91 protein-coding genes and 1 pseudogene (1 of these 92 running past the window's edge) are annotated in these 115,343 nt (G+C 57.6%); 42 read left to right on the top strand and 50 right to left on the bottom strand.

The genetic code is table 11. The annotated features are described in order from the left end of the window. Positions 1-393 carry the 3' end of a metal ABC transporter solute-binding protein, Zn/Mn family gene (locus HDC30_RS24400; protein ID WP_183785472.1) on the top strand. Its footprint begins 513 nt before the window's first position, so the window shows 393 of its 906 coding nt (coding positions 514-906); its start codon lies beyond the left edge, outside the window; its stop codon occupies positions 391-393. A gap of 185 nt (positions 394-578) precedes the next feature. Here HDC30_RS24400 and HDC30_RS24395 read toward each other — a convergent pair whose 3' ends face one another. The 5 genes from HDC30_RS24395 to HDC30_RS24375 all read right to left on the bottom strand — a co-directional run bounded on the left by HDC30_RS24395 (position 579) and on the right by HDC30_RS24375 (position 5,147). Beyond that, positions 579-803 (bottom strand): MbtH family protein, encoded by a 225-nt coding sequence (locus tag HDC30_RS24395; protein ID WP_183785470.1) that lies wholly within the window; start codon positions 801-803, stop codon positions 579-581. 83 nt (positions 804-886) lie between these two features. Then, complete coding sequence (locus HDC30_RS24390; RefSeq protein ID WP_183785468.1) at positions 887-2,299, bottom strand: aspartate aminotransferase family protein; 1,413 nt, start codon at positions 2,297-2,299, stop codon at positions 887-889. A gap of 143 nt (positions 2,300-2,442) precedes the next feature. Continuing rightward, the gene (locus tag HDC30_RS24385) at positions 2,443-2,928 is read right to left on the bottom strand and encodes a GNAT family N-acetyltransferase (protein WP_183785466.1); all 486 of its coding nucleotides are present in this window, start codon (positions 2,926-2,928) and stop codon (positions 2,443-2,445) included. Between the two features lie 216 nt (positions 2,929-3,144). Continuing rightward, positions 3,145-4,467: an ATP-binding protein gene (locus HDC30_RS24380; protein ID WP_049827920.1), complete on the bottom strand. Its 1,323-nt coding sequence runs from the start codon at positions 4,465-4,467 to the stop codon at positions 3,145-3,147. Beyond that, positions 4,467-5,147: a response regulator gene (locus HDC30_RS24375; RefSeq protein WP_096794987.1), complete on the bottom strand. Its 681-nt coding sequence runs from the start codon at positions 5,145-5,147 to the stop codon at positions 4,467-4,469. Before HDC30_RS24375 ends, HDC30_RS24380 begins: the two co-directional genes overlap by 1 nt. A gap of 153 nt (positions 5,148-5,300) precedes the next feature. Between HDC30_RS24375 and dsbD the strand changes: the two genes are divergently transcribed. From dsbD to dsbG, 3 genes are read left to right on the top strand one after another with little or no spacing between them, the layout of a single operon-like run. Beyond that, entirely contained in the window at positions 5,301-7,034 is a 1,734-nt protein-coding gene (gene dsbD, locus HDC30_RS24370) for a protein-disulfide reductase DsbD (protein WP_183785464.1), read from the top strand. After that, positions 7,035-7,904, top strand: coding sequence for a TlpA disulfide reductase family protein (locus HDC30_RS24365; protein ID WP_183785462.1), 870 nt, complete (start codon positions 7,035-7,037; stop codon positions 7,902-7,904). Then, positions 7,880-8,650, top strand: a complete 771-nt coding sequence (dsbG, locus tag HDC30_RS24360; RefSeq protein WP_027613399.1) for a thiol:disulfide interchange protein DsbG — start codon at positions 7,880-7,882, stop codon at positions 8,648-8,650. The genes HDC30_RS24365 and dsbG overlap by 25 nt, the downstream gene beginning before the upstream one ends. A 113-nt stretch (positions 8,651-8,763) precedes the next feature. Here the strand turns inward: dsbG and HDC30_RS24355 are convergent, their stop codons facing one another. Together HDC30_RS24355 and HDC30_RS24350 are read right to left on the bottom strand one after the other, a co-directional pair. After that, positions 8,764-9,579 carry an alpha/beta fold hydrolase gene (locus tag HDC30_RS24355; RefSeq protein ID WP_183785460.1) on the bottom strand — a complete coding sequence of 272 codons (816 nt, stop codon included), beginning with the start codon at positions 9,577-9,579 and terminating at the stop codon, positions 8,764-8,766. Between the two features lie 190 nt (positions 9,580-9,769). After that, on the bottom strand, positions 9,770-22,768 hold the full coding sequence (locus HDC30_RS24350; RefSeq protein ID WP_183785458.1) for a non-ribosomal peptide synthetase: 12,999 nt from the start codon (positions 22,766-22,768) through the stop codon (positions 9,770-9,772). A 370-nt stretch (positions 22,769-23,138) separates the two neighbouring features. On the opposite strand from HDC30_RS24350, the gene HDC30_RS24345 reads away from it, so the two are divergent. Continuing rightward, positions 23,139-23,693 carry an RNA polymerase factor sigma-70 gene (locus tag HDC30_RS24345; RefSeq protein ID WP_027613402.1) on the top strand — a complete coding sequence of 185 codons (555 nt, stop codon included), beginning with the start codon at positions 23,139-23,141 and terminating at the stop codon, positions 23,691-23,693. Positions 23,694-23,827: 134 nt separating this feature from the next. On the opposite strand, the gene HDC30_RS24340 is transcribed toward HDC30_RS24345, so the two are convergent. From HDC30_RS24340 to HDC30_RS24330, 3 genes are all read right to left on the bottom strand, one after another. Next, positions 23,828-24,841 carry a GNAT family N-acetyltransferase gene (locus HDC30_RS24340; protein WP_027613403.1) on the bottom strand — a complete coding sequence of 338 codons (1,014 nt, stop codon included), beginning with the start codon at positions 24,839-24,841 and terminating at the stop codon, positions 23,828-23,830. A 79-nt stretch (positions 24,842-24,920) separates the two neighbouring features. Beyond that, complete coding sequence (locus HDC30_RS24335; protein ID WP_027613404.1) at positions 24,921-25,718, bottom strand: ABC transporter substrate-binding protein; 798 nt, start codon at positions 25,716-25,718, stop codon at positions 24,921-24,923. 92 nt (positions 25,719-25,810) lie between these two features. Continuing rightward, on the bottom strand, positions 25,811-26,434 hold the full coding sequence (locus HDC30_RS24330) for a TetR/AcrR family transcriptional regulator (protein WP_027613405.1): 624 nt from the start codon (positions 26,432-26,434) through the stop codon (positions 25,811-25,813). Between the two features lie 183 nt (positions 26,435-26,617). Between HDC30_RS24330 and HDC30_RS24325 the strand changes: the two genes are divergently transcribed. The 8 genes from HDC30_RS24325 to HDC30_RS24290 all read left to right on the top strand — a co-directional run bounded on the left by HDC30_RS24325 (position 26,618) and on the right by HDC30_RS24290 (position 35,975). Then, positions 26,618-28,408, top strand: a complete 1,791-nt coding sequence (locus tag HDC30_RS24325; protein WP_183785456.1) for an acyclic terpene utilization AtuA family protein — start codon at positions 26,618-26,620, stop codon at positions 28,406-28,408. Positions 28,409-28,420: 12 nt separating this feature from the next. Then, entirely contained in the window at positions 28,421-29,290 is an 870-nt protein-coding gene (locus tag HDC30_RS24320; RefSeq protein WP_183785454.1) for an SDR family oxidoreductase, read from the top strand. A gap of 3 nt (positions 29,291-29,293) precedes the next feature. Beyond that, a complete protein-coding gene (gene atuC, locus HDC30_RS24315; RefSeq protein WP_183785452.1) occupies positions 29,294-30,910 on the top strand; it encodes a geranyl-CoA carboxylase subunit beta in 1,617 nt (538 codons plus the stop codon). Between the two features lie 30 nt (positions 30,911-30,940). Then, a complete protein-coding gene (gene atuD, locus HDC30_RS24310; protein ID WP_183785450.1) occupies positions 30,941-32,098 on the top strand; it encodes a citronellyl-CoA dehydrogenase in 1,158 nt (385 codons plus the stop codon). Further along, a complete protein-coding gene (locus HDC30_RS24305; protein WP_183785448.1) occupies positions 32,095-32,892 on the top strand; it encodes an enoyl-CoA hydratase/isomerase family protein in 798 nt (265 codons plus the stop codon). The genes atuD and HDC30_RS24305 overlap by 4 nt, the downstream gene beginning before the upstream one ends. Before the next feature lie 109 nt (positions 32,893-33,001). Next, positions 33,002-34,963, top strand: coding sequence for an acetyl/propionyl/methylcrotonyl-CoA carboxylase subunit alpha (locus tag HDC30_RS24300; protein WP_183785446.1), 1,962 nt, complete (start codon positions 33,002-33,004; stop codon positions 34,961-34,963). 70 nt (positions 34,964-35,033) lie between these two features. Further along, on the top strand, positions 35,034-35,576 hold the full coding sequence (locus HDC30_RS24295) for an exonuclease domain-containing protein (protein ID WP_027613412.1): 543 nt from the start codon (positions 35,034-35,036) through the stop codon (positions 35,574-35,576). 114 nt (positions 35,577-35,690) lie between these two features. Then, a complete protein-coding gene (locus tag HDC30_RS24290; RefSeq protein ID WP_003226701.1) occupies positions 35,691-35,975 on the top strand; it encodes a pyrimidine/purine nucleoside phosphorylase in 285 nt (94 codons plus the stop codon). A gap of 71 nt (positions 35,976-36,046) precedes the next feature. Here HDC30_RS24290 and HDC30_RS24285 read toward each other — a convergent pair whose 3' ends face one another. Together HDC30_RS24285 and HDC30_RS24280 are read right to left on the bottom strand one after the other, a co-directional pair. Beyond that, on the bottom strand, positions 36,047-36,853 hold the full coding sequence (locus HDC30_RS24285) for an MOSC domain-containing protein (protein ID WP_097088280.1): 807 nt from the start codon (positions 36,851-36,853) through the stop codon (positions 36,047-36,049). A gap of 189 nt (positions 36,854-37,042) precedes the next feature. Next, positions 37,043-37,978, bottom strand: coding sequence for a chemotaxis protein CheV (locus HDC30_RS24280; RefSeq protein WP_003226705.1), 936 nt, complete (start codon positions 37,976-37,978; stop codon positions 37,043-37,045). Positions 37,979-38,434: 456 nt separating this feature from the next. On the opposite strand from HDC30_RS24280, the gene HDC30_RS24275 reads away from it, so the two are divergent. From HDC30_RS24275 to HDC30_RS24265, 3 genes are all read left to right on the top strand, one after another. Beyond that, a complete protein-coding gene (locus HDC30_RS24275; protein WP_027613414.1) occupies positions 38,435-38,905 on the top strand; it encodes a hypothetical protein in 471 nt (156 codons plus the stop codon). Positions 38,906-39,396: 491 nt separating this feature from the next. Continuing rightward, complete coding sequence (locus tag HDC30_RS24270; protein WP_183785496.1) at positions 39,397-40,290, top strand: sensor histidine kinase; 894 nt, start codon at positions 39,397-39,399, stop codon at positions 40,288-40,290. After that, complete coding sequence (locus HDC30_RS24265) at positions 40,287-40,946, top strand: response regulator transcription factor (RefSeq protein WP_183785444.1); 660 nt, start codon at positions 40,287-40,289, stop codon at positions 40,944-40,946. Before HDC30_RS24270 ends, HDC30_RS24265 begins: the two co-directional genes overlap by 4 nt. On the opposite strand, the gene yegS is transcribed toward HDC30_RS24265, so the two are convergent. Beyond that, complete coding sequence (yegS, locus tag HDC30_RS24260) at positions 40,930-41,847, bottom strand: lipid kinase YegS (RefSeq protein ID WP_097088281.1); 918 nt, start codon at positions 41,845-41,847, stop codon at positions 40,930-40,932. The two genes, HDC30_RS24265 and yegS, sit on opposite strands and share 17 nt — an antisense overlap. Before the next feature lie 318 nt (positions 41,848-42,165). Here yegS and HDC30_RS24255 point away from each other — a divergent pair, with 318 nt between their 5' ends. Further along, complete coding sequence (locus HDC30_RS24255) at positions 42,166-42,474, top strand: hypothetical protein (RefSeq protein WP_177325650.1); 309 nt, start codon at positions 42,166-42,168, stop codon at positions 42,472-42,474. 57 nt (positions 42,475-42,531) lie between these two features. Here the strand turns inward: HDC30_RS24255 and glp are convergent, their stop codons facing one another. Together glp and moaB are read right to left on the bottom strand one after the other, a co-directional pair. Continuing rightward, on the bottom strand, positions 42,532-43,758 hold the full coding sequence (glp, locus tag HDC30_RS24250; RefSeq protein WP_183785442.1) for a gephyrin-like molybdotransferase Glp: 1,227 nt from the start codon (positions 43,756-43,758) through the stop codon (positions 42,532-42,534). Beyond that, entirely contained in the window at positions 43,742-44,281 is a 540-nt protein-coding gene (gene moaB, locus HDC30_RS24245) for a molybdenum cofactor biosynthesis protein B (protein WP_183785440.1), read from the bottom strand. The genes glp and moaB overlap by 17 nt, the downstream gene beginning before the upstream one ends. Positions 44,282-44,363: 82 nt before the next feature. Here moaB and mobA point away from each other — a divergent pair, with 82 nt between their 5' ends. Together mobA and HDC30_RS24235 are read left to right on the top strand one after the other, a co-directional pair. Further along, entirely contained in the window at positions 44,364-44,966 is a 603-nt protein-coding gene (mobA, locus tag HDC30_RS24240) for a molybdenum cofactor guanylyltransferase MobA (RefSeq protein ID WP_183785438.1), read from the top strand. 78 nt (positions 44,967-45,044) lie between these two features. Next, a complete protein-coding gene (locus HDC30_RS24235; protein WP_027613420.1) occupies positions 45,045-45,266 on the top strand; it encodes a YgdI/YgdR family lipoprotein in 222 nt (73 codons plus the stop codon). Positions 45,267-45,342: 76 nt separating this feature from the next. Here the strand turns inward: HDC30_RS24235 and HDC30_RS24230 are convergent, their stop codons facing one another. From HDC30_RS24230 to HDC30_RS24220, 3 genes are all read right to left on the bottom strand, one after another. Then, positions 45,343-46,233 carry a pseudouridine synthase gene (locus HDC30_RS24230; RefSeq protein WP_183785437.1) on the bottom strand — a complete coding sequence of 297 codons (891 nt, stop codon included), beginning with the start codon at positions 46,231-46,233 and terminating at the stop codon, positions 45,343-45,345. An 81-nt stretch (positions 46,234-46,314) separates the two neighbouring features. Next, positions 46,315-46,632: a transcriptional regulator gene (locus tag HDC30_RS24225; protein ID WP_003226726.1), complete on the bottom strand. Its 318-nt coding sequence runs from the start codon at positions 46,630-46,632 to the stop codon at positions 46,315-46,317. 167 nt (positions 46,633-46,799) lie between these two features. Continuing rightward, the gene (locus HDC30_RS24220) at positions 46,800-47,036 is read right to left on the bottom strand and encodes a glutaredoxin family protein (RefSeq protein ID WP_027613422.1); all 237 of its coding nucleotides are present in this window, start codon (positions 47,034-47,036) and stop codon (positions 46,800-46,802) included. Between the two features lie 201 nt (positions 47,037-47,237). On the opposite strand from HDC30_RS24220, the gene HDC30_RS24215 reads away from it, so the two are divergent. Then, complete coding sequence (locus HDC30_RS24215; RefSeq protein WP_183785436.1) at positions 47,238-48,950, top strand: monovalent cation:proton antiporter-2 (CPA2) family protein; 1,713 nt, start codon at positions 47,238-47,240, stop codon at positions 48,948-48,950. Here HDC30_RS24215 and HDC30_RS24210 read toward each other — a convergent pair. Then, entirely contained in the window at positions 48,947-50,155 is a 1,209-nt protein-coding gene (locus tag HDC30_RS24210; protein WP_027613424.1) for an ammonium transporter, read from the bottom strand. The genes HDC30_RS24215 and HDC30_RS24210 overlap by 4 nt on opposite strands. A 305-nt stretch (positions 50,156-50,460) precedes the next feature. On the opposite strand from HDC30_RS24210, the gene HDC30_RS24205 reads away from it, so the two are divergent. The 12 genes from HDC30_RS24205 to HDC30_RS24150 all read left to right on the top strand — a co-directional run bounded on the left by HDC30_RS24205 (position 50,461) and on the right by HDC30_RS24150 (position 64,527). Beyond that, the gene (locus tag HDC30_RS24205) at positions 50,461-50,775 is read left to right on the top strand and encodes a YqjD family protein (protein WP_003226733.1); all 315 of its coding nucleotides are present in this window, start codon (positions 50,461-50,463) and stop codon (positions 50,773-50,775) included. A gap of 2 nt (positions 50,776-50,777) precedes the next feature. Then, entirely contained in the window at positions 50,778-51,164 is a 387-nt protein-coding gene (locus HDC30_RS24200) for a phage holin family protein (RefSeq protein ID WP_027613425.1), read from the top strand. Continuing rightward, positions 51,161-51,499 carry a hypothetical protein gene (locus HDC30_RS24195; protein ID WP_027613426.1) on the top strand — a complete coding sequence of 113 codons (339 nt, stop codon included), beginning with the start codon at positions 51,161-51,163 and terminating at the stop codon, positions 51,497-51,499. The genes HDC30_RS24200 and HDC30_RS24195 overlap by 4 nt, the downstream gene beginning before the upstream one ends. A 124-nt stretch (positions 51,500-51,623) precedes the next feature. Then, positions 51,624-52,787, top strand: a complete 1,164-nt coding sequence (locus HDC30_RS24190; protein ID WP_096794968.1) for an EAL domain-containing protein — start codon at positions 51,624-51,626, stop codon at positions 52,785-52,787. Between the two features lie 76 nt (positions 52,788-52,863). Then, positions 52,864-54,192, top strand: coding sequence for a deoxyguanosinetriphosphate triphosphohydrolase (locus HDC30_RS24185; RefSeq protein WP_003226741.1), 1,329 nt, complete (start codon positions 52,864-52,866; stop codon positions 54,190-54,192). A 348-nt stretch (positions 54,193-54,540) separates the two neighbouring features. Then, positions 54,541-55,167 carry a response regulator transcription factor gene (locus HDC30_RS24180; RefSeq protein ID WP_027613428.1) on the top strand — a complete coding sequence of 209 codons (627 nt, stop codon included), beginning with the start codon at positions 54,541-54,543 and terminating at the stop codon, positions 55,165-55,167. A gap of 8 nt (positions 55,168-55,175) precedes the next feature. After that, a complete protein-coding gene (locus HDC30_RS24175; protein WP_260319991.1) occupies positions 55,176-56,864 on the top strand; it encodes a transporter substrate-binding domain-containing protein in 1,689 nt (562 codons plus the stop codon). A gap of 1,339 nt (positions 56,865-58,203) precedes the next feature. Then, a complete protein-coding gene (locus HDC30_RS24170; RefSeq protein WP_183785435.1) occupies positions 58,204-59,349 on the top strand; it encodes a site-specific integrase in 1,146 nt (381 codons plus the stop codon). Continuing rightward, positions 59,349-61,028: a hypothetical protein gene (locus tag HDC30_RS24165; RefSeq protein ID WP_183785434.1), complete on the top strand. Its 1,680-nt coding sequence runs from the start codon at positions 59,349-59,351 to the stop codon at positions 61,026-61,028. Before HDC30_RS24170 ends, HDC30_RS24165 begins: the two co-directional genes overlap by 1 nt. Beyond that, positions 61,025-62,926 carry an integrase gene (locus HDC30_RS24160; protein WP_183785433.1) on the top strand — a complete coding sequence of 634 codons (1,902 nt, stop codon included), beginning with the start codon at positions 61,025-61,027 and terminating at the stop codon, positions 62,924-62,926. Before HDC30_RS24165 ends, HDC30_RS24160 begins: the two co-directional genes overlap by 4 nt. Beyond that, entirely contained in the window at positions 62,923-63,291 is a 369-nt protein-coding gene (locus HDC30_RS24155) for a TetR family transcriptional regulator (RefSeq protein ID WP_183785432.1), read from the top strand. The genes HDC30_RS24160 and HDC30_RS24155 overlap by 4 nt, the downstream gene beginning before the upstream one ends. Before the next feature lie 438 nt (positions 63,292-63,729). Then, on the top strand, positions 63,730-64,527 hold the full coding sequence (locus HDC30_RS24150; RefSeq protein ID WP_183785431.1) for a phosphodiesterase: 798 nt from the start codon (positions 63,730-63,732) through the stop codon (positions 64,525-64,527). 39 nt (positions 64,528-64,566) lie between these two features. Here HDC30_RS24150 and HDC30_RS24145 read toward each other — a convergent pair whose 3' ends face one another. From HDC30_RS24145 to HDC30_RS24040, 22 genes are all read right to left on the bottom strand, one after another. Continuing rightward, entirely contained in the window at positions 64,567-65,160 is a 594-nt protein-coding gene (locus tag HDC30_RS24145) for a hypothetical protein (RefSeq protein ID WP_183785429.1), read from the bottom strand. A 56-nt stretch (positions 65,161-65,216) separates the two neighbouring features. Then, positions 65,217-66,482: an acetyl-CoA carboxylase biotin carboxylase subunit family protein gene (locus HDC30_RS24140; RefSeq protein WP_183785428.1), complete on the bottom strand. Its 1,266-nt coding sequence runs from the start codon at positions 66,480-66,482 to the stop codon at positions 65,217-65,219. Between the two features lie 104 nt (positions 66,483-66,586). Then, entirely contained in the window at positions 66,587-67,813 is a 1,227-nt protein-coding gene (locus HDC30_RS24135) for a hypothetical protein (protein ID WP_183785425.1), read from the bottom strand. A 149-nt stretch (positions 67,814-67,962) separates the two neighbouring features. Then, positions 67,963-68,580 carry an adenylyl-sulfate kinase gene (gene cysC / locus HDC30_RS24130; RefSeq protein ID WP_183785423.1) on the bottom strand — a complete coding sequence of 206 codons (618 nt, stop codon included), beginning with the start codon at positions 68,578-68,580 and terminating at the stop codon, positions 67,963-67,965. Positions 68,581-68,702: 122 nt separating this feature from the next. After that, positions 68,703-69,968: an ATP-grasp domain-containing protein gene (locus HDC30_RS24125; RefSeq protein ID WP_183785421.1), complete on the bottom strand. Its 1,266-nt coding sequence runs from the start codon at positions 69,966-69,968 to the stop codon at positions 68,703-68,705. 59 nt (positions 69,969-70,027) lie between these two features. Then, complete coding sequence (locus HDC30_RS24120; protein WP_183785419.1) at positions 70,028-71,125, bottom strand: amidinotransferase; 1,098 nt, start codon at positions 71,123-71,125, stop codon at positions 70,028-70,030. 103 nt (positions 71,126-71,228) lie between these two features. After that, positions 71,229-72,011, bottom strand: coding sequence for an HAD-IIA family hydrolase (locus HDC30_RS24115; RefSeq protein ID WP_183785417.1), 783 nt, complete (start codon positions 72,009-72,011; stop codon positions 71,229-71,231). Further along, positions 72,008-73,621: an alkaline phosphatase family protein gene (locus HDC30_RS24110; RefSeq protein ID WP_183785415.1), complete on the bottom strand. Its 1,614-nt coding sequence runs from the start codon at positions 73,619-73,621 to the stop codon at positions 72,008-72,010. Before HDC30_RS24110 ends, HDC30_RS24115 begins: the two co-directional genes overlap by 4 nt. Next, the gene (locus tag HDC30_RS24105; protein ID WP_183785413.1) at positions 73,618-74,220 is read right to left on the bottom strand and encodes a dephospho-CoA kinase; all 603 of its coding nucleotides are present in this window, start codon (positions 74,218-74,220) and stop codon (positions 73,618-73,620) included. The genes HDC30_RS24110 and HDC30_RS24105 overlap by 4 nt, the downstream gene beginning before the upstream one ends. A 12-nt stretch (positions 74,221-74,232) precedes the next feature. Beyond that, on the bottom strand, positions 74,233-75,297 hold the full coding sequence (locus tag HDC30_RS24100) for a hypothetical protein (protein WP_183785411.1): 1,065 nt from the start codon (positions 75,295-75,297) through the stop codon (positions 74,233-74,235). Between the two features lie 68 nt (positions 75,298-75,365). After that, positions 75,366-77,297, bottom strand: coding sequence for a PEP/pyruvate-binding domain-containing protein (locus HDC30_RS24095; RefSeq protein WP_183785409.1), 1,932 nt, complete (start codon positions 77,295-77,297; stop codon positions 75,366-75,368). 79 nt (positions 77,298-77,376) lie between these two features. After that, positions 77,377-77,955: a dCTP deaminase domain-containing protein gene (locus HDC30_RS24090; RefSeq protein WP_183785407.1), complete on the bottom strand. Its 579-nt coding sequence runs from the start codon at positions 77,953-77,955 to the stop codon at positions 77,377-77,379. Next, positions 77,952-78,470, bottom strand: a complete 519-nt coding sequence (locus HDC30_RS24085; protein ID WP_183785405.1) for a dCTP deaminase domain-containing protein — start codon at positions 78,468-78,470, stop codon at positions 77,952-77,954. The genes HDC30_RS24090 and HDC30_RS24085 overlap by 4 nt, the downstream gene beginning before the upstream one ends. Positions 78,471-78,517: 47 nt before the next feature. Beyond that, positions 78,518-79,501, bottom strand: coding sequence for a fatty acid desaturase family protein (locus HDC30_RS24080; RefSeq protein ID WP_183785403.1), 984 nt, complete (start codon positions 79,499-79,501; stop codon positions 78,518-78,520). 5 nt (positions 79,502-79,506) lie between these two features. Further along, the gene (locus tag HDC30_RS24075; RefSeq protein WP_183785401.1) at positions 79,507-80,643 is read right to left on the bottom strand and encodes an SDR family oxidoreductase; all 1,137 of its coding nucleotides are present in this window, start codon (positions 80,641-80,643) and stop codon (positions 79,507-79,509) included. A gap of 3 nt (positions 80,644-80,646) precedes the next feature. Then, the gene (locus HDC30_RS24070; protein ID WP_183785399.1) at positions 80,647-81,111 is read right to left on the bottom strand and encodes an aromatase/cyclase; all 465 of its coding nucleotides are present in this window, start codon (positions 81,109-81,111) and stop codon (positions 80,647-80,649) included. After that, complete coding sequence (locus HDC30_RS24065; RefSeq protein ID WP_183785397.1) at positions 81,099-82,391, bottom strand: aminotransferase class III-fold pyridoxal phosphate-dependent enzyme; 1,293 nt, start codon at positions 82,389-82,391, stop codon at positions 81,099-81,101. Before HDC30_RS24065 ends, HDC30_RS24070 begins: the two co-directional genes overlap by 13 nt. Further along, the gene (locus HDC30_RS24060; protein ID WP_183785395.1) at positions 82,388-82,933 is read right to left on the bottom strand and encodes a DUF6031 family protein; all 546 of its coding nucleotides are present in this window, start codon (positions 82,931-82,933) and stop codon (positions 82,388-82,390) included. Before HDC30_RS24060 ends, HDC30_RS24065 begins: the two co-directional genes overlap by 4 nt. A 10-nt stretch (positions 82,934-82,943) precedes the next feature. Continuing rightward, the gene (locus HDC30_RS24055; RefSeq protein WP_183785393.1) at positions 82,944-84,014 is read right to left on the bottom strand and encodes a DUF6001 family protein; all 1,071 of its coding nucleotides are present in this window, start codon (positions 84,012-84,014) and stop codon (positions 82,944-82,946) included. A gap of 203 nt (positions 84,015-84,217) precedes the next feature. Then, entirely contained in the window at positions 84,218-85,267 is a 1,050-nt protein-coding gene (locus HDC30_RS24050; RefSeq protein WP_183785391.1) for a hypothetical protein, read from the bottom strand. Positions 85,268-85,272: 5 nt separating this feature from the next. Continuing rightward, a complete protein-coding gene (locus HDC30_RS24045) occupies positions 85,273-86,493 on the bottom strand; it encodes a hypothetical protein (protein WP_183785389.1) in 1,221 nt (406 codons plus the stop codon). A 69-nt stretch (positions 86,494-86,562) separates the two neighbouring features. Then, positions 86,563-87,915 carry a hypothetical protein gene (locus HDC30_RS24040; protein WP_183785387.1) on the bottom strand — a complete coding sequence of 451 codons (1,353 nt, stop codon included), beginning with the start codon at positions 87,913-87,915 and terminating at the stop codon, positions 86,563-86,565. Between the two features lie 367 nt (positions 87,916-88,282). Here HDC30_RS24040 and argF point away from each other — a divergent pair, with 367 nt between their 5' ends. Continuing rightward, a complete protein-coding gene (gene argF, locus HDC30_RS24035; protein ID WP_311662449.1) occupies positions 88,283-89,353 on the top strand; it encodes an ornithine carbamoyltransferase in 1,071 nt (356 codons plus the stop codon). Positions 89,354-90,308: 955 nt separating this feature from the next. Beyond that, positions 90,309-90,524 carry a hypothetical protein gene (locus HDC30_RS24030; protein WP_183785385.1) on the top strand — a complete coding sequence of 72 codons (216 nt, stop codon included), beginning with the start codon at positions 90,309-90,311 and terminating at the stop codon, positions 90,522-90,524. A 161-nt stretch (positions 90,525-90,685) separates the two neighbouring features. Here the strand turns inward: HDC30_RS24030 and dsr1 are convergent, their stop codons facing one another. Further along, on the bottom strand, positions 90,686-94,516 hold the full coding sequence (gene dsr1, locus HDC30_RS24025) for an anti-phage defense-associated sirtuin Dsr1 (RefSeq protein WP_183785383.1): 3,831 nt from the start codon (positions 94,514-94,516) through the stop codon (positions 90,686-90,688). A 689-nt stretch (positions 94,517-95,205) separates the two neighbouring features. Here dsr1 and HDC30_RS24020 point away from each other — a divergent pair. Both HDC30_RS24020 and HDC30_RS24015 read left to right on the top strand, forming a co-directional pair. Continuing rightward, positions 95,206-97,176, top strand: a pseudogene (locus tag HDC30_RS24020) (ATP-binding protein); the annotation flags it as partial. Positions 97,177-97,224: 48 nt separating this feature from the next. Further along, on the top strand, positions 97,225-100,170 hold the full coding sequence (locus HDC30_RS24015; protein WP_183785381.1) for an HD domain-containing phosphohydrolase: 2,946 nt from the start codon (positions 97,225-97,227) through the stop codon (positions 100,168-100,170). Here the strand turns inward: HDC30_RS24015 and HDC30_RS24010 are convergent, their stop codons facing one another. Both HDC30_RS24010 and HDC30_RS24005 read right to left on the bottom strand, forming a co-directional pair. Then, positions 100,171-100,653, bottom strand: a complete 483-nt coding sequence (locus HDC30_RS24010; RefSeq protein ID WP_115989240.1) for a GAF domain-containing protein — start codon at positions 100,651-100,653, stop codon at positions 100,171-100,173. After that, entirely contained in the window at positions 100,650-101,540 is an 891-nt protein-coding gene (locus HDC30_RS24005) for an ATP-binding protein (protein ID WP_096794965.1), read from the bottom strand. The genes HDC30_RS24010 and HDC30_RS24005 overlap by 4 nt, the downstream gene beginning before the upstream one ends. Positions 101,541-101,705: 165 nt before the next feature. Here HDC30_RS24005 and HDC30_RS24000 point away from each other — a divergent pair, with 165 nt between their 5' ends. Further along, positions 101,706-104,027 carry a response regulator gene (locus tag HDC30_RS24000; protein WP_183785379.1) on the top strand — a complete coding sequence of 774 codons (2,322 nt, stop codon included), beginning with the start codon at positions 101,706-101,708 and terminating at the stop codon, positions 104,025-104,027. Here the strand turns inward: HDC30_RS24000 and HDC30_RS23995 are convergent. The 3 genes from HDC30_RS23995 to msrB form a co-directional block, all read right to left on the bottom strand. After that, positions 104,011-104,472, bottom strand: coding sequence for a MarR family winged helix-turn-helix transcriptional regulator (locus HDC30_RS23995; RefSeq protein ID WP_027613434.1), 462 nt, complete (start codon positions 104,470-104,472; stop codon positions 104,011-104,013). The genes HDC30_RS24000 and HDC30_RS23995 overlap by 17 nt on opposite strands. Then, positions 104,469-104,954: a glutathione peroxidase gene (locus HDC30_RS23990; RefSeq protein WP_027613435.1), complete on the bottom strand. Its 486-nt coding sequence runs from the start codon at positions 104,952-104,954 to the stop codon at positions 104,469-104,471. Before HDC30_RS23990 ends, HDC30_RS23995 begins: the two co-directional genes overlap by 4 nt. A 101-nt stretch (positions 104,955-105,055) precedes the next feature. Further along, entirely contained in the window at positions 105,056-105,451 is a 396-nt protein-coding gene (msrB, locus tag HDC30_RS23985; RefSeq protein WP_027613436.1) for a peptide-methionine (R)-S-oxide reductase MsrB, read from the bottom strand. A gap of 223 nt (positions 105,452-105,674) precedes the next feature. Between msrB and HDC30_RS23980 the strand changes: the two genes are divergently transcribed. Together HDC30_RS23980 and htpX are read left to right on the top strand one after the other, a co-directional pair. Beyond that, on the top strand, positions 105,675-106,886 hold the full coding sequence (locus HDC30_RS23980; RefSeq protein ID WP_183785377.1) for a pyridoxal phosphate-dependent aminotransferase: 1,212 nt from the start codon (positions 105,675-105,677) through the stop codon (positions 106,884-106,886). 304 nt (positions 106,887-107,190) lie between these two features. Beyond that, positions 107,191-108,078 (top strand): protease HtpX, encoded by an 888-nt coding sequence (gene htpX, locus HDC30_RS23975; protein ID WP_007964827.1) that lies wholly within the window; start codon positions 107,191-107,193, stop codon positions 108,076-108,078. 182 nt (positions 108,079-108,260) lie between these two features. On the opposite strand, the gene HDC30_RS23970 is transcribed toward htpX, so the two are convergent. Beyond that, on the bottom strand, positions 108,261-108,914 hold the full coding sequence (locus tag HDC30_RS23970) for a thiopurine S-methyltransferase (protein ID WP_183785375.1): 654 nt from the start codon (positions 108,912-108,914) through the stop codon (positions 108,261-108,263). A gap of 104 nt (positions 108,915-109,018) precedes the next feature. On the opposite strand from HDC30_RS23970, the gene HDC30_RS23965 reads away from it, so the two are divergent. After that, the gene (locus HDC30_RS23965) at positions 109,019-109,786 is read left to right on the top strand and encodes a class III extradiol ring-cleavage dioxygenase (protein ID WP_183785373.1); all 768 of its coding nucleotides are present in this window, start codon (positions 109,019-109,021) and stop codon (positions 109,784-109,786) included. A gap of 117 nt (positions 109,787-109,903) precedes the next feature. Here the strand turns inward: HDC30_RS23965 and HDC30_RS23960 are convergent, their stop codons facing one another. Further along, positions 109,904-111,577: a DEAD/DEAH box helicase gene (locus tag HDC30_RS23960; protein ID WP_027613439.1), complete on the bottom strand. Its 1,674-nt coding sequence runs from the start codon at positions 111,575-111,577 to the stop codon at positions 109,904-109,906. Positions 111,578-111,998: 421 nt separating this feature from the next. Between HDC30_RS23960 and HDC30_RS23955 the strand changes: the two genes are divergently transcribed. After that, positions 111,999-112,790 (top strand): crotonase/enoyl-CoA hydratase family protein, encoded by a 792-nt coding sequence (locus HDC30_RS23955; RefSeq protein WP_183785371.1) that lies wholly within the window; start codon positions 111,999-112,001, stop codon positions 112,788-112,790. A 119-nt stretch (positions 112,791-112,909) separates the two neighbouring features. Here the strand turns inward: HDC30_RS23955 and HDC30_RS23950 are convergent, their stop codons facing one another. Beyond that, complete coding sequence (locus HDC30_RS23950) at positions 112,910-113,665, bottom strand: spermidine synthase (RefSeq protein WP_027613441.1); 756 nt, start codon at positions 113,663-113,665, stop codon at positions 112,910-112,912. A gap of 153 nt (positions 113,666-113,818) precedes the next feature. Between HDC30_RS23950 and HDC30_RS23945 the strand changes: the two genes are divergently transcribed. Further along, complete coding sequence (locus tag HDC30_RS23945; RefSeq protein ID WP_183785369.1) at positions 113,819-115,165, top strand: class II 3-deoxy-7-phosphoheptulonate synthase; 1,347 nt, start codon at positions 113,819-113,821, stop codon at positions 115,163-115,165. Positions 115,166-115,343: the final 178 nt, after the last annotated feature.

Raw genomic sequence — 115,343 nt, 5'->3', positions numbered from 1 at the left:
AAGATCGAGGCCAATCTGGCGGCGCTGAAACAGCGCCTGCTCAAGCTCAGCGCCGACAGCGAAGCGCGTCTGGCCGAAGCCGACAACCTCAGTGTGCTGAGCCTCAGCGATCACTTCGGTTATCTGATCGGCAGCCTGAATCTGGAGCTGATCGGTCAGGACGCGCGAGCAGATGCCGAGTGGACAGCCGAAGATCTGAAGAAGCTCACGGCGACGCTGAAGGACAACGACGTGGCGCTGGTGCTGCATCATCGTCAGCCGTCGGAAGCGGTGAAAGCGGCGATTGCCGAGTCGGGGAGTCGACTGCTGGTGTTGAGCACCGATGCGGCGGACCCGGTGGCGGAGCTGGAGGGGAATGTGGATTTGTTGCTCAAGGGCTTGAGCGGAGCGTAGTTTCAGTAACACCGCGTTGTCGTTCTTCGCGAGCAAGCCCGCTCCCACAGGGGAGTTGTGTGCACCACAGATCCAATGTGGGAGCGGGCTTGCTCGCGAAGAGGCCCGCCAGAACAACACCATTGCCAGCCATGAAAAAACCCGCTGCCTGTCACCAGTCCAGCGGGTTTGTTTTGTCTGTCGGATTACTGAGCAGCCGTTTGCCCTTCCATCTTCTGGCGCAGGCTCAGCGGACGCATGTCGGTCCAGACTTCTTCGATGTAGGCCAGGCATTCCTTCTTCAGGCCGCTCTTGCCTACGGTGCGCCAGCCTTCCGGCACGGCTTTGTAATCCGGCCAGATCGAGTATTGCTCTTCGTGGTTGACCACGACCTGAAAGAGGATGTCCTCGCGGTCGAATACTGACGTCATGCTGGTTCTCCATCGTTGTAAGGGTGGGCTGCACCGGGGGTGCAGCCGGGTATGTAGTAAGAACGTTCGGCGCTGCGAAAAATTTACAAAGCGGCGGTGGCAGCGGCCAGGGCCCGGCCGAAGATCTCGGCGACGCGGTCGATTTCGGCGGCGGTGATCACCAGCGGCGGCAGGAAGCGCACCACCGCGCCATGCCGGCCGCCCAGCTCAAGAATCAGCCCACGCTTGAGGCATTCACGCTGCACCAGCGGTGCCAGACGCGCGAACGCGGGTCGGTGACCGAGCGCATCCGGCGCGCCGTTCGGGTCAACCAGTTCGACGCCGAGCATCAAGCCACGACCACGAATGTCGCCCAGTTGCGGGAAGTCGCGTTGCAGGATGTGCAGGTGTTCGCTCAGGCGTTCGCCCATGGCGGCGGCGTGTTCGCAGACCTTGTGCTCAAGCAGATAACGCATCACCGCGGAACCGGCGGCCATCGCCATCTGATTGCCACGGAAGGTGCCGGCGTGGGCACCCGGTTGCCAGGTGTCGAGCCAGTCGCGATAGACCACCACCGCCAGCGGCAGGCTGCCGCCGATGGCTTTGGACAACACCACCACATCCGGGACGATGTCGGCGTGTTCGAAGGCAAACATCTTGCCGGTACGCGCGAAACCGCTCTGGATCTCGTCGACGATCAGCGCCACCCCTGCCTTCTCGGTGATCCGACGCAAGCCGCGCAGCCACTCGATATCGGCCGGGATCACCCCGCCCTCGCCCTGCACCGCTTCGACGATCACCGCTGCCGGCAACTGCACGCCGGCTTCAGGATCGTTGAGCAGGTTTTCCAGGTAACTCAGGTTGGCTTTGACCCCGGCCGCGCCGCCGAGACCGAATGGGCAACGGTAGTCGTAAGGGAACGGCATGAATTGCACACCGTTGCTGAGCAAGGCGCCCAGCGGCTTTTTCGGCCCCAGGCTGCCCATCAGACTCAAGGCGCCCTGGCTCATGCCGTGATAACCGCCGGAGAACGACAGCACGGTGCTGCGCCCGGTGGCGGTGCGCACCAGTTTCAACGCGGCTTCCACCGCATCGGTGCCGGTCGGGCCGCAGAACTGGATTTTCGCTTCGGCCGCCAGTGCTGGCGGCAGCAAACCGAACAGGTCCTGGACGAACTGATCCTTCACTGGCGTGGTCAGGTCGAGGGTGTGCAGCGGCAGCTCATCGGCCAGCACTTGCTGGATCGCCTCGATTACCACCGGGTGATTGTGCCCCAGCGCGAGAGTGCCGGCGCCAGCCAGGCAGTCGATGAAGGTGCGACCTTCGACATCTTCGACGTACAGGCCCTTGGCGCGCTTGAGGGCCAGCGGAATGCGTCGCGGATAGCTGCGGGCGTTGGATTCCTGCTGGCTCTGCCGGGCCAGCAGTGGTGATTCGTTGAACTGATACAGGGTTTCCGCCGGCGCGGAGCTGATCCGGGCCGACGACTCTTCGATAAGGCTGGTGGCGACTGACATCTCTCGACCCCTCAATACGCTATGGATAGTGACCAAAACAGCACACCGCACAGGTGCGCGTTCCGGTCGCGGGGCGCACATGCAGGTTTTCCTGTTCTGGAAACGCTTAAGCGGGGCGAGGATTTAGACCCTTGATCGAGATGTCAGCCAGGCAATGGCAACAGCTTGTGCAGCGTAACGCGGTGCAAGCCCTGATCGCTGGCGCGTGGCACTGCATCGCAGTAGCCCAGATGCCGATAAAAAGCCGCGCCGCTACGTGTGCTGTCGATGCGCGCCTGCGGCACACCACGAATCCGCAGCCAGCCTTCAAGGTCGGTCATCAGGGCGCGCCCTGCGCCACGGCGAAACCATTCCGGCTGCACATGACAAAAGCCTATCTCACCGCTGGCCGTGGCCATGTCGACACCCACCGGTTTGTCCTGCAACAAGGCGATATTCAGGTAGCAATGCGCGTCGGCAAGGTGCGCGCTGATGACGTCGGCAGATTGTCGGCCGACCCAGCGGCTGACCAGTTGCGGATCGTTGCGGTGTTCGAGCGCACAACCGACGCGAATCGAACGCTCGATGATGCGACTGATGATGCCGGCGTCGGCAGGTTTCGCCGGGCAGATGCAGATCGATGCTTCCATGGCGCGTTCCCTCAATCCATTGAGTCAGAGCAGCCCCGACCTTAACGCCGAGGCTGGCGAATCACCAACGCAAAGACGTTACATTTGATGTGCCACACCACGGATCCCCTATGTGGGAGCGGGCTTGCTCGCGAAGACGGCGTGCCAGTCAGCAACCTGTCGACTGACCGGACGCCTTCGCGAGCAAGCCCGCTCCCACAGGGGATTTTTGCTGGTTCAGACAGGTTGCAGCGGCATGGTCAGCTCGACGCGCAAGCCATCCGGACGGCTGTCGAAATGCAGGGTGCAGGCGCAGCGCTGGACGATGGCTTGCACAATGGCCAGGCCGAGACCGCAGCCGGTGCTCTGACCGTTGCGCCAGAAGCGTTGGGTCAGATGCTGCAGATCTTGCGCCGCAATCCCCGGGCCGTGGTCGCGCACCACAAAACGGGCGCGCTGGCCGACCGTTTCCAGACTCAGCTCCACCTCAGCGTCCGCCGGGGTATGGCGCAGGGCGTTGTCGAGCAGATTGCGCAACGCGGCAATCGACAGCACCGCCGGCATTTGCACCGGCGCACTGGAGAGCTGCTTGGGCAATTGCAGTTTGATGCGCTGACGCTCGCCGCCGGCCGCATCCTGCATCGCCAGTTTCGCCACCTGTTCGGCGCTGCACTGCACGCCGTCATCGAACGACAGACTGCCCTCGACCCGCGCCAGCAACAGCAGTTGCTCCAGGGTGCGGTGCATGCGGTCGGCGCCCTCCTCGGCCCGGGCCAGCGACTGATCACGGGCACTGCCTTCGGTCATGCGTGCCACTTGCAGGTGGGTCTTGATCGCCGTCAACGGGCTGCGCAGTTCGTGGGCGGCATCACCGGTCAGGCGGCGTTCACGCTCGATGGTCTTGCCGATGCGCTGGAACAGCTGGTTCTGCGTATCGAGCAACGGTTTCAGTTCGCTGGGAAATGATTGCAATTGCAGCGGCTCAAGCGAGTCGGCATTACGTCGCATCAGTGCTTCGCGCAGCCGATTGAGCGGCGCCAGCCCCTGGCCGATGCCCAGCCACAACAGGCACAGGCAACCGAGCAACGCCACGCCCACCGGCACCGAGGCCGCCAGCAGGATCGACATGTTCAGCGCTTCGCGTTCGATCTGCCGATCGGCCGTGGTGATCCGCACGTCCCCCCGCGCGAGAGTGAAACTGCGCCACGGCGCGCCATCGATCATCTGATCGTGGAAGCCCATTTTTTCCGCTTCCAGGGTTTGCTCGGGACTGCTGTGACTACGGGCCAGAATTTCCCCGCGCAACGAACTGACCTGACAGGCCATGCCGCCGGGAATGTTCAATTGTTCGGCACTGAAATGGGTGCCCTCGCCCTTGCTCGGCAGCGCCGGCAGTTGCTCCAGCAGCCCGGCGACCATGCGCGCCGAGGCTACCAGCCGCTGGTCGAGGGAAAACATCATTTGATTGCGCAAGTCGCTGAGCATCCAGGCCGCAGCCAGCGCCCAGATCAGGGCGAACGCGGCGCCGAGGGTCAGACTCAGGCGCAGACGCAGACTCATCACTTCTGTTGTTCTCCACCATCGGCCGGCCCGAGGCGATAGCCCAGACCGCGCACGGTTTCGACGATACCCTTGCCGAGTTTGCTGCGCAGGTGATGGATGTGCACGTTGAGGGCGTTGCTCTCCAACTCGTCATTGAAACCGTACACGCTGTCCTTCAACTGCTCGGTGGACAGCACTCGGCCACGGTTGTGCAGCAGCGCCTGCAACAGCGATTGCTCGCGGCGCGACAAGTCCACCGGTTGCCCGGCCAACATGGTTTCGCGGCTGCTTGGATCGTAGGTCAGTGCGCCGTGTTCGATCAGGTTGACGCTGCGCCCGGCGACCCGGCGCAACAAGGTTTGCAGACGCGCGAACAATTCACGCAGATCGAAGGGTTTGAGCAGGTAATCGTCAGCCCCGGCCTGCAAGCCATCGACCCGGTCGGTGACCGAGTCGCGTGCGGTCAGGATCAGCACCGGAATTTCCAGGCCTTGCTGACGCAGCTGTTGCAGCAACTTGAGGCCATCTTCGTCGGGCAGGCCGAGATCGAGCACCATCACGTCGAATTCGGCGACCTTGAGCATCGCCCGCGCTTTCGAGGCGGTGTTGACGTGCTCGACCGTCAAGCCCTGCGCCGTGAGACCGGCAACGATACCGCTGGCGATCAGTTCATCGTCTTCGCAAACCAGTACGTGCATGATCCGTCCCGTAGAAAAAAGCCGATTAGGCCGTTGGCCGATTAAGCTGACATTATGGCGCCCAACGCCACAGCGACAAGGGCGTGACGGTTAATCATCGGTTAATCGCCATCCACCATTGTGCCCACACTTGCACAGGGACAAGGCTCCTCCATGCGTCATTTTTTTCTTTTGTTTGCACTGCTGATCTCCGGCCTGGCCCAGGCGGGAAACAATCCATTCGAGACCAAACCGGAATTTCTCCCGGTCGACAAAGCCTTCGTGCTCACCTCCGAACGCCTTGAGTCCGGGGAAACCCAGCTGTTCTGGCAAATCACCGACGGCTATTACCTGTACCAGAAACGTCTGAAATTCGACGGTTTGACGGCCGAGCAGCAGCCGGCGTTGCCCGAGGGCGAGTCGCACAGTGACGAGTTCTTCGGTGAACAACCGGTGTATCGCCAGGGCTTGGAGGTAAAAATTCCGGCCTCGGCCAGCGGTCAGATCAAGGTCAGTTATCAGGGCTGCGCCGATGCCGGCCTGTGTTATCCGCCGCAGACCCGGGTCATCGATCTGGGCGGCAAAGCGACGCCAACGGCCGGTGCCGAAGCACCGGATCAGGCCCTGGCCAGCAGCCTGCAACAACGGGCGCTGGGCTGGAGCCTGCTGGTGTTCTTCGGCCTCGGCCTGTTGCTGGCGTTTACCCCGTGTTCGTTGCCGATGCTGCCGATTCTGGCGGGCATGATTGTCGGCAGCGGCGCCACCCCACGCCGTGGTTTCGCCCTGGCCAGCAGCTATGTGATCTGCATGGCGCTGGTGTATGCAGCGATGGGGGTGATCGCTGCGCTGCTCGGCGCCAACCTGCAGGCGTGGCTGCAAAATCCATGGCTGCTCGGTGCATTTGCAGCAGTGTTCGTGGTGCTGGCGCTGCCGATGTTCGGCTTCTTTGAATTGCAATTGCCGGTGGCCCTGCGTGACCGCCTCGAACACGCTTCGCGCAGTCGCAGCGGCGGCAGCCTGATCGGTGCCGGGGTGCTCGGCGCGTTGTCCGGTCTGTTGGTCGGCCCGTGCATGACCGCGCCACTGGCCGGCGCTTTGCTGTACATCGCGCAGAGCGGCAATGCGCTGCACGGTGGCTTGATTCTGTTCGCGTTGGGCATCGGTATCGGGGTGCCGCTGTTGCTGTTGGTGACCGTCGGCAATCGCTTCCTGCCGAAACCTGGCGCGTGGATGAACCTGCTCAAGGGCATCTTCGGTTTCCTGTTCCTCGCGACCGCGCTGCTGATGCTGCGCCCGGTGCTGGACTCGTCGCTGTGGCTGGGCCTGTGTGGCGCACTGCTGCTGATCGCCGCGTTCTGCGCCTGGAAGCAATCGGACGGCTTCGGCCGGGTCGCCCAAGTGTTCGGCGCCAGCTCGCTGTTGCTCGGGTTGTGGGGCAGCCTGCTGCTGATCGGTGCCGCCGGTGGCAGTGACGACCCGTATCAACCGTTGCAGGTGTACAGCGCCGGGCGGACCGTCAGCACCACGCCGAGCGGGCATGACGCGTTCACCACGATCAAGGATCCGGCCGCCCTACAGCGAGAACTGGATAGCGCCAAAGCCCAGGGCCAGTGGGTGCTGCTCGATTACTACGCCGACTGGTGCGTGTCGTGCAAAGTCATGGAAAAACAGGTGTTCGGCAAGGACAAGGTCATGCAGGCACTCAGCGATGTGCGCCTGCTGCGCCTCGACGTCACTGCCGACAATGCCGCCAGCCGCGAGCTGCTCGGCCGCTACAAAGTCCCGGGGCCACCGAGTTTTGTCTGGATCGGCACCGACGGCGAAGAACGACGTAGCCAGCGCATCACCGGTGAGGTGGATGCCGAGACGTTCCTGCAACGCTGGACCACCACCCGAGACGCCAATTAAATGCTGACGTTCACCCTCGGCACCTTTGCCATCGCGCTTAACCACCTGCTGCTGATCAGTGCCCTGGCGCTGGCGACCTTTGTCGGCTGGCGGGTGGCCAAGCGTGGGGGCGATAACCCCGAGTCGGCGCTGTTCAGCCTGTTCCTGTTGGGCATGCTCGCGGCACGCGTGGCGTTTGTCGCCCTGTACTGGGGGCACTATCGCAACGATCCGTGGCAGATCATCGACCTGCGCGATGGTGGATTCCTCGCCTGGCCGGGGGTGATCGTGCTGCTGCTCACCGCTCTCTATCGCGGCTGGCGCCGCCCGGGCCTGCGTCGGCCATTGGGTTTTGGCGTGGCCAGCGGCGTGCTGTTCTGGTTGTTGGCGACCCTGTCACTGAACATCTACGAACAAGGCACGCGCCTGCCGGACATCACCCTGCGCAACGCCGCCGGGGAGACCATCCAGCTCAGCGACTATCAGGGCGGACCATTGGTGATCAACCTCTGGGCAACCTGGTGCCCACCGTGCCGGCGCGAGATGCCGGTGCTGGAAAACGCTCAACAACAACGCCCGGACCTGACCTTTCTGTTCGTCAATCAGGCCGAAAGCATGCAAAGCGTTGCCACCTTCCTGGAAACCCAGGGCCTGAGCCTGAACAACGTGCTGTTCGACCGCAGCGGTCGACTGGGTCAGGCCGTGGGCTCCATGGCGTTGCCGACTACGCTGTTCTATAGCCCTGACGGTCGCTTGCTGAGCAGTCATCTGGGCGAACTGTCGAACGCCAGCCTGGCCCGCGCCCTGGAAAATTTCGACATCCCGAATCCAACCGCCGCACCGGCCACCTCTGCAAGGAAACTGCCATGCCCCGCCTCCGCCACCTGCTGACGCTGACTCTGGGCACTGCCCTGCTGCACCTGCCGTCGGTGCAGGCCGCCGAAGAATTGCCCGCCGCGATCAAGCAGATCGAGGCCAAGGGCGCAAAAATCGTCGGCCAGTTCGACGCCCCGGACGGCTTGCGCGGTTATGCGGCGCAGTACCAGAACCGTGGCATGGCGCTGTACCTGACGCCGGACGGGAAACACGTGTTGCTCGGCAACCTGTACGACGCCGACGGCAAGGATCTGAGCAGCGAGCCGTTGCAGAAACTGGTCTATGCGCCGATGGCCAAGGAAATCTGGGGCAAGTTCGAAGCCAGCAACTGGATTCAGGACGGCAACAAGGACGCGCCGCGCACCGTGTACCTGTTCAGCGATCCCAACTGTCCGTACTGCAACATGTTCTGGGAACAGGCGCGACCATGGGTCAAGGCCGGCAAGGTGCAGCTGCGGCACATCATGGTCGGGATCATCCGCGAAGACAGCCCGGCGAAATCCGCCGCGCTGCTGGCGGCGAAAGATCCGGCCAAGGCCCTGGAAGATCACGAAAAGGCCGGCAAGGCCAGCACCCTGAAGCCGTTGAAAGACATTCCAAAAGCGGTGCAGACCAAACTGGCCGCCAACATGCAGTTGATGGAAGACCTGGAACTGCAGGCGACGCCGGCGATTTTCTACATGGATGACAAGGGTGAGCTGCAACAGCAGCAAGGCGCGCCTTCGCCGGAGAAACTGGCGAAAATTCTCGGGCCAAAGTGAGTCCGGCTTCTTTATTGCCTGATCGGGCCTCTTCGCGAGCAAGCCCGCTCCCACAGGGATCACCGCGGTCACTGTGGGAGCGGGCTTGCTCGCGAAAAGAACGATGACACGGTTTAGCGGTTGCGCTCAGCCAAAAAAGTAAACAACACCTCGCTCACAAACTGCGGATTCTCCAGACTGGAAATATGCCCCGCCTCCGGCACCAGCACCCACGGGCAACCGATCAATTCAGCCATTTCCTGTGCCTCCGACGGCGGTCGCGGTTTGTCCTGATCGCCGCACAGCACCAGGGTGGTCGCGGCATTCAGTTCGCCCAGGCGCGGCAACAGATCATCACGACTGAAGGTGATACGCCCCATCGGCACGATGCTTTCGCGCAGGCGATCCGCGGTGTAGGCCGCCAGTTTGGCGCGGAAGTCCTGATACAGCGCCGACTGCGGATCGATACCCGGGCGGAAGAAGATCGGCACCACGATGTCGAGCAACTGAGGCGCAATCTCGCCGCTTTCCTCGATCTGCTTGAACAGCGAGAAATAGTACTGACGGGTTGGCTCAGGCTCGACGCCGACGTAGGTGTCGAGTAGCACCAGACCGTTGATCCGCTGCGGTGCCGACAACGCCAGACGCACGCCCCACATGCCGCCGACTGACAGCCCCGCCAGCGTGATCCGTTCGATCTGCAAATGATCGAGCAAGGCCTCGGCCTGCCGTGCGATGTCATCCAGCGAGGTGGTGCCTGGCGGCAAACGCCCGGATTCGCCGTGGCCCCACAGGTCCAGCGCAATCACCCGGTAGTGCGGCGACAGCGCAGCGATCTGCGGCGCCCACATGGCCGTGTCCCACAGATAACTGCCCGCCAGCAACACGGCCGGGCCGGTGCCTTGATCAATGTAGTGCAGCGCTTGTCCGTCAACCGTGAAGAAAGGCATCGACCACCCCCGAGACAAAAAAGAGAACCGGCAGACTGAGCTGCCGGTTGTTGATCGTCAACCGTGTAAATGTCTGAAAATGTGCCGCCCCAATCGCGAGCAGGCTCGCTCCCACAGGGGATCTGTGATCGACACAAAACCCATGTGGGAGCGAGCCTGCTCGCGAAGGGGCCGGTACAGACGCCGAAGATTACAAGCCCTCCAGCTCCGCCATCAGATCATTCAAGCGATCCACTTTATCCTCGGTCATGTCACTCGCCGCCAGGCCTTCGATGTACTCGGCCAGTTCCTGCACCGTGCTGCACTCGAACATTGCCCGCAGCGGCACATCGCGTTGCAGGGTTTTCTGCACCCGCGAGGCGATCTGCGTGGCCAGCAACGAATGCCCGCCCAGTTCGAAGAAGTTGTCGCGCACTCCGACCTTGTCGACCTTGAGCACTTCGGCCCAGATGTCGGCCAGGGTCTGCTCCAGTTCGTTGCGCGGGGCCAGGTAATCCTCGCTCTGCAACTGGCCGATCTCCAGCGCCGGCAAGGCCTTGCGGTCGAGTTTGCCGTTGGCGTTGTGCGGCAGCTGATCGAGCCACAACCAGTGCAGCGGCACCATGTATTCCGGCAGTTCGCTGCGCAGGCGTTGCTTGATCCGCTCCAGACGTTCGCTCGGGTTGAGCGCCGAATCCGCCGCGACCAGATAGCCGACCAAGTGCTTGCCATTCACGCCTTCCTGCACGCCGACCGCCGCATCGCGGACTTCCGGTTGTTCGTGCAGACGCGCTTCGATTTCACCCAGTTCGATCCGGTAACCGCGAATCTTCACCTGATGGTCGACCCGGCCAACGTACTCCAGCACCCCGTCGCTGCGCCGCCGCGCGAGGTCACCGGTGCGATACAGACGCTCGCCCGGCGCGCCGAACGGGTTCGGCACGAATACCGGCGCGGTGCGCAGCGGATCGCTGACGTAACCGCGACCGACGCCGGTCCCGGCCACGCACAACTCGCCCACCGCGCCCAGCGGCACCAGTTCCAGCGCGCCATCGACCAGATACAGCAAGTTGTTGTCGGTCGGCGTACCGATCGGCAAATAGCTGCCGCGAGTCGAAGCCATGTCCACACGGAAGAACGCCACGTCATCCGAGCATTCCGCCGGGCCGTAAGCGTTGACCAGACCGATCTGCGGATAACGCAGCAGCCACTGGTGCGCCAGTTCCGGCGGCATGGCTTCACCGGTCGGCAGCATCCAGCGCAGGCCGTCGAGGCTCAGGCGATCGGAAGCGAGCATGCCCTGAATCAGCGACGGCACACTCTCCAACACGGTGATGCCCTGCGCCTGCACATGCACCAGCAGACCCTGCGGATCGTGGGCGATGCTGTTCGGCACGATGTCCACCCGCGCCCCGAACAGCGGCGCGGCGAGGAACTGCCAGACCGAAATATCGAAGCTTTGCGAAGCGGTCTGCGCGATCACGTCGGCGTCCGTCAGTTGCAGGTACGGCACCTTGCTCAACTGGTTGTTGAGCATGCCGCGCTGCTCGACCATCACGCCTTTCGGCAACCCGGTCGAACCCGAGGTGTAGATCACGTAGGCCAGGTTGTCTGGGCCACTGTAGATTCCCGGGTTCTGCAGCGATGTCGCCAGCGCCTGCACTTCTTCCCAGACCAACAGCCGTGGACGGTTGGCGCAGCTGAATTCATCGAGCAAAGTCTGCGCCTGTTGGCGGCAGGCTTCGCTGCACACCAGCACTGGCGTGCGGCTCAGCTCGATGATCCGCTGCAGACGCTGGCTCGGCAGGCCCGGATCCAGCGGCAGGTAACCGGCACCGGCCTTGAAGCTGCCGATGATCATCCCCAGCAGATCGAGATTACGCTCGGCCAGCAACGCCACCGGTTGATCCATCTGCACCCCGGCGGCGACCAGTGCATGGCCGAGGCGGTTGGCGTTGAGGTTGAGCTCGGCATAGCTCTGTTGCTGATCAAGGCAAGTGGCGGCGATGCGCTGCGGATGCGCCGCGACCTGCGCTTCGAACAGCGCCACGTAGCTCTGCTCCAGCGGATAATCGTGGGCGCTCTGGTTGCAGCCGTGCAGCAGGAAGTCCTGCTCATCAAAGCCCAGCAGCGGCAGGTCGGCCATGTCGCCATGGAAGCCATCGACCAGTGCCAGCAGCAGGCGCTTGAACTCGCCGAGCATGCGCTCGATCGTCGATTCGTCGAAATAACGCTGGTCATACGACAGGTGCAGACCGAGGTCATCGCCCGGGTAGCACACCGCCGTCAGCGGGAAGTTGGTGTGGGTACGGCCGGAGTCCGAAGTCGCGTTGAGACTCTGCGCTCGGTCCAGCACCGAGACTTCCACCGGCGCGTTCTCGAACACGAACAGACTGTCGAACAGCGGTTGGCCTTTCGGCAATTCGCTCTGTTCCTGAATGTTCACCAGCGGCAGGTATTCGTACTCGCGCAGCTGCATGTTGCTGTCGAGTAGCCCGCTCAACCACTGGCGCACACTGGCACGCTGATCGTCCGCCGGTATCTGCACCCGCAGCGCAATGCTGTTGATGAACAGGCCGACGGTGCGTTGCATCTCCGGCATTTCCACCGGGCGCCCGGCCACGGTGACGCCGAACAGCACGTCGCGATCACCGCTCAGGCGGCGCAGCACCAAGGCCCATGCCGCTTGAGCGAAGGTGTTGATGGTCAGTTGATGAGCCTGGGCCAGCTCGCGCAACCGGACGCCATCTTCAACGTTGAGACGGGTGTAGCGGTCACCGACGATCATGCCACCGCTTTCGCCGGCGTGTTCGCGCAGGAACGGTCGGTCGCTCGGGATCGGCGTGGTGCGTTCGAAACCTTGCAGGTTCTGCTGCCACCACTGGCGCGCCTCGGCCAGGCTCTGGCGTTGCAGCCAGCCGATGTAGTCGCGGTAACGCGGCGGCAGCGACAACTGTGCTTCGCGACCTTCACCAAGAGCAGTGTAGATCTCGAAGAAATCGTTCATCAGCAGCGAACGACACCAGGCATCGATGAGGATGTGGTGGTTGCTCATCATGAACCAGTAGCGCGCCGCGCCGACCTTGATCAGGCGCAGGTGGAACGGTGCCTGATTGAGCAGATCGAACCCGGCCTCGCGCTCGCTTTTCAGCAGCGCCTGCAGCTTCGGTTCTTGCTCGGCATCGCTGATGGCGCTCCAATCCAGATACTCGATCGGCGTGCGCCCCGGAGTGTGGATCACTTGCAGCATGTCTTCGCCGACGTTCCAGCAGAACGATGCACGCAGCGCTTCATGACGGGCGACCACCGCTTGCCAGGCCTGGGCGAAACGCTCGGGATCCAGCTCGCTGTTGATGCGGTAGCGATCCTGCATGTAGTACAGACCGGTGCCCGGTTCGAGCAAGGTGTGCAGCAACATGCCTTCCTGCATCGGCGTCAGCGGATAGACGTCTTCGATCTGCGCCGCCGGCACCGGCAGTGCATTAAGTTGCGCCTGGGTCAGTTTCGCCAGCGGGAAGTCCGACGGTGTGAGGCCTCCGGCTGTGTCTTGCAGGCAATGTTCGATCAGACTTTGCAGCTCGCCGAGGTAAGCGTCGGCCAGATCGTTGATGGTTTGCGCCTCGTAGCGCTCGGCACTGAAGGTCCAGCGCAGCAGCAATTCGCCGCCGTACACCTGACTGTCGATGCTCAACTCGTTGGGCAATGGCGCCTGCGGATCGTGGGCCGCACCGACCGATTCATCCAGCGGACGGAACAGCGCATCGCTGGCGAAACTCTGGTCGAACTGGCCGAGGTAGTTGAAGGTCACCGGGGCGTTCGGCAACGCCGCCATGCTGCGCTGGCTGAGGTCATCGGCCAGATAACGCAGCACGCCATAGCCGAGGCCTTTGTGCGGTACCGCGCGCAGTTGCTCCTTGATCGCTTTGATCGAAGCACCCTGCCCGGCAGCCTCTTCGATGTTGTGCGGGGTCAGGCGTAATGGATAGGCGCTGGTGAACCAGCCGACGGTGCGAGTCAGGTCGATCTCGTCGAACAGGGTTTCGCGGCCGTGGCCTTCCAGTTGAATCAGCGCCGACGGCTGCCCGCTCCAGCGGCACAGCACGCGTGCCAGCGCAGTCAGCAGCAGATCGTTGACCTGCGTGCGGTAGGCGCGCGGTGCCTGTTGCAGCAGTTGTTGGGTACGCTCGGCATCCAGGCGCACGCTGACGGTTTGCGCGTGACGATTCTGCTGTCCGCCCTGCGGGTTTTCGCACGGCAGTTCGGCGTTCGATCCGGCCAGTTGGGTTTGCCACCAGTTCAGTTCTTCACGCAGTGATTCGCTGCCGGCGTAGGCCTGCAAACGTGCCGCCCAGTCCTTGAAGGCACTGGTTTTCGCCGGCAGTTTTACCGACTGTTCGGCTTCGAGCTGGCGGTACACGGTTTGCAGATCGTCGAGCAAGACGCGCCACGACACGCCGTCGACCACCAAGTGATGAATCGCAATGAACAGGCGTTGCTGCCCTTCGGGACCATCCACCAGCAAGGCGCGCAGCAGCGGGCCGTTCTGCAGATCGAGACTGCGCTGGGCATCGGCGAACAGCGCTGCGCACTTGTCCATCGCCGCCACCCGCACTTGCCACAACACCTCGGCGTCGGACACCGGTTGATGCGTTGCCTGCCATTGATCGTTGGCCTGAGTGAAGCGCAGACGCAGGGCGTCGTGCTGCTCGATCACCGCTAGCAGGGCTTGCTCCAGACGATGCGGTTCCAGCGCCACTGTCGGTTCCAGCAGCAACGCCTGGTTCCAGTGTTGACGCTCAGGAATATCAGTGTCGAAGAACCAGTGTTGAATCGGCGTCATCGCCGACTCACCGAGCACCAGTCCCTGCTCGGCAGTGACTTGCTCGCTGCGGCTGGCGACAGCGGCGAGGGTCTGCACCGTCTGATGCTGGAACAGATCCCGTGGACTGAAATGAATGCCCTGCTGCCGCGCCCGGCTGACCACTTGAATCGACAGAATCGAGTCGCCACCAAGTTCAAAGAAGTTGTCGTTGAGCCCGACCTGCTCGACGTTGAGCACCTCGCACCAGATCTGTGCCAGGGTCTGCTCCAACTCGCTGCTCGGGGCGACGTAGTGCTGACGATTCAGCTCGGGATCCGGTGCCGGCAAGGCGCGGCGGTCGAGTTTGCCGTTGGCGGTCAGCGGCATGCTCGCCAGCAGGATCAGGTGCGTCGGCACCATGTAGTCCGGCAATTGCGCCTTGAGGTGCGACTTCAGTGCTTCACGCAGTTCGGCCTGTTGCGCTTCGCCCTGCTCGGCAACTTCGCTGACCAGGTAGCCCACCAGTTGCTTGCCGCTCGGCGCATCCAGCGCCAGCACCACCGCTTCACGGATCGAAGCGTGATCGAGCAGACGGGTTTCGATCTCGCCCAGCTCGATGCGGAAACCACGGATTTTCACCTGATGGTCGATCCGCCCCAGATACTCCACCAACCCATCGGCACGCTGGCGCACCAGATCGCCGGTGCGGTACATACGCCCGCCATCGGCGGCAAACGGATCAGCCACGAAGCGCTCAGAGCTGATGCCCGGACGGTCGTGATACCCCTGCGCCAGACCGGCGCCGCCGACGAACAATTCACCGGTCGCGCCTTGCGGCACCAACGCCAGATCGGCATCGAGAATGTACGCCACGCGGTCACCGATCACGCTGCCGATCGGCACGCTGCCGGCGCCCTCTTCCAGCACTTCCGGGGCGAGACTGGCCAGTGGCATGACCACGGTTTCGGTCGGGCCATAGGCGTTGAAGAACAGACTCGGTTTGAACGCAGCACGAATCCGTTGCAGGTGCTCGCCAGTCAGCGCTTCGCCGCCGGTGATGATCATCCGCACCGGCAGAGTTTCATTCTGCGTGGCGAGGAACTGCGCCAGCTGGCTGCCGTAGCTCGGGGTGAAGCCGAGCACATTGATCCGATGGGTGCGGATCAACCCGCAGATTTCTTCCGCATCCCACTGCCCTTGCGCTCGCAGCACCACCTGCGCGCCGCTGAGCAACGGCACCAGCAGACGCTCGGTGGCGGCGTCGAAGTTGATCGAATAGAAGTGCAGTTCGCAGTCGTCGGGGCGCATGCCGAAACGTTCGATCACGGCCTGGCAATGCATGGCGATTTCACCGTGGGACACCACCACGCCTTTCGGCTTGCCGGTCGAGCCCGAGGTGTAAATCAGATAGGCCTGATGCTGTGGCAGGCTGATAAAGGGCAGCTCAGTGGCCGGGTAATCCGCCAGCGCCGCGCAGTCGTCTTCCAGGCACCAGCGCGCCACGTTCGACGGCAGAGCGCCAAGCGCTTTGAACATCGCGCGGTCGCTGAGCAGCAGACCGATGCGGCTGTCTTCGATCATGTAGTGCAGGCGATCGAGCGGGTATTCCGGGTCCAGCGGCACATAAGCGCCGCCGGCCTTGAGGATCGCCAGCAGGCCGACGACCATGTCCAGCGAGCGCTCCAGCGCCAGACCGACCCGCACTTGCGGGCCTACACCACGCTCGCGCAAGGCCCAGGCCAAGCGATTGGCGCGGGCGTCGAGTTCGGCGTAGCTCAGCGTCTGTCCGGCGAAGGTCAGGGCCGGGGCATCTTTGCGCGCCAGCGCCTGCTCGGCGAACAGGTGATGGATGCACTGGTCGAGACGACGTTCGCCCGGTTCAACGCCGAGGCTGTCGAGCAACCGCTGTTGTTCAGTCGGGTCGAGCAGCGGCAATTGGCTCAGACGCTGTTGCGGATCGGCGATCAACGCTTCCAGCAGGTTGCGCCAATGTTTGGCCATGCGCGCAATGGTCGGTTCGTCGAACAGATCGGTGCTGTAGGTCAGGCAGCAACCGAGGCGATGGTCGAGGTCGGTGACTTCCAGGTTGAGGTCGAACTTGGTCGCCCGCGCATCGTTGGCCAGGTACTCGACGGTCATCCCGGCGAGCATGCGGCTCTGCTGGAATTCCCAGCGTTGCACGTTGCACATCACCTGGAACAGCGGGTTGTACGCCGCACTGCGTGGCGGTTGCAGCGCTTCGACCAGATGATCGAACGGCAGGTCCTGATGCGACTGTCCTTCGATCACTGTGTGGCGCACTTGCTCGAACAACTCGCCCACCGACATCTGCCCGTCGAGCTGGCAACGCAGTACCTGAGTATTGAGGAATGCACCGATCAGCCCTTCGCTTTCCGGACGAATACGGTTGGCCACCGGTGCGCCGATGCGCAGGTCGGTCTGGCCGCTGTAGCGGTAGAGCAAGGTGGCGAGCGCAGCGGTCATGGTCATGAACAGGGTCAGACCGTTTTGCGCATTGAACGCTCGAACGCGGGCGGCGAGATCGTCGCTCAGATCGAAACGGAACAGTTCGCCCTGATGGCTTTGCACCGGCGGACGCGGACGATCGCCGGGCAGTTCCAGCAACGGATGTTCGCGACCCAGATGCGCAGTCCAGTAGTCGAGCTGACGCTGACGCTCACCGGACTCCAGCCACTGCCGCTGCCAGACGCTGTAATCCAGGTACTGCACCGGCAATGCTTCCAGCGGCGAATCGCGCTCATCGACAAAGGCTTCGTACAGCGCGCTGAGCTCGCGGGCAAAAATATCCATCGCCCAGCCTTCGGTGACGATGTGATGCAGGGTCAGCACGAAGTAATGCTCGTGCTCGGCGGTCTTCACCAGACAGGCGCGCAGCAGCGGGCCGCTTTCCAGGTCGAACGGCAGATGCGCTTCGTCATCGGCCAGTTGCTGGACGTTCTGTTCACGCTGGTCAGCCGGCAGTTTCGAGAAATCTTTCCAACCCATGCGCACGCCGGTTTCGGCATGCACCTGTTGACGGGCCACGCCATCGACGCTCGGGAACGTGGTACGCAGGGTTTCGTGGCGCAGGATCAGCGCCTGCAACGCGGCCTCGAAATGCTCGACGTGCAACACGCCGCGCAGGCGCGCCATGCCGCCGACGTTGTACGCCGGGCTGTCCGGCTCCATCTGCCAGAGGAACCACATGCGCTGTTGCGAGTACGATAACGGCACCGCTTGGCTGCGATCGACTTTGGCAATCGGCGGCTGTTGGTTGGTCTGGCCGCTGGCCTGGATCAGGCGGATCTGTTCGGCGAAATCGCCGAGTTCGCTGTGCTCGAACAAGGCACGCAACGGTAGCTCGACGTCACAGGCCTGACGGCTGCGCGAGATGATTTGTGTGGCCAGCAACGAGTGTCCGCCGAGGGCGAAGAAGTCGTCGCGCAGACCGATCCGTGGCAGACCCAGCACTTCACGCCAGATCGCGGCGATCTGTTGCTCCAGCTCAGTGACCGGTTCGACGTGTTCACGCACCTGCCACTGCGGCTCAGGCAAAGCGCGACGGTCGAGTTTGCCGCTTGGGCTGAGGGGCATTGCGTCCAGGCGCATCAGTTGCGCCGGGACCATGTATTCCGGCAGTTCGGCAGCCAGCGCAGTTTTCAGATGGGCGATCTGCGCGTGCTGATCTTCGCTGGCATCGACAGCGGTGAAGTAGCCGATCAGTTGCGCGCCGGCTGCGGTTTCACGCACCAGCACCACCGCTTGGGCGACGCCGTCCTGGGCCAGCAGCCGCGCTTCGATTTCTTCCGGCTCAACGCGGAAACCCCGCAGCTTGACCTGCTGATCGAGGCGCCCGAGGTATTCGATCACACCGTCGGCGGTCCAGCGTGCACGGTCACCGGTGCGATACAGCCGTACGCCCTGCTCGCCCAGTGGATCGACCACGAAACGTTCGGCAGTCAGTGCCGGACGACCAAGGTAACCCCGGGCCAGACCGATGCCGCTGATGCACAGTTCACCCGGCACACCGGCCGGCACGGGATTGAGATCGGCGTCGAGCACGCGGCAGATCACGTTGCCCAGCGGCCGGCCAATTGGCGAACGCTCACCGTCGTCCGTGGTGCAGTGCCAGTGGGTGACGTTGATCGCGGTTTCGGTCGGGCCGTAACGGTTGTGCAGTTGCACCGCCGGCAGCTGCGCCAGCACGCGGTTGCGCAGTTCCGCCGGCAGCGCTTCACCGCCGGAGAACACCCGGCGCAGGCTGGTGCATTCGGCGCTCAGCGGCTCGTCGATGAACAGCGCAAGCAACGGCGGCACAAAGTGCAGCGTGGTCACACCGTATTCCTGCACCAGTTGCGCGATGCGATGCGGATCACGGTGTTCGCCGGGGCCGGCGATCAGCAGACGCGCGCCAGTGATCAGCGGCCAGAAGCATTCCCACACCGACACGTCGAAACTGATCGGCGCCTTTTGCATCAGCACGTCGCTGTCGTTCAGGCGATAGCTGTTCTGCATCCATTGCAGACGTTCGGCCAATGCAGCGTGGGTGTTGCCGACGCCTTTCGGTTGGCCGGTGGAGCCGGAGGTGTAAATCACGTAGGCGAGATTGTCGCCGTGCAGGTGCAGACCCGGCGCCTGGCTCGGCCAGTTCTCCAGATGCAGCGCGTCCATGGCGATGACGCTGACGCCGTCACTGGCTGGCAGACGGTCGAGCAATGCAGTCTGAGTCAGCAGCAGCTCGACACCGCTGTCGCTGAGCATGTAAGCCAAGCGCTCGGCCGGATAATCCGGATCCAGCGGCACATAAGCGCCACCGGCCTTGATGATCGCCAGCAGGCCGATCAGCAGTTGCGGCGAACGCTCGGCGGCAATCGCCACGCACACGTCCGGGCCGACACCTTTGTCGCGCAGATAGTGCGCGAGGCGGTTGGCCTGGGCGTGCAATTCGGCGAAGTCGAGGCTACCTCCGTCCCACACCAGCGCGGTGCGTTCCGGGGTCCGCCGCGCCTGTTCGTTGAGCAGCTCCGGCAGCCATTGCTGCGCCGGGGTGCACGGGGCGACGCTCCATGCCTGTTGCTGCTCGTGCTCACACGGAGTGAGCAATGGCAGGTCGCCGATCGCCTGTTGCGGCTGCTCGCAGACCGCGCGCAGCAGGTTGCTGAAGTGTTCGGCCAGACGCTCGATGGTCGCCGCGTCGAACAGTTCATCGGCGTAGTCGAAGGACAAGGTCAGTCGCCCGTTGCGATCCTCTTCACTGTGCAGTTGCAGGTCGAACTTGGCCTCGCGGCTGTGCCACGGCAACTCTTCGGCGAGCAGGCCCGGCAGGCGTTTGAGCGCACTCAAGTCGCGTTGCTGGTGGTTGAACATGACCTGGAACAGACCTTGTTCGCGAGCCTGCGGGAACGCTTCGAGCAGTTGTTCGAACGGCAGATCCTGATGGGCCTGCGCACCCAGTGCAGTCTCGCGGGTCTGCGCCAGCAACTCGACAAACGACAGCCGCGAATCAACCTCGGCACGCAGCACCTGAGTGTTGATGAAGAAGCCGATCAAGCCCTGGGTTTCCAGGCGCGGACGGTTGGCGTTGGGGATGCCGATGCGGATATCGCGCTGACCGCTGTAGCGGTGCAGCAGGCTCTGGAACGCCGAGAGCAACAGCATGAACGGCGTCGATTGATGCGCCTGCGCGGTCTGCTTGATCGCGTCGCTGAGGCTGACACCGAGGCGCACGCTGTGGCGCGCGGCGCTGTGCAATTGTCTGGCCGAACGCGGATGGTCGGTGGCCAGTTCCAGCACCGGATGTTCGTCGCCCAGTTGGGCTTTCCAGTACGCCAGTTGCCGCTCGCCCTCGCCTTGCGTCAGCCATTGGCGCTGCCAACTGCCGTAGTCGGCGTATTGGGTGGGCAGCGGCGCGAGTTCGGCGCGCTGGCCTTGGGATGCCGCAGCGTACAGGCGCGAGAATTCGTCGATCAGCACGTTCAGCGACCAGCCGTCGGCGATGATGTGATGCAGCGTCACCAGAAGCTGATGATCTTCATCGTCGAGGCGTACGAGTGTCACCCACAGCAGCGGGCCTTTTTCCAAGTCGAATTGAGTGCGCGCCTCGTCCTCGCGGATCTGTTGCGCGCGGGCTTCACGCTCGTGCGCCGGCAAGCCGCTGATGTCGATCAGTTGCAGATTGAATTCAGGGGCGGCATCGACTTGTTGCAGCGCCACACCGTCGCGTTCGAAGAAACGCGTGCGCAGTGACTCGTGGCGCTCGATCAGTTGCTGGAAGCTGGCGCGCAACGCGTCTTCGTCCAGCTCGCCGCGCAGACGCAGGGCGCCGGGGATGTTGTAGGCGCTGCTGTGCGGGTCGAGTTGCCAGGTGACCCACAGTCGGTTTTGCGCCAGCGATTGCGGCAGTGCTTGCGTGCGCGACAACGCAGTGATTGCGCCTTGGGCGCTGCCGCCGTCCTGTTGCTGTTGCGCGACCGCAGCGGCGAATGCGGACAGGGTCGGCGCTTCAAACAGCAGGCGCAGGTTCAGCTCCAGCGCCAGTTCTTCGCGGACCCGGGCGATCACTTGCGTGGCGGCAATCGAGTTGCCGCCGAGCAGGAAGAAGTGATCGTCGGCGTTGACCTGTTTGAGGTTGAGTTGCTCGGCCCAGATATTGCCAATCAGCGCTTCCAGCTCCGAAGCTGCCAGGCTCGATTCGCTACTTTGCACCTCGGCGGACGGGAACACCGCGTAGCTGTCGAGGCTGCCATCGGCCAGACGATTGCGGCACGCCGAGCGTTGCAGCTTGCCGCTGGAAGTCTTCGGCAGCGCGCCCGGGTTGAGCAGCACCACCACGCTTGGCGCTTCCTGATAGGCCTCGGCCACCGCTTGGCGAATGGCTTTGATCAGTGCTTCGGGCGGCAGGATTTTCTGCACGCTGCGGCTGATTTCCGCCGCGATGCCGATGCCTTCTTCGCCGTCCTGAGTGACCGCGAATGCCGCGACGCGACCTTTGCGCACCACTTCCACTTCACGCTCGACGGTTTGCTCGATGTCCTGCGGATAGAGGTTGTGACCGCGCACGATCAGCATGTCTTTCAGGCGCCCGGTGATGAACAGTTCACCGTCGCGGATGAAGCCCAGATCGCCAGTGCGCAGCCAGGTGCGGCCGGCGTGCTGAACGAAGGTCTTGGCGCTGGCCTCGGGATTGCGCCAGTAGCCGTGAGCGATGCTCGGGCCGGCGGCCCAGACTTCACCGACGAGGTTGTCAGCCAGTTCGTTTAGCGTTACCGGATCGACGATTAGCACCGCATGTTCAGGCTGGCTGATGCCGCAACTCATGATCGGGCTGCCGTCGCCCGGCTCGGCGCGGTTTTGCGCCAGTGCCTGATCATCGACGCGCAGCGCAGGAATGCCGGTGCCCCGTGGTGTGCCGGCGACGAACAGGGTCGCCTCGGCCAGACCATAGGAGGCCATGAAGCTGTCTTCGCTGAAGCCGCACGGGGTGAACTTCTCGGCGAAGCGCTCAAGGGTATCGAGACGGATCGGTTCGGAGCCGGAATAGGCTACGCGCCAGCGGCTCAGGTCGAGGCGCTCCAGCGCCGATTCGCTGACCCGCTCGCTGCACAAACGATAGGCGAAATCCGGCCCGCCGCTGATGGTGCCGCCGTATTGGCTGATCGCTTCGAGCCAGCGCAACGGGCGACCGAGGAAGTAAGCCGGCGACATCAGGATGCACGGCACGCCGCTGAAAATCGGTTGCAGCAGGCCGCCGATCAGGCCCATGTCGTGGTACAGCGGCAGCCAGCTGACGATCACATCGTCAGGGTTCACATCGATGCCAAAACCGTGGCGAATCAGCAGCTCGTTGGCCACCAGATTACCGTGGCTGACCTGCACGCCTTTGGGCAGCGCGGTGGAGCCGGAGGTGTATTGCAGGAAGGCGATGTGGTCTTGCGGCAGAGCCGGTTCGACCCAGCGCTCGGCCAGGGCGTTGTCGAGGGTATCGACGCACAGCAACGGCGGCGCGCCGTCGATTTGCTGCAAGGCATCGCGCACGTCGGCACTGGTCAGCAACAGACGCGGTTCGGCGTCGGCAATGATCGACAGCAGGCGTTCCTGATGATGACGACGGGCGGACTCCGGCGGATAGGCCGGCACGGCGATCACCCCGGCGTACAGGCAACCGAAAAACGCCGCGACGTAATCTGCGCCACTTGGAAACAGCAGCACCGCGCGATCACCGAACTCAGCCTGGGCCTGCAGCGCGGCAGCAATGGTGCGCGCGCGCTGATCGAGTTCGCGGTAACTGAGCACCACGCCCTGCTCCTCGGTTTCGGCGAGAAAGCGCAGGGCCAGGCGATCCGGCGTCTGTGCCGCACGGCGCTGGAGGGCTTGGACCAGAGTGCTGGGGAGTTCGAACGCGTCGGTCATGAGGTTTCCTGCCTGAATTCGGCTTGCTAAGTGGAATCGGGTTGCTGCGTCACGCCGATCGAGGGCGTGCAGGGCGCGGTCTGTGCCGACCGCGCAAGGCATCGGAATGCTGTCTGGCCGGGGCTCGGTACCCGGAACCATTCACCAATGAGAACGGATGACGTCTTGAAATAATTAGTCGGCAGGCTGGATCGCCAACGGGGGCTGGGGTGTGGCGGTGTGTCGCAGTTCTCGATTCGCACCTTTACGGAGCATTAGTTCTCTTTCTCAATTGACAATCATTATCATTCAACATAATTTGTCGCTCGATGTGTAGGACGGCCCCGTCCCCCAGGCGTCCCACTAACCTATTGGCAGCAAGGTGATTTCCATGACGGAACAAGTATCCACAAGCAGGTGCGATTCACCGCTACTTCAGGCCTTCGTCGACAATCGACTGATTCTGGTGAAGATTGCAGCGCGCATTACCGGCTGCCGTTCACGCGCCGAAGATGTGGTGCAGGATGCGTTCTTCCGCTTGCAGTCGGCCCCGCCGATCACGTCGTCGATCAAGGCGCAATTGAGTTATCTGTTCCAGATCGTGCGCAACCTCGCCATCGATCACTACCGCAAACAGGCGCTGGAACAGAAGTACTCAGGCCCGGAAGAGGAAGGGTTGAATGTGGTCATTCAGGGCGCTTCGCCGGAAACCTCGCATATCAACTTCTCGACGCTGGAACACATCGCCGACGCGCTGACCGAACTGCCCAGCCGCACCCGCTACGCCTTCGAGATGTACCGTCTGCACGGCGTGCCGCAAAAGGACATCGCCAAGGAACTCGGCGTCTCGCCAACCCTGGTCAATTTCATGATTCGCGATGCGCTGGTGCACTGCCGCAAGGTGTCGGGCAGTCGCGGGGATGCGGCTTCGATGGGTCGTCGTTAATCAGCGAAATCGTGGTAACCCCATTCGCGAGCAGGCTCGCTCCCACATTTGTCCTGTGTATGCAGAACCTGTGTGGGAGCGAGCCTGCTCGCGAATGCGGCCTCAAGATCACGTAGATCTTTGAGGCCTGAACCTCAGGCCAGCTTGCACCGATCAAAAAACCGCTCACGCCCCAGAATCATCAACGCCGCGCGCTTGTGCGGAAAGTCGAATTCCTTCTCGCAGTGGAAGCACTGATTCTGCATGTGGCCGATCATCTTCGCGTTGTCGGCACGCGGTTCGGCGACCACGCGCTGGGTACGCGGATCATCCAGAAACAGATAGTGCACCAGCGCCGACAACCAGCTCGCGACCTTGTGCGGGCCACGGTGATTCTCTTCCCCCACCAGCATGTGAATGCCACGGTCGTAATTGTCGACATCATAGAACGGCGCGATACGGTCTTCCTTGGCCCAGTAGGCCTCGAAATAGGCAAACGGCTGATCGTCGAAACAGCCGATCAACGTCAGCGTGTGCGGATCGGCGTCGAGCTTGCTCAGGTATTCGCGATGCTGCTCAAGACTGCCCTCCTCCTGCCAGAAACTGGCGACACGTGGACTGTTCTGCCAGCGATTGAAACGCGCCAGATCCTGCTCGATCTCCACCGTGCGCAGGGAGATCCACGCCCCGAGGCGTGCATCGAAACGTCGATAGACTTCGCCGCGCGGCTTGACCGGACGCAGCGGATGGCGCTTGCCCTGGCTGATCACCATTTGTTGTGGGTAGCTGCCGCTCAGCGATGTACCGAGCCATGGCTGCGGCAATTGCCAGAACAGGGTGCGTTCGCAGCGGTATTCGCCGGCCACTTCGGTGCTGACCAGCAAGCCGCTGAGCAAGGCTTCGGTGGGCGGCTGGTCCAGTTGCCAGAGCAATTGCTGACGCTCCGGCTCACGGGCGAACAACCAGTAACAGGCCGCCCACAACGCCAGGCCGGGGGGCAGGGCAAAACGCTCATCGAGCTGAATCGGGCCGGTGCCGTCACGATTCAGACGCAAGCGAACCAGCGGTTGCCCGTCCAGGCTCAGGCTCAGACGGCTTTCAGTAGCATCGGCTACCAGTTCACTGCCCGAAGGCAAGGCCAGGGCAGTCAGGTCATTCAGATTGGACATGGGTCGGGCTCACGATAATCGTCGACAGTTCAACGATGGGACGTGAGCCGCACGGGAAAATTTAGCCGGCGGGGTGAAATCAGTGTTGCGGTACCGGTACCAGAGCGATCTTGTATGGCTCGAAAATCTTCAGCATCTGTCCGTTGTCCCGCAGCTCCTGCAACAATTTGCCAAACGCCTCGCCGGTGATCGGCGCGGCCGGGCGCAGAATGGAGTAATGGTGATAAACCTGATCGATGCGCTGCGACACCAGCAACTTGTCGGCCACCTTTTCGTTGCGTTTCAGGTAGTCGAACAGGTAAGAGCGCGTGACCAAAGCAATGTCGGCGCGCCCGCGCAGCACCATCAACAGGTTGCTGTCATGGGAATAGGTCAACGTGGCCTTGAACGTATCCGCGAGAAATTTGGGGTCGGCGTTGAAATTGGCGAACTCGTAGTGATAACCGCTGTACAGCGCCAGCCGCTTGCCCTTGAGGTCCGAGAAGTAATCCTGCTGCCGACCCTCTTCGCGTTGCGCGACGAAAATCTCGGCATCTTCCAGACCCATATCGACCGTGGTGTGTGGAATGTCCTTCCAGCCCCACTCCGGGTTTTCGAAAATCGCCATGTCGGTGCGCCCTTCCTTCAAGTCACCGAAACGCCGGGGAATCGAGGTCGGTACCAGGACAAACTGATACTCCGTCTGCAACGCATTCAGCGCTTCGACCAATTCCGGCAGCAGACCGGTGTCGGCTCCGTTTTCCGGGCGGATGGTGTAAGGCGGAAAGTGCGCGGCGCCCACTCGAACCAGTTGCGCCGCCTGCGCAGGCAACCCTGAAAATGCCGTCAGCGCGACGAGTACCAGCCCCGTGGCCGTCCGAATTGGCGAAGACTTCAAAACACCCCACTCCCCGAAAAAATACCGATCAATGCATTCAAGCTAGGCGGTTTCGCCCAGTTAGCCAGTTTCCTGACCTGTTGGAACGTGGGTTAACGCTCTTCGAGCACCAGAATCAGCGCTTCATCGGCCAACTGATCGAGGCTCAGGCTGCCGCCGGCACGAAACCAGGTGGTGGTCCAAGACAGCGCGCCAGTGAGAAAACGTCGGGTAATGAATACATCGCCACGGATAAACCCCGCCTCCTTGGCTTCGCCCAGCACCTGCAACCAGAGGTCTTCATAGACATCGCGCAGGGCCAGCACCCGGGCCTGACCTTCTTCGGACAGCGAACGCCATTCATAGACCAGCACCGCCATGGCTTCGCCGCTGCCGCCCATGATCGACTGCAACTCGCAGCGAATCAGCGCCAGCACCCGCTCGCGCACGTTGCTGGCTTCGGCCAGCGCAGCGCGCATCAACGCGGTGTTGTAACGGATGGTTTCTTCCATCACCGCCCGGAGGATTTCATCCTTGCTTTTGAAGTGATGAAAAATGCTTCCGGACTGAATCCCCACCGCCCCGGCCAGATCACGCACGGTGGTACGTTCATAGCCTTTGTTGCGAAACAGGTGAGCGGCCACTTGCAGCAACTTGCCGCGGGCGCTGTCAGGGTCGGTCAACTGGCCCTGGTCGACCAGTTCGCGCATGACCCTCAGGGCTTTTTGCTCGTCCACCCGTTCTCTCCTACAGTCGATCAGTCTGTTGCCCCCTGAACACGCAGGGTTGCGCGCAATTTAAGCCGCGAGCCGCAACCAAGCAAGCGCTTGGGCAGAAGATATTTCAGTGGTTTACAAACCAAGCGCTTGCTTGGTAGCCTCCAGACACTTCTGTCGCAGGTTCCTGAGTCGGAGATAAAAATGCCCACCACCGTTCGGATCGGATGCGCCAGCGCATTCTGGGGTGACACCAGTACCGCCGCCGCACAACTTGTGGCCGGCGGACAGCTGGATTATCTGGTGTTCGATTACCTGGCCGAAATCACCCTGTCGATCATGGCCGGCGCGCGCATGAAGGACCCGCAGGCAGGGTTCGCCGGGGACTTCGTTGAGGTGCTCGCGCCGCTGCTGCCGCAACTGGCTGAACAGAAAATCCGCGTCATCAGCAATGCCGGCGGGATCAATCCAAAAGCCTGTGCCGCCGCCCTGCAAGCCGCCTGCGACAAGGCCGGGGTCAAGCTGAAAATCGCCGTGCTGCTCGGCGATGACCTGCAACCGCAATTCAAGCAACTTGCCGCCCAAGGCATCCACGAAATGTTCAACGGCGCGCCGCTGCCGCCGATGTGCGTATCGACCAACGCCTACCTCGGCGCACCGGGCATCGTCGAAGCCCTGCGCCTGGGCGCCGACATCGTCATCACCGGGCGCGTGGTCGACAGCGCGGTGGTCAGTGCGGCGCTGGTGCATGAGTTCGGCTGGGCGTGGCACGACTACGACAAACTGGCCCAGGCCGCGCTGGCCGGGCACATCATCGAATGCGGCGCGCAATGCACCGGTGGCAACTTCACCGACTGGCGCGACGTGCCGGACTACGAACACATCGGTTTTCCCATCGTTGAAGTCAGTGCCGACGGCCAGTTCATCGTGAGCAAACCCGAAGGCTCCGGCGGGTTGGTGACGCCGCTGACGGTTGGCGAGCAGATGCTCTATGAAATCGGTGATCCGCAGGCCTATCTGTTGCCGGATGTAGTCTGCGATTTCACTCAAGTGAAACTGCAGCAACAGGGCAAAAACGCCGTGCACGTCCACGGAGCCAAAGGCCTGCCGCCCAGCGATAAATACAAGGTCAGCGCAACTTACCCGGACGGTTTCCGCTGCACCGCCAGTTGCCTGATCGCCGGCATCGATGCGGTGGACAAGGCGCGCCGCGTCAGTCAGGCAATCATCGACAAGACTGCAGAAATGTTCAGCCAGCGCGGCTGGCCACCCTACAGCGAAGTCAACATTGAACTGCTCGGCAGCGAAGCCACATACGGCCCTCACGGCCAGCGTCGGGACAGCCGCGAGGTGGTGATCAAACTTGCGGTGCGCCATCCACTGAAACCGGCGCTGATCCTGTTCTCCCGGGAAATCGCCCAGGCTGCCACCGGCATGGCACCGGGACTGACGGGAATCGTCGGCGGACGGCCGACGGTATACCCGCTGATCCGGCTATTCTCGTTCCTGATCGATAAAACCGCCTGTACCCTGCACATCGACATGGCCGGTGAACAGCATCCCTGCGCCCTCCCCGCGCAAAGGCCGCTCGACAGCCATGACCTGCCAACCCCCGACCAGCCACCCAAACCCCAGGGCCGCGCCGACGCCAGTGTGCCGTTGGTGAAACTGGCGGTGGCGCGCTCCGGTGACAAGGGCAACCACAGCAACATCGGCGTCCTGCCGCGCCGGCCGGAATACCTGCCATGGATCGCCGAAGCGCTGACGCCGGCGGTGATCGTCGACTGGATGCGCCATGTGCTCGACCCGATTCACGGCCGGGTCGAACGCTGGTACCTGCCCGGCACCCACAGCCTGAATTTTCTGCTGGAGAACGCGCTTGGCGGCGGAGGCGTGGCGAGTCTGCGCATTGATCCCCAGGGCAAGGCCTTCGCTCAGCAACTGCTGGAAATCCAGATCCCGGTGCCGCAGAGCATCGCCGAACAACTCGACTAGAGGTTGGGCTTCATGGCTTACGCATCGATTTTCAAAGCCGATCTGTTCAGCGGCCAGACCATCATCGTCACCGGTGGCGGCAGTGGCATCGGGCGCTGCACCGCGCATGAACTGGCGGCGCTCGGCGCCACTGTGCTGCTGGTCGGGCGCAAACCGGAGAAGCTGCAAAAGGTCGCCGCCGAAATCAGCGAAGACGGCGGCCGCGCCCATTGGCAGGCCTGCGATATCCGTGACGAAGACGCGGTGAAACAACTGGTCGCCGAGTTGATCGCCGAACACGGGCCGATCCACGGTCTGGTCAACAATGCCGGCGGCCAGTACCCGTCGCCACTGGCCGCGATCAATCAGAAAGGCTTTGAAACCGTATTGCGCACCAACCTGGTCGGCGGCTTCCTGATGGCCCGGGAAGTGTTCAACCAGTCGATGAGCAAACACGGCGGCAACATCGTCAACATGCTTGCCGACATGTGGGGCGGCATGCCCGGCATGGGCCACTCGGGCGCGGCACGTTCGGGGATGGACAACTTCACCAAAACCGCCGCGTTCGAGTGGGGGTACGCCGGGGTGCGGGTCAATGCGGTGGCGCCGGGCTGGATCGCATCCAGCGGCATGGACACTTATGAAGGCGCGTTCAAAGCGGTGATCCCGACCCTGCGCGAACACGTGCCACTCAAACGCATCGGTACCGAATCGGAGGTCAGTGCGGCGATCGTTTTTCTGCTCAGCCCGGCGGCGGCGTTCATCAGCGGCAGCACCTTGAAAATCGATGGTGCGGCCAGTCTCGGCAGCCGCGCATGGCCGTTGCACAAGGCAAGCCACAGCGAGTCGTTCAACGGTTTCCATCGGGCGTACCTGCCCGACGTGCTCAAGGACAAGGAGTAAGCCATGCCGCAGATCCAGTCCCAACTCGATCCGCACAGTGAAGCTTTCGCGCGCAACTGCGCGGCGATGCTCACGGCCATCGAGCAAGTCCAGCAACTGGAACAGAACCTGCTGAACAAGGCTGCCGAAGCCAAGGGCAAATTCGACAAGCGCGGGCAACTGCTGCCCCGCGAACGCCTGAACCTGCTGCTCGACCCCGGTGCGCCGTTCCTCGAACTGGCGAGTCTGGCCGGCTACAAGCTGCACGACGACAAGGACGGCAGCGCTGCCGGTGGCGGCCTGATCGCCGGCATCGGTTACGTGTCCGGCATACGCGCAATGGTGGTGGCCAACAACAGCGCGATCAAGGGCGGCACGATCTCCCCCACCGGCCTGAAAAAATCCCTGCGGCTGCAACAGATCGCCCTGGAAAACAAACTGCCGGTGATCACTCTGGCAGAGAGCGGCGGCGCCAACCTCAATTATGCGGCGGAGATATTCGTCGAAGGCGCACGCAGTTTTGCCAATCAGGCGCGGATGTCGGCCATGGGTTTGCCGCAAATTACCGTGGTGCACGGCTCGGCGACGGCCGGTGGCGCCTATCAACCGGGGCTGTCGGATTACGTGGTGGTGGTGCGCGGTAAGGCCAAGCTGTTTCTTGCCGGGCCGCCGCTACTCAAAGCCGCAACCGGCGAAGTCGCCACCGATGAACAACTGGGTGGCGCCGAGATGCACGCACAGGTCGCCGGCACCGCCGAGTATCTGGCCGAGAACGATGCGGATGGCGTGCGGCTGGTGCGCGAAATCCTGCGCATGCTGCCGTGGAACGAGCAACTGCCGTGGCTGCCCGAGCCGCAATACAAGGCGCCGCTGTACCCGATCGACGAGTTGCTCGGGCTGATTCCCGACGACCCTAAGAAGCCCTACGACGTGCGCGAAATCGTTGCGCGGATTGCCGATGAATCGGAGTTTCTCGAATTCAAGGGCGAGTTCGATCAGCAAACCATCTGCGGCCAATTGAAAATCCACGGTCGCGCCTGCGGCCTGATCGGCAACAACGGCCCGATAACGCCGGCCGGGGCGAGCAAGGCCGCGCAGTTCATTCAGCTGTGCGACCAGAGCCAGACGCCGCTGCTGTTTTTCCACAACACCACCGGTTTCATGGTCGGCACCGAGTCCGAGCAGCAAGGCGTGATCAAACACGGTTCGAAACTGATTCAAGCGGTGGCCAATGCGCGAGTGCCTAAACTGACGATTGTCGTCGGTGGCTCCTACGGTGCCGGCAACTATGCGATGTGCGGGCGCGGTCTCGATCCACGTTTCATCTTCGCCTGGCCCAACAGCCGCACCGCGGTGATGGGCGGCGCGCAGGCCGGCAAGGTGTTGCGCATCGTCACCGAGGCCAAACAGCTCAAGGAAGGCCTGGTGCCGGATCCGAAAATGCTCGACATGCTCGAACAGGTCACCGCGCAGAAACTCGACAGCCAGTCCACCGCGCTCTACGGCAGCGCCAACCTGTGGGACGACGGCCTGATCGACCCGCGCGATACGCGCACCCTGCTCGGTTACCTGCTGGATATCTGCCACGAAGCCGACATCCGCACGTTGCAACCCAACAGCTTCGGCGTCAGCCGCTTCTGACTGCCACCGATCCCAAGGAGAACAATAAAAATGATCTTCACCCTGGAACACGAAGCCCTGCGCCGCACCGTCCGCCAATTCGTCGAGCACGAGATCAACCCGCACGTCGATGAATGGGAAAAGGCCGGACGCTTTCCAATCCACGAGATTTTCCGCAAGGCCGGCGACCTCGGCCTGCTGGGGATTTCCAAGCCGCAAAAATTCGGCGGCATGGGCCTCGACTACAGCTATTCGATTGTCGCCGCCGAAGAGTTCGGCACCATTCATTGCGGCGGTATTCCGATGTCGATCGGCGTGCAGACCGACATGTGCACCCCGGCGCTGGCCCGCTTTGGCTCCGATGAATTGCGCGACGAATTCCTCCGCCCCGCGATCACCGGTGAGCAGGTCGGTTGCATCGGCGTCTCGGAAGTCGGTGCCGGCTCCGACGTCGCCGGACTCAAGACCAGCGCGCGCAAGGACGGCGACGACTACGTGATCAACGGCAGCAAGATGTGGATCACCAACTCGCCGAGCGCCGATTTCATCTGCCTGCTGGCCAACACCTCGGACGACAAGCCGCACATCAACAAGTCGCTGATCATGGTGCCGATGAACACCCCGGGCATCAGCCTCAGCTCGCACCTGGACAAGCTCGGCATGCGCAGCTCGGAAACCGCCCAGGTGTTTTTCGATAACGTGCGTGTACCGCAGCGCAACCGCATCGGCCACGAAGGCGCCGGGTTCATGATGCAGATGCTGCAGTTCCAGGAAGAACGCCTGTTCGGCGCGGCGAACATGATCAAGGGTCTGGAATATTGCGTCGACAGCACCATCGAGTACTGCAAGGAGCGCAAGACCTTCGGCAACGCGCTGATCGACAATCAGGTGATCCATTTCCGCCTCGCCGAATTGCAGACCGAAATCGAATGCTTGCGGGCGCTGGTCTATCAGGCCACCGAGCAATATGTGAAAGGTCAGGACGTCACACGTCTGGCATCGATGGCCAAGCTCAAGGCCGGCCGTCTCGGCCGTGAAGTCAGCGACAGCTGCCTGCAATATTGGGGCGGCATGGGCTTCATGTGGGACAACCCGGTGGCCCGCGCCTATCGCGACGTGCGGCTGGTATCGATCGGCGGTGGCGCCGATGAAATCATGCTGGGGATCATCTGCAAACTGATGGGCATCCTGCCGGGGAAAAAGAAATGAGCCCCCTGCCCGACTGCCAGACTCTGCTGCTGGAACTGCACGGCGGCGTGCTGCACATCACCCTCAATCGCCCGGACAGCCGCAATGCGATGAGCCTGCAAATGGTCGCCGAACTGCGCGCGGTATTGGCGGCGGTGCGCGATGACCGCGGGGTTCGCGCTCTGGTCCTCAGCGGTGCCGGTGGGCATTTCTGTGCGGGGGGCGACATCAAGGACATGGCCAATGCCCGTGCCCAAGGGGCCGACGCTTACCGCGTGTTGAACCGCGCCTTTGGAGCTCTGCTGCAAGAAGCTCAGGACGCACCACAAGTGCTGATCACCGTTTTACAGGGCGCAGTGCTCGGTGGTGGTTTCGGGCTGGCATGTGTCAGCGATATCGCTATGGCCGACCATCAAGCGCAGTTCGGTCTGCCGGAAACCAGCCTCGGTCTGCTGCCGGCGCAGATCGCGCCATTCGTGGTGCAGCGCATCGGCCTGACCGAGACCCGCCGACTGGCACTGACCGCTGCGCGTTTCGACGGCCATCAGGCGCGGCGGCTGGGACTGGTGCATTTTGTCGAGCAGGATCCGCAGGCACTGGCAGAACGCCTCGACGAAGTGCTCGACCATGTTTTGTGCTGCGCGCCCGAAGCGAATGCGGCGACCAAAAAATTGCTGCTCGCCAGTGCCGGGCAGCCCTCGGATGAGCTGCTGGATGAAGCGGCGCGGTGGTTCAGCGAAGCGGTGACCGGGGCCGAAGGGATCGAGGGCACCATGGCTTTCGTGCAAAAGCGCAAACCGCGATGGGCCCCTTAAAAGCTTCGCGAGCAGGCTCGCTCCCACAGACGGAACGCATTCCAAATGTGGGAGCGGGCTTGCTCGCGAAGAGGCCAGCACCGACACCGCAAATTCCGAGGGAACAGCCATGCCCGTCATCCACAAAATCCTGATCGCCAACCGCGGTGAAATCGCCTGCCGCATCCAGCGCACCGCCCAGGCCCTCGGCTATCGCACCGTCGCCGTATTCAGCGATGCCGACGCCGATGCCCTGCACGTGCAGATGGCCGATCAAGCGGTGAACATCGGCGCCGCACCGGTGCAGCAGTCCTACCTGAACATCCCGGCGATCCTCGACGCCGCCCGCCGCAGCGGTGCCGACGCGATCCATCCCGGCTATGGCTTCCTCTCGGAAAATGCCGAATTCGCCCGTGCCTGCGCAGAGGCCGGCCTGACCTTCATCGGCCCCAGCGCCGAGGCCATCGAGCTGATGGGCAGCAAGCGCCTGTCGAAAATCGCCATGCTCGACGCTGGTGTTCCCTGTATCGCCGGCTATCAAGGCGCCGCGCAGGATGACGCCACGTTGCTGCGCGAAGCCGAGCGCATCGGCTATCCACTGATGATCAAGGCCAGCGATGGCGGCGGTGGACGCGGCATGCGTCTGGTGCACAGCAGCGAGGAATTGCCGGCGCAATTGCGCACCGCCCGCTCCGAGGCGCTGAACGGTTTCGGCAGTGATGAACTGATCCTCGAACAGGCGCTGATCGAACCACGGCACGTCGAGGTGCAACTGTTCGGCGATCATCACGGCAACCTGATCTACCTCGGCGAGCGCGATTGCTCGGTGCAGCGCCGCCATCAGAAAGTCGTCGAGGAAGCACCCTGCCCGGTGATGACACGCGAGTTGCGCCAGGCCATGGGCGAAGCGGCATTGAAAGCTGGCCGAGCGGTGAATTACGTCGGTGCCGGCACCGTCGAGTTTCTGCTCGATGCCCGTGGGCAGTTCTACTTTCTGGAAATGAACACCCGTCTGCAGGTCGAGCATCCGGTGACCGAGTTGATCACCGGGCAGGATCTGGTCGCCTGGCAACTGGCCGTCGCCGAGGGGCAGCCGCTGCCGTTGACTCAGGATCAGGTCGCGCTGAACGGTCACGCCATGGAAGTGCGTCTGTATGCCGAAGATCCGACGCAGAATTTCCTGCCGCAGACCGGTCGTGTACAGGCCTGGGAACCGGCGTTGGGCCCGGGAGCGCGGATCGATCATGGCTTGCTCGAAGGTCAGTCGATCAGCCCGTTTTATGATCCGATGCTCGGCAAACTGATCGCCCACGGCGCCACCCGCGAAGAGGCACGGCGCAAGCTGCTGCGCGCGGTGCAGGACAGCGTGCTGCTCGGCGTTCAGAACAACCAGCGTTTGCTGGTCAGCCTGCTGCAGCATCCGCAGTTCATCAGCGGCGAGTTCAGTACCGCGTTCATTGCTCAGCATTTCACTGACCACCCATGCCTGCACACTTACGCCCCCACCGCCGAGGAGCTGGCCATCGCCGCCGTGCTGTTTTATCAGGCTGTCGCGCAGGCGCATCGTGCGCCGCTCAAGGGCTGGCGCAACAATGTCGGCGCGCCGCTCAATTACCGCCTCGGGCTTGAACAGCAGGACTGGACCGTGCAACTGCTTGCGCACGGCGATGACCGCTTCACCGTGAACGTGATGCAGCGCGCACTGGTACTGACCGTCATCAATTGCGACGAACGCGCGGTGACGCTGGAAGTCGACGGGCTGCGGCAACTTCACGCCTACCGGATCGATGGCGAAGAACTCTGGCTGTTCACCCACCCCGGCAACCTGCGCCTGGAGGATCGAACTCATGCGCTGATCAGCAGTCAGAGCAGCGTCAGCTCCGGCACACTGAAAGCGCCGATGGACGGTGCCATCGTCGACGTGCTGGTCAGCGAAGGCAGCCCGGTCAGCAAGGGTCAGTTGCTGGTGGTGCTGGAGGCAATGAAAATGGAGCACCCGCTCAAGGCCGGCATCGACGGCGTGCTCAAGCGGGTGCAGGTCAAGGTCGGCGATCAGGTAAAAAATCGTCAGGTTCTGTTGCAGGTCGAGTGAGTCGCCAGGCGCAAACGCAAGGTTTGACTACGCTCTGATCTATCAGGACGCGTAAATCAGGAAACCTGCGATGCCCCATTGGCTGGTCATTGATCTGGAAGCCACCACAGATGAAGGTGGCTGGCCGGTTACGGAAATGGAAATCATCGAAATCGGCGCGACGCTGGTCGACCGTGCCGGTCGCGAGCAGGATCACTTTCAGCGGTTCGTCAAACCGACCCGGCGGCCGTTGCTGACGCCGTTCTGCCGTGAGCTCACGCACATCACCCAGGCCAACATCGACGCCGCGCAGCCGTTGAACGAGGTCTGGCCGGCCTTCGAACGCTGGCTCGGGCAACACCAGACACGCCTCGAAGGCTGGGCCAGTTGGGGCGATTACGACCGCAAGCAGTTGCTCCAGGAATGGCAGCGCCTGCAACTCGACAGCCTGCTGAGCCGGGTGCCACACATGAACCTCAAGCAGCGCTTCGCCAAGGCCCGGCGCCTGGAACGACCGCTGGGCTTGAACGGTGCGCTGCAACTGGCCGGCATGCAGTTCAGCGGTCAACAGCACCGAGCCCTGGAAGATGCGCGCAATACCGCGCGGTTGCTGCCGTTGGTCTTGCCACTCTGAAGTCAGGGCGAGAACTCGCCGGACACGCCCCGGGCAGGTGACGGCGCCGGGAGCCTTGTGCATACTGGCCAGCCTTTTTTAACCCTTTTTTGCCCTTTTCGAGAGGAATCGCCCATGTTCAAAGTCAACGAGTACTTCGACGGCACCGTCAAGTCGATCGCTTTTGGCACCGCTGAAGGTCCGGCGACCATCGGCGTCATGGCCCCGGGCGAATACGAATTCGGCACCGCTCAGCGCGAGATCATGCACGTGGTCTCCGGTGCGCTGACCGTCAAACTGCCGGACAGCAGCGACTGGGAAACCTTCGCCGCCGGCAGCCAGTTCAACGTTCCGGCCAACAGCAAGTTCCAGCTGAAAGTCGCCGTTGATACCGCTTATCTGTGCGAATACCGCGGCTAAGCCCACGGTTTTTCCCGGTGCAAAAAAATGCCCGTGTCCATGGACACGGGCATTTTCATTTCCGGCAGCGGTTACTCGAGGATTTCCACCGGCATTCCGACTTCCAGTTGACCATTGCTGTCGTTGACCAGGTTCTGCCCGAACATCGCGCCATCGGCCTGCGCACGGTATTTCTGCAGGGTTGCCAGCGGTTCGCGATCAGCACTGCGTTCGCCGGTTTGCGGATCGATGGTGGTCAGAATGCAGCGCGAGCAAGGCTTCACCACGCGGAACTCGACGTCACCGATACGAATGCGCTTCCAGCCGTCCTCGGCGAACGCCGCGCTGCCTTCGATCACCAGATTCGGCCGAAAGCGCAGCATCTCCAGCGGTCGTCCGACCTTTTGCACCAGATCCTCAAGTGACGCTTCGCCAATCAGCAACAGCGGGAAACCGTCAGCGAACGCGACCTGATCGTCCTCACGGCCATAACCGGCCTGCGTCATGCGCGCGCGATCAAGTGGCACCTGCACCAGACGGGTCGGCTTGCCGATGAACTCGCTGACCCAGCGAGCCGCTGCATCACCGGCATCCGGCACGCGCAGGGTGTCACGCCAGATGGTCACACCGCGCAGGTCGGAATCGGCCTCGGGCAGTGGCACGTCCAGCGCGGCAAGCCCGGGCGCGCTGAGGGTCAGACCGCCCTGCGCGTTCCACAATGCCGACAGCTGACTCATTTTCGCTTCGGCCCGCTGGGTCAGAAAGCGCCCGCTGGCCTCGTCCACGAGCATCCAGCGTCGGTCCCCTGCAAGGCCCAGTTTGTCCAGGCCAATCGATTGCAGAATCTCGGGTTTGCCGGATTTCAACGGGTAACGATAAAGCGCGCTCAGACGCAGCATGGCAAGCTCCCTGGTGGGCAAAAAAGCCACCCTATACGAGCTTTATCGGCGAATCAAAAGAGTTTGTGCAGTGCAAACCTTGTGGGAGCGAGCCTGCTCGCGAAAGCGGAAATTCATTCAACACATGTGTTGACATGGAATCCGCCTTCGCGAGCAGGCTCGCTCCCACAGGAGGCTGAAGCGTCAGGATCAGGCCGGCACTTCATCGAGCATCAGACGCTGACGCACCACATCGACCAGTTTGTCCGGCTGGAATTTGGAGAGGAAGTTGTCGCAACCGACCTTCTTCACCATCGAGTCGTTGAAGCTGCCGGACAGTGAAGTGTGCAACACCACGTACAGGCCGCGCAGACGTGGATCGTTGCGGATCTCGGTGGTCAGGCGATAGCCGTCCATTTCCGGCATCTCCGCGTCGGTGAACACCATCAGCAGTTTGTCGGTCATGTTCACGCCGGTATCGGCCCAGGCCTTGAGCATGTTCAGCGCCTTCAGACCATCGCTGGCGATGTGCATTTTCACCCCGAGCTGGCCGAGGGTGTCGCGCAGTTGCGAAAGCGCCACGTTGGAGTCGTCCACCAGCAGCACTTCGCGGCCACGGGCACGCTCCAGCACCGGATCGTCAAGCTTGTCACGCGAGACTTTGGCGTTGTATGGGACGATTTCGGCGAGGACTTTCTCGACGTCGATGATTTCCACCAATTGATCGTCAACCTTGCTGATTGCAGTCAGGTAGTGCTGGCGGCCAGCACTGGTCGGCGGCGGCAGAATGGCTTCCCAGTTCATGTTGACGATGCGATCCACGCCACCGACGAGGAAAGCCTGCACCGAACGGTTGTACTCGGTGACGATGATGGTGCTGTTCGGACCCGGCACCAGCGGACGCATGCCGATCGCCTGAGACAAGTCGATCACCGGCAGCGTCTGCCCACGCAGGTTGACCACGCCGCAGACAAACGGGTGACGCTGTGGCATCAAGGTCAGCTTTGGCAGTTGCAGCACTTCCTGAACCTTGAACACGTTGATCGCGAACAATTGGCGTCCGGCCAGTCGAAACATGAGAATTTCCAGGCGATTCTCACCCACCAGTTGCGTGCGTTGGTCTACCGTGTCGAGAATGCCGGCCATCAATGACTCCTGGGCTTGTTCTGATGAATTCACTACTAAGTGGGGTTATCGGCTGTTTATGGCGATTCTTGATCCCCACAAAATTCACCATCAAAATGCCACACATGGGCATTGATGTCACATTAACATCATGGTTTACTGACCCGGTGTTTTCATCTGCTGCATTCTCTTCTGGCGCGACCACAGTTTGCGCCACAGGTTCCCGCGCGTAAGGGAATCCCCTAGGAACAATCAGGCCCAACCTGATGTTCGCAATATCCAATAGCCATTAATGTGACGCCATTCTCATTGCATGAACGGAGTCAGGCTATTGTGTGCGATCGCAGGTCAGTGGAACCCCACCCTCTGGAAAACCTCAGCCAGTGCAATTGCACGGTGGGGCGCGATCTCCCGACGATCCACGAACGTCGACACACACGGCATTCCCTCATCAGACATGACGCTGTGGAGATAAGCATGCCAATCGACCGTAAAGACTGGGCGCAACGCTTTCCCGAATTCCTCGTCGAAGCTGAAACACTCCTGGCCAAGTCCGAAGAGTGCCTGAGCCACCTGCAATTGATCAGCAACGACAAAGACGCCATCGACTGCATGCGCAACACCCTGCTCAAACTGGCGAGCCGGGCTGAAGCGTTGGCACTGGAGGCGATCTCCGAGTTTTCCCTGCATATTCACAGCCTGCTCGACCACGCGCCGGATCATATCGATCTGCACGCACAGGCGCTGAATGCGCTGCAGGACTGTTTCACCCTGATGGCCTGGCAGATTGAACTGGTCGATCACAATACCGGCCAATTGAGCCTGGATGGCAGCGAACAAACCTCACTGATCGAAGCGTTCGCGTTTCAGGTCGGTCAGAGCCAGTTCAAGCCACCGCTCCGGCCTCAGCCGCTTTCGCTGTTGTCTTATTCCGAGCGTCAGGCGTGATCCGCCGCATTCAAAGCGTAAATCCAGGCTGAAGATGGGAATCGCTGAATGTCGCAATTGAATAGTTCATACCTGCCAGCGACAATTCGAATTAAATAATCACACCTGACACCAGCGGATATTCTGCCGCGGCCTCAGGGTTTGCCTGTGTCTGTGTAACGATCAACTTCGAACCGCACGGATCTCTACCAAGCACAATAAAACGACATTTTCCATAATGGAACTCACGTCCAACATGACGTATTTCCTGACTCATTGGACATATATCGCAAACGCGACCAACGGTATCTTAAGTGGTATTATGCCGACCGTTAGTTGCTTTCAACTAATGGCACAGTGATTCAGCGACTGTCATCCAACGAACTTGATGGTCGAATATCGTTCACTGTACTTCGTTAAAATCAATAACATAATTGACAGCATTTTCAGACAGAGATCCGCCAGCCACCGGCCGGTCTGCCCGTAGCGAACATCCATTGGCTCCATCCGTTATGTACGCCAGCCTCAAGTCAATCATCAAATGGCCACCGTCCCGGGAAAATGCACGCCGGTTCACTCTCATATTGAGTGTCATCGCCGCCGCTGGCAGCCTGCTGACCTACGGATTGTCTGCTCCGCTCTCACTGGGTCTGCTGCTGTTGAATATTGCCGCCACTGCTTGTGTCTGGGTGCAATATCGACTGTCGCGCAAATCGATCAAGTTTCAGCCTCAGGAACTCGCCGATCGTTTGCTGGAAGTCCAGGAAAACGAACGCCACCGTCTCAGCCGTGAACTGCACGACGATATCGGCCAGTTACTGACAGCGGCCAAGCTGCAAAGTGAATGGCTGAAAAAACGCCTGCCAGCCGACTTGCAAACGCAATGCTCGACACTCTGCGACACCCTTGACGAAACCCTCAACAAGGTGCGCGACGTTTCCGCCATTCTCAATCCGCGCCAACTGACCAGCCTCGGGCTGGAGGCCAGTCTGCGTGCGCACCTGCTCAAGACCCTGGCGAACACCTCGGTGCACTGGAGCCTCGATTGCCAGCAACGGCTCAATGGCATTCCGGAAGAAATGGCGGTCGCTGCCTTTCGCATTGCCCAGGAAGCGGTCACCAACATTCTGCGTCATGCGCAGGCCAGCAATCTGCTGATCCGCGTGCAACGCTTGCCAAAAGGCCTGACGCTGTTGATCAGCGACGACGGACAAGGCTTTGCGCCTGCCGCGGATCCGGGTCGCGAAGGACAGCGCGGAATGGCCGGGATGGCCGAAAGGATCGAACAGTTGGGCGGCACGCTGAACGTCATCAGCGAGCCGGGCAAAGGCACTCAAATCGAAGCACTATTCCCCTGGGCGCCCCGTGCACTCGAGCGGGCCAGTACGAATAAGGTTATGCGTTGACTTGTAACTTACTTCTGGTGGATGACCACTCGCTGATCAGGGCCGGCGTGCGCGCTCTGGTGCTCGATATTCCCGGTTACGCGGTCGTTGGCGAAGCCAGCGACGGCTCGCAGTTGCTCGAAATGGTCGAGCAACTGGCGCCCGACATCGTGTTGCTGGATATCTCGATGAAGGAAACCGGTGGCCTGGAAGCCTTGCAACGGCTCAAGCGGGTGCGCCCGCAAAGCAAGGTGCTGATTCTCTCGATGCACACCGATCCGGCGCTGATCATGCAGGCGCTGGAATCCGGCGCGCACGGTTACCTGCTCAAGGACACCACGGCCACCGAGCTTGAACACGCCCTCGAAGCCTTGCGTAATAACGAGCGCTACCTGAGCCCGGCCATCGCCCACACCGTGATCAACCAGGCGCTGATCCGCACGCAGAAAAACCAGCCGGAAGTCGCCGACTCGCACAATCTGACGGCACGCCAGCTGGAAATCCTGCGGTTGATCGTACGCGGCAAATCCACTCGGGAGATCGCCAACGGCCTGGGCCTGAGCATCAAGACCGTCGAAACCCACCGCTCGCAGATCATGAAACGCCTGCAGATCTACGACGTGGCGGGTCTGGTACTGTTCGCGGTGCGCGAACAGATCATCAGTCTGGACGACTGATCGAACCCGCGCCGCCCAACAGCGGCGAATGCTCCGGCAAATGCACCTGCAAGGCGGCGGGGCGCGCCTCGAAACGCAGGCTGTCGCCCTCCAGCGGCTCGCCGTCAAGGTTGATGCTCAGCCCCTCGGCGACCTTGATTTCGACCCAGGGCAAACGGGCCCGGACAAACATATTGTCGAGGCCGAAGCCGTCGCTGAGCAGGTTCTTCAGCGTGCCCACCAACTCCTGTGGTGCCGGCAGAATACTGATGTCCAATAGACCATCGTCCGCCAGTGCCTGCGGGCACAAGACGTGTCCGCCGCCTGCCTGACGACCGTTGCCGATGCCCAATGCGAGCAGCTCGCCGCTCCAGTGAAAGTCCGGCCCTTGCAGTTCACCGTAAGCCGCGTGCAGCTCACTGAAGCGCGACAAACCGGTGAACAGATAGGCGGCCCCGCCGAGCACTTTTTTCAGATCTTCAGAGGTATTGGCCGTGACCTGGCTGCCGAAACCACCCGTCGCCATGTTCAGGAAAATCTGCCCACCGACTTCGCCCAGGTCAATCTTGCGCGGTGGCACGTCCAGCATTTCCAGTGCTTCGGCCGGCTCCAGCGGGATCCCCGCCGCGCGGGAAAAATCGTTAGCCGTTCCTAGCGGCAACAGCACCAGACTGGCCTCGTCCGGATGCGCGGCAAGCGCTTCAGCGATATCGCGCAACGTGCCATCTCCGCCTCCGGCGATGATCTTCCGAAAGCCACTCGCCAGTGCTTCTTCCACCAGACGCTGAGCGTCACCGGCCTCCCAGGTCAGCCGTACGGCCAATTCCCAGCCCTGCTTGCGTTTGCCTTCGACGGCGGCGCGAACCGCCTCATTGAGTGCCTGCTTGCCATGCAGAATCAACAGCGCCCTGCGTTCACTCATTACGGTCACTCCCCAAGATTGAATCGGTATGAAACATCTTGACCACTGGTGCAGGCAAAAAAGCCATGGGAACACCATTTAATTCAAGCGACTGACCCGTTGCGTCCTACGCGACGGTATTTTTTCTTACAACATGTGAGGAATCGGCTCAATTGACCGGACACGATCCTTGATTCACCTTGTGCAGGTGGTATCAATTTTCGATTCAACAACACAAGGATGTGCAGGTAATGATTGGATACACCCTCGGAGATGTTGGCAGTCTGGATGACGGGAAGGCCGATGCGCTTACACTTGAAACAGCCGATGGACATTTCCATGCCAAGCCATGAAGCCAGAATTGCAAATAGTCCGGTTGCCCCTCTGGACGAAAGTCGCGCCAATCACAAATCCGATTTCAGAAAGAACGCCAGAACCGCTGGAGAAGTTGATATGGAACCGCGCGTGACCGAACTGGAAACCCACCTCAAATACATTCGTCGGGATATGGACGAAGTTCGCGGGGATGTAAAGACCATCAAGCACCGTCTCGCCTATTCGGCGGGTGCGACGGCGGTGGTCCTGGGACTGCTGGGGTGGGTTGCCAACAGCCGGTTCGATCAGTTGGTCACACTGATGAGCCATTGACAGAGAAATGCAGGCATCGACGCGGTATCGGTCGAGCCTGCAATTACCGGAAGCGGATCAGCCGAGCAGGTCGCTCAGGGGAATGAACCCGACCTCATCGCCTTCTACCAGCGTGCGGCCTTCCAGCACCTCTACCAGACCATCCGCCCAGGCCGCGCTGCGCAGCACACCGGAGCTTTGATTGCGGTAGATGATCGCCCGCCCCTGCTCGAGACGACCGCGCAGGTATTCGCGCCGATTGCCGGCCACAGGCCAGACAAAACCTGCCGGAATCGTAAACTTCAGGGGTTCGACATCCTGTACGCCCTGACGCCGCAACAAGTAGGGCCGCGTGAGCAGAGCAAAGGTCACCAGCGTCGAAGCGGGGTTGCCCGGCAGACCGATGACCGGCACCTTGCGAAAATGGCCAACTGTCAGCGGCTTGCCCGGTTTAATGGCCAGTTTCCACAGCGCCAGCTCGCCCTCTTCCCGCAATGCGATGCCAAGAAAATCCGCTTCACCGACCGACACGCCTCCGGTCGAGAGAATCAGGTCGACACCCTGCAAGTCGCCAAGGCGCGCCCGCGTGGTCGCCAGATCGTCCGGAAGAATACCGGCATCAATCACTTCACAACCCAGGCGCTGCAGCCAGCTGCACAACACCACCCGATTACTGTTGTAGATCTGCCCCGGCCCCAGCGGCCGGCCCGGCTCGACCAGCTCATCGCCGGTGGACAGCACCGCCACTCGGACCTTGCGTACCACATTCAACCCGGCACACCCCAGCGACGCCGCCAGACCTTGTTCGATCGGTCCCAGCCGGGTACCTGCCGCCAGAATCAACTCACCCACGGTGGTTTCTTGCCCCTTCGGACGAATGTTCTGGCCGACGCTCATGGTTTCGATGAAACGCACGCTGCCGTCGTCCTGAACCTCGGCATTCTCCTGCATTTCCACGCAATCGGCCCCGGCAGGCACTGGCGCACCGGTGAAGATCCGCGCGCAGGTACCGGGCTTCAACGGCTCAGGCGCCTGCCCGGCAAAGACTTTCTGGCTGACCGGCAGCGGTGCGCCGGTCCAGTCGGCCAGATTCAAGGCATAACCATCCATGGCGCTATTTGGCCAGGGTGGCAGGTCCAGGGTCGAAACCAGGTCCTCGGCGAGTACCCGCCCCTCGACTTCGGCCAAGGGCAGAAACTCGCGTTCGACAATCGGCGCGGCTTCAGCCATCTCCAGCAGGCGGGCCAACGCTTGCTCGACAGGCATCAGACTGCCGGTCTTGCCCGGCTTACCCACGGGATTCACAGGGCGCCGCCTGTTTCAGGTGAGGGACGAAGTTGCACGGACGGTGCCGCGAATCCAGCTGTTCGGCGAGAATGCCGTCCCAACCGGTGCGCACCGCATTGGTCGAACCTGGCAGGCAGCACACCAGTGTGCCATTGGCCAGACCGGCCAGTGCCCGCGACTGCACGGTCGAAGTACCGATATCGGCCACCGAGATCTGGCGGAACAGTTCACCGAAGCCGTCAACCTGTTTGTCGAGCAGACAAGCCACGGCTTCAGGCGTGCTGTCACGCCCGGTGAAACCAGTGCCGCCGGTAATCAACACGACCTGCACGACGTCCTCGGCAATCCAGTGGGCAACTTGCGCGCGGATCTTGTACAGGTCATCTTTGAGCAGGACCCGTTCGGCCAAGCGGTGACCGGCAGCAGTCAGGCGGTCGACGAAGACCTGGCCTGAGGTGTCGGTTTCCGGGGTTCGGGTATCGCTGACAGTCAGCACCGCAATGTTCAGCGGCGCAAAAGGTACATCGGCCTTGGCTTTCATTAGGCTCGTCCAGTTGTAGGAGAAACAGCCCGGTGTTATATCACAGCGCCTGAATTTTTCGCCGCCCCGCTGGAGAGCTGCCATGACCTCGAATACGCCATTGCCCCCCTGCTCCATTCTGCTCCTGGCAGGCGGACGCGGCCAGCGCATGGGCGGCCAGGACAAAGGGCTGGTCGAATGGCAGGGTGAGCCGCTGATTGCGCATTTGCAGCGCAAGGTCCGACCGCTGACTGACGATCTGATCATCTCCTGCAATCGCAATCACGAGCGTTATGCAGCCTACGCCGATCAATTGGTCACCGATGAGCAAGGCGATTTTCCCGGTCCCCTGGCCGGCATCCTCGCCGGACTCAAGGCAGCCCGCCAGCCACACCTGCTGGTCTTGCCCTGCGATGTGCCGCGAATCGACGCCGCGCTGTTGCAGGACATGCGTGAAACCGCCGACCGGTTTCCTGAAAAACCTTTAATGTTGCGTCACGACGACCACTGGGAACCCCTGCTGTGTGTAATTCCCGTCGCCCTGTTGCCCGCCTTCGAAACCGCGTGGAACGCCGGTGAACGCAGCCCCGGCCGGGTCATGCGCAATCTCGGCGCGACTGCCCTGCAATGCCCGGACAATGACCCGCGCCTGGCCAACCTGAACACCCCCGAACTGTTAAATACGCATAACACTGTGTCAGACTGACAGCATTCAAGGAACTCTCACGCCTTGTATACGTCTCAAGCTCAGTAACCAAAAGTATTCCCATTCGGAGACACACCCATGACTCAACGGACCCTCGCCACTTTCATGCTCGCACTGGGCCTGGCTACCCTCGCTGGTTGCTCCTCGCCAACAGTGCTCACCTTGAATGACGGTCGCGAAATCCAGGCCGTCGACACCCCGAAATACGATGAAGATTCGGGCTTCTACGAGTTCAAACAACTCGACGGCAAAGAGACCCGCATCAACAAGGATCAGGTTCGTACCGTTAAAGAGCTGTAAGCTTTACGTCGACACCGGATAAAGAAAAGCCCGCATTAATGCGGGCTTTTTCATGGGTGGGGGAAAGTGAATGGCGTCACCACTGCAGGGTGATCTGACTTTCGAACTCGCGTTCTTCGCCGGTGACCGGGTCGACAAACCGCAGCCCCTGTGCCAACAGCTTGAGCGGATTGGCGTAATCATCCTCAACGTCTTTCAATACATCCGGGTAGAACGGATCGTTGCAGATACTCGCCCCCAGCGCGGTCATGTGTACACGTAGCTGATGCTTCTTGCCAGTCACCGGATACAGGCCGTAGCGCCACAGATCACCGTTCTTTTCCCGGACTTCCACCGCTGTTTCCGTATTGGCGTCGCCTGGCCCTTCCTGCATGCGGAAGAATGGTTCGCCATCGATCAGACGGCTTTTGTGTACCAGGGGAAATTCGAGCGCCGGAAGCGCACGGGCAATCGCCTCATAGCGTTTATCGATCTGCCGCGTAGGGAACAGCGACTGATAAGCGGAGCGGGTTTGTGAGTTAGCCGAAAAGATCACCAAGCCTGCCGTGTGCCGGTCAATGCGGTGCAGTGGCACCAGATGCGGATTATCGAGGCGACGGATCAGACGGCGCAGCAACGTCTGTTCGACGTACTCGCCGGCCGGCGTCACCGGCAGGAAGTGCGGCTTGTCCGCCACCACCAGATGTTCGTCCGCATACAGGATCGACTCGACCACCGGGATCGGTTTTTCATCCGGCACTTCACGGAAGTAGTGAATGCGCAGGCCTTCCTTGTACGGCAGATCCAGCGCAATCGGCTGCCCCTGACCATCCAGTACCCGGCCCCGGGCGATCCGGTCCAGCCATTGCTCGCGACTGATCGCACTGAAATGCTCACACAGGCAATCAAGGACGGTAGGCCAACTCCCCGGAGGAAGGTAAAGGGTGCTGGCCTGATTCTGCGCAGCGGAAAACGTTGGTGTGGACATACGGAAATTCGAACCCTCAATGCAGGTCGGCATTATCCAACACTGAGCGATACGAACCTAGCGCCGATTCCACCGCCCGCTTCAGGCCGGGATCGACTTGAGCGCGGCGGCTTCGGTGAATTCCTTGAGCCAGCGCAGCACATCGACGGCCTCCCAGCGCCCCGGGTCATACAAGGCATAGAGCAGGCCCTGATAACCGACCACATCCAGTTGCTTGTGATAACCGGCACGCTGGAACAGCGCCTCGATCTCGGCAAAACAGGTGTTGAAATGCAATTTGTTGAAAGGCGTCTTGCCCTCCGTGACCAGCCCGTCCAGGCGCAACTCGAGGACGGCCTCGCGCACCACGTCAACCGACATCCGGTTCACGCTGTTCTTCAACTGTTCGACATTGACCACGGTTCGTCCCTCTGACTGCCGGATTCACCTGCTCAAGTCATCAAAAGCAGCAGGCCCCCCCAATTACTGTATGCACATACAGTAACCGAATAATCCGCAAAGCGCCAAGGGAAGGATGCGCGGTCGCGACCGGCGGAAAGCCATGTCGCGTCAACGAAGAAACAGGCTCAGCGCAGGAAGGCCACCACCTGATCGGCACTGAAAGGCCAGCTCAGCTCCGCGCCGGTGTCAATTCGGCGCAGTACCGGAATTCGCAGGCTGTAAGCCTCGAACCAGGATTCATCGTCAGCAATATCCACCAGTTCGACCAGCAGACCATGCTCGACAAAAGGCATCAACTCGGCCTCTGCCACCTCACACAAATGGCATCCCAAGGTGCCGAACAACTGACATTCAGGAGGCATGATCGCTCAACCGGAAAAATGAGCGTTCATTCTAGGCCTGCCTCGAAAACCCGTCGAGCCGCTGCCGCCCAAAGGCCCGAGCACGGCAACCAGTACGCAAAACCCTGACGCAAATCAGTCCAGAGAAAAGCCAATCAGGCCATGCTCCCGGGCTTTTTGCCTCTACGCTTGAGAAGCCTGAGCCTGACATCGGAGTGCCTTGTGTTTGCCAACCTGCTGATCATCCTCGCCTCATCCCTGGTGATGATTGCCCTGTTTCGCCGCCTGCGCTTGCCGCCGGTGCTGGGCTATCTGTGCGTGGGTCTGATGGTGGGGCCGACCGCGTTCAACTGGGTCAACGAGAGCGAGCACCTGCCGGACGTGGCCGAGTTGGGCGTAGTGTTTCTGCTGTTTTCGCTGGGCCTGGAGTTTTCCATGTCGAAAATGATCGCGCTGCGCCAGGTGGTGTTTCGCCTGGGCAGTCAGCAGGTGTTGCTCAGCACGGCGTTACTGGGATTGGTGCTGATCCTGCTGGGCATGCCGGTGACCCCGGCCCTGCTGCTTGGCGCCGGGCTGTCGTTGTCGTCAACGGCGATTGTCACCAAGGAGTTGAGCAGCCTGGGCGAGGTGTTCAGCAGTCACGGGCAAAACGCGGTCGGGGTCCTGCTGTTTCAGGACGTGGTGGCAGTGTTATTGCTGACCTTGGTGCCGGTGTTCGCCGGCAGCAGCACGCAAGCCTGGTACTGGGCCTTGCCATTGACGCTGGTTAAGACCGTGGTGCTGTTTTTCGGTCTGCTGCTGGCCAGCCGCTGGTTGCTGCCACGGCTGTTCCACGAAGTGGCGGCCTCGCGCTCGGCGGAGCTGTTCGTGCTGCTGGCGCTGGTGATTGTGCTGCTGACCGCCTGGCTGACGCACCTGCTGGGCCTGTCCCCTGCCCTTGGCGCATTTCTGGCCGGCATGCTGCTCGGCGAGAGCCACTATCGCCATCAGATCGAGGCCGACATCCGGCCGTTTCGCGACATTCTGCTCGGGGTGTTTTTCGTCAGCATCGGCATGCTGATCGACCTGCAACTGTTCGTCAGTCACAGCCTGCTGATTCTCGGCCTGACCCTCGGTCTGATGCTGATCAAAGGCACGGTCGTCGCGCTTTTGGTGAAGTGGCGCGGCAGCGATCACGAAACCGCCTGGCGCAGCGGCCTGGCGTTGGCGCAGGGCGGGGAATTCTGCTTCGCATTGATGGCGCAGATGCAGCAAAACCGCATGCTGCCTGACGAGCTGGGCGGCCTGTTGCTGGCGGCGACGTTCTGCTCGATGTTGCTGACCCCGCTATTGTTGCGCGGGGCACCGAAAATTGCCCTGCGCCTGCATCGCAAGCCGAATCAGGAGGCGCAAATCGAGGAGATCAGTGCGCTCAACGCCGACCTCGACCAGCATGTGGTGATTTGCGGCTACGGGCGGGTTGGCCAGTCCATCGGCCGTTTCATGCGCAATGCCAATCAACCTTACATCGCGTTGGACAACGATCCGGTGCGCGTGCAGGAAGCCGCGTCCGAGGAAAGTGATGTGCATTATGGCGACTCATCGCGCGGTGACTTGCTGACGGCCATCGGCTTGTTGCGCGCGAAACTGCTGGTGATCGCCGTGGATCAGAGCGATGTCAGCCTGCGGATTCTCAAGGAAGCGCGCCGGCTCAATGCGCGGATACCGATTCTGGTGCGCACCCGCGACGACAGCCAATGGGCTGAACTCAAAGCTGCCGGCGCCACCGAAGTGGTGCCGGAGCTATTGGAGTCGAGCCTGATGCTCGCCTCCCACGCCTTGATCATGCTCGGTCTGCCAGCTCATCAGGTACAGGAGAAAGTCGACCAGGTGCGCATCAATCGCTATCGCCTGTTGCATGGCTTTTACCCCGGCACCGACGACAAGGAAACTTAGTCCTGACTGACCGCGCCGATCTTGTGCAACGACAGATCGGCGCCGTAATACTCTTGTTCCTGACTCAGGCGCAGGCCGTGCAAGGCCTTGATCACGCCGTAAACGGCAAATCCGCCGAGCAATGCGACCACCACACCGAGCGCAGTGCCGATCAACTGACTGATCAGGCTGACGCCACCGAGGCCACCCAGCGCAGTCTGGCCGAAGATGCCGCAGGCGATCCCGCCCCACACCCCGCACAAACCGTGCAACGGCCAGACGCCGAGTACATCGTCGATACGCCATTTGACTTGCGCGGCGGTAAAGCACCAGACAAACAGTGCACCGGCAATCGCGCCGGTCACCAGCGCACCCACCGGGTGCATCAGGTCGGAACCGGCGCAGATCGCCACCAGCCCGGCCAACGGACCGTTGTGCAGGAAGCCCGGGTCATTGCGCCCGACGATCAACGCCGCCACCGTGCCGCCAACCATGGCCATCAGCGAGTTGACCGCCACCAGACCGCTGACGCCCTGCAAGGTCTGCGCGCTCATCACGTTGAAGCCGAACCAGCCGACAATCAGAATCCACGAACCCAGCGCCAGAAAAGGAATGCTCGACGGTGCGAACGCCACCAGACGCCCTTCGCGATAACGGCCATTGCGCGGGCCGAGCAGCAAAACCGCCGCCAGTGCCAGCCAGCCGCCCATGGCGTGCACCACCACGGAACCGGCGAAATCATGGAACGCCGCGCCAAAACGTGCCGTCAGCCAGGCCTGCAGACCGAAGTTGCCGTTCCAGACCATGCCCTCGAAAAACGGGTAGATGAACGCCACGATCAGCGCCGTTGCACACAACTGCGGAACGAAGCGCGCACGCTCGGCAATCCCGCCGGAGATGATCGCCGGAATTGCCGCTGCAAACGTCAGCAGGAAGAAAAACTTCACCAGCCCATATCCGTGATCGGCACTCAGCACCGCCGCCGGTTGCATGAAGGTCACACCGTAAGAGATCCAATAGCCTATAAAGAAATAGGCCAGGGTCGAAACGGCAAAGTCGCTGAGGATCTTCGACAGTGCGTTGACCTGGTTTTTCTGGCGCACCGTGCCGACTTCAAGGAAGGCGAAACCGGCGTGCATCGCCAGCACCATCACCGCACCGATCAGAATGAACAACGTGTTGGAGCTGTGAACCAGCGTGTCCACAGCGCTTTGCAGATTTTCCATAAAGAGGCAGACCTGAAGGCTAAAAAGGCACCAAAGCGGTTCGCGCGGACAATTCATGCACCAAGTTGCGACCGGTCGGTCTGCGCAATAAAGCTGCGATGAACCGGTTTGGCGCACAAGGTCGATGTCCTGACACGAACCAGGATTATTTGAGTTAAGGTTTTGCTGCATGTACGCCCGCCAACAGCGCACGGCGGCAGCAGGACGCACCACGACATAGCAAAAGCTGTACCAGTCATTTGTACTGAACCTTCGCGCAAGGCTCATACTCGAACGCTTCAGACGTCACTTACGGAGATCCACCCATGGCCAGCATCAAGGCAAAGACTGCTCAAGAAATCCTGATGAACGACTTCCAGACTCTGGTCGCCGACACCGAGCGGCTGCTCGAACACACCGCGTCCCTGGCGGGCGATCAGGCTGATGAGCTGCGTGATCAGATTCACGACAGCCTGTTGCGCGCCCGGGAAACCCTGAAGCTGACCGAAGACACCCTGCGTGATCGCGGCCAGGCAGCGGTCACCGCCACCGAAGATTATGTGTCGGCCAACCCTTGGCAATCGGTGGGCATCGCCGCCGGGGTGGGCTTCCTGATTGGCCTGCTGGCCACTCGGCGCTGATCATGTCGATCGGCGAATCCGGCCTGGGGTCGGGCACCTCCTCTTCCACGCGGCGTCTGGGCGCCGCTGTTCTCGGCTTGCTGCACAGCCATGTCGAACTGTTCGGCATTGAATTGCAGGAGCAGAAATCACGCACCGTCAGCCTGTTGCTGTTCGCAGGGCTGGCGCTGGTGTTTGCCCTGCTGTTGCTGGTGGGTCTGTCGACGCTGGTGCTGATCGTGTTCTGGGATACCTATCGTCTGGCAGCGATCATCGGCCTGTGCGTGTTCTACACCCTGGCGGCCGCTTTCTGTGGGCTGCGTCTCAAGGCAGCAGTCTTCGATGAATCCTCGCCCTTCCACGGCACGCTGGAAGAATTGGCCAATGATCGGGAGCGCCTGCTGCCATGAGCCTGCCTGAACTGCCACACAACAGCTCGCGCCGGGAAATGCGCAAGGCGCTGATCCGCCTGCGCATGGAAATGCATCGTCAGGAAATCCGCCACGAAGCCGGGCAAGTGCTGCAGCCCTTGCAGCGCATGCGCGGCATGACGCAAAACCTGCAAGGCGGCTTCGGCATCAAGCACGCGCCGCTTTGGGGCGTGGCCGCCGTCACCCTGCTGGGCTTCATCACCGGCAAAGGCGCAAAAAGCGGCGGTGTTGGCGGGCTGACCCGGCTGATACGGCTGGGCACCAGCCTCGGGCCATTGATCAAACTGGTCATGCAGAGTTCGGGCAAACGCTAAGCCGATGCATCTGGCTACATTCTTGCAATATCCGCGGGATGAACCTCTTTACCCGGAGGTTCAATCCCGCGCGCCTACCCGGTCGGCGGGGTTCATCCAGAACAAGAACGACTAAGGAGGCCCCGTGATCGACGGGCAACCGCTCGCCTGCTTTCAACCTTTCATCGATACCGCCACCGGACGTATTGCAGGCGTCGAAGCATTGGGTCGCCTGCGCCAGCCTGACGGCCAACTGGCCTCGGTCGGGCCGTTGTTTGCCGACCCACGCACACCCGCCATCGCTCTGCGCAGGCTCGACCGGCAGATCCGCGACAACGCCCTGAGCCGACTGCATGAAGCCCCCGCCGAGTGGTTTCTCAGCCTGAACATGTCGCCGCGCTGGATCAGTCGCCTGCGCGCCGATCAACCGCTGCCCAGCCTCAAGCAGATGCTGCGCCACGGCGTCGATCCGCAACGCATCGTGTTCGAGATCACTGAACTGGGCGGCAATGGTCAGCGCCTGGCCGAAGTGGTCGCGCGCTATCGCGAGGCCGGAGCGCGGATCGCTATCGATGACTTCGGCGCCGGTTACTCGCAGCTCGATCGGGTGCTGGCGTTGCAGCCGGACATTCTCAAACTCGACATGCGCCTGTTTCAGGCTGCCGCACTGGGCGGGCCGAGCAGTGACGTGGTCAAGGCTCTGGCGCAAATGGCCGAAAAAACCGGCTGCTGGATCATCGCCGAAGGCGTGGAAACCGAGGCCCAGCTCAATTTCGCCCTGGAATGCGGTTCGCGCTACGTTCAGGGTTTCCTGTTCGCCCGGGCGCAGGAGGCGTTTTATCCGACCGACGCCTTCGTGCAGCGCTTCGCCGAACTGCGCCAGCGTTACGTGCGGCAGAAACTGGCCGAACGCGGGCGCCTGATGCAGATGCGCCAGCAACTCGGCGAACTGATGGCGATCCTCCAGAGCTGGGCTCAGGCCCACGCGCCGCTGAGTGCGCTGCCGCAACTCGAAGCCTTCCCGTGGTTGCTGCGGTTCTACCAATGCGACCGTCACGGCACCCAACTCACGCCCAACCTCGAATGGCGCAACAACGGCTGGGTCGCCGATAACCGTTATCTGGGCCACAACTGGTCATGGCGTCCGTACTTCTATCATTTGCTCGCCGAAGGCTGGGAAGAGCGGCGCCTGACCCTGTCCAGCACCTACCGCGATGCCACCAGCAACCAGTATTGCCTGACCGCCGGGCAGTTCTTCGATAACGGCGAGCGCCTGCTGCTGATCGATATTGATGCCGCGGGCTTGTAGTTCCGCTTGCAGGTGTGTGGCTGAACCGGGAAGCTAGGGCAACAGTCATCCCAGTCACCGACGGAGAGAACCAGCCTTGGATTGGCAGACCCTGCTCAACCGCGAACGCCTTGGAAAACCGCTGCACAGCCCGCAAGAGCTTGGCCGCAGCCCGTTCCACAAAGACCACGACCGCATCATCTTCTCCGGTGCCTTCCGCCGTCTGGGCCGCAAGACCCAGGTGCATCCGGTGTCGAGTAACGACCACATCCACACCCGGCTGACCCACTCGCTGGAAGTCAGCTGCGTCGGGCGCTCGCTGGGCATGCGCGTCGGTGAAACCTTGCGCAGCGCCCTGCCCGACTGGTGCGACCCGAGCGATCTGGGCATGGTCGTGCAATCGGCCTGCCTGGCCCATGACATCGGCAATCCGCCGTTCGGCCACTCCGGTGAAGACGCGATTCGTCACTGGTTCCAGCAGGCAGCCGGGCGCGGCTGGCTCGACGGCATGAGCGAAGCCGAGCGCGGTGACTTCCTCAATTTCGAAGGCAATGCGCAAGGCTTCCGGGTGCTGACTCAGTTGGAGTATCACCAGTTCGACGGCGGCACCCGCCTCACCTACGCCACCCTCGGCACCTATCTGAAATATCCGTGGACCGCACGTCACGCCGACTCGCTGGGCTACAAGAAACACAAATTCGGCTGCTATCAGAGCGAACTGCCGCTGCTGGAGCAGATCGCCCACAAGCTCGGCCTGCCACAACTGGAAGACCAGCGCTGGGCGCGCCACCCATTGGTGTACCTGATGGAGGCCGCCGACGACATCTGCTACGCGCTGATCGACCTTGAAGACGGCCTGGAAATGGAGCTGCTGGAGTACGCGGAAGTCGAATCGCTGCTGCTCGGTCTGGTGGGAGACGATCTGCCGGAAACCTATCGCCAGCTCGGCCCGCAGGATTCGCGTCGACGCAAACTGGCGATCCTGCGCGGCAAGGCCATCGAGCACCTGACCAACGCCGCTGCCCGGGCATTCGTCGAGCAACAGGATGCGCTGCTGGCCGGCACCCTGCACGGCGACCTGGTGGAACACATGCACGGCCCGGCCAAACGCTGCGTACTCAACGCCAAGGACATCGCCCGCAAGAAAATCTTCCAGGACAAACGCAAGACGCTGCATGAAATCGGCGCCTACACCACCCTGGAAATCCTACTCAACGCGTTCTGCGGCGCGGCCCTGGAGCAACATGGCGGCCGCACGCCGTCGTTCAAGAGCCGCCGGATCCTCGATCTGCTGGGCAACAATGCGCCGGATCCCCATGGCCCGCTGCACACCTCGTTCCTGCGCATGATCGACTTCATCGCCGGGATGACCGACAGCTACGCCAGTGACATGGCGCTGGAAATGACCGGGCGTTCCAGCCACTGACAGAAAAAATTGCTCAACCGGGTCAGGCAACTGCCCGGATGAGCGATACTTTGATTGAACCGGTTCTGTGGTCTCAGGCAAACGGATCGACTGAAAGGTAAATCCGTTTAACAGCCAACTACGCAAACAAAACCTTGTTTATTCAAGGTTCGACAAGCAACTTAAAACATTCAGATAAACAAATCAGCACAACACTTCCTTACGCGACACAGAGTTTGGTCGTAGTCGGTTTCCTTTTAGTGCGTAGGACTTATCCTATATTGCCGCAACAGCCCCGGGAGTTCATGCGGCAGCTCATTTATCTGAGCTAAGGTGCGCCCTTTATTCGCGCACGTATGGGATTTGATTATGAACTCCGTTTTTATTGTCGATGATCACCCCGTCATCCGACTTGCCGTTCGAATGCTGCTCGAGCATGAAGGTTATAAGGTCGTCGGCGAAACCGATAACGGGGTCGATGCCATGCAAATGGTCCGCGAATGCATGCCCGACCTGATCATCCTTGATATCAGCATACCCAAACTCGACGGCCTGGAAGTTCTCGCCCGTTTCAACGCCATGGGCACCCCGCTCAAAACCCTGGTACTGACGGCGCAATGCCCGACGCTGTTCGGCATTCGCTGCATGCAGTCCGGTGCATCCGGTTATGTCTGCAAAGAGGAAGACTTGAGTGAACTGGTCAGTGCGATCAAGGCGGTACTTTCCGGTTACAACTATTTCCCCAGCCAGGCATTGAATCCGGTACGCCTCGACGACGTGCGTTATGCCGAACTGGAGTTATTCAAATCCGTCAACGACCGCGAGCTGATGGTCCTGCAATTATTTGCCCAAGGGCGCACCAACAAGGAAATAGCCAAGGGCATGTTTCTCAGTAACAAGACAGTCAGTACCTACAAAAAACGCCTGATGCAAAAACTCAAGGCCAGATCTCTGGTGGAACTGATCGAGATGGCCAAACGCAACGCGCTAGTGTGAGAGCCTGAATGCCCAGTCGTTTAAAGATCTGTCTCGCCCTATGTTGCGTCAGCCTGTGCCTGACGACTCAGGTGCATGCCAGCTTCGTCACCGCGCAAGATTATGTGCTGCGCAGCCGCTCGGGCCACGAAGCGCCATCCGTGTCCCTTGAACCCGCGCAACGGCAATGGCTGGAGAGTCGCCGCGAACTGGTACTGGGCACTTCCGCGCCGGACTATCCGCCGTTCGACATGACCGCCAGCGGTCGTGATTACGAGGGTTTTACCGCCGACTACGCCGGTCTGCTCGAACAGGCTGTCGGGTTGCCAATCCGGGTCAAGCGCTTTGCCTCACGGGAAGCCGCCTTGCAGGCGTTGATAGCAGGTCAGGTCGACATGCTCGGTACGGCCAACGGTTTCGAGGCCAGTAACGCAAATATCCTGCTTTCAACGCCCTACGCCATCGATCAGCCGGTTCTGGTTACCCGCGAAGGCGAGACCCGCTCGCTGACTGAAGGCCTGGCCGGTCTGCGGCTGAGCATGGTCTATCACTATCTGCCCCAGGATGAGGTCAAGGCGCAGTATCCCAAAGCCATCCTGACGTCCTATCCCTCCTATCAAAACGCAATCAACGCGGTAGCTTTCGATCAAGCTGACGTGTTTCTGGGTGACACCATTTCCACCCACTACATGATCAACAAGGGTTATCTGAACAACATTCGCATGGCCAATTTCGGCAAACAGGAAGCCCATGGTTTCAGCTTTGCCGTTCACGCCGACAACCCGCAACTGCTGGCGATCATCAACACCGTGCTGCAAGCCATACCGGCCAGCGAACGGGACAACATCGCCAAGCGCTGGAGCGCCGGCAGCGACATTCTGCTGACCGACCAGAAGCTGCAATTGACCCACCACGAAGAACAGTGGCTCAAACAGCACCCGGTGCTGCGCGTCGTCGTCAACGAGGCGTTCGCGCCGCTGACATTCTTCGACAGCGACGGCAACCTGCGAGGCATCACCGCCGACCTGCTCGAACTGCTGCGCCTGCGTACCGGCCTGCGCTTCGAACTGGTCCGCAGCCGCAGTGACGGAGAAATGATCGAGCAGATCAATCAACATCGGGCGGATCTGATCGCCGCGTTGCTACCCAGCCCCCAACGGGAAAAGACCCTGCAATTCAGCCGTCCCTATCTGGAAAACTCCTTCGTCCTGCTGACGCGCAAATCCGCTGACAGCCCGACACATCCCACCCAGCTCAAGAACCGATACCTGGCGATTGCCCAAGACAGTCCCATGGCTGATTACCTGCGCCGCGAATTCCCCAACATCCACCTGATCGAAACCTCCGACACTTTCGGTGCCGCAACCTTGCTCGCCGAAGGCAAGGCCGATGGCGCCGTCGCCTCGCTGGTGATTGCCAATTATCTGATTTCATCGCGGATCTTCGAACATCAATTACAGATCACCACCACCCTGGGCACACGTCAGGCGGCCTTCTCGCTGGCCAGCGCCCGTGACAATGCCGAACTGGGCTCGATCCTCGACAAGGCGCTGCTGAGCATCACACCGGAGGAACTGGGGGTCATCAACAGTCGCTGGCGCGGTTTCTCCAATGCGGCTCAAAGCAACTGGCATCACTACAAGCGCCTGTTTTACCAATTGATCGGCGCGGCCTGCCTGCTGCTGTTGCTGTCGCTGTTGTGGAACGCCTACATATGATCTGGGACGCTATTAACTGTTACTTATTTTTTTTCATATAGAACTCAGTCACTTATACGTTTTAACTGTGTTTAACATGCGCACTGAACAGTAGAAACCAGAAGAGTCAATCGTTACCGCTTTCTTGCGCAATGATGCTCGCGGAGCATCGAAACACGCTCGGCCATCTCAAGCCGCTCGATCTATTCAATTACGTCCTCGAGCACGTCAGCAACAGACGATTGTCTCTAAGCGCATAGCTACCGACCAATAGCGTTATGGGATGCGCGCCGAGTGCAAGCGCGACGTCATCAAGCCTCTCAATAGTCGGAGTGTACAGACCTCGCTCTAATGTACTGATGTAGGTCCGACTACTGATGATGGAAAAATACTCCTGCGTTCGACCCTGTTTCACGTGAAGCCACCGAATAACCGTTCCGAAAGCACTTTTCAACTCCACCTTGCGTACCTTGCAAAAGGAACGATAAGGCGCCTCTGAACAGTATATGACTACAATGTAAACTGTTCATCTCGAGGATTAGCCATGTTCATCACTCATCGACAGGCAGAAGTGAACGGGTCTCTGGCTATGTTAGATCCCGATCATCAAGGCTGGCATTTCGTTCAAAAGCACCTAATGTCACCGTGGTTTCATACGACGATCGCTAGATGCGAAGAAGGCTTGGAAGTCTACGACGTGCTGTTCGTGGGCAATTTAGAAGCACTAGTGTCAGTGCTGGCGCCGAGGGAGAAGGAGTGCCAAGTGAAGTCAGTGCAACTAGTTTCACCTGGTTGGCTCAACGGCACTGGAGACTGGCGAATGGAGATGCTAGCGGAGGTGGCTCAAAGTCAAGATGGAACCTCCTTGCAGTTCACTCTTCGGGACGGCCGGCATTACTTCCTACCAAGTGTACAGTCAGACACTCCATTGGTATACAGCATACCAATATACAAGCACCGACAGTTTGATTGAACATAGTATTCAAACCTGTACGTTTTTTGAAAAACAGTATAAAGCGCATAGCATAACTGACCTATTAACGCGGTAAACAGAATCTCGCGTAAGTACGTTGCCCGCACGATTACCTTGGGTGCATATTGCGCTAATGATAAACATTCGCGTATTTTGCTGTGGTTGGAATAATCCGTCAGCCGAATTCACACATAGCCTATTCTTGCCCTTTCCTCCCAGGTCTATTAAATAACTGACACGAGCTTTTTTTTGAGATTACGCTAATCTTTATAGACCTACATTGTCCGGGAAATATCCTAAGCTCAAAATACGCTGCAGAAAAACGCTATCTTAATTTTAAAGCCAATCTCCACCAAAAATATGCGTTAGTACTAATCGGGAGGTTCAATGGAACTGGTTTGGTCTACCGAGGATTTGAAGATTGCCGGGCGCCCACACCCTGGCTTTCCGATCCTTCTATGGGACACCATGGAAAGTTGTGCTCCGGTAAATCAATTCATTCGTCATTACCTTGTGCGAGGTAAAATAGGATCAAAAAAGTCGTGGCCAAGTACGGGACGCGCAATGTATGACTTTTTCAGCTTCCTTCAAGCACATGAACTTGATTGGCAAGATGTGAATCGCGGTGAGGCAAAAACGCTTTTAGCGGGCTACAGAGACTATTGTCTAAATGAATGCCAATTGAAGCCTTCGACTACCCGGCAACGGCTAAGCTACGTTTGTAGTTTCTACGAGTACGCGTTACTGCAGGGGTGGGTAAGGAGGCTACCTTTTGAATATGAATCGCGGGCAGTCAAGTCAATGAAAGGACTTTTGACTCACGTCGACGCTAGTGGCGGAATGCATGCCACGAAAAACATCATGCCGCGCTCCCACAGAACACACCCTAAGTTTCTGCGCATGGATGAAATAAGAGCATTGATGTCTGTAGTGAAAAATCCGCATCATCGGATGATGATTCACTTTGCATTACAGACCGGATTGCGTCGCGCGGAAATCGCGACATTTCCTATGGCTTATATCATCGACCCGGATAAATTAACTCGAAATACGCGCAACATTGAAATCCACCTCGACCCATATGACGGCTACGGTATATGTACGAAAGGAAAAAAGCCACGAACCATATATATCAGTCGAAAATTTCTTTCTATTTTATATCGTTATGTTGTGCAAATCCGTGGTGAACGAGCCTCTTTAACTGACAACAAGCATCGTCAACTATTTCTAAACCACTTTGGTCAGCCTTATGCAGATAATGGCAAGCGTATAGAACGTATCGTTCGCGAGCTAGGCAAGCGAGCTGATATAAAAGTTTATCCGCATATGCTACGCCACACTTACGCCACGCACACTTTATCAAGACTTCAAAAGAGCTCTGGAAAAATTGATCCTTTGGTTTTTCTTATGCGGCAACTAGGTCATAGCTCGATTGACACCACTATGATTTATGCCCATCTTGTCAACGAACTTGCTGACGATGCGGTTCTTGCATATGACGACGAACTGCATGAATATTGGGAAGCTGCTTAATGAGCAAGCGAAAGGTTTTTTCCAAGACAGATCTCAACATTCCAGAAATAGCGTATAGCCGCGACGTTGCGGGACGAGTCACCATTACTCCTGAGGAAATACCTCCAATTGAAACATTGGTTGTTTTTGATCGCAATCCCAGCTCAGTCCGTAGTTTTGACTTTATTAAGTGGTATGGTTCGAAAATCGATTCCATCACCTACGCTTGTCAAAGACAGATCGAGCGCTATTTGGCTGGCCAAGATGGACACATCACTAGCAGCACTATAATTTCCTATTGCCGGGGTGGTATCGCTCACTTTCTAGACTACTTATTACTATGTGCAAATACGATCAATCGTGAGCTAACGCTTAATGATTTGAATCGTTCAATGATTGATGGCTTTCTAAACCACCTCACAGGGAAGAGTTGGTCTACCGTAAGCCAGAGAGCATTTTATTCAGGAGTGAAGTCAGTCCTTACAGCCCTAGGACGGAGGGGGTTGATTGTAATAATCTCCGCTGGTGATAATTCAACTTTTCCGTTTAACCCTTTTCCAAATAGCAATCAGAAATCAAAAGGTGAAACGGCGTTACCAAAAGCCCAGCGGCAGGCGTTTGCTGCAGCACTCAAACAGTCGCTCCTACCAATTTGGCAAGATGGCGTAGAATTAACTCTCGACTTGGTGGCTTATTCCATGCTAACTGTGGCATTGCATACTGGACGAAATACTACTCCATTGTTGGAGGCAACTCGCGACTGCCTGCATCCTCACCCAAAAAACAAAACTAAATTTCTTCTTCTGTGGAAAAGACGAGGGCACAACAGCAGCAAGGTAGCGCTGCGCACCGAAGACCGAGCAGAGCGCACGTTAGAATCAACACCAACTGTTAAATTTACGATCGAAAGCCTAATAAAGCGAGTACTCGCGCTTTCCGAAGCATTAATCGAAGATGCTTCGGAAGATCTTAAGGATCGAGTATGGCTGTATCGCATTAAAAGCGGCCGTGCCGGCGGGAAAGTTTCCGCATTGACAGAGGGTAGTTTGGCTAAAGCCATTCAGAAACTCATAATCAAGCACGGACTTACTGACACTGACGGCCATGCATTGCGCGTTAATATATCTCGCTTGCGAAAGACATTTGCCAACCGAATTTATGAATTATTAGGAAGTGACTTGTTAGCTACGGCTGCGGCCCTTGGAAGTACGCCGGAGGTTACCGGAAAACACTATCTAGCATCGAACGAAAGCTCCATCAGAAATTGGCGCTTCATGGGCGAGATCTTAGTTAAGGAATTGCTCAGCCGCACACTTGGAGAAACTTTTTATCCGACTCCCATGGGGCTCTGCAGCGACCCAGAAAACGGACAATACGCACCAAAAGAAGCAGGATCAATGTGCTTTAGTTTTGCAAACTGTTTACGCTGCAAACATTTTGCAATAACGGAGGACGATCTTTATAAGTTATTCAGCTTCTACTTCCGGGTTCTAGCCGAGCACGCGCGTATGGATAAGCGACGCTGGGCAAAAGAGTATTCAAGTATCCCAAGGCTGATTGATCGCTATATCGTAGCGGAAGGTTTACGACGTGGTATATTTAAGAAAAAGGCTGTAGAGGCAGCTCGAAAGCGCGCACGAATTGACCCACATCCATTTTGGACGGCTGACATGATTGAGCTTCTGGAGACTTTTTCATGACCACCTACACCACAACTAAAGATCCTTTGATGTGGGTGGAGGCACGGCCCACAGACGTGCGCAACTTGAGTGAGAGCGAACGAGACGCACTTATAATAAAAACTCTCTTAGTTGATGGCCATTGGGTAGTAGCTTGTCGATATGGAGATCCTATCTGGTTATTAGATGGCTTTACCAGCAATACACCAGACAGCGAAAAATGTGTGGACTTCAGTCGTCTACCCACCCCCTTTCAGTTAATTATGAAAGCGATTTTTTATCGCTATTTACGACGCGGTCGCATCGGACAAAAACGACCAACGGGAAGTACTTTACGGGGTCTTTTCAAGGCGACAATACCCTTCTTACGACATCTGCACTCAATTAAAATCAACAATTTTTCCAGCGTGACCCCGACAGTTTGTGCCTCCTATGTTGAAGCGTGCAGAGTGCATCACAGAAAAACACGCGGCAATATGTCAAAACCAATCTCACCTAGTTATCTAATGAAGCGCTTTGCCGCCGTCGAGGCACTGTATGAACTAAGCCAATATACATCCGACAAAATGAAACAGCACCCATGGGAAGATACATCAGCCGCGGCTATGGCGGGGGTCGCGGGCAGAAACTCTCCCCGCAAGCAGGAAAGCAAAACACCATTGATCCCAGATGAGGAGTTCTGCGCTTTATTTGAGAAAGCCTTTCAATTGGTTGACAGTGGAAGCTCATTACTTGATTTGCGGGATAAGCTGTCTATAGCCGTTGCTGGTTGGAGAGGTCGGCCTCCAGGAACTATATTGCATGCAAAAAATCGTCTTCTTGTTGCCAATGGGTGGAATAGAGGATTGGCAATGTTTAAAGAGGAAATTGTTAGCTTGCGCACCGCATGTTACATCGTACTGGCAAGTGTTTCAGGCTGCCGCAATCATGAACTGGCCAACCTACAGTCTGGCGCACACCATCGAACTGAAGATGATGAGGGTACAATCTACCACTGGATGAGATCTAAGTCGGAAAAAACCGACGCTGGTGATCGCAGCTGGATGATTCCAGATGCCGGTGTGCGAGCATTGCGTGTGATAGAGCGCTGGGCTGAACCATATCAAAATATGGTCGCTGCTGAGCTCGCCAAGTTACGACGGAACAACCCAAATGATCCCGAGATTACAAAAGTACAGCAGCATCTTCATACATTATTTCTTGGGATGGATCCTAAAAGAAGCAACCAGGTTCGCACTCTGAGCAACCGTCGATGGAACACTAGTCTTTTAATATTTGCGAAAAAGTGTGGATTAAAATTGGAACTTGCAAGCCATCAATTTCGCCGTAAATTTGCCAATTATGTGGCTCACAGCCGATTCGGTGACCTGCGCTATTTGCGCGAGCACTTCGCCCACTGGGGCATGGATACGACACTCTCTTATGCTATGGATCAAGGATGGGGACAACATCTTGATATGGAACTGTATGACGATATTCAGACTGAAGTCGAAGACATAAAACTAAAAGTCGTTGACTCTTGGTTAGGCGATGATCCGCTAAGTGGCGGTTTTGGTCGCTCTATTAAGCATTGGCGCCGCGACCCAGTGAATCTCGCTATTTTCAAGAGCCATTCCTCAATGGTGAGGTCGATAGCCGAGACTACAGCGATCCGTAGCAACGGCCATGCTTGGTGCACTGCGGACAATAACGATTGTGTCGGAAACACCTTCGACGCCACACGATGTGGTGGTTGTGATCACGCCGTGATTGGGCGCACTCATGCTAACTTCTACCAAGGGCTCTATGACAATCTCAACGTTCTGCTTGATTGCCGTGACATTGGAGATAGCGGCCTTGCAAGGGTGAAACGCGATCTGAAGCATTGCCGTGAAGTCTTTGTCCAGCTTGGCTATGATCCAATCAGGAGCCCAATATGACTATCGCTTATAAAACTTCGGAAGTTCGCGAAAAGGAACTGCGACTCGCATTAGCCCGGATCCAGCATGGACGGGCGCGCTCCGGAGAAACTAAGGTTTCAATCGCTGCTGTAGCACGCGAAGCAGGTGTGTCGAGGGCTTTGATCCATAATCATTACCCTGGTATTGCCGAAGTAATTCGAGAAGCTCAGGGACACTCAAGTCGTGTTCAACGTGATGTCAAACATCAAAAATTGCAAGCAGAGCGCGATCGAAATCGGGCGCTTCGCCTTGAAATTGAGGAACTCCGTGAAAAAATATCAAAATTGGCATCACTAAACGAAATGCTGCGAGTAGAAAACTTGGCTCTGAAATCGATCCAGTGAATGGCCCCAAGTTAAGGGATTGATTTGAGCGCTTAATTTAGCCGATAACTCGCCTTTTCAAGTGGCAGCTTTTGGCCGAAAGCGGACCTGGGTGGGTGAGGATTAGCTCCCCCTCAGCGCCAACAACACGTCCAACAATGCGAATGTTGTTATTTACTAAGTGATATTTTCGACAATTATGAAAGTGCATATCCTCCCAGTAAAGCTGCATACCACAACCACCACTGTCACAATCGTTATTGGCAGCTTCAGTCTAGCGGTGCACAGGACAAGCGAGTTGCACGGTACTGGGGGACGGTCGAAGCATAAGTAGAAAAATATCTGGGATCCAGTGTAAAACATCTTCAATGATCTTCTTAAAAACCTGACCTTTGAGCCTTAGGGCAAAGATCTAGATTCTTTTTTTAGAAACCCCGCTTATTTGAAAAGGTTATCTGCATGATTATCGCTCACCTGTCAGATCCTCACCTACGCCCCCGTGGTCACTTGTATAAAGGGTTGATCGATTCCAATGCAATGTTCTTGGCTGCAGTCAAACACTTAAATAACCTCGTACCCGCACCTGACGTTTTGTTAATCACTGGCGACATTGCGGACGAAGGGAGCGTAGCTGAATACGAAATGGCTAAGGAGATCTTGAGTGAGATCCAGATGCCAGCACTGCTAATACCGGGCAATCATGATGATCGGAATGTATTTCGTAGCTTCTTTAGAGCCAATGATCATATGGCAGTGTCCGGCCCCTTGCATCTTGTTGCAAATCAGTTTGGACCAGTTCGTATCATAGGGCTTGATATCACCGTACCAGGACAGCATTACGGCGACGTGGACGAAGCAGCGCAAACTTGGTTGGATAAGACTCTCGCACTGGAGCCTGATCGCCCAACACTGATCATGCTCCATCATCCCCCTTTCCTAAGCGGCATTCCTTACATTGACCTCTATACCTGTCGCAATGGAGATCGGTTATCTCAAGTGGTCTCCGGCTATCCGGCGGTTGAACGAATCGTTTGCGGGCATATCCACCGAGCCATGCAGTTGCGTTTTGGCGGTACCCTGCTCTGTACAGCCCCCAGCACCGTCACGGCAATCGCCCTGCGCTTGGCGGTAGACTCAGAAGAGGCATCCTATGTGGAGCCACCCGCACTCCTCCTGCATCACTGGAAACCAGACACGGGCCTGATCACTCATTGGGTTGCCATAGGTGAGTTCCCCGGGCCAATGCCGTTCGCCTAAGCTCAGTCATTGAACGGCACCTTGACGCTAAAAGGATATTTAGTTGCACAAAAGCAGCATGCCGATCAACGCGCAATCAATTAACACCATGATGCATGTAGCTGCAAACCACATCAGGTTTTGATAAGCTAATTTATTGGCGGTGACTCCAACTAAAAGAGCATACCACCCAACATAACCCAACATCATGCCTGCCAAAATTTGCCATGGCTGAAACCCCTCTCTCGCAAAAAAAACAATCAGCAAAGGGATGGGGAAAAGAGCGTCGAACCAAAGACCGTAATTTTTTAAAGAGCTGGCAAGTATGTAGCGAAAGCCATGAGCCTCTCCAAATTCAGGACTGACAGCTGCCCCCGCAAATACCTTATAGAGGTTTATCGCAGCAAAGCAGGTGAAAAACAAACATACTAGAACTTTAGCCCAGTCAAACATGAATGGAACAAGATAGAAATAGAATTCCGAAATCACCAAGGCGACCAGGCTATTGATCAGATCAAATGCTAGATAGCTCAATAGCAAAGTGAGATGGGACCCACCTCCTACGTAAAGAAGGTCGACAATGGATTGCGCTCTTCCCCCTCGCGAGGCGGTGAGACTCAATGTAAGGACAATGCCAATGGCGATACCTGACACCTATTCCTCCCTGAAGGAATTTCAAAGCTTCCACACATCTGAATGTTAAGAGAGATTCAAAGTGGTTCAGAAGTATCGATATAGAAAGGAGTGTACGTACCTTTATCAGTCACGATCCGTAGCCCATCAATTTGTCGTCTAACGTCTTGAGCCCTGCCACTGACGAGTGCGATCCAGCCCCAATCATCCCTACCCATAGGATCTACCGATGTAAAGATGTCAAGCACACGGGTGTGATTCAATGACCAATCAAGCGAAAACTTAATGTCATTTATCCGCGCTTGAACCGGCAATCCGTAAAAAATGGAAATGGTGTCTATAGGCGATGAAACGTTCAACGTCGCTTCGCTTTGCAAGCAGCCCACCTCGATCACATGTTTGAAAAAACATACGGGGTCACACTGATAGGAAAGTGCGATCTGCTCAGAAATAGCCGCTCCCGCCACCCGCCCGAAATTAGCATCGATCAATACCGCAGTCTCAGGGCCGATCTTGAATTCGCTGTGAAAGTACCCTTGCTGCAACCCGGAGCGCAGCACAATAGCCTCAACAGCCAACTTCGCGCGTTGGATTACCTCTTCGGTGAAGTATTTACTAGCGGGAAAGTAATTAACCGACTCGGTATTAGCGATCTTCCTGCGCAAGCTGACCCCCAGAAAATGGCATTGGCCTGCTACTGCATACCCCTCCAAACTGATCAGTTCGCCGTCGACATATTCTTGCATTATGAATTCGTGCGCCCCAAGAGAGCGCGTGCAACTCTGGATATGGGCAAGTATCTTTTCGTCGAATTCTGAGTCCGATAATGAAAATTCAGCGTAACCTGCAGCCCCCGAGCCCCGTACAGGCTTTACAATAACTTTCTTGCAGTGTGCAAACGGGCCTCGAACCAACATAGAGAAATTACTGACTTCGCTAACTTCCATGCTTGTTGGACTGTATTCGGGAATTAAGGAAGAAACATACTCCTTTCCGCCAAGTCGTGCCAATGCGCAATCGAGTCCTTTCACCCCTAACTTCGAAGCGAGCTCCACAGCAATAGGAATTCTAGTCTCAACAAGACTTAGAATAGCCTCGATCGAATCCTCAGGAAGAGTACCTATCAATTTGAGCACAGCGTCGACGTTCGTTGTATCACCGCACTCTAGGTAAGGAAATTCCATCAGTTGAGTGAAGGTATCACCTTGATAATATCTGGCACTGCCGACGATAAACAATGGTTCAAACCCCAGCCTCAATACCGCCAAAGCAGAGTAGCGGGTTGCTACGTCGCTGGTTTCGATCAATATTATTTTTTTCATCGGCACGGCTCCCAATTCCAATTAGCTTTCATTTTTCTGAGAAAAGCTGACAATAGCGCTCCCAGCCTTACAATCCTTCAACACGTTACAAAAATATTCCCGCGATTAAAAAGCAGAAAAACGTATCAGGTATCCTGCTGCACATCGCGTAAAACCCGCTGATACAGCCAAAGAGTCAGACCGCATAAAAACGCTACCAATAAGGCAACCCACGAAGAGTTGATACTATTGACAAACACTAGGCTCAAGGCCGAAAGCAACGCCGCCACCCGTATATCTTGCTCACTTACGGCTACATAGATATTACGATGTTCATCGTTGCAAAGCCGGGCAAAAATTGAAAAATGAATTGGAACGAACAGTGTAGCTCCTAACGAGTAAAGAAAAACAGCGACCAGTAACACGAAGACCCCACTGCTCATGGAGGCTATAGTGAACCCCATGCCGAACAGTAGCATGCCTGTGACCAACAATTGCATCTCGCTCAGCTTTGGTTTCAGGTAATAGACCGGCAACGTCAGAACCAACACAAAAAGACTATTGGCAGAACGCATCAAGTTGGACAGATCAACACCACTCAATGTGAATTCCCGAAAAAAAAGCGTCATCGGTATGGATGAAAAATCAACTGCCAGCCTGACTGCGATATAATGGCTGGGCATCAATGCGATTGTCGACATTATCGTGCTTGCCAGTAAAAATATGATAAAACTGTGATCCTTTGATGCAACAGAAAGAGACTCAAATAGACTACCAGCATTGCTTGCTTCCACATTGAGCGTAACGGGAACCTTGCACCAAAAAAACAAGATACCTGTCAAGACGACACTTACAAGCCCTACAAAACCTATATACTCTATAAACCCTGAAGGGTATACCAACATCACGATAAGCGGTCCTAAGATCAACGCAAGATTACGTACCCAGTAGATCAAGCTATACAAGACGGCTCTATCGATGTTCTTCGTCATCTCGATCAGCAGTGACTCGGACAATGTCGCTGATATACCGCCAAGCACTGAAACGGACACCAAAAAAAGCAAATAAACAATGTATAATTTTGGGTAATAACTAATTATCACCGCAAAGATCAGCAAAATGGTTCCACGAGCCACCTCAGAAACCAATACGATGGCCCACTTATCTACTTTCCTCGCCACGGCATCAATAGCAATTGATCCGACCACAGTCAGCAGCGCGGCCGTGATTAATGCATAGGTCGCACGCTCCACCCCAAACTGTAGGGAAATGACGATGGTCATCATGGCGACAATCGACTTTTCAACGACCCGATCAATAAAAATCAGGATCACCCTTGCCGATACTGCTGGATTTTTCAAGTAGTTGATCATGCGAAACCTTCAAGTGTGTAATAAGTGATCCCTTGGCCTTTGCAACTAGGAGCCTCAGAAAAAACTTCACCGCGCTTGTTATAATTCATTCACCACACTGGGCCCTATGAGTTGCGGACAGCCTTCAATCACTATGACTTTTGGTGCTTTTATAGATATCTGTTATTGAACTCCCCCCTGTTTCGCTCAACCTCACCTATCAGGACTTCTAGACAAGCCTCGATCGATAAGCTGGACGTGTCCAGACAAACTGACGGGTAAGGTGGAGGCTCATAGGGCGCATCAATTCCAGTAAAGTTTGCAAGCTCGCCCTGGCGTGCTCTTTTATAAAGCCCTTTAGGATCCCGACTTTCACATATGTGAAGCGGGCTGCTAACGTAGACCTCGGAGAATCGATCGTCACCGATGATCTTTTTAGCCAATGCACGATCCGAAGAGTGAGGCGAGATGAATGCTGCTAGCACAGTGAGACCAGCATCATTCATGAGGCGCGCAACTTCCGAAACTCTTCTTATATTCTCAGCCCGGCCCTCGGCATCAAAGCCCAAATCTTTGCAGAGTCCGTGCCTTATATTGTCCCCATCCAAAACAGCGCAGAATATTCCCCTCTGCATTAAAAGACGTTCCAAGTTGAACGCCAGTGTACTTTTACCGGAGCCGCTCAAACCTGTGAACCAAAGCGTCATTGGTGCCTGGTTCAGGTTACGGTGACGCTCGACAGGGGAAACAGTACCCAACTGCCAAAAAAGGTTATCATTTTTGCTCATTCGAATCCTTTCCTGATATCGCGCAGGCGTGTTAGTCGCCATTTCTCCGTACACGGTAGGCCGATATGACCTGCCGTGACATGAACAATCGGAGGGCGCTAGGTATGCCCGCGGCTACCCATTTAGTATGAAAGAGATACACCTAAAGCCCGTTGTATCAACTGAGTTGCTTTCTTGGCTTTTTGAACAGAGTCTTGGTACGTAACACCTACCACGTGCAAGTACCCCAAGGAGGTATCATTATCGATCATAGGTAAAACTTCCTGACCCTCAACTATGTTAATAGAGTGTTCCAACACCCATGGACAGTGCTCTTCAATGAACAACTTACCAATATTTTTTTGTGCCATCCCGCTTTCTATTGGTGCTATTCTACGCGCTGTAGCAAATAGCGCCGAAGCCGGCCGACATTTTATCTGACTCCCGACATATGCATTGAGTAGTATTTCGTAGACATTCAATGACGTTGACTTATTATATAGAGTCCCCAAGGCCCCACCCATCAACCGTGGGTTAACTTCGATGATATCGATACCTTTATCGGAAACGATAATCTCGATATGAAACACACCAATATCCAAGCTTAGGCATGCCAAAACTTCTTCGCAATAATCAAAAATTTCCTGCTCCCGCGGGAAGAACCCTGCAGGTGCCATAATTGAGCCGATTTCCAGAATATCGTTGTGTTCCGATCTGTGCCTCTCGGTCAACATAAGAGGAAAAAAACCATGCTCGTTCTTGGCAACTTCAACTGAATACATCTTACCGTCAATGTACTGCTCAACGACAAAATCCAAAGATACTTGTGAAAGAGCAATATCGTCTAACTTACCGCGCGCATCATTGTAATCAGCGATAAACTTGTCAACATCCTGTTGATTTTTAATATGAGCTGTAAGAAATTTGGCGAACCCTTTCGCCGGCTTGACAATACAAGGAATACCGATTTCCGCGACAACTTCATGTAAAGTGTCTAGAGATACACATTTTTTATACTTGCAATTGCTCAAACCATTTTTATTTAAAAGTGCACGAGCGCGAGGTTTGTTCTTTGCATTTTTAACACCTTCGATTGAAGTTGCCCGTATTCCCAGATTTGCAGCAATCGTGGAAACGGACTCGACAATATCCTCCAGCGGCGTAAACATGACGCTCAATGGATGCGCCTCATTTATCTCCCGCACCTTCTCTTCAAACGCCACAAGATCGAGGCAACTATCAATGCTGTAAAGTTTATACGTATTCTCAATCAAGAACTCTTCACTCAACGACGAAAAAAGACGCGTCATCTCCGTGCGTAAAAAAATCAGATTATAACCAATCTGCTTGGCGGTGATAATAGCCCTTGAGGAAACGTCCGTGCAGTCGACCATTAATATATTCTTCATGAACTGCCTCTCGTAAATTCAATATTCAAAAATAACCAGATCTGTGTTCTTGAAACTGATCAAACCAAATAGCTTTCGAGTTTTCCTCGGCGGCGGATGTCAACGGTGGCGCAATGAAAGGAGCCGCCGAAACTATTGAAGTTACGGAAATCACATAGAATCGGCTCAAACCCTGCGCCTTTCATAGCCTTTATCATGGGTTCGTCTTGTCGTTCCACGACAACACGCCGTTCATCCAGCATCAGGATGTTCATGTTTATCCATTTGCTGGTCATGTACAGGGGATGGCTGTCTGGCATGATGGGTTTGGGTGCATGAATGGCATCCCAGCCCCGAAATATTTCCGGCATCTTCTGGACACGCTCGGGATTGATCAACAACTTGCCCGGCGCTAACGGCACCAACGTCGCATCAATATGCATTGGATGCATATCATTGAATTCGAGGACGTGGATCTTATAATCGTCACCCAGGTGCCGCTGTAACCAGTTGATCCCGAACTCATTCGTAACATTACTTTTTTGAGCGATGATGTCTTTCCCAAGCCTGGTGAAGTCCGCAGCGTCAAAGGTCGGTTCAAACTCAGTGATCACCAGATTGGCCGAGGTCGCGGCTTCATCTTCAACCCAACCATCCACGTACTGCTCGTCCGACAGTTCGGGTTTCGGCCCGGAACTCCATCTGGCTCCGCCATGAAAATATTCCTTGAGGAGTTTCTTGTAGGCAGCCGTTTCAAAATAACGAGAACGCCAAGCCAAAGGGCATTCAATGATGTCAGTACCGACCACCAGCAAAACATCCCGTGGCATCGCCGCATACATTCCAGTACTTGACCAGCCCGGCGCACCGTACACAAGAGATTGATTCTTTGGCTCCGGGCGCCGGACCTTGACGCCTTCGCATTCAAGGATTCGTGCGAATTCATCGAGCTCTTTTCTGGCTAGGTCGATTCTTTCCAGAGGAAAAGGTTTGCCGGCGTTATCCCTGAAAAACTGATGCTGCTGAGTCGGCAGGCAAGGTTCCATAGCTGCGTGCCAAGGTGGGATGCACGCACCGTCCACCACCCCGACGATGACTTCTTCCAGCAAGTCCCATTCGGTGTAAGAACACACGGGCGAGGTTTGAATGACGTTTGAATCTTTTTCATTGAGTTGCATTGAACGGATCTCTTTCAGCGTAAATATTCAGTTTGAATTCAGCCGGGGACAACAGCACCGGTCGTTTCTTTCACAGGGCGACACTTGAACTGGAAAACCCACATCAGTCGGTGCTATGTCCCGACTCAGCTAAAAATCGTGACAGTTCGGCGATGCTCGGCCACAGTCTTTCCGGGCGCGGCACATCGCTTTCGGTATAGGAGGCTCCCTTTCCGGTCAGAACCAAGGCATGTGCTACTTCCAAATGTTGGGCTGCAGCTATATCGGTGAGCAGGTCGTCGCCAATGATCATGGTTTGCGATGGGCTGACTCCCAAGCTGTCCATGACCGAGGTAAAAAAGACAGGGGATGGCTTGCCTGTCACCAACGCCTGTTTACCACTCGCAGCCTCTAGTCCGAGGATGAAAGCGCCGCAATCGAGTCTCACGCCCCTGGGGTCAAACCAGAACAGGTTCTTTTGCGGTACAACCAGACGCGCGCCTTTGTGCAAGTAACCGAAGGCTTGATTGAGGCAGGCATAATCGAATGACTCGCCTATATCGCCAATGACCACGACATCAGGGCTCACGTGATCACGAGCGATGCCCTCGAACAGGCTGTTCACTGACTCAGGCATGAGAAAGAAACAGCTGACATCCCCAAGTGACTTCAAATAGCGTGCACAGGACGTTGACGCGGTATGAATCTCTTCGGCCCGGACATTAATGCCATGGCGCTGTAAATCTTCGGCAATAGTCGAAGGTAGCTGGCTTGTGATGTTGGTCAAAAAACGAAGTTGAAGTCCGGCCATCCGTGCCGCCTCAATGGCCTCGGCAGCGCCGGGAATGGCGTGCCCCTTGAAGACCAGTGTGCCGTCGATATCCAGCAGGAGCGCTTTTATTTTCATGAGATTCCCGGGGCAGTTAAGGGATTGGAAATGGACAAGTCGTTTAACAGCCGGGGCAACAGTTGCTCCAGACACAGAGGCTGCGGCCACGGCCTGGACGGGGCTGCGCCCAATTCGAGCAACACTCCTTTCAACGACGCGGCATCGGACCACACACTGTGATCCCCCCCTTTGCGGCTCGACTCAATCAATGCACCGGTGTGATCGGCGCGCACTCGCACGCCGGGAGGTGGCTGCAGGTAAAGATCGCTGCGCCAGCCCGAACCTAATGTCGCCGCAGCCCCTTGCAGCAATGTAAAACCACCCTCGCCGAGTTCCGCGAAAGCGGTTTGCAAGGCATCTAAAACCTGGGGCGCACCGAGCATGTCAATATCTGCAGGCTCGAGCCGCAGCACCAACAGGCCATTCTCTGCCGGGTGGAAAAAGACGTTCGAACGCTGGGCATCGAGATTCCCTTGGGCATCGAGGGCCAACCAGCCACGCTCCAGAAACAAGCGATTGGGTCTAATATCCCACCAGATCGGCTGCATCCCGTGATCGGAATGGGCGATGAAGCGTGTCTCTTTCCCCGATGCCGTTTGGCACGCGGCGAACAACTCGTCCAACCAACTTGCGAGTCGCTGTTCAATGGCTTCGAACAACAATTGGGGAGTGCTTACATCTTCCAGGTAGCGCAACAACTGATGACACACTAAGTCGATGACCGGGTAGTAGGCGACTGTCAGGTCGGAGTCGCCCGCCTCCAGCGCCAAAACAACATCGGCGACAAAGCTCTGATGGACGCTGTCGAGCAAATCCAGCAGAAGCAGCTCCGCAGCACCGGATCCACCTTCATTCAGGCGCTCCCCCAACTCACCGGCGGCGTAGAGCTTGCCGGGGTTACCGGCGACATAGGCACGATCCATGAGTTGGCGTCTACGTTCGCCGGCCTGGCTTCCATGGACTCGGATTGGTTGAAACCCCAACACGCAAAGACACAACTGCTGATCAATGATGACTGCCCGTACCGCAAATGCCCGATGGCCCTCCCCCCCTGCGCCCTCCGGTATCGCCGGGGAAAGAGGTAGATGCCGAGTCTCGTCCAGGGCAATGCGAGCCTGCTTGCCTTGCTCGTCGACCAAGACAATCGCCACCTCATCGGCATGCACCCTGAAACTCAATCCCAAGGCTTCGCACCGCAAACATTCACCTGCCCGCACGATGCTTAGGGGTAGCACCGGGTTGAGGTACACCTCAGTGTGACTGAGCAACTGTGCACCCAAGCGTTCAGGCTGGACAAAAGGGACACCGCAGGTGCGTATGGCGCGGCCGGCTTGGGCGAAATAGTCCCACGCCATCAAGCTTTCGCGCGGCCACGCCTGAAAAGCGTCCCGACAGTGAGCAGGGTTGCCCGCTACCGCATCCGGGATCTCATACCCGGTCAGGCCGTGGCGTGCGACTGGTTCTGCACTCCAGATGCTGAACAACGAAGGCGGCGTCTGGCAGTTGGGGAATAGGGGTTCCAGGGTCGCCGCATGATTTGCCTGGATGCCCATGCGGTTTCGCAGCCGCTGGTAGAGATCTCGCGAAAGGCCGTCTACCAAAAGCCAGAGCAACGACTGCCTGCTCATGCTTGTAGACCTACTGGCAATGAACTCATCAGATGATTGGCAAGTTCCTGAATCTGATGACGGAAGGCATCGGGAGTGCTGTCATTGGCGAGCGTAAAATCCGCATGGATGCGTTCTATCTGAAAGTCCAAAGCACTGTTATGAATGACACTGATGTCCTTCCTCGACTCAAGTCGTTGCTGACGCGAAAGTGGATCGGTGACAATTTTGATCACTTTGAATCCGTTTTCCCTGAGGTAAGGCCAGTCGGTTTGATCGTCGCGTAAATCATCGTTGATCACGACATCGGCTTCGGTTTTTTCCAGCTCTTGCGCGAACGCCTTGACCAGCGCGAACGGGTCGATTGAACGTAGTTGTCCAGCCACTTGCTCAAGCAGTTTCTGATCTTGAGCCCCAGGACTGAGCGCTGTGCAAGCTTCCGAGTAAAATCGCGCCTGCAGTCGATAAAGGGGAGCCGCCAACTTCAATACCTGGACTTTGAGCCCCAAGTGAGTGAAGTACTCATAGAGGTATTTGGCGGCCGTACTCTTTCCCGAACCACTCGGTGCAACAATGCTGAGCCTAATGGCTCCCCCACGAGTTGACTGACTGAAAGACATTGAGCAGACCTCTCAGGCGGTTGTGGTTTGGTTATCGTGGGTCGACGTGGAGCTGCGACCGGGGCTGTACGTCCAACGAACCCGGGACAAAGCCTCGCGTAATCCGTCTGACAGGGCACAAGGAATGTCCGTCCCCGCCGGCGGGATTCCATGCCAGGTCGACGTTGTAAACTGCGCAGGCCATTCGAATACGCTGTCCCCGTCGATCAAGGCCAGGATCTCGACCGTCGACAGGGACTGCCGGGACCGCTCGGCAGACTGCATGACCTCGGGTAAAACCACTTCGTCCAGCCAGGAACTTCCCGTCGGCGCCCGGCCGAACACTTGGGCGAAACGCTCGGGCGCTATCAGCACCTTGTGTCGGTCTGCGCAGGCCGGGTCATTGATCAGGTCGGCGAGTTCGGAGAGCTCCTCGATCAAACATGGATGCTGGCGCAGGCTGCCCAGGCCGATATGTGGATAATCCGGCCAGCCACGTGCCCGTACCCGACCGTCCTGGACATCCAATAGCAGCTTGTCGCCCGAGTAATAGTCGTGCTCCCCCGCCAACACATACTCCAGCATCGTGGTGGTCTTGCCAGCGCCCTTGACCCCGGCAAAAGCGGTCACGGCCTTGTGCGAACGGGACACCACCGCAGAGCTGTGAAGAACCGCCGAACCTTTCGCCGACTCCACCAGCAGACCGTAATAGCGCACCAGTTCGATGAGATGAATGAAGGCGTCCTCGGCACCGTAAAAGTCCACTTTGCGGGTAGACATGCGGTAGCGGTAACCGACCTGTTTTTCCGGATCCCAGGCCAACGACTCGCCGTTTGGCAGATCGCCTCGCCAGACCTTCAGGGTGAAGCCGACGGCATAGGTTTCGCGAATGAGATGTGGTGTCTGGCAACGCGCTTTCCAGGGGTTCTCGAACGCTTGCGGAGCGTGCAGGCAGACCGTGAGATCCGCCGGTGCGTCGGAGTTTTCCACTATCAGATAGGGCGTGAAGAACGCCATGAGGCGCGGGACCAGCCCTGCCGGATCGGATTCGACCTGAAGCGATAACCGGAACACACCATTACTCAGTAAGTAGCCCATATAACTTCCTTGAATTAAGGCGTTAAACACCTGCAAAGCTGATCTGAAAGGCATCGGCGAAACACTTTTCAGCCCGGTATTGTTTCCAACGGACGCTGATTCGCCTGGACGAGTACGTTGCCCGGTGACGACAGTGCCGCGCGATAGAGGGCAGGAGAGGCCAGGGCCGGAACGCCGCTTTCGCGCAGCAAAATCGCCAAATGACACAACAGCGATGAAGATTCGAAAATAAAGCCCGAGACATAAGGGATAAGCGCCGCCAATGCCGCATAAGGCCGTGGCGATACCATGACGATCGGCGCCTGCGCTTGTTCGATGCGCTGCATCAGTCGCATGATCGCCGGGCCAAGGGTTTCTGGAGAAGGCAAGTTATTGATGGAAACAGTCGCGGCAATACTGATTTCTTCAATCTGGGCACACTCATCGACAACCAGGGACAAACCCCGGGCGAAACCGGGAGAGATGGTTCTTTCGCCGGCGCGGTCATCCACCAGAAACTGGCTTTTCAACGGCGAAAAATCCACCAGGCTCAGTTGCCCGCGATCAACTACCCACTCCAGCTGAACTTCACCGAGCCCGGCGATTGCAGCCTCGGTCACGATGACCAGTTGCCTACGTTGATGGGGGGTCAAAGGAAGGTCCAGGGTACCGGTAGACAAACCATGGGCTGGCGCCAGTCCATCGGCATCGATACGCCAGGTGGACGTCGAAGCACTGCCGCGGTTGATAGCCAGCAAACCGTCAGGCGAATACTCGCAAAGCACTTGCCCGGCGTAGGACGTACTGCCCAGGGATTGGGTAATGAGCCCGGCGTCGCCGCGGATAAAGTCACGCACGACAAACACCTGGGTCTGAGCGCCCAACAACTCACGCAAACGCGCTGGTAACTGGGCCCGTGGCAAGATTTGCTGGCGTATGCCCGCCGAAAAATCCAGCACCACCTGATCGCTGTGCAACTGGGCCAGCAATGCATCGCTATGCGCTTGTGTCATTCCACCAGCGTTGGCGGCGATCAACAATGCGCTGCCTGCCTCGACCCCGTGATCGAGGGCCAGCAACGCTAGCGGACGGCGCTTGCTGCGAAAGTATTGGGCGAAGTCCGGCCATGGACGAAAGGGTTCCAGCTCCGGGTCGGCGGCCGTATAAAGATCCACCCAATGGCAAAGTGGCGCACTGGACTCCAGATTCCTCAGTGAGGCGATAACCCGCGCCTGCAACAACCAGACTTGCTGGCCATCCCAGGCCCACTCAATGTCCGCAGGGGCGTGCAAATGCTGTCTTGCCAACGACAACAGCTCTGCAATCGAGCTCAACATCGCCGGCTCTGCCAGCAATTGGGGTGCGCCGGTGAAATCACCATTGGCCAGCAACCTGACGGACAATGCCTGACTGGCGCCGGACACCAAGGCATCCCCCGTACCGGCTACTGCTTCGATAAGAGGCACTGCGCTGCCATCGAGGGGGTCGTGACTGAAGGCAACACCCGCCCAGCGCGCAGCCACCATATGTTGCACAATAACGGTCATTCCGACAGATGCATCCAGCAGCCCACACCGCAGTCGTTCAACAATCGCCCGGTGAGAAAAGCCAGAACGCCAAACCCCTTCGATAGCGTCAAACAACACGTCCCAGCCACTCACATCCAGCCATGAATCGAAGATACCGGCAAAACTGTGGGAGGTACCGTCTTCAATGGCGCAGCTGGAACGTACCGCCAAGGGCTGGTGAACATTGATATCCGCCTCGGTGAGACGAGACTCGAGGTAATCACGGGCATCCGGGCGCCACTGTACCGGCGCGAGCAACTGCAACTGTTCGAGATGCTTGTCGAGGAACGCCCCCGCCGTCAGTTGAATAACCTGAAGTACGTCACGTAACTGCTGTTGCAGTTCCTCGTAATTATCCCAAACTCTTTTGAAGTCGCTTTCTTGCAGCCCCACTAATGTCGGGACAGAAGTACGCTGCGCAAGCGTTTTCAGGGTCAGATATTTTCCAGACACCGATTAATTTCCTTTAAATTGGCGGCACAAGAACCCGTTGGCGTTTTCGACGTAATTCAATAACCCACTGTCTACAGCGCTAGATTTCCTGGCCTTCCAGCACTGAAACCTCCTTGGCCGGATGATACTCAGGGAGTGTCGTTGCATAATCCATAAACAGGCGTGAAGCCTTGGCTTCTTTAGCGCCCTGGTATTTGCCGTTATATAGTTCGATCTCGCCTTGAACATGCCAGAACATCATTTGCCCAATATCCATGCCAGGGTATACCCGGATTCTATTGACGGCCAAAATTTGAATAGTCCAACGGCCTATAAATCCGATATCACCAAGCGGTGCCGACAGGTTGATAAACATGCCGAGTCGAGCAATGGAAGAACGCGCCGCATAAGTCGGTACAAAACGAGTACTGCCCATGGTCTCGATTGAACTGGCAAGGTACAGCCGCATCGGTTCGAGAACAAACCCTTCAGAGCCGATATAAATATCACGAGTTGGCTGCTCCGACTTCACGTCGATAATGCCATCCTCATAGACTTTCATATGATCATGCAGGCGAAAATTATAGCTATTTGGATTGATGTTCTTCTTTGAAAAAGGAGAGATCACAATATCCCCTGCAATAACGCGATTGGTTATTTCATCACCCGTCAATATCATGGCTGGTCCATTATAATTCTTGAAGGAACGACACTTTGCGAGCCTGCATAACGCCCTTCATAGGCGCGAACGGCACCAAAATTTTTCCAGAAACACACTTTGGCAATCTTCGTCCCTGCGTAGATACGCAGCGGTTGAGTGACCACGATTTCCAGCGTCCAGCAGATCGTTGCCCCGGTGTGCCCCAGTGGCGCGCTGGTTTGAATGAACATGCCACATAGCGCTGTCGATAGATTGGCGTAGAGTTCACTCGCAAAATCCAACCCGCCGATACATTCGACGGTAGAGCCCAGGTAAAAACGCCTCGGCTGCAGGACCAGCCCCTCTTCCGGGATAGTGTGCCGAATAGTTCCCAGGCCCTCATGAGGATCGATCTGTTCTGCGTCATACTCGATAATCTCGCTCCCCAAATGGCAGGCATATGAATTCTGCTCTATCAAACGGGGATCGAATGGTTCGATCACAATGCGTTTCAATTCACGCATTCGTTGAATTTCACTACCCGTCAGCATCATGAAAGTTTCTCCTCAAAACACCTGCCATTCGCTGGCTTACTCGAACATCAATCTGCCAGCCATGGGGGAGTGGTGTTGGGGTACAACTCCGACACTAGCGACCGAGCACTAAAAAAGTAACCTTGAGTACGTTGTGCCGCTGACGATTGGGGAAAAAAGCTAGCCAGTCGTGCGGTCAGCAGCGATAAGTTATACGTGGGCACTGCTGGACAGAGATGATGTTCCCAGTGTCGATTGATATGACAGGGCGCCCAGAGAAACCGCTCGATAATACCCACTTCGATACTTCGGGCATTACTGGCATTCGGATGCTCTAACCTTCCACCGTGTTCGGCAATACTGCGTACACGCAGGATCAACGGAAGTATCGTCAACGCCGGAACAACCCAAAGCCATAACACGTCCCACCCGCCACCTACCCAAGTTATCCCCCAGCCCACGGCAATAATAAAAGCCATTGCCAGACGCCGATCAAGTCGCGAGGCATGACTGCCTCTGGCGAACAACCCCAACAGCCCAAAGTTGTTGACCGATCTAAGTGTCATCAGTGTCGAAACACCCAGTGCATCGCGCAGCAACAGCCCATAAAACCTGATACGTGTCTTCGGCAGTTGTGAATCTTTTATATCGGGATCAAGCTCGGTATTGAGATGACGGTGATGGAGCAAATGGTGCCGCCGATAACGGGATACACAAACGCTCAATGGAAAAGCCAGGAACAGATTACCCACCGTATCATTGAGCCAGCGCCGACGACTGATCAAATAATGCGAAGCATCATGCATCAGTACCAATAACGCATGTTGACGTGTAGCGATCCATACAATGGAAATACTATAGGCCAGCCAACTGCTGGCCCACTTGGCGAAAACAACGGCCAACACAATCAATAACCATTGCATGCCAATCTGTATGAAACATTTACCTGGACGCAACTTCATCAAGTCGTGGACTACGTGAGGATCGACACGCAGTTTTTCATGTCGACATCGTTCTGTTCTTTCGCAAACTACCGCGGTTACCAGACTCATCCCTCTTACTCCTCGACCAATCCTGTGGCAGTGCCTTGAACCTCGGAAGACGTCAATGCGCGGGAGCGGAATGCCCGTGGATGTTGTTGAAGCCAGAACTTGATGACCTGTGGTAGAAACTCGACGGGATCCGGTGACGGGCGAGAAACATTCAACGGCGCCCGAACCCTGTCGCTGCTGGCATACACCCCGTAGATTTGTAACAACCGTTCGAAGTAACGAAACTCATTTTTGGAGATGCCTTCAGGACTCCAGGCCGATAGCGAACGCTTCAAAAACTCCCACTGGCGGCTTTTAAGAATGGGCACGGGATTCTGGGCACCCAGGCCGGCCGTTTCGCGTGCCTCGCCCAATTGATTCTCGACTAGGCGAACCAAGTGTTCGTAGCCGATACGCTTGTCTCCGGCAGACGCCACCACCTGTTCGGCAACACCGCTGGCGGCAATCCGCATGATCATCGCCCGCAACTCACAGACCACCCAATCAAGTGGCACGATGTCGAGCAGACCGGTTTTGTTTCCCACCAAGAAGGGGGGGCTGAACCCGGCCATGAACCTAATCAGCGGATAGAGCCCGTTGAATCGGCTGATGGCTCCGGTCTGGCTATCACCCACTACAAGGCTGCAACTAAAGGTCGAAATGCTGATGCGCTCACCCCAATTTGCACGCAACGAGCGCTCGGCCATGGCCTTACTCTCTTCGTAGCCATTGCGGTACTCCCAGTCTTCGACTTGGGTATAAGCAGTGGAAACATAGATCAGTGCGGGCCGGTCGGCCTGACGCAGCAGGAAACGACAAAAGTTTTCCGACCCGCCTACATTCAGCGCCGTCATGTCTTCGCAGCTTTTATCCCAAGATACGTCGGCTGCCAGGTGGATACCCAGGGCACGTTCGAGTTTGGGTCGGCTGTCGGCGGCAGCAGCCATCGCCCCGGCGTCGCAAATGTCCACCAGCAGGAACTCGACACGAGCCCGCTCGACCGCAGACAAGGTCGCCGCTAATTCATCACATGACGTTTGAGTGCGTAACAGGCAGAGCAGTTGAAGCTGCGGGCTCTGCTGGAGTAACGATCGAACCAATGGAATGCCGAGGGTTCCGTTGGCACCAGTCAGTATCAATTGCAAAGGGGTCTGCGCAGACATCGTTTATGCCTCGACCGCAACTGTCGATAGTTTCGATAGCAGGATTCGATCACGAATGCCCTCCAGCATCTGCCGGCTATTAGCGCGGATCGCTCGCTCCCCGATCGGATGAAGAACGTCGGCCAAAGAGGGAATGCCAAGATCGAACAAGACATCCAGTTGCACACTAAGGTCGTCCCCCGCCTGCTGGATGGACCACTCCCCTGACCAGACTTCCAGGTCCCCGTCGATTTGCTGAAACACGATACGGTGGTCGGGCAGCAATAGATCGCGCTCGGTCCAGGTCAACTCACTTCCGTTCAGCAATACACGCCAGGTGCTGATGATTTCGTTGCCGGTACGTTGCTCGATAGTGACGTCAAGTACGTCCTTCATGAATTCCGGATAACGCTGAAACTCACAAAGGGTCGACCAGACTCGCTCCAGCTCAAGAGACCCAAGATTCAGTGATGTATTTACTGATGGCATAACGGGATTTCCTTATCGAATTCTGTTCGAGTGATCGCTTCGACACTCTGGCAAAAGTGCTCCAGCCCTGTTTCGAGATCAGCGTCGCTGATGACAGCTGGCGGGTAGAGACGCAAAACTTTCGGATCGGTAAGACAGAAAGCAAGCAACAAGTGCCGTTTGGCGGCCTCGATGATCATCTCCCCGACATGATCGAGACGCTTGAACTCAACGCCGATCATTAAGCCCTGGCCACGGATGTCGGTAATCAAGGGATTACCTGCAAGGCGCTGGCGCAGATAGTTCAAGGCCCGATCGCCTAAGCGCTGCACCCTGAGGGTGAAATCGGGAGCGGACACAACATCCAGCACCGCGTTGACGACGGCACCGGCCAGGGCACTACCGGCAAAAGACGAAGCGTGGACCACAGGATCCCGGGCAGCCGCATCAAAACGCTTCGACGTAAACAAGGCTGCCGAGATTGGGAAAACACCACCGCCCAGGACCTTGCCCAACAGCAGAATGTCGCAAGGAACGTCGACTCGCAGGCTACCGATACGCCCCATGCCCGTTTGGATCTCGTCAAATATCAAGCGGCAGTCAAAAGCCTGGGCCAGGTCGCCAAGACCTCGAAGAAATTCATTCTCCACAGGGCGTATCCCGCCTTCGCCCTGTATGGGCTCAATAATGATCGCCGCGATGTCGCCTGCCTCCAGCGCGTTGGCGACAGCATCGAGATCGTCGATTGGACAAAAAACCACGTCACCTTCAGTCAGAAGACCGGCATGCCGCATGTAGCCATGACTGACGCTCAAGGCAGCAGCGGTGCGCCCGTGGTAAGCCTGCTCGAAGGCAATGACCCTCCGCCGTCCAGTGACGATCCTGGCAAGTTTCAATGCCGCTTCGACGACTTCGGAACCGGTATTGCCGAAAATCACCTTGTCCTTCTCAGGTCCCGCCATGACCAATAGCCGCTCGGCCGCCAGTACGATGGGTTCGTTCGACAGGATTTTCGTGGAAAGCCCAAAACGCTGGATCTGTTCCACTAGGGCAGATACCACGCCTGGATGACTATGGCCGAGTAGGTGCACACCGAACGAACCGAAGTCCAGCCAGCGTCCACCCTGAGTATCTTCGACCCAGGCACCGTCGCCACGCGCTTCAGATGCGGACAACCCCGACATCTTCAACATCAGGCCCTGTTGACGACCGAAGACAGCACCATAGCGATCAACGAAGGCGCTTTTACGCTCGGATTGCTTCAGCATCGGGACAGACCGTCTAGTCAGCTCAGTGTTCATAGGGATTTCATCAGTGGCACCAGAAAACTGGCATCGCAACCCAACGCGGTGCACGCCTTGTCGGAAGACCGAAGAAAACGCAGAACGCGGCCCTGGTTGTGCGCTTGCAGCGAATCGACCAACTCGCCGGGGAATGCCGCAATCAAATCGCGTATCAGCTGGCTTACTCGACGGATTTCAGTTGCGTCATTCGCTGCGAACAGACCCAGCAAGCGCGCCATGTCAGCCCCGGGTAAATTGATCACCTCGCACAAGCCGTACTCAAGTAACCACGGCAATCTGTGCTCTTCGTCGAGCACCGCCGTGCGCCCCAACGTGCAGTCGATTTGCACCAGCAGTTCAGCAATCTTCACTTTGATCAACACCGATGCATCCGGAGCATCCATGGCGCCTTCCAGATCTTCGAGGTAGGCATACAGTTCGGACATCACCAGCCATGCCGCGCTGACGATGGCGCGGGCCATGCTATTGCCCTCCACGCCCACGCCTCCGGCCAGCCGAGGAAACCAACGCAAGGTTGAGTCTTGTCGTGCTTCAAACATGCTGTGCTCCTTAGCTGGCGCTGGCCCCGGACTGGCGTTGCAATGATGGACTCCAGGTCCCTGCGCGGATCGCTTGCAGGTGTTCGAGAGCAGAGAGCGGCGGCAACTGGCCCAGATCGGCGAAACACTGCGCCAGCGTTACGCCGGCCGACACGTTCTCGGCCAGTCGTACATAACCGTTGCCAGCGCAAACCAGAGCGGCTTGGCCGTGCAACGGATACCGCGCAACATTTCCCTGCAACCCGGTAAATGATTCATCACGAAGGAGTTCCGGAGCCAGCCTGTCTGTCATTTGCTGCAATAACGTCTCGATCCGCGACAGGGCTTCGTCCAACACCGCTGGACCTTTCGCAAGGTCTGCCCAGAGCGCTGAAACCTCCGTCCAGGTGGTAGGGCAAAGATCCAAGAAAACCAAGTCGCGGCTTTTATTCCAGCGACGCAGCGTCCACTTCTTGTTGGACAACACCCAACCCGACATCGAAAGCAGCGAGTTCATGGCTGCGGTCAGTGCATTCATCAAATAGCCGATCGCCGCAAAAGGCTCGTCAGACCGTTGCGCCAGCCGTGAGCAGGCGACATTCACTCTGAAAACATCTAGGTCTTTGCGAGACACCACGACACACAGGTCGCCAAGTGCCGAGAGATAAGGAGTACTGAGATCATTGGTCACGCCATAGACCAAGCGCTCGATATATTTGCGCGGAACCTTGTTGCGCTCATCCCAACTTGAATACTTTTGCAGGCAGATCAGCGCTGGGCTTTGCGCCAGGCTGGTGAGTTCGCCAAGGGCCAGATGAACATCGGCAGCGTTGAACAGCAACAGTTCTAGATGCAGACCTTCCTGATGAACCTGGGTTGCCATTTGCTCGGTGCTGACAGGCTCGTCAACCACGCACAACATATCAATATCGCTGGCCATAGTAGCAATACCATGGACCGCCGAACTGGTCAGTAAAAGTGTTCCAGGATCGCACTGTCGAGAAGCAACTTCATTGAGGAAGTTGAAATCTATATTTCGAGCCCCGAGAAAGCATTGCGCATTCTTTTTAACGAAATCTTGCACAGCGGAAGACAATTCCATTTCAATGTCCTTATTATTTTACTTCCCGGCACACGGGCGCCGGAAACTTCCAGACCACATAAGTGCATTGCACGTGAGGGGGGGAGTATCAGCAATAATAATTAAGCCTGGATAGCACGCCGCTTATCGAGCGGAGCCACTTAAACCTAACAGCAGAACAAATATCTTGCAACAATTCATCTGAAAAATAAAATCAAACAGCTCTATGCGACATCAAGATGATTCCACGCCCAGCCAGAGAACTCCGAAAGTTCACGAGTGGAAAAATCGAGATCCAGCGTACTAACCAGGCAACTTGAAAGCGAACTCATATCCGACTGGACACAGTCCATATCGAAGGGTTTACGCCCCCCAACATATCGAATAACGACACTTCTGGCTGTGCACTCTTCTCGACTATTACTCTGTTGTGCACCCGCGGACTGAAAGAAGCAGAAGTCCAACTCGTAGATCCCACCCGATATCGCCGATTCGACACCAACTCTTGAGCCGCTCACATACACGTCATGGCTATGCTTGAATAGTTTGTCTGGATCGCTACCGCCTTGAAATTGCAAAAGCTCCTTATCCACGTCGTCATTGAGCGACTCGATAACGTCAGACCGGACCCAACCATTTCCGGTATGACTGAATACCTCAATACGTAAACCAATGGAATTGATGCTCTTCTTCTTTCGACGACAACCACGTTCAACCGTCAGCCACTCGCTTGATGACGGACATCGATAAACAGCCTTCCGACTTCGTATAGATGAAAGCTCGCTCCCCAGGTGCAGGTAAAACTGCGGCCATTGCAAGGTGTCCAACTGCTCGATAACCACATCGGCAGCGTGGCGCACAGGGAGATCAATCTCAAAGTGACAGGCGAATGCCAAGCCTGGCGGCGCTTCAAAAAAACAACATTCAAAGTTGTTCAATGTGAGGTGCCATTTCTGAAACGCCTCAACTAGTACATCGGATACCAGATCTTTATTGCAAGACGGCAATGTCGTCGGGGAATAGAAATGACAAACATGCATTTCCTGCCGCATAAGTAACGCCTTCAAGTACAGCGTATCACCGTCGAGATAGGCTAATGCTAGTGGCAGATCACGATGCGCCAAGTTATTCAGGCCGTAGGGGCGCAAATCGATAAGTGTTATCGGCCTATCAAAATCAATAGGGGCATCCACCGGACAAACCTTCAGCTCAACCCCAGCTTCGGGCTCTCCAACTCGCAGGCGCCATGACCCCGTTATAACGACACGTTGCATGAGGACTACTCCGGAATATTGTTTTTTGATCTTGATTGCCTGGAGAAATCAAGCTTTGAAAAAAGGTCCTCTTTGTAGGCTACTTTTTTCTCTGAAAGCAATCGCTCAACATATTTCGCCAGATAGTTGAACTCTTCAAAAATATCGTCGAGCAAAAACGCCGTTCGGCTTCGGCAATACTCGACCTCAACCTGCCCGAATGAATGTTCCGCAGGCGCATCCACGGTTCTGCAAATATCAAAATAGACGCCGTATACATGCCCGGTCTTCAATGACTCGAAGTTTACGTCAAAGCGTTTCCGTCGAAATACCGGCAGCGGGAGTATATCGGCATTTACCCGACTCCGTGCTTCTGCGGCCAGATCGCCCCCCCCTATATTCTGATCCCACCACAGGCTCTCTCGACGAAGCTCGGCATTTTCCTGAAACCACTTTCGCTTTACAGTCACCTTACTGTTGACCTGCGGAATAAAGGAAATATACCCCAACTCCTCCGGCTCACCAACAATATCGAATATGTGATTTTCATAGTCGAAGACCTGGAAGCCTTTATGGCATTCGGGGAAAAAACCAGGCAAGGCCCCGCCGTATAATCGAGCATACAAATCGGTGACAAGGTTCCAAGTGTCAGGGAGATCCTGAAATGTGAATTTTCTTTCAAACTCCATCTCTGGTCGCCATTGAAAATAACCAAAACGGCTATTTAACAACGGCAGTCGCTCGATAAGCGACGCCCGCGCGCGAGCAACAATGGCCTGGACAGCCTGGTAGTCGTGCTCACCGGGTGGATACGCAACGGTGCAAAAGCGCAATGCCAGCAGATGCCTGGCCGTTGCTTCGACTGCCATATAGCAGCGGACTTCATCGCCTGCCTCGACGCAATAAATAATAGGCTTGAGGCCCGAGCGGGCGATGCCAGGTACGACACGATCGAGCTCCAGGTTCACTCGATCATTAACCTTGCGCTGAGCGCCGGTCAGTCTTTGTGGTTCGAAATCCAGGTGTTCAGAAAAAGTGTGTGTGCATTGCCCGGTAAGGACCTGGTCGACCCACACGCTACTCGCCTCGACAAGCAGGCTGTTCACCCCATGCTTCGATTGCGAGACACGCCCCGCCAGAACAAGGGGTGGATATAAAAAGGATTCTTCTTCGGACAGAGTTTCTTCGTCGAAGTACAGCACCCAAAGTCGATCGAAGTTTTCGATTGCATACTCGTGGTCGAACATTCCATGGTTCTCTATGCTAAGCGTCAAGTACCATTACAGATACGGAACAACACTACTGGGTTGGCGGGTTCAGATCCAATCGCTTAACCTTTCCACTTCATAGCCTTGCGTTCGCGCTGAGTCTATTATTTGAGTCGACTCGAGGAGCGGCATTAGCACCTCGCTGCGCTTTTGCCAACGGCTAGGTTTATGAGGTTCAGTCACATTGACCGAAGGCGCCACAAACTGTTCGACGATGAAATAATCCCCCGTTCCGAACAGAAACTCTGCCGCATTCTTCAACATGTCGATTTGACTATTCTCAGAACGCACAAAATCTTCAAACTTAAAATCACGCCACTCTTCATTCGCTGCTTTTGAGCGTAGAGCTTGCGCAATCAACTTGTTAGGCTCCAGCCATTGAGCGGAACAAACTTCCACTAGGCTCATACTGCCCGCAGTCTGCTTCCAACCCTCAAACAAGTCGAAACACCACCCTGACAATGGATGATCCTCTCCCAATTCGGTACTAAGGTCGTGCTGCCAAAAACAGTGATGAAGCCAACCATCCATCAATCCATTTATAGACGACAACGGATTGCGAGAGAGACGGACCACTCTAACTTCATGCTCGGTAAATAAACTTCTCATGGCGTTGATTCGGAAAGGATCACTAGACGCTTTGAGCAGTAATGACTTTACATTGACTGAAGCGGTCTTTAACTGACGTGGTCTTGGAATGACATAAGGACTGATCTCGATAATCGGACCATTATTTTTCTCCTTGTATGTCGACCAGTGCGAGGCGCTTGCGGAGCTTTTTCCGGGCAGATCGTAATACGCACAATCTATCGCCGGGTAAACAGTGGTCAGCTTGTCCAACACCAACCCGTCGAGAACCGACAAATCTCGAGTGCCACCCTCCAGATATATATCGGTTGCTTGTTGCACTGCATTCACAACAACAGCGGGGTCAAAATCAATATTCGTCCACTGTAATGGTAGACGATAAGCCCATTCCCATGCGTAACGAAGTACTTCTCGGGAGTCAGGTTCCACCAACGCATCACCGCAGGAAGCCAGCAGCAACATCATTTGCTTTATATCGTCTTTGCTCTTCCTGTCCAAAGTAGACAAACTGCTCTCGCGATTAGCTTTGGTATGGGGATAATTGAGCTCATTCAAAGTAAAAAATATTCGATGCTCACCAGCTAATGCTAGACACTCTGGATGCTTGGCGAGGGCAGCCTTGAATGCACTTGTGCCACAGCGCGGGCCGCCTAATACCCAGCCAACGGGCAACCTGTTAGCTGTCCAACCCGCAATGGCGACAGCCTCTTCCGGAAACAGGGAAAGTATTGTGGCACGAAGTTTTTTTTCATTGGCTTTCAAAAATGAAAGCCTGGTATTTTCGTTTTTGCGCACCAACAGACCCCCTGTCATACTTATTACTTCCTTGTTCGTACAGCACTCGAAGATAATCGACTAATTGTCATTCGTGCTAAATCCAGAGCTCTAGAAACATACCGTAGAGCACGTCAAAAATACTCACAGATAAAAAAACAGCTGTCAAGAAAATTAAATGCTCTCATCTGTGACGCAACTTGACCATATTGCACCAAAATAGAGCGTGACACTCGGTGCAAAAAAAGCCATGGCCAAACTAATGTTTGCAACGGTCCGCCGACTACTTTGAGCCTGCAGAAGGGCATTCCGCCCTTGACACGCGATCCCCGGCTAGGATAAAACCTTTGGCCCGTAATTTATGAAGCCCTGAATTCAGCTGTTAATACACAGTAAAGTCTTGACGGTGTCGACCTTTATTTTATGGCTTTGTTTTGCACGGAAGCAGTTTTCCATCAGTCCAAACTACTACCCTGATGAGCTCGATAATTCAATGAAGATTACAAGCCTGAAAAACCGCAATTTGCTGACAATGAACGAGTTCAATCAAAGTGAGTTATCCCACCTCATTGATCGCGCCATAGAATGCAAGCGATTAAAAAAAGATCGAATATTCAACCTCGGCTTAAATCATTTGAATATTTGTGGCATTTTCCTAAAGCCTTCAGGTCGTACCAGCACCTCATTTGTCGTTGCCTCGTATGACGAAGGAGCGCACTTTCAATTTTTCCCGGCAGACAATATTCGCTTCGGGCACAAGGAAAGCATCAAGGATTTTGCCCGTGTTGTAGGCCGCCTCTTCGATGGCATCGCCTTTCGTGGCTTCGAGCATGAAGTGGCGGAAGAACTGGCCAAACATTCGGGAATTCCCGTCTGGAACGCGTTAACTGATACCCATCACCCAACTCAAGTACTGGCAGACGTCATGACCGTCAAGGAAGAATTCGGGCGCATTGAGGGTGTGACGATCGCCTATGTTGGTGACGGCCGAAACAACATGGTAACGTCCTTGGCCATCGGGGCGCTCAAGTTCGGTTACAACCTGAGAATCATTGCCCCCAATGCCTTGCACCCGACCGATGCGGTACTTGCTGGCATTTATGAGCAGACTCCCGAGCGAAACGGCTCCATCGAAATCTTCACCGAAGCTGCCGCTGGCGTTCACCAGGCCGATGTTATTTATACCGATGTGTGGATTTCCATGGGTGAATCAGTCTCGGTAGAAGAACGCATCGCCCTGCTCAAGCCTTATAAAGTTACTGAAAAAATGATGGCGTTGACTGGCAAGGCCGACACCATATTCATGCATTGCCTGCCAGCATTCCATGATCTGGATACCGAAGTTGCAATGGAGACCCCAGACCTTATCGAAGTTGAAGACTCGGTATTCGAAGGCCCGCAAAGTCGCGTGTTCGATCAAGGGGAAAACCGCATGCATACCATCAAAGCACTGATGCTGGAGACAGTCGTCCCCTGATAGCGAGCTCAAATCCAAGTTCGCGCTCAGAAGTGTTATCGCATAGCGACTCTTGTTGACCTCCGGGAGGTCAACAAGGTCGATCATCCCCACCGCCTGATCTTCAGATGCTCTATATTCGCTGTTTATCTGTACCCGAGCCCCTGGGTTATCTTCTAGTTGTGAACATATTGCCGACACTAGAATTTGTTCATCTTTGATCAATGGGCAAATGAATAACGGATCCGCGATTGGTTCTAGCCCCCTCCCCCAATAATGGCTCAAGCAAATCCTGGTGTTGTCCAACCAATTTCCCTCGCTTGCCCAAGCGGTTCCTTCACTCGGTGCTAGGCTCATCTTGTTTTTTTGAACTACCGAGGAGAGGATAAATTTTTTCGAGTGGAGTGCAGTTTCTCCGGAGAGATAGTTTGTGCACATCACACATTCCGTTTGCTCGAAGTGCTCAGAGTAAGAGAACAAAGGATCCTGGCATAACCCGAGCGTTGTTACGCTAAAATCTGGGTGAGTTATGCTGTCCATTGTGTATTACTCGGGAAAGTTGAGGTTAAACAAGGATAGACGACGAGAAGCAGGCCGATCCAACACAGGTTTGCAAGGAGGCCGTCATAGGCCAAGAGTGTGTAAAAACGCGTCGCCAAAATTGAAGTGAGCGCATCTACGTTAAATCTGAAATTTATCGGCACGCCAGCAGATGTGGATTTTGCGTGGAAGTGCGATTTTCAGTCTGGTTTCAGTACCTGTCGTGCTGAAAAACGTTTTTACGCAGCCTCGGCCGAAAGCGGCCGCTTGCATGCCCCCAATGATGGATTGGGCCTAGGCGCCTGCCTGCCCCTAAAGCTGCCTGGCCATGCCCTAAAAAAACAATGCTTTGTAGCAATTTCTAAGCATCCGCACGTACCGCCCACGAAGGGCACTACCAGTACTATGCTTTCCTTTTTCTAAGGGAGTCGATGCTGTGGCTGACGAATATTCGTTATCGGATGTGCTGGGAAGGATCTACCAGAATCAGCTAGGCCTGGAAGCCGCTCTGATGGAGCTGACGCTTCATGTTGAACAGCAAGGTTTCACTGAAGTCGGAGACAACGTCCGCGGGGCATTGTGGGCGATCGGCGAAAACGCTGGATACATCAAGCAAGGACTGGCCAAGCTAAAGGGAAAGAGTGGGAGCTAACCTCACTCCTCTAGTTCTGATCCGCCAATAACAGCCATTCACAACCGTCCGGCTCCGCCAAAAAGAAGTCGGTCATGAGCGACTTCTTTCGGCTAATTGCGGTCGCTCAAAACTTATGCCCTGCCAATCACAATCAGGCACCGATAAGACGTAAATCATTATCACCTTTGACGACGAAAGCTCTCCAACAATTGCCGATAACATTCGTCCACACGCAGTGACTCGTTGGCGTTTATAATTTCATTTAGACACGCTCCCAGTTCGAGCGGAAGCCAAGACTCTCTGTCAATTACCATCCCTAGAAAGTTCAGGGCCGTTTCTGGAAGCGTTGAGCAAAGTCCTGATTCCAGTAGTTTTTTTATCAAATAATGAGCATGAGGTAATGGACGTAACCAGTCTCTCACGGCCGCCAGTGCGTTTGGAAACTCATCCCCTGCCGCTACGCACATTCGAGCAAGTGAACCGGCAACTCCCTGCGTCGCCAAATCCCTTGACTTTGGCCAAACACCTTGCCAGAAAGGTTGTATTCTATTTTTCCAATAATCTTCCCGTTGATTACCCGCACCTTCCAGCGCTTGAAATATTGCTTGGGCCGATTGTTCAAGGCCAGAAACTGGTAATGCTGCAATAGCAGTTCGGAACTCCGCTTTTGTAAACCCCTCTATTGGACCAAGAGCGGCATATGTCAAAAATGCTGCATATTGTTGGGAGTGCTGTCCCAAATCATTGTAGTGATTTGCCGTATCGAGAAAATACGACTTTATCACTATTAGTAAATTTTGATGAAGACGCGGTGACCAAAGAAATCCTTCCCAAGCGCCCTTAGCCTCTTCTGGATTGGACTGCCAATCTAAAAAAGGGATTAAGTACTGTTCGGTCCAAGAACGGTCGACCCGAAAAAGGGCTATTAAATTAGCAGCCAAAATTACCCTTGCATGTCGGCACCCAAAGCTTTGAGGATGACAAAGCTTTCTTAACATCGGCTCAAGATCGATCGGGAGTTTGTCATTATCGCCCGGATTACGCTTAAACCAAACATTTATAATGATCTGCGATACATTCCCCATCGAGTTGTTAATCGCTTCGGTCACTGACTCCTGATGAGGCTCTGTAGCATTATTAATATTTTCTTCGGTAGAGCCATATAACTCTATTATGCGATTGCACAGAGCCAATAGTGCATGCTGTTCAAGAAAATCACTTTTTGACACGGCATCAAGCCATCGGCATACCGGATCCGCCAACTCTATTAAAATATCATCTGGCATTCGAAGTACTAAAGGAGCACCGTAGCGCCAAGACTTTATTACTTTTCGACCTTCGCACCAGGCATGAAAAGCCTCTCGCCATCGTTGAACAGGCCAAAAACCCTCCTCAGCCAAGTCCTGTAACGCAAGCAATGCATTAAGAAGATGTTTTTGACATACTTCACGCCAAGTGTCTGCGTCACGCAGATAACTTGATGTGGGCTTCTGTTTGAGCCATGGTACAAGCTCAGAACGTTTGATCGGTGCAATATCTATCTTTTTGGTAAGCACATAGTCAGGATCTCCTGTCCCGCTCATCCAGTGAGAGAATTCGTCACGCTCGTGCGGTTCGGGCTTCCAGTTTTTGTCAAAGTCACTGAGATTGTCTAAATATTTATTGGCAGACCTAGTTAGCATTAAACCAGACTCTGCAATCTTACAAAGATACAGCCTGACGAATTCATTAAAAACTTCTTTCCAACTTGCATCACTCAGATCACTTCTAAACATTTTTCGAGGCGGCCCGGATAAAATCATATTTTCCAGTAACTTTTGTTCGGATTGTTTGAGTTGCATCCCTCGCAACACGAAGAGTCTGAGAATCTCTCGCTTAGTCTGCATGCTCCACAACCATTCACCACTTTCTCTAGCTAACCAACTTATCCATATGCCAGGTGATATAGCCGAGCTCCTGCTAGCCGCGAAGAGAGCTAATCGCTTGAAAGTTGGATAGGGCATCTCAAACCACGAAAGAGCGATGCTTGCAGCCATTGAACAGTCGGTGTCATTCAGCGCTATCCAGGAGTCTCGCAAAAGCTCAATAATCGTAGTCCACTCGTGATGGTTTCGATTTTGCCAATGAGGGGTTATAGATGGCATATCCCAATGAGACCGATCGTATTGATCACTGGCCTCACCCAGTTCAGAGTAAAGATCCAATATATCGCGTAGAACTTGCTGAAAATCATAAATTAATAGTGGCAAATTTTCTCGCCACTGCTTGCTATTTAGATCACCTAGAGTTGATTGGATATGGTCGCTAAGAAGAACTACTTCATAATTGACTAGATGCGATAATCGAGTTTTGTCGGCTGGTACGTCTTGCTCATTCTCCGCCCCCCATCGCCATGACTTTCTGAGAGTCAAACGAGGCGCAAGCAATTTCCTGAGTTCGATACGAGCTGTTGCAGTAAGCCCATCGCGCTTCAAACGTTGAACCCATAAATACAGGCCTAGTTGGTGTTCTGATCCTTTGACCCATCCACCTAGAATCAAACGCCACAAAGTACGCATTAGAGGGCAAGGAACTGCGTTCGGTGCGCCGCGACGGACATCTTCCAATTCATGGATTTTCTCTTCACGCTCAAGACGTGCAATTAAGTCTAATTGATCTTCAATTAGACCCGCCATCTGTGGGTGCAACTGGCCACCTTGCTGAGCAATCCAGACAACTAAGTCAGGATTATCTAGATGCCTGACCAGCCATCTCCCAAGCTGAAACATTACAGCGTCGAGCCGACAGTTTTCAGGTCCTCCGGTCGCGAATGTCATCAAGGGCGCTAGGGTATAAGGTGTAGGACGTACGACAAGACTAAATTTTAACTTTTCGTCAGGCTTGTCGTTTGGGGATACACCAAATTGTTTTAAGTGCTTGTGCTTGAAATTTGCTGGAGAATAAGCATCCACTAGCCAGTCAAGGGTGGGGACGGGATTAACCTCCGCAAACTGTCGGGCGGGCAATCCGGACATGTCGGAAAGAGCCCACAGCATTCGGCCCACGAAGTTGTCCTCTCGCGTACTTGCAGAAGGCCGAGCTAAAGCGTAACTTACTACTATTCTTTCTTTACCTGTCACACCATCGCGATAGGTTTCACTCCATGCATGCAAGGTATTGTGTAAGGCAGAGTGATCGACCGAATTGGTTGGCACTTCGTAAAGTATCGGAGCGACGCCCTTTGATTCCCATTCAATAGTTTTTTCACTTTCTTTGCCGGGATTGCAGTCTGCGAACGCCCAAGCGGTAAGGGTCGCCTCACCTAACATTCGATCCGCTGCAAGCGCGTCCATCATGTATCTCAACACTGGATCGTTTATGCTATATCCTACGAAACAAACGACATAGTTTCGAAAAAGCTCACCAACGAAGCGAGCAGCCCATCGCTCAGTCAAATATGCAAGACCGAAATCTCCGCTAGTTACTATCAATCTATTCAGGGCAGTAGCGTCAGAGCGTTTAGGAAGAACTCCATGCAAATAAACGAGTCCATCCCATCGGCTAGCCTTTGGAATTGGCAGCATGGGTGCAGAATGCTCAATGAATTTTTGTTCGCTTCTCCTTCCGGCTGCATCAAAAATCCTGTCGAAGTTTGTTGTAACAAGCCGAAGAATCCCTTGACGGTTTCTAGCTAATCGCAGCAAGGCTTCATGAGTTTTCGTAGCATCTTTCAAGCGAAGGTTTGGTTTTAAAGCGAGTGCTAATGCTTCTCGCAACGCTATCCGCTGACCGGGAAGACGTCTTTCTAATAAATCCAAGGTCGCATCGAACTGTTTTTTTTTGAAAGCGAGTTCTTCAATCGCAGAGAATGTTGTCCCTGTGTTTTCGTATATTTTATTTACGAGCCCCTCAAAACCAGGCAGGTTTGCCGGATAGGAGATGCCTGCGCCGCAAAAAAAAACCACTCGACCTTCTTCGTGGGCCTGCAGTAGCTCGCTCGGAATCTCAGGTCCATTTGCGACAAATTGCATTCGACTCCCTCCATAAGCAGATAAATAGACTTGGCATGCTTCAAGTGATTATGACTAAACTTTTATTGAGCAGACCACAAATAGAATAGCTGCAGCTTGCGTGATGGCGAATCAAGCCGTAAGGAAACGTGTGGTACCCATGTCTTCCCGAACCAGTGGCAAGTAGCGATCCAGTCGATATGAAGACTGAATTTGGTCGCTACCAAGGGGTCTCGACCAGAAAGCAGGATCAATGCTTCGAATTTCTGGGCTTAACTCGTCATCTTGTTAGCTGGTTTTTCACTCTGTTAACCGCTGTAGTTAACAAGGCAAAAAAGTGATTAACACCGGGATGGGGAGTTGCACTGGCCACTCGAATTTGAGCTGACTGAGTTAATTTCTCGGATTTGACGCTGCTGTTAGGCAATGACCTGTAACCATCTCACCTGCTCGTTCCAATGTCCTCTTGCAGCAGGTTCCCGCTCCAAAATGTCTCTTGGTCAAAATTCATCAAAAAATTGCGGTAGCTGCCTTGCAGATAAATGAAGCTTTCATGACAAAAATGATTGGAGCTTCATCGACTAATGTCTTCACAAGGGGAATGAATCACAGGTATTTGAATGACGACCTCTTCGATAAAGAAAGTCAGCTAATAGGCAGCAGAAAAATAGCCAAACAAAAACAATTCGGCTAAATAGCTAACACCTTTTTGGCCCCAGATCATGCGTCGCCAGATCAAGCAACGCCAGGCCGCCGAACGGGCACTCAACGATCAGTTCGAATTCATGCGTTCACTGGTCAACGGCACCCCTCACCCGATCTACGTGCGCGATCGCCAGGGTCTGCTGCAAAGCTGCAACGACAGCTACCTCGAAGCCTTCAACGCCAAACGCGAAGACGTGATCGGCAAAAGTGTCATGCAGGGCACACTGAGCAACGCCTTCGAAGCCCAGGCATACCAGGCGGATTACCAGCGGGTGGTGGCCGAAGGCACGCCTCTGCTGCTCGATCGACCGCTGCACATCGGTGGCCGGCGTTTGACGATCTACCACTGGATCCTGCCGTACCGCGACTCCAGTGGCGATGTGCAAGGGATCATCGGCGGCTGGATCGACATCAGTGAACGTCGCCAGTTGTTCGATGAACTGCGCCGGGCCAAGGAACAGGCGGACAACGCCAACCGCGCCAAAAGTACCTTTCTGGCCACCATGAGCCACGAAATCCGCACGCCGATGAATGCCATTATCGGCATGCTCGAACTGACGCTCGAACGCATGAATGATCAGGCTCCGGATCGCTCCTCCATTGAAACCGCCTACTGCTCGGCCAAGGATCTGCTGGGCCTGATCGGCGACATTCTCGATATCGCGCGGATCGAATCCGGGCACCTGAGCCTGAGCCCGGAACGGGTCAATCTGGTCGAAACAGTGGCGTCGGTGGTCAGGATCTTCGACGGCCTCGCCCGCCAGAAAAACCTCCTCCTGCCGCTGATCATCAATCCGCCCGGGCTGCAGGTCGACGTGGAACTGGATCCGTTGCGCTTCAAGCAGATCCTGTCGAACCTGATCAGCAATGCCATCAAATTCACTGAGTCCGGGCAGGTGCGGATCAATCTGGATGTGCTGCCCAACGGGCCGGGCCAATGCTCGCTCGTTCAGTTGACGATCCAGGACACCGGAGTCGGCATCAGCATCGAAGATCAACAACGCCTGTTCGAGCCGTTCGCCCAGACCGAGAGTGGCCGGCAGCAAGCTCGCAGCGGCGCAGGCCTGGGGCTGGTGATCTGTCGCAACCTGTGTGAAATGATGGGTGGGCAGCTGCAGTTGAGCAGCCAGCCGGGGATCGGCACCCAGGTCTGCCTGTCGCTGCCGCTGCAAACGCTACCGTGCCAGGTGACCACGGCAAAAACCGAGCCTGTGCTGCAAACCTCTGCGCCACTGAACATTCTGGTGGTCGACGATCATCCGGCCAATCGCCTGCTGATGTGCCAGCAACTGGAGTTCCTCGGGCACCGATTCACCCTTGCCGAAGAGGGTCGGAGTGGATTCGAGAAATGGCAGACCGGTGCATTCGACCTGGTTATCGCTGACTGCAACATGCCGTTGATGAACGGCTACGAACTGACCGAGGCGATCCGCCAACAGGAACAACGCACTGGCCGCCCTCCGTGTACCGTGCTGGGTTTCACGGCCAACGCGCAGCCTGAAGAAGTACAGCGCTGCAAACGGGCCGGCATGAATGACTGTCTGTTCAAACCGTTGAGCCTCAGCGCACTGAGCCACTGGATCAATGGTCTGCAGCCCGCGACGCTTGAACCGGCGTTCAATCTTGACGGGTTGAGTCAGTTGACTGGCGGCAACCCGCTGCAAGTCCGGCGTCTGCTCACGCAATTGCTCAAGAGCAGCCGTCTCGATCGCGAGGAATTATTAGCCCTGGCCCCCTGCAATGATCGTCAGGCAGTGGCGCTGGTCGCCCACAAGATCAAAGGCGCCGCCCGGATCGCCCAGGCCTCGCGTCTGATCGCCTGTTGCGATGCGCTGGAACAGGCATGCATGCAGACAACGCCCGCACCGACCATCGTGCGCTGCGTCGAGGCCACCGACGCAGCCATGCTCGAACTGGAGCAGGCGTTGCGGCAACAACTGGAACCGTTCGAAGAAAGCACAATGACCGAGCCTTAACTATGCTTGGACGCTGAGCAGTGTGTTTACTTCAATGGAGAGTCAGCAATGCCCAGCCCACTGCGCCCGGATCAACGCCGGTTCCCGTTGCACGTGCACATCAGCGTCATGTTCACCTTTCTGCTGTTGCTCACAGGCGTGGTGCTGGGGCTGTTCAATTATCGCCAGACCACCCGAATCATCCTGTCGAGCAGTGAAAACCTGTTCAATCGCATCGAACAGGATGTGCGCCTGGACCTGCATTCAACCTACGAACCGATCCGGCACCTGCTGAGCCTGCTGGCCGACAATCAGGCGGCCGAGGCGCCGAACCTGCAACAGCGTCTGGCGCTGCTCAAGCCGTTCAGTCAGTCGCTCAAGGACAACACCGATCTCGCCTCGCTGTATCTGGGGTACGGCAACGGCGATTTCTTCATGGTCCGGCCCTTGCGCACCAGCGCGCTGAAAACCCTGCTCAAGGCACCACCAACAGCGGCCTATCAGGTCTGGAGCATCGAGCACGACGCCAGCGGCACCGTATTGTCGCAGTCACTGTTCTTCGACCAGACGCTGACGCCTGTCGGACGCGACACCAATCCCGACGACCGCTACGACCCGCGTACCCGCAACTGGTACAACAACGCCCTGCAACAGGGCGATCAGATCACCACCGAACCCTATGTATTTTTTTCCACGCACAATGTGGGCACCACCCTGGCTCGACGCAGCAGCGCAACCAGTGTGATCGGTGCCGATCTGACTTTGGAGGCACTCTCGGCCACCTTGACCAAGCATGTGGTCACCCCCTCGACCGAAATCGTGTTGTTCGATGCCGATGGCAATGCCGTGGCCTATCCGGACAGCAGCCGGCTGATCGTCGACGGCAGCAGCGCACGCCTGGCCAAAGCGGCCGACCTCAGTCCGAATCTGCACGCGTTGCTGTCCACCGCCCATCCGGGCAAACGGCTCGACGTCAATGGCCGCCACTGGATCGTCGCCCGCAGCACCCTGCAGGAAGGCGGGCCGAAAGGTTTGCAGATGGCCCTGCTGGTGCCCGAGGACGAACTGCTTGCCGATGCCTACCGCATGCGCTGGCAAGGCGCGCTGATCACCTTGGCGATCTTGCTGCTGTGCCTGCCGCTGGGCTGGCTGATCTCGCGGATTCTGGTCAAACCGTTGCACGCGCTGGTCAAGGAAGCCGACGCGATCCGCAGTTTCGATTTCAACTTTCCGGTCACCCGCCGCTCGCCGGTGCTGGAGGTTGACCAGTTAAGCCTGTCGATGGCGCGCATGAAGGACACGCTCGCCAGTTTCTTCCGCATCACCGACAGCCTCTGCGCCGAAACCCGCTTCGCCCCGCTGCTGCAACGGGTGCTGTTCGAAACGGCGCAGATCGCCCAGGCACAGGCGGGGTTGATCTATCTGCGCGAAAGCGATGGCAACCGGATGGAGCCTTACGGACTGGTCATTGATGGCGCCTCGCACGAGCCGGGCGAGTTCGCTGTGCTGGGCCGGGATCTCCTGGCCGATCAAGGGCCGGCGTGGTTCCAGCAACTGATCAACGCTGACAACGTGGTCAGCAGCCTTGGCTTCGAGCAGGCCGGGGACTTGCAGAAAGTCCTGTTGGCCATGCAGTCGCCGCGCATCCACCTGATCGGCATCCGCCTGCGTAATCGGCACAACGAAACCATCGGCCTGTTGCTTCTGCTGATCAACGACAGCGGCAGCGCTCAGGACCTGGAAAAACTGCGCCCGGACCGCATCGCCTTCCTGCAAGCCGTGTCTGGTGCGGCGGCGGTGAGTATCGAAAGTCAGCGCCTGCAAGCGAAGCAGAAGCAGTTGCTCGACGCGTTCATTCAGTTGCTGGCCGGCGCCATCGACGCCAAGAGCCCCTACACCGGCGGCCACTGCCAGCGCGTGCCGGAACTAACCCTGATGCTCGCGCAGGCCGCGGCCGCCAGCCAGGCGCCGGCGTTCCAGAGCTATCAGCCCACTGAAGACGAATGGGAAGCCCTGCACATTGCGGCCTGGCTGCACGATTGCGGCAAAGTCACGACACCAGAATATGTCGTCGACAAGGCAACCAAACTGGAAACCCTCAATGATCGCATCCACGAAATCCGCACCCGTTTCGAAGTGCTCAAGCGCGATGCCTGGATCAGTTACTGGCAGGCGATCGCACTGGGCGGCAACGCGGCGCAACTGAGCGAACTGCGTGACGCCACGCTGACGCAACTGGATGACGACTTTGCCTTTGTCGCGCGCTGCAATCTGGGCGGTGAGGCCATGGCACCCGCCGATCTGCAACGTCTTGAACGCATTGCCGAGCGGCGCTGGATGCGCACCCTCGATGATCGCTTGGGGGTGTCATGGGAGGAAAACCGCCGCCAGGCGCAAACGCCGGCGGCGAATCTGCCAGTCAGCGAGCCACTGCTGGCGGACAAGCCCGAACACCTGATCGAACGCGCCGACAGCGAACTGATTCCGGAAGACAATCCGTGGGGGTTCAAACTGGATGTGCCGCGTTACAAATACAATCGCGGCGAACTGTACAACCTGAGCATTGCCCGGGGCACGCTGACCCGCGAAGAGCGCTACATCATCAATCACCACATGGTACAGACGATCCTGATGCTCAGCCACCTGCCCTTCCCCGGGCACCTGGACAGCGTCGCGGAAATCGCCGGTGGGCATCACGAAAAGATGGACGGCAGCGGTTATCCCAAACGCCTGAAGCGCGAGGACATGAGCCTGCCGGCACGGATGATGGCGATTGCCGATATTTTCGAGGCACTGACAGCGGCGGATCGACCGTACAAGAAGGCCAAATCCTTGAACGAGGCGCTGGGGATCATGGCCACCATGTCCCGCGAGGCGCACATCGACCCCGAGCTGTTTGCGCTGTTCATCAACGATGGGGTGTACATGCAGTACGCCGCGCGGTTTCTCGATCCGCGCCAGATCGATGCGGTGGATCCGGCCAGCCTGTTGCGCAAGGCTGGCCTGAGTGCCTGATCAGCAGTCGGTCAGACGCAGGAAAATCGCCGCCAGTTGCTCGATTCCGGCCTGATCGTCGGTGCCGAAACGCGAGAGTTTCGGGCTGTCGAGATCAAGTACGCCGATCAGCCGACCGTCCTTGACCAGTGGCACCACCAGCTCGCTGTTGGAGGCGCTGTCGCAAGCGATATGACCGGGGAACGCATGCACGTCTTCAACGCGCTGGGTCTGTCGACTGGCCGCTGCCGCGCCACACACACCGCGACCGAAGGGAATGCGCACGCAGGCGATCTGCCCCTGAAACGGGCCAAGCACCAGTTCTTCGTTGCGATTGAGGTAGAAACCGGCCCAGTTCAAATCGTCGAGCTGGTTGAACAGGAACGCCGAAAACTGCGCGGCGTTAGCGATGAAATCGCGCTCGTCCGCCAGCAGCGATTCCAGTTGTGCGGCCAACATGCCATAGCCTTCGAGGCCCTGGCCGCTTTGTTGCAAATCAATCATGCCTTGTGCTCCAGCAATTTCAGTCCCACCCAGTAACGGGCGAATTGGTACGCGCAACGTCCGTTGCGATTGCCGCGCCCGGTTGCCCAGCGCACGGCGAGGATGTCGAGCTCTTCGTCGCGCTGCCAGCTCAAGCCGGCCTTGGCGGCCAACTGGCCGATCCAGTGTTCGACGACGTTGAGGAAATGTTCCTGGGTAAACGGATAGAACGACAGCCACAGGCCGAAACGGTCGGACAAGGCGATCTTGTCTTCCACCGCCTCACTCGGATGCAGCTCGCCGTCGACGCGTTTCCAGTTTTCGTTGTCGCTTTCCTTTTCCGGCACCAGATGGCGGCGGTTGGAAGTGGCGTACAGCAGAACGTTGTCCGGGGCCTGTTCGAGCGAGCCGTCGAGCACGCTTTTCAGCACGCGATAATCGCCTTCGCCGGATTCGAACGACAGGTCATCGCAGAACAGCACGAAGCGTTGCGGCAGTTTGCCGATCTGCTCGACCACTCGCGGCAGGTCGGCCAGATGGTCGCGCTCGATTTCGATCAAACGCAGGCCGGCCTTGGCGTGTTCGGCCAGCAGCGCGCGCACCAGCGACGATTTACCGGTGCCGCGCGAGCCCCAGAGCAGCGCATGGTTGGCCGGCATGCCGTCGAGAAACTGCTGAGTGTTGCGGCCCAGTTGTTCCAACTGACGATTGACACCGATCAGGTCGGACAGGCGCATGTCGAGGCTGACTTCCAGCGGCAGCAAATAGCCGCTGCGCCCGTCACGCTGCCAGCGCGCGGCCAGGCAGGTTTCCCAGTCGATCAGCGGACGCGGCGCCGGCAGCAAGGGTTCGATCCGCGCCAGAACCGACTCGGCGCGTTCAAGAAAAGCATTCAATCGGGAATCCACGTCTTCTCCTCGGGCACGTTCACAGTGATGATGTCGATCCAGCGACGACAGACAGATCTCAATCCCCGTTCAAGCCTTGTTACAAGGCGCTTCGGGAACCTCGGTATCCATACATGATCGACTATGCTTGAGCAGCGAAGGGAAACGGAAGTGGTTCAACACCCCATGGATATCAAATTCACCCACCGGCTGTCATACAAGCAAGCCAGATTCACGGTGCTGGTCGGGTTCGTTCTGGGCACGCTGCTCAGCCTGCTGCAAATCGGCATCGATTATGCCAGTGAAGACGCCTCCATCAACCGTGAAATCCTGTCTTTGCTGGAAATCAGCCACAATCCGGCGTCGCGAATCGCCTACAACATCGATGCGGAACTGGCACAGGAGCTGACCCTGGGCCTGTTGCGCTCCCCGGCGATCATCTCGGCGCAATTGACCGACAACAACGGCAACGTCCTGGCCAACGTCAGGCGCCCGGAACTGCAAAGCGGTTATCGGGTGATCAGCGACTTCCTGTTCGGTGCCAAGCGCCAGTTCGAAGACCGTCTGTACCTCGATCACCTGCCCGAAGAATCACTGGGTACGCTGAGCCTGGAGGTCGATACCTACGCGTTCGGCAGCCGGTTTCTGCGCCGCGCCGAAGTCACCCTGCTCAACGGCTTTGCCCGCAGCCTGATCCTCACCGGGATCCTGTTGGCGCTGTTCTACGTGATGCTGACCAAGCCATTGGTGCGCCTGATCCGGGAACTCAGCGCGCGTGACGCACGCAGTGCAGAACCGACGACCCTGGAATGTCCGGCTGGCCACGCCAATGACGAGATCGGCGTACTGGTCAAAGTCGCCAACCAGCAGTTCGACAACATCGCCACGGAAATCCAGCAACGGCGCAACGCGGAAAACCGCCTCACCGATTACCTCGGGCAACTGGAGCACATCGTCTCGGCCCGCACTGCCGAGCTCAAGGCCATCAACACCCGGCTCAGCCAGTCCAACGAAGAACTGGAAGTCGCTCGCAGCACCGCACTGGACATGGCCGAAGCGCGCTCGGCATTCCTCGCCAACATGAGCCACGAGATCCGCACCCCGCTCAACGGCCTGCTGGGGATGATCGCCTTGTCCCTCGATGGGCCGCTGAATGCCGAGCAGCAACAGCAACTGTCGATTGCCCATGACTCGGGCAAGGTGCTGGTGGAACTGCTCAACGATATTCTCGACCTGTCCAAGTTCGATGCGGGGCAACTGGAGCTCGAACACATCCCGTTCGACCTCGGCTCACTGATCGAGGACACCGCCAACCTGCTGTCGCAGAACGCTGCGCCGAGCGTCGAGCTGACCTGCCTGATCGACCCGCACTTTCCCGCGCTGGTGCTGGGGGATCCGACCCGGGTACGGCAAATCGTCAGCAACCTGCTGTCCAATGCCCTGAAGTTCACCCGCTTCGGCCGGGTCGATGTGCGCCTGTCCGCCCACAAGGACGGGGTGCGCATCGAAGTCTGCGACACCGGCATTGGCATCGCTCAGGATGCCCAGGTGAAAATCTTCCAGCCGTTCACCCAGGCCGGTGCCGGCATCACCCGGCAGTACGGCGGCACCGGTCTCGGTCTGGCGTTGACCTACAACCTGTGCGAGGCCATGCAAGGCCGATTGACCATCAGTTCCGAGGCCGGTTTCGGCAGTCAGTTCTGCGCCGACCTGCCACTGCTGTGTCATACCCGGGCGGTCATGCCGCCGCCACTGCACGGCAAGGTGCTGGCGATCACGGCCGCCAGCAGCGGGCTGGCGGAACTGCTCAAGACATTGCTGCCGGTGTGGGGCGTGAGCTATGAACAGCGCACCATGGATGACCCGTTGCTGGGCCTGGCACCCGATCTGCTGATCACCGATTGCCCGGAATGCCTGTTCAGTCTGCGCCCGACCATCAGCGCACCGATCCTCGTCGTAACCGCTTATGGCAGTTTCATGCCCGGCGAAGAAGCCGCCGCGCTGGCGCCATTGCAGCAACAAGCCCGACCGCTGGCACGCAACGCGCTGTACCAGATCCTGCGGCGCATTCTGCTGGCCGATGTCACCACGAGCAACGATGCGCGCCTCGAGAGCCAGCCGGTCCGGCGGCGCGGAAAGGTGCTGCTGGTGGAGGACAATCCGGTCAATCAACTGGTGGCCAAAGGCATGCTCGGCAAGCTCGGTTGCGACGTGGTGGTCGCCGCCCACGGTGCCGAGGCGCTGGATCAACTGGAGCACGATGAGTTCGATCTGGTGCTGATGGACTGCAACATGCCGGTGATGGACGGCTACGAAGCGAGCCGGCAGATCCGCCAGAGCGGGCGCTGGCCGCACCTGCCGATCGTCGCACTGACCGCCAACGCCATGTCCGAAGAACGCGAGCACTGCCGTGCGGCCGGCATGAGCGATTACCTGGCCAAGCCGTTCCGCCGCGAAGAGCTGGCGGCCCTGCTCGACCAGTGGATGCCGGCTACGTCAGCGCTTTGATCTGCCCCAGCAGGTGATCGAGGCCATTGCGCAAATCGTTGAGCCGATCAAGATCCACCCCGCTGTCGCACAACAACCGGGCCTTGAGCGGCCCGACCTGTTCGCGCAGCGCTTGGCCTTGCGCGGTCAGGCTCAGATGCACTTCACGCTCGTCGCGCGCCGAACGCTGGCGTTGCACCCACTGCAATTGTTCAAGACGCTTGAGCAACGGCGTCAGGGTGCCGGAGTCCAGCGCCAGGCGCTCGCCCAACGCCTTGACCGTCGGTTGCTCCGGTGCACTGTCCTGCCACTCCCACAGCACCAGCATCGCCAGGTACTGCGGGTAGGTCAGGCCGAGTTGATCGAGCATCGGCTTGTAAGCGCGAATCACCGCCCGGGACGCGGCGTACAACTTGAAGCACAACTGACTGTCGAGCTTCAGCGAATCGTCGGGCAGGCTGTTCATTTGAGCAGGGCTTCGATCTCGCCGCTGATGTCCTGCGGCTTGGTGGTCGGGGCGAAACGCTTGACCAGTTGCCCATCCTTGCCGATCAGGAACTTGGTGAAGTTCCACTTGATGCCCTCGGAGCCGAGCAAACCCGGAGCGCGCTTTTTCAACTGCACGAACAGCGGATGCGCATCAGACCCGTTGACGTCGATCTTCTTGAACAGCGGGAAACTCACGCCGTAGTTCAGCTCACAGAACTCGCTGATCGCCCCCTCGTTACCCGGCTCCTGCTTGCCAAACTGATTGCACGGAAACCCCAGCACCACCAGGCCCTGATCCTTATAGGTCTGCCACAGCTCTTCCAGGCCTTTGTATTGAGGGGTGAAGCCGCATTTGCTGGCGGTGTTGACCACCAACACCGCTTTGCCGGCAAAATCGGCCAGGGTCTTTTGCTCACCCTTGATGGTGGTGACAGGGATATTCAGCAGGTTGTCGCTCATGGGTCGGCTCCGCGGGTTATCGGGAAAGGCCAAACATAGCGAGCAATTAAATTGTGCGCAATTTAATTATCCGAAAGGCGACCCGCAGGTCGCCTGTCCGCTTACTCGCGCGGCTCGAGATTCAGGCACACCGAGTTGATGCAATAACGCAAGCCAGTCGGTGGCGGGCCATCGGGGAACACGTGGCCCAGATGCGCGTCGCAGCGGGCGCATTTGACCTCGGTGCGGATCATGCCGTGGCTGGTATCGCGGATCTCGGTCATGGCGCTTTCGCCGATCGGCGCGTAGAAGCTCGGCCAGCCGCAGCCGGAATCGAATTTGGTCGTGGAGTCGAACAGCGGCTCATTGCAGCAGACGCAGTGATAGACACCGTCGGTTTTGGTGTCGTTGTATTTGCCGGAAAACGGCCGTTCGGTCGCACTGAGACGGCACACGTTGTACTGCTCGGGGTCGAGCATCGCCCGCCATTCTTCCAGGGTTTTTTCCAACTTTTCCATCATCACACCTCAGCGGCTGAAAAAGCCCGATCTGTACCTTTTCCACGGATCGGGTGGCACGTATGATTGCGCCTCGTCACACGCCAGTCTGGCAGCCAGACCGGGCGCATTCAAACGGATTCTCGGCGCCATGGCGCAAGACTCCGCCTGTGCGAAGACGCAGGAATCCCAGTACGGTTGGCCATCCGCCGTCTGGATCGTTCATTTTCGGGATCACATCGCCATGCAGTTCAGCAAATCGAACAAGCTCGCCAACGTCTGCTACGACATTCGCGGCCCGGTGCTCAAGCACGCCAAACGTCTGGAGGAGGAAGGCCAGCGCATCCTCAAGCTGAACATCGGCAACCCGGCGCCGTTTGGTTTCGAAGCGCCGGACGAAATTCTTCAGGATGTGATCCGCAACCTGCCGACCGCCCAAGGCTACAGCGACTCCAAAGGCCTGTTCAGTGCCCGTAAAGCGGTGATGCAGTACTACCAGCAAAAAAATGTCGAAGGTGTCGGCATCGAAGACATCTACCTGGGCAACGGCGTGTCCGAGCTGATCGTGATGTCGTTGCAGGCGCTGCTCAACAACGGTGACGAAGTGCTGGTGCCGGCACCGGACTACCCGCTGTGGACCGCCGCCGTGAGCCTGGCCGGCGGTAACGCCGTGCACTATCTGTGCGACGAGGGCGCCGACTGGTTCCCTGACCTGGCCGACATCAAGGCCAAGATCACCCCGAACACCAAGGCCATGGTGATCATCAACCCGAACAACCCGACCGGCGCGGTGTATTCGAAGGAAGTGCTGCTGGGCATGCTGGAAATCGCCCGCGCGCACAACCTGGTGGTGTTCTCCGACGAGATCTACGACAAGATCCTTTACGACGACGCCGTGCACATCTGCACCGCTTCGCTGGCGCCTGACCTGCTGTGCCTGACCTTCAACGGTCTGTCAAAATCCTACCGCGTGGCGGGTTTCCGCTCCGGCTGGATCGCCATCTCCGGGCCGAAACACAATGCCCAGAGCTACATCGAAGGCATCGACATGCTGGCCAACATGCGCCTGTGTGCCAACGTCCCGAGTCAGCATGCGATTCAGACCGCCCTCGGCGGCTATCAGAGCATCAATGACCTGGTACTGCCGCAGGGCCGCCTGCTGGAGCAGCGCAACCGCACCTGGGAATTGCTCAACAACATTCCGGGCGTCAGCTGCGTCAAGCCGATGGGCGCGCTGTATGCGTTCCCGCGGATCGACCCGAAAGTCTGCCCGATCCACAACGACGAAAAATTCGTCCTCGACCTGCTGCTCTCCGAGAAGCTGCTGGTGGTGCAAGGCACGGCCTTCAACTGGCCGTGGCCGGATCACTTCCGCGTGGTGACCCTGCCCCGCGTCGACGATCTGGAAATGGCCATCGGCCGCATCGGCAACTTCCTCAAGTCCTACCGCCAGTAACCGGTCTACAGTGCGCAACGGCCCGAACGTTGCGCACTGTCTGATTCAGCAACACTTCTGCTCTCCCCGCCTCGCTGCGCCTTCTACACTTGCGATTCATAGGGCCCACCCGCCTCTGGCGCAGTGGCGGCGGGTAGCGGCTGGCTGTCATCCCTTTCGGTTTTGGCCGTGGGCAATGACCTGCCGACTCGGGAATCCGCTGTAGGACACAGTTTGAAATAGTCACTCGGTTGAATCACCCGGTGACGCACCTTATATACCCCGCAGTACGCTACATCTTTAGCTTGAGGAGATTTCTACAACCATGATGCGCATCCTGCTGTTCTTGGCCACTAACCTGGCGGTCGTGCTGATAGCCAGCATCACCCTGAGCCTGTTCGGCTTCAACGGGTTCATGGCGGCCAACGGGGTTGATCTCAACCTCAGTCAGCTGCTGGTTTTCTGTGCGGTCTTTGGTTTCGCCGGTTCGCTGTTCTCGCTGTTCATCTCCAAGTGGATGGCGAAGATGAGCACCAGCACCCAGATCATCAGCCAGCCACGTACCCGGCATGAGCAATGGCTGCTGCAAACCGTCGAGCAACTGTCCCGCGAAGCCGGGATCAAGATGCCCGAAGTCGGTATTTTCCCGGCCTACGAAGCAAACGCCTTCGCCACCGGCTGGAACAAGAACGACGCGCTGGTCGCGGTCAGTCAGGGCCTGCTCGAACGTTTTTCGCCAGATGAAGTGAAAGCCGTTCTGGCCCACGAAATCGGTCACGTGGCCAACGGTGACATGGTCACCCTGGCGCTGATCCAGGGCGTGGTGAACACCTTTGTGATGTTCTTCGCGCGGATCATCGGCAACTTCGTCGACAAGGTGATTTTCAAGAACGAAGAAGGCCAGGGCATCGCCTACTACGTGGCGACGATCTTCGCCGAGCTGGTTCTGGGCATTCTCGCCAGCGCCATCGTCATGTGGTTCTCGCGCAAACGCGAATTCCGTGCCGATGAAGCCGGCGCACGTCTGGCCGGTACCAATGCGATGATCGGTGCATTGCAACGCCTGCGCGCCGAACAGGGCCTGCCGGTGCACATGCCGGACACCCTGAACGCATTCGGCATCAACGGTGGCATCAAACAAGGCTTTGCCCGCATGTTCATGAGCCACCCGCCGCTGGAAGAGCGTATCGACGCGCTGCGTCGTCGCGGTTGATTCGACCGGTGTGACCATGAAAAAGGCCCGCAGTGATGCGGGCCTTTTTTGTACATGCGAATAATGGTTGTTGCTGATGACCTCTTCGCGAGCAGGCTCGCTCCCACATTGGATTCTTGTATACAGATCTAGTGTGGGAGCGAGCCTGCTCGCGAAGGGGCCGGCACTGTCAGCAAAATGTATCACGAGGAAACCCGGTAAACCCGCTCCTCCAACCGCGTCACGCCCGCCTGCAGGAACCTGACACTCTCCGCCAGCACATCCTGCTCCTCAAGCACCTGCACCTGCCAGACTTCGCCCAGCAAGCGCTGCACTTCATCATCGCTCACCGCAAACGGTGGCCCTGGCATCTGCGCCTGATCGTAATCCAGGGTAATCAACAACCCTTGCACACTTTGCGGCAGGATCTGCTGCAGATGCGCCGCATAGCGCTCACGCATCGGAGCCGGCAAGGCAATCAGCGCTGCCCGGTCGTACAACGCCGCGCAATCCGCTACATCGTCGGCTGTCAGCGCAAAGAAATCACCACACCACAACTCGATGGAATCGGCGCGATAGACTTTGAACGGCCCCTTGGCAATGACCTGCGGCGTTACCTGATGCTCACTGAAAAAATCCTCGACGGCCTTCAGCGACAGCTCGACTCCGAGCACCAGATGCCCGCGCCCGGCCAGCCACAACAGATCCAGGCTTTTCCCGCACAGCGGCACCAGCACCCGGGTCTGGGCCGGGATCGCCAGTTGCGGCCAGTGCCGCTGCAGATACGGGTTCACCTCAGGCAAATGAAAGCCGATCTGATTGGATTCCCACTTCTTGTGCCAAAACTCAGGCTGCATGCATCACCCCAAAAAATTCGATCAAAAGGCGTTAAAACTTATATTAGATTTAGATCAATGATCTGACTGAAGATGAGGCCATCTTACCGCTCAGGAACCTTTCCATGTTTCCCAGCCTGTTTATCTCCCACGGCTCACCGATGCTGGCCCTGGAACCCGGTGCCAGTGGCCCGGCGCTGGCGCGTCTGGCGGCCGAACTGCCGCGGCCTAAAGCCATCGTGATCGTCTCTGCCCACTGGGAAAGCCAGGAACTGCTGGTCAGCAGCAATCCTCGTCCGGAAACCTGGCACGACTTCGGCGGCTTCCCGCGCGCCCTTTTCGAAGTGCAGTACCCGGCACCGGGCGATCCGCAACTGGCAGCCGAAGTGGCTGAATTGCTTGACGCCGCGCATATGCCGGCACGCCTCGACCCGCAACGACCGTTCGATCACGGCGTCTGGGTGCCGCTGTCGCTGATGTACCCGCAGGCAGATATTCCGGTGGTGCAGGTGTCGCTGCCGAGTCGCGGCGGCCCGGTGTTGCAAACCCGTGTCGGACAAGCGCTGGCGAGTCTGCGCGAGCAGGGCATTCTGCTGATCGGCTCCGGCAGCATCACCCACAACCTGCGCGAACTGGACTGGCACGCCGGCCCGGAAAGCGTCGAGCCGTGGGCACGTGACTTCCGTGACTGGATGATCGACAAGCTGGCGGCCGACGATGAGGCGGCACTGCACGATTATCGTCAGCAGGCGCCCAATGCGGTGCGCAGCCATCCGAGTGACGAGCATTTGTTGCCGCTGTATTTTGCGCGGGGTGCGGGAGGTGAGTTCCGCGTAGCGCATAAAGGCTTCACGATGGGTGCACTGGGTATGGATATCTATCGCTTCGGCTGACGTCATCGCTGGCAAGCCAGCTCCCACAGGGTTGTGGGGCGAGGCAAAAAGCAGGCAAAAAAAATCCCCGAACCAGTCGGGGATTTTTCATGTTCGATCAATCAGCCCAAGGGCGGATCAATCTTCGCGGTAGCGACGCAGTTTCAGCTGCTTGCCAGCGACGCGAGTGTCCTTCAGCTTGGTCAGGAGTTTGTCCAGACCATCTTCCGGCAGCTCGACGAGGCTGAAGCTGTCACGCACCTGGATGCGACCGATCGCTTCGCGGGCCAGACCACCTTCGTTGAGGATCGCGCCCAGCAGGTTCTTGGCGGCGATACCGTCACGCGCACCCAGCGCGGTACGGCAACGGGCACGACCTTCGCCCAGAGGCATTGGCGCGCGACGCTCGCGGTCACCACGCTCAGGACGATCGCCGGAACGCTCAGGACGGTCGCCACGCGGTGCATTGTTCGGCACCAGTGGGCGTTCCTTCTCGATCGCCGCCAGGTTCAGCGCTTGACCGTTGGTTGCCTTGCGCAGCAGAGCTGCAGCCAGGGCACGCGGGGTGCAACCGATGTCAGCGGTCAGGCGATCCAGCAGTTCGCCGTGAGTCGACTCAGCATCAGCGACCAGCGGCGACAGGCTGTTGGTCAGTTTCTTGATGCGTGCATCGAGAACGGCCTGAGCGTCCGGCAGACGCACTTCGGCAACCTTCTGACCGGTGACACGCTCGATCACTTGCAGCATGCGGCGCTCACGTGGAGTCACCAGCAGCAGTGCGCGACCTTCGCGACCGGCACGGCCGGTACGGCCGATACGGTGCACGTAGGATTCCGGGTCGTACGGCATGTCCACGTTGAATACGTGGGTGATGCGCGGAACGTCCAGACCACGGGCAGCCACGTCGGTCGCGACAACGATGTCCAGGCGGCCATCTTTCAGCGAGTCGATGACGCGTTCACGCTGGTTCTGGGCGATGTCACCGTTCAGCGCAGCGGCCTTGTAGCCTTTGGCGTCGAGGGCACTGGCCAGATCCAGGGTCGCTTGCTTGGTGCGCACGAACATGATCAGCGCGTCGAAGTCTTCCACTTCCAGCAAGCTGAGAACGGCGGAGGTCTTCTGGTCAGCGTGAACCAACAGGTGAGCCTGTTCGATCGCGGTAACGGTCTGGGTCTTGCTCTGGATCTTCACGTGCTTCGGATCGCGCAGGTGGCGCTCGGCGATGGCACGGATCGACTGCGGCAGGGTTGCCGAGAACAATACGGTCTGACGGGTTTCCGGCATGGCCTTGAAGATCACTTCCAGGTCGTCCATGAAACCGAGTTTGAGCATTTCGTCTGCTTCGTCCAGAACCAGGTGGTTCACGGTAGCGAGGACTTTTTCGTCGCGACGCAGGTGGTCGCACAGACGGCCCGGAGTGGCGACAACGATCTGTGCGCCATTACGGATTGCTTTCAATTGTGGGCCCATCGGCGCGCCGCCGTAGACAGCCACAACAGTTACGCCCGGCATTTGCTTGGCGTAAGTTTCGAAAGCGGTTGCAACTTGTAGCGCCAACTCACGAGTTGGGGCCAGGATCAGAGCTTGCGGCTCGCGCTTGGACGGATCAATGCGGTGCAGGATAGGCAGGGCAAAGGCAGCGGTTTTACCGGTACCGGTTTGCGCCTGACCAATCATATCGTGACCGGCGAGGATGATCGGGATCGACTGCTGCTGAATGGCCGAAGGCTCTTCATAGCCGGTAGCGACTACTGCAGCGACAATATTGGGATGAAGTTCAAGAGCGGCGAAGCCGCCGATTTCCTGGGTCATGGGTCTGCCTCTAAGTGCATCCGCAAAGACCCATGCTCCAAAGCTGCACATGCCGTGTTGAGACTCAAGAGTCGCCCTGGCAGCTTTGTCGGCGGGGATTTGCGAAAACGTATGAATGAAAAAGAATCGTCAAGGAAGAGCCCGCAGTGCGGACATGCAGCCGAAGCTGACTTCGGGGAATTGCGCTACCTAAACGCGGCCCGGTTAAAGGCCGGCGCGCACTATACCGGAATTTGCCCAAAAAGGGAGCTTTTTTTATCGCCTGAATCGGTGTGTCACCGCTGTGTAACGGGGTTTTGCGGATAATCGTGCAAAGGTCTATTTTGCAAAGGCCCGGCCCTGCGGGTGATGACGCTTAAACGATTCATCGATGTGCGGCATACCGTCGCTGCACCCGCCCTTCCCGCCCGAGGATTTCTCCATGAATCAGCCCTGCCCCGGCCGCGTCAGCCGTGAACGTCGAGGTCATATCCACTTGATCGGCCTTGACCGGGCCGCCAAACGCAACGCCTTCGACCTCGATCTGCTCAATGACTTGAGCCTGGCCTACGGCGAGTTCGAGGCCGACAGCGAGGCGCGGGTGGCGGTGGTGTTCGGGCATGGCGAACACTTTACCGCCGGTCTGGATCTGCTCAACGCCAGCGCCGCCCTCGCCGAAGGCTGGCAGGTTCCGACCGGCGGTTGCGACCCATGGGGTGTTTTCGTCGGACCGCGAGTGAGCAAACCGGTAATTGTTGCTGCGCAAGGCTACTGCCTGACCATCGGCATCGAGTTGATGCTGGCCGCGGATATCAACCTGTGCGCGAGCAATACCCGCTTCGCGCAAATGGAAGTGCAGCGGGGGATTTTTCCGTTTGGGGGCGCGACATTGCGCTTTCACCAGGTGGCCGGTTGGGGCAACGCGATGCGCTGGTTGCTGACCGGCGATGAGTTTGATGCCCACGATGCGTTGCGTCTGGGTTTGGTGCAGGAAGTGATGGCCAGTGAGGATCTGTTGCCGCGGGCGATCGAACTGGCCGAGCGGATTGCCCGGCAGGCACCGTTGGGGGTGCAGGCAACGCTGATGTCGGCGCGCCAGGCGCGGTATGAAGGCGAGACGGTGGCGGCGCAGGGATTGCCGGCACTGGTGAAGAAGTTGCTGGGGAGTGAGGATGCCAAGGAGGGGGTGAGGTCGCTGGTTGAGCGGCGCCCGGGCATCTTCAAAGGGATCTGAAATATTCGCGGGTTATCAGGCCCTCTTCGCGAGCAGGCTCGCTCCCACAGAAAATTGTGTGAGTGCCACAGGACCCATGTGGGAGCGGGCTTGCTCGCGAAGGGGCCATCACTGGCAACTCATGTCGCCGGGCGAATCGCCTTGATCAACGACTGCAGCGAATAACCCAGCCGTGGCGCCAGCACTTCGGCGCGGGCGGTCAGCGCCTGCATGTCCAGCTCCTGATCGAGATCCGCCGGCACAATCAGAATCACATTGCCCTCCTTCACCGGCAGCTCCCAGTAATGCCGGTGATAAAGCCCGCGCAACAACGCCGCGCCCAACGGTTTGCCGTCATCGGTGGCCCACTGGTTGATCACCAGCCAGCCGCCCGGGTTCAGACGCTTCTGACAGTCGCCGAGAAAACTCCAAGCCAGGTGCCCGACACCCGGGCCGACATCGGTGTACAGATCGACAAAGATCAGATCCGCAGGCTCGGCCGTCGGCAGCAACTCCAGCGCATCGCCGACCCGAATGTACAAGCGCGGATCGTCATCCAGCCCCAGGTACTCGATCGCCAGACGCGGCACGTCCGGGCGCAGTTCGATGGCTTCGACGTCTTCCAGCGGCAGGAACTTGAGGCAGGCCTGGGTCAGCGTGCCGGCACCGAGGCCGAGAAACAGCGCGCTCTCCGGTTGCTCATGGCACAACGCGCCAATCAGCATCGCCCGGGTGTAGTCATATTCCAGCCAGCTCGGATCGGCGGTGAACACGCAGCTCTGCTCGATGGCATCGCCAAATTCCAGAAAGCGGTAATCGGCCACTTCCAGCACGCGAATCACGCCGAACTCATCCTGTACCTCGGCGAGCAACAGCTCGACGCGCTCCTCAGTCATTTCGTCTCCTGATGGTCACCGGGCGCGGTGACGCGATGGCACCGCTGCGGCGCCGTGGCAAAGCGGCGATTGTCGGTGATGGGGCGGGAGCAGGTCACGCACTAATTACTGCTACCATGGGCTTCCCGTGCGTAGAACCAATTAGAGACCGTGATGAGCCAACCGTGGAGCCCTGACAGCTGGCGCGCCCTGCCGATCCAGCAACAACCCCAATACCCTGACGCGGCGCATCTGCGCCAGGTCGAGCAGACCCTGGCCAGTTATCCGCCGCTGGTGTTTGCCGGCGAAGCACGCGAGCTGCGCCGTCAATTTGCCGAAGTGACTCAGGGCCGGGCGTTCCTGCTGCAGGGCGGCGATTGCGCGGAAAGCTTTGCCGAGTTCTCGGCGGCGAAGATTCGCGACACGTTCAAAGTATTGCTGCAAATGGCGATCGTCATGACCTTCGCCGCCGGTTGCCCGGTGGTCAAGGTCGGGCGCATGGCCGGCCAGTTCGCCAAACCGCGCTCGGCCAACGATGAAACCCTCGACGGCGTGACCCTGCCCGCCTACCGGGGCGACATCGTCAACGGCATCGGTTTCGACGAAAAGAGCCGCGTGCCGGATCCCGAGCGCCTGCTGCAGTCGTATCACCAGTCCACCGCCACCCTGAACCTGTTGCGCGCCTTCGCCCAGGGCGGCTTTGCCGACCTGCATCAGGTGCACAAGTGGAACCTGGATTTCATCGCCAACTCGGCACTGGCCGAAAAATACAGCCACCTCGCCGATCGCATCGATGAAACCCTGGCGTTCATGCGCGCCTGCGGCATGGACAGCTCGCCGCAACTGCGCGAAACCAGTTTCTTCACTGCCCACGAAGCGCTGCTGCTGAACTACGAAGAAGCCTTCGTGCGTCGCGACAGCCTGACCAACGATTACTACGATTGCTCGGCGCACATGCTGTGGATCGGCGACCGCACCCGTCAGCTCGACGGCGCTCACGTCGAGTTCCTGCGCGGGGTGAACAACCCGATCGGGGTGAAAGTCGGCCCGAGCATGAACCCGGATGATCTGATTCGCCTGATCGACGTGCTCAACCCGGACAACGATCCGGGGCGCCTGAACCTGATTGCGCGGATGGGCGCGAACAAGGTCGGCGATCACCTGCCGGCGCTGATCCGCGCGGTGCAGCGTGAGGGCAAACAGGTGCTGTGGAGCTCCGACCCGATGCATGGCAACACCATCAAGGCCAGCAGCGGCTACAAGACCCGCGACTTCGCGCAGATCCTGGGTGAGGTGAAGCAATTCTTCCAGGTGCATGAATCCGAAGGCACTTATGCCGGCGGGATTCATATCGAGATGACCGGGCAGAATGTCACCGAGTGCATCGGTGGTGCGCGGCCGATCACTGAAGACGGGTTGTCGGATCGTTATCACACCCACTGTGACCCGCGGATGAATGCCGATCAGTCGCTGGAACTGGCGTTTCTGATCGCGGAAACCCTGAAACAGGTTCGCCGCTGAATCAGTCAGATTTTTAGCGTCTGGCAGGCCGCCTTCGCGAGCAAGCCCGCTCCCACACTGGATCTGTGTCGTACACAAAACCCATGTGGGAGATTCTATGTTGCTCAGCAACCCTAGAATCTCAAACTGATCGGTATTCGCCCTGATTCTTCATCAGGGTGAATGCCACTCGGCAGAG

The organism is Pseudomonas sp. JAI115 (genome assembly GCF_014200835.1).
In the GTDB taxonomy this organism is placed as follows: domain Bacteria; phylum Pseudomonadota; class Gammaproteobacteria; order Pseudomonadales; family Pseudomonadaceae; genus Aquipseudomonas; species Aquipseudomonas putida_A.
The sequence above is the reverse complement of the archived record's forward strand: the minus strand, read 5'-3'. Positions and strand labels throughout refer to the sequence as shown.

Coding starts and splice junctions, on each gene's coding strand:
- HDC30_RS24395 (WP_183785470.1), bottom strand. CDS start 803: ATGACGTCAGTATTCGACCGCGAGGACATCCTCTTTCAGGTCGTGGTC.
- HDC30_RS24390 (WP_183785468.1), bottom strand. CDS start 2,299: ATGTCAGTCGCCACCAGCCTTATCGAAGAGTCGTCGGCCCGGATCAGC.
- HDC30_RS24385 (WP_183785466.1), bottom strand. CDS start 2,928: ATGGAAGCATCGATCTGCATCTGCCCGGCGAAACCTGCCGACGCCGGC.
- HDC30_RS24380 (WP_049827920.1), bottom strand. CDS start 4,467: ATGAGTCTGCGTCTGCGCCTGAGTCTGACCCTCGGCGCCGCGTTCGCC.
- HDC30_RS24375 (WP_096794987.1), bottom strand. CDS start 5,147: ATGCACGTACTGGTTTGCGAAGACGATGAACTGATCGCCAGCGGTATC.
- dsbD (WP_183785464.1), top strand. CDS start 5,301: ATGCGTCATTTTTTTCTTTTGTTTGCACTGCTGATCTCCGGCCTGGCC.
- HDC30_RS24365 (WP_183785462.1), top strand. CDS start 7,035: ATGCTGACGTTCACCCTCGGCACCTTTGCCATCGCGCTTAACCACCTG.
- dsbG (WP_027613399.1), top strand. CDS start 7,880: ATGCCCCGCCTCCGCCACCTGCTGACGCTGACTCTGGGCACTGCCCTG.
- HDC30_RS24355 (WP_183785460.1), bottom strand. CDS start 9,579: ATGCCTTTCTTCACGGTTGACGGACAAGCGCTGCACTACATTGATCAA.
- HDC30_RS24350 (WP_183785458.1), bottom strand. CDS start 22,768: ATGACCGACGCGTTCGAACTCCCCAGCACTCTGGTCCAAGCCCTCCAG.
- HDC30_RS24345 (WP_027613402.1), top strand. CDS start 23,139: ATGACGGAACAAGTATCCACAAGCAGGTGCGATTCACCGCTACTTCAG.
- HDC30_RS24340 (WP_027613403.1), bottom strand. CDS start 24,841: ATGTCCAATCTGAATGACCTGACTGCCCTGGCCTTGCCTTCGGGCAGT.
- HDC30_RS24325 (WP_183785456.1), top strand. CDS start 26,618: ATGCCCACCACCGTTCGGATCGGATGCGCCAGCGCATTCTGGGGTGAC.
- HDC30_RS24320 (WP_183785454.1), top strand. CDS start 28,421: ATGGCTTACGCATCGATTTTCAAAGCCGATCTGTTCAGCGGCCAGACC.
- atuC (WP_183785452.1), top strand. CDS start 29,294: ATGCCGCAGATCCAGTCCCAACTCGATCCGCACAGTGAAGCTTTCGCG.
- atuD (WP_183785450.1), top strand. CDS start 30,941: ATGATCTTCACCCTGGAACACGAAGCCCTGCGCCGCACCGTCCGCCAA.
- HDC30_RS24305 (WP_183785448.1), top strand. CDS start 32,095: ATGAGCCCCCTGCCCGACTGCCAGACTCTGCTGCTGGAACTGCACGGC.
- HDC30_RS24300 (WP_183785446.1), top strand. CDS start 33,002: ATGCCCGTCATCCACAAAATCCTGATCGCCAACCGCGGTGAAATCGCC.
- HDC30_RS24295 (WP_027613412.1), top strand. CDS start 35,034: ATGCCCCATTGGCTGGTCATTGATCTGGAAGCCACCACAGATGAAGGT.
- HDC30_RS24290 (WP_003226701.1), top strand. CDS start 35,691: ATGTTCAAAGTCAACGAGTACTTCGACGGCACCGTCAAGTCGATCGCT.
- HDC30_RS24285 (WP_097088280.1), bottom strand. CDS start 36,853: ATGCTGCGTCTGAGCGCGCTTTATCGTTACCCGTTGAAATCCGGCAAA.
- HDC30_RS24280 (WP_003226705.1), bottom strand. CDS start 37,978: ATGGCCGGCATTCTCGACACGGTAGACCAACGCACGCAACTGGTGGGT.
- HDC30_RS24275 (WP_027613414.1), top strand. CDS start 38,435: ATGCCAATCGACCGTAAAGACTGGGCGCAACGCTTTCCCGAATTCCTC.
- HDC30_RS24270 (WP_183785496.1), top strand. CDS start 39,397: ATGTACGCCAGCCTCAAGTCAATCATCAAATGGCCACCGTCCCGGGAA.
- yegS (WP_097088281.1), bottom strand. CDS start 41,847: ATGAGTGAACGCAGGGCGCTGTTGATTCTGCATGGCAAGCAGGCACTC.
- HDC30_RS24255 (WP_177325650.1), top strand. CDS start 42,166: ATGCCAAGCCATGAAGCCAGAATTGCAAATAGTCCGGTTGCCCCTCTG.
- moaB (WP_183785440.1), bottom strand. CDS start 44,281: ATGAAAGCCAAGGCCGATGTACCTTTTGCGCCGCTGAACATTGCGGTG.
- mobA (WP_183785438.1), top strand. CDS start 44,364: ATGACCTCGAATACGCCATTGCCCCCCTGCTCCATTCTGCTCCTGGCA.
- HDC30_RS24235 (WP_027613420.1), top strand. CDS start 45,045: ATGACTCAACGGACCCTCGCCACTTTCATGCTCGCACTGGGCCTGGCT.
- HDC30_RS24230 (WP_183785437.1), bottom strand. CDS start 46,233: ATGTCCACACCAACGTTTTCCGCTGCGCAGAATCAGGCCAGCACCCTT.
- HDC30_RS24220 (WP_027613422.1), bottom strand. CDS start 47,036: ATGCCTCCTGAATGTCAGTTGTTCGGCACCTTGGGATGCCATTTGTGT.
- HDC30_RS24210 (WP_027613424.1), bottom strand. CDS start 50,155: ATGGAAAATCTGCAAAGCGCTGTGGACACGCTGGTTCACAGCTCCAAC.
- HDC30_RS24205 (WP_003226733.1), top strand. CDS start 50,461: ATGGCCAGCATCAAGGCAAAGACTGCTCAAGAAATCCTGATGAACGAC.
- HDC30_RS24200 (WP_027613425.1), top strand. CDS start 50,778: ATGTCGATCGGCGAATCCGGCCTGGGGTCGGGCACCTCCTCTTCCACG.
- HDC30_RS24195 (WP_027613426.1), top strand. CDS start 51,161: ATGAGCCTGCCTGAACTGCCACACAACAGCTCGCGCCGGGAAATGCGC.
- HDC30_RS24180 (WP_027613428.1), top strand. CDS start 54,541: ATGAACTCCGTTTTTATTGTCGATGATCACCCCGTCATCCGACTTGCC.
- HDC30_RS24175 (WP_260319991.1), top strand. CDS start 55,176: ATGCCCAGTCGTTTAAAGATCTGTCTCGCCCTATGTTGCGTCAGCCTG.
- HDC30_RS24170 (WP_183785435.1), top strand. CDS start 58,204: ATGGAACTGGTTTGGTCTACCGAGGATTTGAAGATTGCCGGGCGCCCA.
- HDC30_RS24165 (WP_183785434.1), top strand. CDS start 59,349: ATGAGCAAGCGAAAGGTTTTTTCCAAGACAGATCTCAACATTCCAGAA.
- HDC30_RS24160 (WP_183785433.1), top strand. CDS start 61,025: ATGACCACCTACACCACAACTAAAGATCCTTTGATGTGGGTGGAGGCA.
- HDC30_RS24155 (WP_183785432.1), top strand. CDS start 62,923: ATGACTATCGCTTATAAAACTTCGGAAGTTCGCGAAAAGGAACTGCGA.
- HDC30_RS24150 (WP_183785431.1), top strand. CDS start 63,730: ATGATTATCGCTCACCTGTCAGATCCTCACCTACGCCCCCGTGGTCAC.
- HDC30_RS24135 (WP_183785425.1), bottom strand. CDS start 67,813: ATGATCAACTACTTGAAAAATCCAGCAGTATCGGCAAGGGTGATCCTG.
- cysC (WP_183785423.1), bottom strand. CDS start 68,580: ATGAGCAAAAATGATAACCTTTTTTGGCAGTTGGGTACTGTTTCCCCT.
- HDC30_RS24125 (WP_183785421.1), bottom strand. CDS start 69,968: ATGAAGAATATATTAATGGTCGACTGCACGGACGTTTCCTCAAGGGCT.
- HDC30_RS24120 (WP_183785419.1), bottom strand. CDS start 71,125: ATGCAACTCAATGAAAAAGATTCAAACGTCATTCAAACCTCGCCCGTG.
- HDC30_RS24115 (WP_183785417.1), bottom strand. CDS start 72,011: ATGAAAATAAAAGCGCTCCTGCTGGATATCGACGGCACACTGGTCTTC.
- HDC30_RS24110 (WP_183785415.1), bottom strand. CDS start 73,621: ATGAGCAGGCAGTCGTTGCTCTGGCTTTTGGTAGACGGCCTTTCGCGA.
- HDC30_RS24105 (WP_183785413.1), bottom strand. CDS start 74,220: ATGTCTTTCAGTCAGTCAACTCGTGGGGGAGCCATTAGGCTCAGCATT.
- HDC30_RS24100 (WP_183785411.1), bottom strand. CDS start 75,297: ATGGGCTACTTACTGAGTAATGGTGTGTTCCGGTTATCGCTTCAGGTC.
- HDC30_RS24090 (WP_183785407.1), bottom strand. CDS start 77,955: ATGATATTGACGGGTGATGAAATAACCAATCGCGTTATTGCAGGGGAT.
- HDC30_RS24085 (WP_183785405.1), bottom strand. CDS start 78,470: ATGATGCTGACGGGTAGTGAAATTCAACGAATGCGTGAATTGAAACGC.
- HDC30_RS24080 (WP_183785403.1), bottom strand. CDS start 79,501: ATGAGTCTGGTAACCGCGGTAGTTTGCGAAAGAACAGAACGATGTCGA.
- HDC30_RS24075 (WP_183785401.1), bottom strand. CDS start 80,643: ATGTCTGCGCAGACCCCTTTGCAATTGATACTGACTGGTGCCAACGGA.
- HDC30_RS24070 (WP_183785399.1), bottom strand. CDS start 81,111: ATGCCATCAGTAAATACATCACTGAATCTTGGGTCTCTTGAGCTGGAG.
- HDC30_RS24065 (WP_183785397.1), bottom strand. CDS start 82,391: ATGAACACTGAGCTGACTAGACGGTCTGTCCCGATGCTGAAGCAATCC.
- HDC30_RS24060 (WP_183785395.1), bottom strand. CDS start 82,933: ATGTTTGAAGCACGACAAGACTCAACCTTGCGTTGGTTTCCTCGGCTG.
- HDC30_RS24055 (WP_183785393.1), bottom strand. CDS start 84,014: ATGGAATTGTCTTCCGCTGTGCAAGATTTCGTTAAAAAGAATGCGCAA.
- HDC30_RS24050 (WP_183785391.1), bottom strand. CDS start 85,267: ATGCAACGTGTCGTTATAACGGGGTCATGGCGCCTGCGAGTTGGAGAG.
- HDC30_RS24045 (WP_183785389.1), bottom strand. CDS start 86,493: ATGTTCGACCACGAGTATGCAATCGAAAACTTCGATCGACTTTGGGTG.
- HDC30_RS24040 (WP_183785387.1), bottom strand. CDS start 87,915: ATGACAGGGGGTCTGTTGGTGCGCAAAAACGAAAATACCAGGCTTTCA.
- dsr1 (WP_183785383.1), bottom strand. CDS start 94,516: ATGCAATTTGTCGCAAATGGACCTGAGATTCCGAGCGAGCTACTGCAG.
- HDC30_RS24015 (WP_183785381.1), top strand. CDS start 97,225: ATGCCCAGCCCACTGCGCCCGGATCAACGCCGGTTCCCGTTGCACGTG.
- HDC30_RS24010 (WP_115989240.1), bottom strand. CDS start 100,653: ATGATTGATTTGCAACAAAGCGGCCAGGGCCTCGAAGGCTATGGCATG.
- HDC30_RS24000 (WP_183785379.1), top strand. CDS start 101,706: ATGGATATCAAATTCACCCACCGGCTGTCATACAAGCAAGCCAGATTC.
- HDC30_RS23995 (WP_027613434.1), bottom strand. CDS start 104,472: ATGAACAGCCTGCCCGACGATTCGCTGAAGCTCGACAGTCAGTTGTGC.
- HDC30_RS23990 (WP_027613435.1), bottom strand. CDS start 104,954: ATGAGCGACAACCTGCTGAATATCCCTGTCACCACCATCAAGGGTGAG.
- msrB (WP_027613436.1), bottom strand. CDS start 105,451: ATGGAAAAGTTGGAAAAAACCCTGGAAGAATGGCGGGCGATGCTCGAC.
- HDC30_RS23980 (WP_183785377.1), top strand. CDS start 105,675: ATGCAGTTCAGCAAATCGAACAAGCTCGCCAACGTCTGCTACGACATT.
- htpX (WP_007964827.1), top strand. CDS start 107,191: ATGATGCGCATCCTGCTGTTCTTGGCCACTAACCTGGCGGTCGTGCTG.
- HDC30_RS23970 (WP_183785375.1), bottom strand. CDS start 108,914: ATGCAGCCTGAGTTTTGGCACAAGAAGTGGGAATCCAATCAGATCGGC.
- HDC30_RS23965 (WP_183785373.1), top strand. CDS start 109,019: ATGTTTCCCAGCCTGTTTATCTCCCACGGCTCACCGATGCTGGCCCTG.
- HDC30_RS23960 (WP_027613439.1), bottom strand. CDS start 111,577: ATGACCCAGGAAATCGGCGGCTTCGCCGCTCTTGAACTTCATCCCAAT.
- HDC30_RS23955 (WP_183785371.1), top strand. CDS start 111,999: ATGAATCAGCCCTGCCCCGGCCGCGTCAGCCGTGAACGTCGAGGTCAT.
- HDC30_RS23950 (WP_027613441.1), bottom strand. CDS start 113,665: ATGACTGAGGAGCGCGTCGAGCTGTTGCTCGCCGAGGTACAGGATGAG.
- HDC30_RS23945 (WP_183785369.1), top strand. CDS start 113,819: ATGAGCCAACCGTGGAGCCCTGACAGCTGGCGCGCCCTGCCGATCCAG.